87 protein-coding genes and 2 tRNA genes (1 of these 89 running past the window's edge) are annotated in these 97167 nt (G+C 65.8%); 57 read left to right on the forward strand and 32 right to left on the reverse strand.

Annotated elements, in window-relative coordinates; translation table 11 throughout:
* Together ACGTNG_RS05930 and hda are read left to right on the forward strand one after the other, a co-directional pair.
* Positions 1–992: the 3' portion of an AI-2E family transporter gene (locus ACGTNG_RS05930; RefSeq protein WP_394576076.1), read on the forward strand. Its footprint begins 88 nt before the window's first position; the window shows 992 of its 1080 coding nt (coding positions 89–1080); the start codon falls outside the window, past its left edge; the stop codon is at positions 990–992.
* A complete protein-coding gene (gene hda / locus ACGTNG_RS05935) occupies positions 989–1690 on the forward strand; it encodes a DnaA regulatory inactivator Hda (protein WP_394576078.1) in 702 nt (233 codons plus the stop codon). The genes ACGTNG_RS05930 and hda overlap by 4 nt, the downstream gene beginning before the upstream one ends.
* A gap of 51 nt (positions 1691–1741) precedes the next feature.
* On the opposite strand, the gene ehuB is transcribed toward hda, so the two are convergent.
* The 3 genes from ehuB to ACGTNG_RS05950 form a co-directional block, all read right to left on the reverse strand.
* Entirely contained in the window at positions 1742–2620 is an 879-nt protein-coding gene (gene ehuB, locus ACGTNG_RS05940; RefSeq protein ID WP_394576079.1) for an ectoine/hydroxyectoine ABC transporter substrate-binding protein EhuB, read from the reverse strand.
* A gap of 291 nt (positions 2621–2911) precedes the next feature.
* The gene (locus ACGTNG_RS05945; protein ID WP_394576081.1) at positions 2912–3466 is read right to left on the reverse strand and encodes a hypothetical protein; all 555 of its coding nucleotides are present in this window, start codon (positions 3464–3466) and stop codon (positions 2912–2914) included.
* 142 nt (positions 3467–3608) lie between these two features.
* Positions 3609–3977 carry a phasin family protein gene (locus ACGTNG_RS05950; RefSeq protein ID WP_394576082.1) on the reverse strand — a complete coding sequence of 123 codons (369 nt, stop codon included), beginning with the start codon at positions 3975–3977 and terminating at the stop codon, positions 3609–3611.
* Between the two features lie 307 nt (positions 3978–4284).
* Between ACGTNG_RS05950 and ACGTNG_RS05955 the strand changes: the two genes are divergently transcribed.
* Positions 4285–5664, forward strand: coding sequence for a class II fumarate hydratase (locus ACGTNG_RS05955; protein ID WP_394576083.1), 1380 nt, complete (start codon positions 4285–4287; stop codon positions 5662–5664).
* A gap of 3 nt (positions 5665–5667) precedes the next feature.
* Here the strand turns inward: ACGTNG_RS05955 and ACGTNG_RS05960 are convergent, their stop codons facing one another.
* The 5 genes from ACGTNG_RS05960 to phnD all read right to left on the reverse strand — a co-directional run bounded on the left by ACGTNG_RS05960 (position 5668) and on the right by phnD (position 10302).
* A complete protein-coding gene (locus tag ACGTNG_RS05960) occupies positions 5668–6732 on the reverse strand; it encodes an endonuclease/exonuclease/phosphatase family protein (protein ID WP_394576084.1) in 1065 nt (354 codons plus the stop codon).
* Positions 6733–6822: 90 nt separating this feature from the next.
* Positions 6823–7632, reverse strand: coding sequence for a phosphonate ABC transporter, permease protein PhnE (gene phnE / locus ACGTNG_RS05965; RefSeq protein WP_394576086.1), 810 nt, complete (start codon positions 7630–7632; stop codon positions 6823–6825).
* Positions 7626–8441 carry a phosphonate ABC transporter, permease protein PhnE gene (gene phnE, locus ACGTNG_RS05970; protein ID WP_394576087.1) on the reverse strand — a complete coding sequence of 272 codons (816 nt, stop codon included), beginning with the start codon at positions 8439–8441 and terminating at the stop codon, positions 7626–7628. Before phnE (ACGTNG_RS05970) ends, phnE (ACGTNG_RS05965) begins: the two co-directional genes overlap by 7 nt.
* The gene (phnC, locus tag ACGTNG_RS05975; RefSeq protein ID WP_394576088.1) at positions 8428–9222 is read right to left on the reverse strand and encodes a phosphonate ABC transporter ATP-binding protein; all 795 of its coding nucleotides are present in this window, start codon (positions 9220–9222) and stop codon (positions 8428–8430) included. Before phnC ends, phnE (ACGTNG_RS05970) begins: the two co-directional genes overlap by 14 nt.
* Before the next feature lie 78 nt (positions 9223–9300).
* Positions 9301–10302: a phosphate/phosphite/phosphonate ABC transporter substrate-binding protein gene (gene phnD, locus ACGTNG_RS05980; protein ID WP_394576089.1), complete on the reverse strand. Its 1002-nt coding sequence runs from the start codon at positions 10300–10302 to the stop codon at positions 9301–9303.
* Between the two features lie 122 nt (positions 10303–10424).
* On the opposite strand from phnD, the gene ACGTNG_RS05985 reads away from it, so the two are divergent.
* Complete coding sequence (locus ACGTNG_RS05985) at positions 10425–11012, forward strand: histidine phosphatase family protein (RefSeq protein WP_394576090.1); 588 nt, start codon at positions 10425–10427, stop codon at positions 11010–11012.
* 64 nt (positions 11013–11076) lie between these two features.
* Here ACGTNG_RS05985 and glpD read toward each other — a convergent pair whose 3' ends face one another.
* Entirely contained in the window at positions 11077–12618 is a 1542-nt protein-coding gene (gene glpD, locus ACGTNG_RS05990; RefSeq protein WP_394576091.1) for a glycerol-3-phosphate dehydrogenase, read from the reverse strand.
* Positions 12619–12810: 192 nt separating this feature from the next.
* Positions 12811–13569, reverse strand: a complete 759-nt coding sequence (locus tag ACGTNG_RS05995; RefSeq protein WP_394576092.1) for a DeoR/GlpR family transcriptional regulator — start codon at positions 13567–13569, stop codon at positions 12811–12813.
* A 245-nt stretch (positions 13570–13814) separates the two neighbouring features.
* On the opposite strand from ACGTNG_RS05995, the gene glpK reads away from it, so the two are divergent.
* The 3 genes from glpK to ACGTNG_RS06010 all read left to right on the forward strand — a co-directional run bounded on the left by glpK (position 13815) and on the right by ACGTNG_RS06010 (position 15607).
* Positions 13815–15299, forward strand: a complete 1485-nt coding sequence (glpK, locus tag ACGTNG_RS06000) for a glycerol kinase GlpK (protein WP_394576093.1) — start codon at positions 13815–13817, stop codon at positions 15297–15299.
* 131 nt (positions 15300–15430) lie between these two features.
* Positions 15431–15507: transfer RNA gene (locus ACGTNG_RS06005), tRNA-Val, on the forward strand.
* 23 nt (positions 15508–15530) lie between these two features.
* Positions 15531–15607 (forward strand) — tRNA-Val (locus ACGTNG_RS06010).
* 136 nt (positions 15608–15743) lie between these two features.
* Here ACGTNG_RS06010 and msrC read toward each other — a convergent pair.
* The 4 genes from msrC to ACGTNG_RS06030 all read right to left on the reverse strand — a co-directional run bounded on the left by msrC (position 15744) and on the right by ACGTNG_RS06030 (position 19002).
* Positions 15744–16217 carry a free L-methionine (R)-S-oxide reductase MsrC gene (gene msrC / locus ACGTNG_RS06015; RefSeq protein WP_394576094.1) on the reverse strand — a complete coding sequence of 158 codons (474 nt, stop codon included), beginning with the start codon at positions 16215–16217 and terminating at the stop codon, positions 15744–15746.
* Between the two features lie 204 nt (positions 16218–16421).
* Positions 16422–17216 carry a MetQ/NlpA family ABC transporter substrate-binding protein gene (locus ACGTNG_RS06020; RefSeq protein WP_394576095.1) on the reverse strand — a complete coding sequence of 265 codons (795 nt, stop codon included), beginning with the start codon at positions 17214–17216 and terminating at the stop codon, positions 16422–16424.
* Between the two features lie 93 nt (positions 17217–17309).
* Entirely contained in the window at positions 17310–17963 is a 654-nt protein-coding gene (locus ACGTNG_RS06025; protein WP_349757845.1) for a methionine ABC transporter permease, read from the reverse strand.
* Positions 17944–19002: a methionine ABC transporter ATP-binding protein gene (locus ACGTNG_RS06030; RefSeq protein ID WP_394576096.1), complete on the reverse strand. Its 1059-nt coding sequence runs from the start codon at positions 19000–19002 to the stop codon at positions 17944–17946. Before ACGTNG_RS06030 ends, ACGTNG_RS06025 begins: the two co-directional genes overlap by 20 nt.
* A 432-nt stretch (positions 19003–19434) precedes the next feature.
* Here ACGTNG_RS06030 and ACGTNG_RS06035 point away from each other — a divergent pair, with 432 nt between their 5' ends.
* From ACGTNG_RS06035 to ACGTNG_RS06100, 14 genes are all read left to right on the forward strand, one after another.
* The gene (locus ACGTNG_RS06035; protein ID WP_394576097.1) at positions 19435–20064 is read left to right on the forward strand and encodes a riboflavin synthase subunit alpha; all 630 of its coding nucleotides are present in this window, start codon (positions 19435–19437) and stop codon (positions 20062–20064) included.
* A gap of 240 nt (positions 20065–20304) precedes the next feature.
* A complete protein-coding gene (locus tag ACGTNG_RS06040; RefSeq protein ID WP_394576098.1) occupies positions 20305–21609 on the forward strand; it encodes an NCS2 family permease in 1305 nt (434 codons plus the stop codon).
* A gap of 38 nt (positions 21610–21647) precedes the next feature.
* The gene (locus ACGTNG_RS06045; protein WP_394576099.1) at positions 21648–22193 is read left to right on the forward strand and encodes an adenine phosphoribosyltransferase; all 546 of its coding nucleotides are present in this window, start codon (positions 21648–21650) and stop codon (positions 22191–22193) included.
* Between the two features lie 4 nt (positions 22194–22197).
* Entirely contained in the window at positions 22198–22677 is a 480-nt protein-coding gene (gene gpt, locus ACGTNG_RS06050; RefSeq protein WP_394576100.1) for a xanthine phosphoribosyltransferase, read from the forward strand.
* Between the two features lie 3 nt (positions 22678–22680).
* Complete coding sequence (ung, locus tag ACGTNG_RS06055) at positions 22681–23364, forward strand: uracil-DNA glycosylase (RefSeq protein ID WP_394576101.1); 684 nt, start codon at positions 22681–22683, stop codon at positions 23362–23364.
* 99 nt (positions 23365–23463) lie between these two features.
* Positions 23464–24093: a uracil phosphoribosyltransferase gene (gene upp, locus ACGTNG_RS06060; protein ID WP_108444492.1), complete on the forward strand. Its 630-nt coding sequence runs from the start codon at positions 23464–23466 to the stop codon at positions 24091–24093.
* A gap of 457 nt (positions 24094–24550) precedes the next feature.
* The gene (locus ACGTNG_RS06065) at positions 24551–25639 is read left to right on the forward strand and encodes an ABC transporter ATP-binding protein (protein ID WP_394576102.1); all 1089 of its coding nucleotides are present in this window, start codon (positions 24551–24553) and stop codon (positions 25637–25639) included.
* Between the two features lies 1 nt (position 25640).
* Complete coding sequence (locus ACGTNG_RS06070) at positions 25641–26741, forward strand: ABC transporter ATP-binding protein (protein WP_394576103.1); 1101 nt, start codon at positions 25641–25643, stop codon at positions 26739–26741.
* Positions 26734–27624: a carbohydrate ABC transporter permease gene (locus ACGTNG_RS06075; protein ID WP_394576104.1), complete on the forward strand. Its 891-nt coding sequence runs from the start codon at positions 26734–26736 to the stop codon at positions 27622–27624. Before ACGTNG_RS06070 ends, ACGTNG_RS06075 begins: the two co-directional genes overlap by 8 nt.
* Positions 27617–28510: a carbohydrate ABC transporter permease gene (locus ACGTNG_RS06080; RefSeq protein WP_394576105.1), complete on the forward strand. Its 894-nt coding sequence runs from the start codon at positions 27617–27619 to the stop codon at positions 28508–28510. Before ACGTNG_RS06075 ends, ACGTNG_RS06080 begins: the two co-directional genes overlap by 8 nt.
* Positions 28511–28522: 12 nt before the next feature.
* A complete protein-coding gene (locus ACGTNG_RS06085) occupies positions 28523–28795 on the forward strand; it encodes a DUF2160 domain-containing protein (protein ID WP_394576106.1) in 273 nt (90 codons plus the stop codon).
* Positions 28796–28894: 99 nt separating this feature from the next.
* Entirely contained in the window at positions 28895–30637 is a 1743-nt protein-coding gene (locus ACGTNG_RS06090) for an ABC transporter substrate-binding protein (protein WP_394576107.1), read from the forward strand.
* Positions 30638–30799: 162 nt separating this feature from the next.
* Positions 30800–32437 (forward strand): glycerol-3-phosphate dehydrogenase/oxidase, encoded by a 1638-nt coding sequence (locus tag ACGTNG_RS06095; protein ID WP_394576108.1) that lies wholly within the window; start codon positions 30800–30802, stop codon positions 32435–32437.
* A 170-nt stretch (positions 32438–32607) separates the two neighbouring features.
* Complete coding sequence (locus ACGTNG_RS06100; RefSeq protein ID WP_394576109.1) at positions 32608–33849, forward strand: uracil-xanthine permease family protein; 1242 nt, start codon at positions 32608–32610, stop codon at positions 33847–33849.
* A 6-nt stretch (positions 33850–33855) separates the two neighbouring features.
* Here the strand turns inward: ACGTNG_RS06100 and ACGTNG_RS06105 are convergent, their stop codons facing one another.
* Positions 33856–34452: a cupin domain-containing protein gene (locus tag ACGTNG_RS06105; protein WP_394576110.1), complete on the reverse strand. Its 597-nt coding sequence runs from the start codon at positions 34450–34452 to the stop codon at positions 33856–33858.
* 193 nt (positions 34453–34645) lie between these two features.
* Between ACGTNG_RS06105 and mobA the strand changes: the two genes are divergently transcribed.
* The 7 genes from mobA (at position 34646) to ACGTNG_RS06140 (ending at position 39997) form a co-directional block, all read left to right on the forward strand.
* A complete protein-coding gene (gene mobA, locus ACGTNG_RS06110; RefSeq protein WP_394576111.1) occupies positions 34646–35263 on the forward strand; it encodes a molybdenum cofactor guanylyltransferase MobA in 618 nt (205 codons plus the stop codon).
* Entirely contained in the window at positions 35260–35844 is a 585-nt protein-coding gene (mobB, locus tag ACGTNG_RS06115; RefSeq protein WP_394576112.1) for a molybdopterin-guanine dinucleotide biosynthesis protein B, read from the forward strand. Before mobA ends, mobB begins: the two co-directional genes overlap by 4 nt.
* A complete protein-coding gene (moeA, locus tag ACGTNG_RS06120; RefSeq protein WP_394576113.1) occupies positions 35841–37124 on the forward strand; it encodes a molybdopterin molybdotransferase MoeA in 1284 nt (427 codons plus the stop codon). The genes mobB and moeA overlap by 4 nt, the downstream gene beginning before the upstream one ends.
* A gap of 13 nt (positions 37125–37137) precedes the next feature.
* Positions 37138–37998 carry a cyclic pyranopterin monophosphate synthase MoaC gene (gene moaC / locus ACGTNG_RS06125; RefSeq protein WP_394576114.1) on the forward strand — a complete coding sequence of 287 codons (861 nt, stop codon included), beginning with the start codon at positions 37138–37140 and terminating at the stop codon, positions 37996–37998.
* A gap of 3 nt (positions 37999–38001) precedes the next feature.
* Positions 38002–38457: a molybdopterin synthase catalytic subunit MoaE gene (gene moaE / locus ACGTNG_RS06130; RefSeq protein WP_394576115.1), complete on the forward strand. Its 456-nt coding sequence runs from the start codon at positions 38002–38004 to the stop codon at positions 38455–38457.
* Complete coding sequence (gene moaA, locus ACGTNG_RS06135) at positions 38454–39446, forward strand: GTP 3',8-cyclase MoaA (protein WP_394576116.1); 993 nt, start codon at positions 38454–38456, stop codon at positions 39444–39446. Before moaE ends, moaA begins: the two co-directional genes overlap by 4 nt.
* A gap of 260 nt (positions 39447–39706) precedes the next feature.
* Positions 39707–39997 (forward strand): H-NS family histone-like protein, encoded by a 291-nt coding sequence (locus ACGTNG_RS06140; protein ID WP_394576117.1) that lies wholly within the window; start codon positions 39707–39709, stop codon positions 39995–39997.
* Between the two features lie 201 nt (positions 39998–40198).
* Here the strand turns inward: ACGTNG_RS06140 and ACGTNG_RS06145 are convergent, their stop codons facing one another.
* From ACGTNG_RS06145 to ACGTNG_RS06185, 9 genes are all read right to left on the reverse strand, one after another.
* On the reverse strand, positions 40199–41821 hold the full coding sequence (locus tag ACGTNG_RS06145; RefSeq protein ID WP_394576182.1) for a ribonuclease J: 1623 nt from the start codon (positions 41819–41821) through the stop codon (positions 40199–40201).
* 466 nt (positions 41822–42287) lie between these two features.
* Positions 42288–43049: an amino acid ABC transporter ATP-binding protein gene (locus ACGTNG_RS06150; RefSeq protein WP_394576118.1), complete on the reverse strand. Its 762-nt coding sequence runs from the start codon at positions 43047–43049 to the stop codon at positions 42288–42290.
* Positions 43046–43720 carry an amino acid ABC transporter permease gene (locus ACGTNG_RS06155; protein ID WP_349757823.1) on the reverse strand — a complete coding sequence of 225 codons (675 nt, stop codon included), beginning with the start codon at positions 43718–43720 and terminating at the stop codon, positions 43046–43048. The genes ACGTNG_RS06150 and ACGTNG_RS06155 overlap by 4 nt, the downstream gene beginning before the upstream one ends.
* A 17-nt stretch (positions 43721–43737) precedes the next feature.
* Positions 43738–44505, reverse strand: a complete 768-nt coding sequence (locus ACGTNG_RS06160; protein WP_394576119.1) for an amino acid ABC transporter substrate-binding protein — start codon at positions 44503–44505, stop codon at positions 43738–43740.
* A 128-nt stretch (positions 44506–44633) separates the two neighbouring features.
* Positions 44634–45392 carry a M15 family metallopeptidase gene (locus tag ACGTNG_RS06165; protein WP_394576120.1) on the reverse strand — a complete coding sequence of 253 codons (759 nt, stop codon included), beginning with the start codon at positions 45390–45392 and terminating at the stop codon, positions 44634–44636.
* A gap of 4 nt (positions 45393–45396) precedes the next feature.
* Positions 45397–46674 carry a TRAP transporter large permease gene (locus ACGTNG_RS06170; RefSeq protein ID WP_394576121.1) on the reverse strand — a complete coding sequence of 426 codons (1278 nt, stop codon included), beginning with the start codon at positions 46672–46674 and terminating at the stop codon, positions 45397–45399.
* The gene (locus tag ACGTNG_RS06175; protein ID WP_394576122.1) at positions 46671–47162 is read right to left on the reverse strand and encodes a TRAP transporter small permease; all 492 of its coding nucleotides are present in this window, start codon (positions 47160–47162) and stop codon (positions 46671–46673) included. The genes ACGTNG_RS06170 and ACGTNG_RS06175 overlap by 4 nt, the downstream gene beginning before the upstream one ends.
* Positions 47163–47242: 80 nt before the next feature.
* Positions 47243–48277 carry a TRAP transporter substrate-binding protein gene (locus ACGTNG_RS06180; protein ID WP_394576123.1) on the reverse strand — a complete coding sequence of 345 codons (1035 nt, stop codon included), beginning with the start codon at positions 48275–48277 and terminating at the stop codon, positions 47243–47245.
* Between the two features lie 109 nt (positions 48278–48386).
* Entirely contained in the window at positions 48387–49322 is a 936-nt protein-coding gene (locus tag ACGTNG_RS06185) for a LysR family transcriptional regulator (RefSeq protein ID WP_394576124.1), read from the reverse strand.
* A gap of 155 nt (positions 49323–49477) precedes the next feature.
* Between ACGTNG_RS06185 and purU the strand changes: the two genes are divergently transcribed.
* Both purU and ACGTNG_RS06195 read left to right on the forward strand, forming a co-directional pair.
* A complete protein-coding gene (gene purU, locus ACGTNG_RS06190) occupies positions 49478–50332 on the forward strand; it encodes a formyltetrahydrofolate deformylase (protein ID WP_394576125.1) in 855 nt (284 codons plus the stop codon).
* Positions 50333–50407: 75 nt separating this feature from the next.
* Positions 50408–51079: an energy-coupling factor ABC transporter permease gene (locus ACGTNG_RS06195; protein WP_394576126.1), complete on the forward strand. Its 672-nt coding sequence runs from the start codon at positions 50408–50410 to the stop codon at positions 51077–51079.
* A 41-nt stretch (positions 51080–51120) separates the two neighbouring features.
* Here ACGTNG_RS06195 and dinB read toward each other — a convergent pair whose 3' ends face one another.
* Both dinB and lexA read right to left on the reverse strand, forming a co-directional pair.
* Positions 51121–52167 carry a DNA polymerase IV gene (gene dinB / locus ACGTNG_RS06200; RefSeq protein ID WP_394576183.1) on the reverse strand — a complete coding sequence of 349 codons (1047 nt, stop codon included), beginning with the start codon at positions 52165–52167 and terminating at the stop codon, positions 51121–51123.
* A 56-nt stretch (positions 52168–52223) separates the two neighbouring features.
* The gene (gene lexA / locus ACGTNG_RS06205) at positions 52224–52880 is read right to left on the reverse strand and encodes a transcriptional repressor LexA (RefSeq protein WP_394576127.1); all 657 of its coding nucleotides are present in this window, start codon (positions 52878–52880) and stop codon (positions 52224–52226) included.
* 314 nt (positions 52881–53194) lie between these two features.
* Here lexA and ACGTNG_RS06210 point away from each other — a divergent pair, with 314 nt between their 5' ends.
* Positions 53195–53863, forward strand: a complete 669-nt coding sequence (locus ACGTNG_RS06210) for a TetR/AcrR family transcriptional regulator (protein WP_394576128.1) — start codon at positions 53195–53197, stop codon at positions 53861–53863.
* Entirely contained in the window at positions 53863–54381 is a 519-nt protein-coding gene (locus ACGTNG_RS06215) for a L,D-transpeptidase family protein (RefSeq protein WP_394576129.1), read from the forward strand. Before ACGTNG_RS06210 ends, ACGTNG_RS06215 begins: the two co-directional genes overlap by 1 nt.
* A 158-nt stretch (positions 54382–54539) precedes the next feature.
* On the opposite strand, the gene ACGTNG_RS06220 is transcribed toward ACGTNG_RS06215, so the two are convergent.
* Together ACGTNG_RS06220 and pilB are read right to left on the reverse strand one after the other, a co-directional pair.
* Positions 54540–55772, reverse strand: a complete 1233-nt coding sequence (locus tag ACGTNG_RS06220; RefSeq protein WP_394576130.1) for a type II secretion system F family protein — start codon at positions 55770–55772, stop codon at positions 54540–54542.
* A gap of 41 nt (positions 55773–55813) precedes the next feature.
* Positions 55814–57610: a type IV-A pilus assembly ATPase PilB gene (pilB, locus tag ACGTNG_RS06225; protein WP_394576131.1), complete on the reverse strand. Its 1797-nt coding sequence runs from the start codon at positions 57608–57610 to the stop codon at positions 55814–55816.
* A 405-nt stretch (positions 57611–58015) separates the two neighbouring features.
* Between pilB and ACGTNG_RS06230 the strand changes: the two genes are divergently transcribed.
* Positions 58016–58471 (forward strand): pilin, encoded by a 456-nt coding sequence (locus ACGTNG_RS06230; protein ID WP_394576132.1) that lies wholly within the window; start codon positions 58016–58018, stop codon positions 58469–58471.
* Between the two features lie 389 nt (positions 58472–58860).
* Here ACGTNG_RS06230 and ACGTNG_RS06235 read toward each other — a convergent pair whose 3' ends face one another.
* Complete coding sequence (locus tag ACGTNG_RS06235; protein WP_394576133.1) at positions 58861–59439, reverse strand: hypothetical protein; 579 nt, start codon at positions 59437–59439, stop codon at positions 58861–58863.
* 250 nt (positions 59440–59689) lie between these two features.
* Here ACGTNG_RS06235 and pilV point away from each other — a divergent pair, with 250 nt between their 5' ends.
* From pilV to ACGTNG_RS06275, 8 genes are all read left to right on the forward strand, one after another.
* Positions 59690–60145 carry a type IV pilus modification protein PilV gene (pilV, locus tag ACGTNG_RS06240; RefSeq protein WP_394576134.1) on the forward strand — a complete coding sequence of 152 codons (456 nt, stop codon included), beginning with the start codon at positions 59690–59692 and terminating at the stop codon, positions 60143–60145.
* 10 nt (positions 60146–60155) lie between these two features.
* On the forward strand, positions 60156–60695 hold the full coding sequence (locus ACGTNG_RS06245) for a PilW family protein (protein WP_394576135.1): 540 nt from the start codon (positions 60156–60158) through the stop codon (positions 60693–60695).
* Between the two features lie 6 nt (positions 60696–60701).
* A complete protein-coding gene (locus ACGTNG_RS06250; RefSeq protein WP_394576136.1) occupies positions 60702–61889 on the forward strand; it encodes a pilus assembly PilX family protein in 1188 nt (395 codons plus the stop codon).
* Between the two features lie 153 nt (positions 61890–62042).
* Positions 62043–62918 (forward strand): 3'(2'),5'-bisphosphate nucleotidase CysQ, encoded by an 876-nt coding sequence (cysQ, locus tag ACGTNG_RS06255; RefSeq protein ID WP_394576137.1) that lies wholly within the window; start codon positions 62043–62045, stop codon positions 62916–62918.
* A gap of 202 nt (positions 62919–63120) precedes the next feature.
* Positions 63121–63573 (forward strand): low molecular weight protein-tyrosine-phosphatase, encoded by a 453-nt coding sequence (locus ACGTNG_RS06260; RefSeq protein ID WP_394576138.1) that lies wholly within the window; start codon positions 63121–63123, stop codon positions 63571–63573.
* 636 nt (positions 63574–64209) lie between these two features.
* Positions 64210–65484: an O-antigen ligase family protein gene (locus ACGTNG_RS06265; protein ID WP_394576139.1), complete on the forward strand. Its 1275-nt coding sequence runs from the start codon at positions 64210–64212 to the stop codon at positions 65482–65484.
* 41 nt (positions 65485–65525) lie between these two features.
* Positions 65526–66662, forward strand: coding sequence for a glycosyltransferase (locus ACGTNG_RS06270; protein ID WP_394576140.1), 1137 nt, complete (start codon positions 65526–65528; stop codon positions 66660–66662).
* A complete protein-coding gene (locus ACGTNG_RS06275) occupies positions 66659–67489 on the forward strand; it encodes a polysaccharide pyruvyl transferase family protein (protein ID WP_394576141.1) in 831 nt (276 codons plus the stop codon). The genes ACGTNG_RS06270 and ACGTNG_RS06275 overlap by 4 nt, the downstream gene beginning before the upstream one ends.
* Before the next feature lie 3 nt (positions 67490–67492).
* Here the strand turns inward: ACGTNG_RS06275 and ACGTNG_RS06280 are convergent, their stop codons facing one another.
* The 3 genes from ACGTNG_RS06280 to ACGTNG_RS06290 are packed head-to-tail and all read right to left on the reverse strand — an operon-like array spanning position 67493 to position 70236.
* Positions 67493–68395 (reverse strand): glycosyltransferase family 2 protein, encoded by a 903-nt coding sequence (locus ACGTNG_RS06280; protein ID WP_394576142.1) that lies wholly within the window; start codon positions 68393–68395, stop codon positions 67493–67495.
* An 8-nt stretch (positions 68396–68403) separates the two neighbouring features.
* A complete protein-coding gene (locus ACGTNG_RS06285) occupies positions 68404–69141 on the reverse strand; it encodes a lipopolysaccharide kinase InaA family protein (RefSeq protein ID WP_394576143.1) in 738 nt (245 codons plus the stop codon).
* A 27-nt stretch (positions 69142–69168) separates the two neighbouring features.
* Entirely contained in the window at positions 69169–70236 is a 1068-nt protein-coding gene (locus ACGTNG_RS06290; protein ID WP_394576145.1) for a glycosyltransferase, read from the reverse strand.
* Between the two features lie 119 nt (positions 70237–70355).
* Between ACGTNG_RS06290 and ACGTNG_RS06295 the strand changes: the two genes are divergently transcribed.
* The 16 genes from ACGTNG_RS06295 to ACGTNG_RS06370 form a co-directional block, all read left to right on the forward strand.
* The gene (locus ACGTNG_RS06295) at positions 70356–71363 is read left to right on the forward strand and encodes an NAD-dependent epimerase (protein WP_394576146.1); all 1008 of its coding nucleotides are present in this window, start codon (positions 70356–70358) and stop codon (positions 71361–71363) included.
* Positions 71364–71502: 139 nt separating this feature from the next.
* The gene (locus ACGTNG_RS06300; RefSeq protein ID WP_394576147.1) at positions 71503–72837 is read left to right on the forward strand and encodes a UDP-glucose dehydrogenase family protein; all 1335 of its coding nucleotides are present in this window, start codon (positions 71503–71505) and stop codon (positions 72835–72837) included.
* Between the two features lie 864 nt (positions 72838–73701).
* A complete protein-coding gene (locus ACGTNG_RS06305) occupies positions 73702–74778 on the forward strand; it encodes a polysaccharide export protein (RefSeq protein WP_507161321.1) in 1077 nt (358 codons plus the stop codon).
* Between the two features lie 15 nt (positions 74779–74793).
* Positions 74794–77076 (forward strand): polysaccharide biosynthesis tyrosine autokinase, encoded by a 2283-nt coding sequence (locus tag ACGTNG_RS06310; protein ID WP_394576149.1) that lies wholly within the window; start codon positions 74794–74796, stop codon positions 77074–77076.
* A 6-nt stretch (positions 77077–77082) separates the two neighbouring features.
* Entirely contained in the window at positions 77083–78951 is a 1869-nt protein-coding gene (locus ACGTNG_RS06315; protein WP_394576150.1) for an ABC transporter ATP-binding protein, read from the forward strand.
* 77 nt (positions 78952–79028) lie between these two features.
* The gene (locus ACGTNG_RS06320; RefSeq protein WP_394576151.1) at positions 79029–80171 is read left to right on the forward strand and encodes an O-antigen ligase family protein; all 1143 of its coding nucleotides are present in this window, start codon (positions 79029–79031) and stop codon (positions 80169–80171) included.
* A gap of 82 nt (positions 80172–80253) precedes the next feature.
* Positions 80254–82284 (forward strand): polysaccharide biosynthesis protein, encoded by a 2031-nt coding sequence (locus tag ACGTNG_RS06325; RefSeq protein WP_394576152.1) that lies wholly within the window; start codon positions 80254–80256, stop codon positions 82282–82284.
* 231 nt (positions 82285–82515) lie between these two features.
* Positions 82516–83190: a hypothetical protein gene (locus ACGTNG_RS06330; protein WP_394576153.1), complete on the forward strand. Its 675-nt coding sequence runs from the start codon at positions 82516–82518 to the stop codon at positions 83188–83190.
* Between the two features lie 101 nt (positions 83191–83291).
* On the forward strand, positions 83292–84566 hold the full coding sequence (gene tviB / locus ACGTNG_RS06335; RefSeq protein ID WP_394576154.1) for a Vi polysaccharide biosynthesis UDP-N-acetylglucosamine C-6 dehydrogenase TviB: 1275 nt from the start codon (positions 83292–83294) through the stop codon (positions 84564–84566).
* 31 nt (positions 84567–84597) lie between these two features.
* Entirely contained in the window at positions 84598–85686 is a 1089-nt protein-coding gene (locus tag ACGTNG_RS06340) for an SDR family oxidoreductase (protein ID WP_394576155.1), read from the forward strand.
* Positions 85655–86872, forward strand: coding sequence for a glycosyltransferase family 4 protein (locus tag ACGTNG_RS06345; RefSeq protein WP_394576156.1), 1218 nt, complete (start codon positions 85655–85657; stop codon positions 86870–86872). Before ACGTNG_RS06340 ends, ACGTNG_RS06345 begins: the two co-directional genes overlap by 32 nt.
* Positions 86873–86927: 55 nt before the next feature.
* Positions 86928–87527, forward strand: a complete 600-nt coding sequence (locus tag ACGTNG_RS06350; RefSeq protein ID WP_394576157.1) for a sugar transferase — start codon at positions 86928–86930, stop codon at positions 87525–87527.
* Positions 87520–88188 (forward strand): acetyltransferase, encoded by a 669-nt coding sequence (locus ACGTNG_RS06355; protein ID WP_394576158.1) that lies wholly within the window; start codon positions 87520–87522, stop codon positions 88186–88188. The genes ACGTNG_RS06350 and ACGTNG_RS06355 overlap by 8 nt, the downstream gene beginning before the upstream one ends.
* A 38-nt stretch (positions 88189–88226) precedes the next feature.
* Positions 88227–89405, forward strand: a complete 1179-nt coding sequence (locus ACGTNG_RS06360; RefSeq protein ID WP_394576160.1) for a DegT/DnrJ/EryC1/StrS family aminotransferase — start codon at positions 88227–88229, stop codon at positions 89403–89405.
* 36 nt (positions 89406–89441) lie between these two features.
* A complete protein-coding gene (locus ACGTNG_RS06365; RefSeq protein ID WP_394576161.1) occupies positions 89442–91238 on the forward strand; it encodes a type I secretion system permease/ATPase in 1797 nt (598 codons plus the stop codon).
* Between the two features lie 282 nt (positions 91239–91520).
* A partial coding sequence (locus ACGTNG_RS06370; protein ID WP_394576163.1) for a malectin domain-containing carbohydrate-binding protein occupies positions 91521–97167 on the forward strand: 5647 nt, incomplete at its 3' end.

The raw sequence follows: 97167 nt of genomic DNA on the forward strand, positions 1-97167 counted from the left end.
TCGTCAGCATGATCCTGGCCTATCTGGGCGATCCGCTGACCGACCGTCTGGAAGACAGGGGGCTCTCCCGCCGGTTGGCGGTCTCGCTGGTGTTCCTGCTGTTGAGCCTGATCATCGTGCTCACGCTGCTGGTGGTGGTGCCGATCTTCGGGCGCCAACTCGGCCAGGTCATCGACTCCCTGCCCGCGGTGCTCAACTGGGTGCAGCAGAGCGTGGTGCCGCGTGTGCAGGCCTTGACCGGCCTGGACCTCTCCACCGACATCGACCAGATGCGCACGGCATTCGTCGACAACTGGAAGGAGACCGGCACCTTCGCCGCCAGCCTGCTGGCCCAGGTGTCACGCTCGGGCCTCGCGGTGGCGGCCTGGATCGCTAACCTGGCGCTCATCCCGGTAGTGACCTTCTACCTGCTGCTCGACTGGGACATCCTGGTCGGCAAGGTGCGGGCCTCCCTGCCGCGGCGCTGGGAGCCCGCGGCGGTGCGCCTGGCCGGCGAGTGCGACGAGGTGCTCTCCGCCTTCCTGCGCGGTCAGCTGATCGTCATGCTCTGCCTGGGGGTGATCTATGCGGTGGGGCTGACGCTGCTCGGCGTGCGCTTCGGCCTGCTCATCGGCCTGCTCGCCGGGCTGGCCAGCATCGTGCCCTATCTCGGCGTGATCGTCGGCATCTCCGTGGCCGGGGTGGTGGCCTTCTTCCAGTTCGGCGACTTCCTGATCCTGCTCGGCGTGGGCGCGGTGTTCGGCTTCGGCCAGCTGATCGAGAGCGTGGTGCTGCAGCCCAAGCTGCTCGGCGACAAGATCGGCCTGCACCCGGTGGCGGTGATCTTCGCCGTGCTGGCGGGCGGACAGCTGTTCGGCTTTACCGGCGTGCTGCTGGCCTTGCCGGTGGCCGCGATGCTGATGGTGGTGTTGCGTTATCTCCACGATCACTATAAAAACAGTACCTTGTATGATGCCGGTCGTTCACGAACCCACGACGAGGAGTCGCCATGAGTCGAGCACCCGCGCAGTTGCCACTGGGCGTGGGGCTTCGCGACGACGCCACCTTCGCCAACTTTCACCCCGGGCCCAATGCGACCCTGGTCGACCGGCTGGTGCACCAGCTCGACGATGACGGCGAGCCCTTCCTCTACGTGTGGGGTGCCGCGGGCACCGGCCGCAGCCACCTGCTGCAGGCCGCCTGCCATGCCGCCTCCGACCGCGACGGGCGGGCGCTCTACCTGCCCCTGGCGGAACTCGGTCACTTCCCGCCGCTGATGCTCGAGGAGATCGAACGGCTGGACCTGGTGGCCATCGACGACCTCGAGCGGGTCGTCGGGCGCAAGCGCTGGGAAGAGGCGCTGTTCCACGCCTTCAATCGCCTGCGCGACGCCGGCAAGCGGCTGGTGATCGCCGCCGAGGCGCCGCCGCGGCAGCTGCCGGTGAAGCTGCCGGACCTCGCCTCGCGCCTCACCTGGGGCATGACCTTCCACCTGCAGGGGCTCGACGACGCCGGCCGCCTGGCCGCGCTGCAGCTGCGGGCGAAGGGGCGCGGCATGCAGCTCCCCGACGAGGTGGCCCGCTATATCCTGCACCGCGGCCCGCGGCGCCTGGACGCGCTGTTCGAGACGCTAGCGGTGCTGGATCGCGCCTCGCTCTCCGCCCAGCGCAAGCTGACCATTCCCTTCGTCAAGCAGGCGCTGGGCTGGTAGGCGTCGCTGCGCCTCTCGGCAATCCGGCGTACGGCGAGATCAGCGCAGGCGCTAGCCGGCGCCGTTGCAGAGCTCCTCAGCGGTGAAGCGGAAGGAGTAGAGGACGTCCTTGCGCAGGAAGCCGTAGCGGGTGAGGGTCTGCTGCCAGTCACCGTCGCGCTTCTCCTCTCTCAGGGCCTCGTTCACCGCGTCACGCAGGTCATCGGCGTCCAGCGGGAAGGCGAAGCCGCCGAAATAGCGTACCTCGCGCCCATCGATCACCGGATCCTCGAAGTTGAACTCCGCCTCGACCTCGGGGCTCATCTGCTCCATGGCGGCGACCGTCATGCCGGTCGCCGCGTAGGCGTCGGCCTCGCCACGGACGACGACTTCCAGGCCATGCTGGGGACTCGCCACCTCGACGATGCGCACCGGGTCGATGCCCAGTGCCTCGAACATCGCCTCCTGCACTGTGCCCGGCTGGAAGGCGACGCGAATCTCCTCGGCGCGCTGAATGAAGTCCTCGTAGGAGCGGATGCGATGGGGGTTGGAGGACATCACCAGCAGTCCCTCGCCGTAGGAGGTGTTGGGGTTCGAGAAGAGCACTCGCTCGCAGCGCTCGGGCAGGATGGCCATCTCCGCCGCGGCCATGTCGAAACGCCCGCTCTCCAGTCCTGGGATGAGGTCCTGGAACTCCGCCTCGACCCACTCGATCTCGGGGATGCCGAGCTCATGGAGGATCCGTGTCGCGACCTCCGGCCCGACGCCCAGCGCCTTGCCCTGGTCGTTCAGGTAGCCGTAGGGACGCTCGTTGGCCACGGCGATGCGGATCAGTTCGCGCTGCTGGATTTCCTCGAGGGTCGCGGCCTGCAGGCTGGGAGCGGCCAGCAGCACGGCCAGCGTGCCGGCCATCAGGGCCGAGCCCTGGGGAAGGAGGGTGTCCGTCTTCATGGTGGTGAGCCTCGCGTGACAACGCCCGTCACGGTCGGCTCTGGGGGCATGCTGGAGTGGCGAGCAGGAAGCCCTAGCCGTCGATCAGAGCATTGCGTGGTATGTCGTGATCAATAGTCTCTCCGTGTGACGTCCTTGCGGCGTCGCGACCGCCATCATTTGATGGGGTTGCCTCAAGCGTAGAAGTCGCGGCGACGTGTTGCGCGTCGAAAACGCCCGATGAGAGGCATTTCGTGGCGTCGCCGCGGGCTGGTCGGCGAGGAGGGGCTCCAGCGGCGTTTGGCCGGGAGGTCAGCGACTCAGTTCGAGCCGTCGCGTCTGCCCGTTGCCCAGGCTCACCTGCTGGATGATCACCCGCGTCTCGCCGCTGACGGGATCCTCGGCGCTGCTCGAGACGTAGAACTCGCCGGCCGGCAGGCCGTTCAGTCGGAAGCGGCCGTCGGCGTCGGTCCGCGTGGTGTGGGTGTAGGCCCTCGCCCGAGGATCGGCGGGCGCCACGGCGCGGCCGGCCAGCGCCTGTTCCGCGGCCTCGGCGGAGTAGGTGGTCACCGGTGCCACCGCGACCGGGCGGCCGGCCATGGGGCGGCCGCCGATCGTCAGCCGGCCGCTGATCGCGGCGCTGCCGCGCTTCTCGAGGGCGGCGTACTCGTCGGCGGGGAAGGCCACCTGGCGGGCGACGCGCCCATCGCTTGAAGGGCGCTCGGCGCGTTCGGTCTCGCCGGGCGCCTCTGTCCCGCGCTCGATCACCTCGACACGCTCGCTCTGCCCGGCGGGGTAGCGCGGTTCGATGATCTGGCACCCGGCCAGTGAGAGCCCCAGCAGGGCGAGAAGGATCCCGCGTGTCATGTTCACTCTCCGACAGTGAGGAAGGGGGTGTCGTGGGAGGAAAGCATAACGCAAACGGGCCGCCGATCATCGATCGGCGGCCCGTTCTCGTTGACCAGGCGGGCTGGTCAATCAGGCGTCGGCAGGACCGACACCATCAGGCTTACTTGGCGGCCTTGGTGGCCGTGTCGGTCGCCTGCTTGACGTTCTCTTCGGTCAGCTTCTGGCTCTGCTGGACGAAGTCCTGCTGCAGGGAGACGACCTTCTCGGCGTCGCCCTTCAGGCGCTCGGTCAGGTCCTTGGCGACCTTCTGCTGGCCTTCCATGTAGGACTTCAGGCCCTCGGCATCCTTGACGTTCATCAGGCTGCGCAGCTGGGCCAGGCCGGTGTCGGTGTAGGCCTTGCCGGCGTCCAGCTGGGCGTTGACCAGCTTCTCGGTGTAATCCACGGACAGGGCAGCGTAGGCGCGGGCCGGGCCGAAGAACATGGATTCGAACTGTTCGGTGAACTGCTTGGTGTCGAAGTTTTGCATCGTGATTCCCTCCCAGGGATTTCGGATCAATTCGAAGGCCGTGGCGGGGTGCCGATGCCTTCTCTCTCTCTGTTGCATTGCACAATAGCAGAGACGTTTGTGCACTGCAACATGCGGAACATCGACTCGCTTGCCATGGCATCGACAAGGCCCCGAGTCGGGTGCCGCGCCCCGCATGTGCCCCTCATGCGAGGGACGCTCATGGGCGTGAGGACCTTGCACCCTGTCGATGTCGCCACCATGTTGAGAAGCAGGCAACGACACGGACCCGCGCAGGCCCGCGATCACGGCAAAGGAGGAGGAGCGCATGAGTGACCATCGCATCGAGCGGGACAGCATGGGAGAGCTGGAGGTGCCGAGGGAGGCCCTCTACGGGGCCCAGACCCAGCGGGCGGTCAACAACTTCCCCGTCTCGGGCCAACCCATGCCGACCGCCTTCATCCATGCCATCGCCCGCATCAAGCTGGCGGCGGCCCGGGTCAACCGCGAGCTGGGACAGCTGGACACCGCCCGCTCCCGGGAGATCGTCGCCGCCGCCGAGGCGATCCTCGAGGGGCATCTGGATGACCAGTTCCCGGTGGATGTCTTCCAGACCGGCTCGGGGACCTCGAGCAACATGAACGTCAATGAGGTGATCGCCCGGCGAGCCAGCCGCGACGGAGTGGAGGTCGGCGCCAACGACCACGTCAACATGGGGCAGTCGAGCAACGACGTGATACCGACCGCGATCCATCTCTCGGCGGCGCTGGCGGTGACCAATGAGCTGCGCCCGGCCCTCGAGCACCTGCGCGCGACCATCGACACCCGGGCCGCCGAGCTCGACGACGTGGTCAAGACCGGTCGTACGCACCTGATGGATGCCATGCCGCTGCGCATGAGCCAGGAACTCGGCGGCTGGTCGAGCCAGGTGGGCCAGGCCATCGAGCGCTTCGACGGCGCCCTGAACCGGCTCTGCCGCCTCGCCCAGGGGGGCACGGCGGTGGGCACCGGCATCAACGCCCATCCCGAGTTCGCCGAGCGCATGGCGCGCGATCTCAGTGAGCAGACGGGGCTTACGTTCTCGCCCAACGACAGCTTCTTCGCGAGCCTGGGCTCCCAGGACGCCGCGGTGGAGCTGTCGGGGCAGCTCAGGGGGCTGGCCTGCGTGATCATGAAGATCGCCAACGACCTGCGCTGGATGAACTCCGGCCCGCTGGCCGGACTCGGCGAGATCGAGCTCGAGGCCCTGCAGCCCGGCAGCTCGATCATGCCGGGCAAGGTCAACCCGGTGATTCCCGAGTCCGCCGCCCAGGCGGCCGCCCAGGTGATCGGGCTCGACACGGCGATCACGGTGGCCGGCCAGAGCGGCAACTTCCAGCTCAACGTCATGCTGCCGCTGGTGGCCCACAACCTGCTGACCTCGATCACCCTGATGACCCACACCAGCCGGCTGCTGGCCGACCGGGCCATCGCCACCTTCAAGGTGCGTCACGACCAGCTCGAGGGGCCGCTGGCGCGCAACCCCATCCTGGTGACGGCCCTCAATTCGGTGATTGGCTATGACGCGGCGGCGGCCATCGCCAAGCAGGCCTACCAGGCGGGGCGCCCGATCATCGAGGTGGCCGAGGAGCAGACCGAGCTGTCACGCGACGAGCTCGAGCGCCTGCTCGACCCCGCCGCGCTGACCCGGGGCGGGGTGCCGGAATAGCGGTCAGTTTGCCTGGTCGCGCGCCTTGCCCTCGGCGATGGTCTCCCGGGCGTCGCGGTGCTCCTCGCGGTCGGCCTCGGGGGTCTCGTGCTCGTCGGCGCGAGCGGGGCGATAGCAGAGGGTCGCCAGCATCGGGAAGTGGTCGGAGCCGATGTGGGGCAGGCGACGCATGGCCTTGAGGGTGAAATGCTCGCTCGTGAAGACATGATCCAGCGGCCAGCGCAGCAGCGGATAGTCGGCATGGAAGGTGCTGAACATGCCACGTCCCCGCCGGGGATCCAGCATGCCGCTGACCCGGCAGAAGAGTCGCGTGGTGCGCGACCAGGCCACGTCGTTGAGATCGCCGGCCACCAGGGTGGGCTCGGGGTGCTCATGAATCGCCTTGCCCACCAGCAAGAGCTCCGCGTCACGCCATAGCGACTCCTCGCTCTCGCCGGGCGCCGGCGGCCGAGGGTGCAGGGCGCGCAGGCGGATGACGTCCCCGCTCGGAAGCGTGACGCCGGTATGAATCGAGGGGATGTCGGGCTGGATCAGCCAGCGGACCTCGGGGTCGATCAGAGGCCGCCGGGAATAGAGGTGCATGCCGTAGAGGTTGTCCAGCGGCACTCGCACCGCATGGGGCCACTCCTCATCCAGGGCCTCGTCAAGCTGTGCCTGCCACCAGGCGTCGGACTCCAGGGTGATCACGAGGTCGGGCCGGTGCTCGTGGATCAGGCGGATGAGCGTCTCGGCGTGGCGATTGGGGGTGAGCACGTTGGCGATCATCAGCGTCAGGCAGCGCGGCTCCTGGCCGGGCTCGGTGCGCTTGACCTGCCGGGGCCAGAAGGGCGTCCAGGGCAGGATGCGGCTCGTCTGAAACCCGAGGGTGGCGAGACTCGCGGCGAGACTCCACCACGACCAGGGTGCGGCGGTCAGCGGGGCGAGGCCCGCGACCAGGGCCGCCAGGGTGGCGAACTGCAGTCGCGGGAACTCGCAGATGCGCACGACCCACCAGGTCAGCGGCAGGCGGGGCAGCAGGGTGGTCGCCAGCAGCGCGATGGCGACCCCCGTCAGCAGCATGGAGAGCACGGGCCGATCCCCCTGTGAATACCTGGTGCATGAACTTCGCGGCGTCGGCCGACGCCTGCCCTGCACCTTAGCGGGCATGCCCCCCTGCGGCTAGAGCACCTTGCGACGCAACAGTCCGGTCACCGCCTCGCCGACCAGCACCAGCGCGATGATGGCGATCAGGATGGTCGCCACGGTGGGCCAGGCGAAGGTATCGATGGAGCCCTGCAGGATCACCCCGATGCCGCCGGCCCCCACCAGCCCCAGCACGGTGGACTCGCGGATGTTGATGTCCCAGCGCAGGATCACGATGGCGAAGAACGCCGGCATCACCTGGGGCACCACCGCATAGGCGATCACCTTGGCCTTCGAGGCGCCGGTGGCCTCCATGGCCTCCACCGGGCGGCGATCGATCTCCTCGATGGCCTCGCCCATCAGCTTGCCGATGAAGCCCACCGAACGGAACATGATGGCGAGTATCCCCGCCAGTACCCCGGGGCCGAAGATCGCCACGAACAGCAGCGCCCAGATGATGGTGTTCACCGAGCGGCTGGAGACCAGGATGAAGCGCCCCAGCCACAGGCAGGCGCGGTTGGGCGTGGTGTTCTGGGCGGCGATGTAGGAGACCGGCAGGGCGATGAAGACCGTCAGCATCGTCGCCAGGGTGGCGATATGCACCGTCTCGATCATCGCATCGATGATCTCGCCGAGCCGGGTCGGGTCGGGGGGCCACATGCGCGCCCCGAGGCTCGAGATCTGGTTGGGCGCATCCCACACCCAGGGCCAGAAGATGTCGATGTCACGCACCGCCCAGACGACCACCATCAGGGTCAGCAGCATCACGCCATAGCGGATCAGCTGCTCTTTTGGGTTGTGCCGTCGCCAGACGCGATCGGCCAACAGGTCGGCATCATCTACCATATCTTCTTCCTCACCCAGCCGCTCACGCCCTCACTGGCCAGGATCACCGCGATGATCACCAGCAGGATGGCGAAGGCAAAATCATAGTCGTAGCGCCCGAAGGCGTTCATCAGCGTGCTGCCGATGCCGCCGGCCCCCACGATGCCCACCACCGCCGAGGCGCGCAGGTTGCTGTCGAGCTGATACATGGAGAGCCCCACCTGGCGGGGCAGGATCTGCGGAAAGACGGCGTAGTACAGCGTCGCCAGGTAGCCGGCCCCGGTGGAGCGCATGGCTTCTACCTGCCCCCAGTCGATCTCCTCGATCTCTTCGGCGAGCAGCTTGCCGACGAAGCCGATGGAGTAGAGGGTCAGGGTCAGGATCCCCGCCAGCGGACCGAAGCCGACGGCCGCCACGAACAGGATGGCGACGATCACCGGGTGGAAGCTGCGCGAGACGATGATCACCGCGCGGCCCAGCAGGTAGATCGGCAGCGGCGCGATATTGCGGGCCGCCATCACCGCGAAGGGGATCGACAGCAGCACGCCGAGCAGGGTCGCCAGGATGGCGATCTGCAGGCTCTCGGTGAAGCCGGTCAGCAGCAGGTCGAAGCGCGACAGGGTGGGGGGGAAGCCGCCGCCGAAGATGCGCGCCGCCCGGGGCAGCCCCTCGCTGATGCGCTCCCAGTTGAACGGCAGGGTGCCCAGCGCCCAGACCAGGTAGGCCGCCAGCACCACCAGCAGGCCGTAGCGCAACAGCGGGTTGGCGATGAAGGGCGGCTTTTTCCAGGTGCGTGGGGTGGCGCTTTCCGCGCGGTCAGGCCTGGCCATCGCGCACCTCCTCGGCCGGTGGCGCCGGCTCGTCCTCGGGCGCCTCGATACCGCCATAGATGGCCTCCAGGGCGTCCTTGTCGAAGTCCGAGGGGGCGCCATCGAAGATCATCGTACCGTGGCGCAGTCCGACGATGCGGTCGGTGTAGGTCCTGGCCTGCGCCACGTTGTGGATGTTGATCAGCACCGGCAGCGACAGCTCGCTCGCCAGGCTCTGCAGCAGCACCATGATCTGCTCGGAGGTGCGCGGATCGAGCGAGGCCGTGGGCTCGTCGGCGAGCAGCACCTCGGGCTCCTGCATCAGCGCCCGCACCACGCCGACACGCTGGCGCTCGCCGCCGGAGAGCTCGTCGGCACGTTTGTTGGCGTAGTGGGCGATGCCCACGCGCTCCATCAGCACGAAGGCCCGCTCGATGTCCGCGGCCGGGTAGCGGCGGGTGATGGCCTGGAACAGGTTGACGTAGCCGAGCCGTCCCGCCAGCACGTTCTCCATCACGGTCAGCCGGTCGATCAGGTTGAAGCCCTGGAAGACCATGCCGATCTTGCGCCGGGCGCGGCGCAGCTCGGCGTGGCGCAGCGTGACCAGTTCGATGCCGTTGAGCTTGATCGAGCCGGAGGTGGGCTCCACCAGGCGGTTGATACAACGCAGCATGGTGCTCTTGCCGGCGCCGGAGGCGCCCACGATGGAGACGACGCTGTTGCCTTCCACGGTCAGGTCGAGCCCCTTGAGTACCGGCTCGTCGCGGCCGTAGCGCTTGATCAGGTTGGATATCTCTAGCATGAGGCGTCCGTCGAGAAAGGGTCATCAAGACGACGGCGCCGGCCCTCCGGGAAGGCCGGCGCCGCTGACTCGCGAAGGTTACTGGAGGTTGTCGGGGGTGTACTCGACGCCGTTGGCATTCTGGATGGTGCGGATGACCTTCCAGTTGTCCTGGTAGTTGATGGGGATGAACTTCTCGACGCCCTCGAACTCCTCGCCGAGCTCGGTGCCCTCGAACTCGAAGCTGAAGAAGGCCTCCTCGATCTTCTCGACCAGGTCCGGATGCAGGTTGTGGGCGTAGTTGTAGGAGGTGGTCGGGAAGCTGTCGGACTCGTAGATGATCTTGACGTCTTCCGGGTCATAGAGGCCGCGGGCGGCCATGCGATCGACCACCTCCGAGGCGACCGGGGCGGCGTCGTAGTCCTGGGCCACCACGCCGAGCATGGACTGGTCGTGGCTGCCGGAGTAGACCACCTCGTAGTCCTCGCCGGGCACGATGCCCATCTCGGGGAACAGCGCCCGCGGGGCCTGGTTGCCGGAGTTGGAGGTCGGCGAGGTGTGGGCGACCCGCTTGCCCTTGAGGTCTTCCATCTCGTCGATGCCGGAATCGACGTGAGTGTAGAGCTGCAGGGTATAGCCGAAGCGTCCGTCGTCAGAGCCCATCAGCGCGAAGGGCACCGCGCCCGCCAGGTTGACGGCGAAGGGCGTCGGGCCGGTGGAGAAGCCGGCGATGTGCAGGCGACCGCTGCGCATGGCCTCGACCTGGGCCGAGTTGGACTGCACGGCGAAGAAGCGCACGTCGCGGTCGGTCACCTCCTCGAGGTGTTCGATGAACGGCTGCCAGATGTCGGAGTAGATGGCCGGATCCTCGACCGGGGTATAGGCGAAGATCAGGGTATCGGGGTTGGCCCATTCGGACTCGTCCGACGGCCGGTCGGCGACCATGTCGCCATTCTCGTCGCAGTAGATCTCGGCCAGGGCGCCGCGCTCGCACTCTTCCTGGGCCTGGGCCTGGCTGGCCAGCATGGCCAGCGGTAAAAGGGTGGAGAGGGCAAGGGGGACGAGCGGGAGTTTTCCGGATCGAGCGGAAGGGTGGATCATGGCGTGCCTCACGATTATTGTTCTAGAGCATACGTTGAGTTGCATGTTCGGATATCGACATGGCGAGCCGTCGATGATTGATTCCGAATAACCACCTTCAATCTAGGGTTTGTCACAAAACCATGTCAAACACTTTCCCCCCGGCTGAGGGCGCCTGGCGCAATCACTACCTGCTGATGCGCCACGGGCACAGCCTGGCCAACCAGGAGGGGCGCATCATCAGCTCGCCGCCGCTCGGCCTGACGGGGTTCGGCCTGTCGCCCCGCGGTCGCGCCCAGCTCGACACCCTGCTGGCCGACTGGCGCTGGGCGAGGCCCCGGCGCATCCTGCACTCGGACTTCCTGCGCACCGCCGAGACCGCCGAGCGCGTCGCCGCGCATTTCGACCTGCCGCTCACCGCCGAGCCGCGCCTGCGGGAGCGCCACTTCGGCGAACTCGAGGGGCAGAGCGATGCGCGCTATGCCGAGGTCTGGGCGCGTGATGCCCAGGATCCCACCCTTCGCCAGGGCGGCGTCGAGGCCGTGGCCGAGGTGGCGTCGCGCATGCGCGAGGTGATCGACGAGCTGGAGCGTGAGCATTGCGGCGAGACGATCCTGCTGGTCAGTCACGGCGACCCGCTGCAGATCCTGCTGACCGCCCTGGAGGGGCGCGCGCTGAACCTGCACCGGGAGCGTGAGCCCCTGGCACCGGCCAGCATCACGTCACTATAGCGTTCGCTCCCAGCCGCTCTCTTCTAGGCAAGCCCCGCGGTGAGCCTGGCCCTGCGTCGCCCGCTCAGGCGGTGCGGCGCGGGCTCGCCCCCGTCGACGCAGGGCGGGGCGTGCCCTGCGCCGCCGCGGCCTCGAGGTAGTCGACCAGCCGTTGCCGCTCGCTGTCGGTGAGGCGCAGGGCCAGCTTGGTGCGCCGCCACAGGATGTCCTCGGCGCTGCGCGCCCACTCCCGCTCGATCAGGTAGTCGACCTCGGCGGCGGTCAGGCCGGCCCCGAAGGCCTCGCCCAGCGCCGCCTGGGAGTCCCGGCCGTCGAGGAAGGCCCGGCACAGGGTGCCGTAGGTGCGGGCGAAGCGTCGGGCCTGGCGGGCATCCAGGTAGGGGTAGTCGGCGAGCAGTCGCGCCTCGGAGGCCGCGTGATCACCGATCTCGCCGCCCGGCAGCCGCGCCTCGGCGGTCCAGGGAGGTTGCATCTCGGGCAGATGCGGCGAGAGCGCCTCGAGGGCCGCCTCGGCGAGCTTGCGATAGGTGGTGATCTTGCCGCCGAAGACCGACAGCAGCGGCGCGCCGTGGGTGTCCAGGTCGAGCGTGTAGTCGCGGGTCATGGCGGAGGGATCTGCCGACTCGTCGTCGCACAGCGGCCTGACGCCCGAGAAGGTGCGGATCACCGCCTCGCGGGAGAGCTGGGTGCGAAAGTGCGCGTTGACCACCGAGAGCAGGTAATCGATCTCCTCCTCGGAGGCCTCGATCCGTGACGGATCCCCCTCGTAGCGCCGGTCGGTGGTGCCGATCAGGCTGAAGTCCTCCTCGTAGGGCAGCACGAAGACGATGCGTCGATCGGTGTTCTGGAGGATATATGCCCGCTCGTCGTGATTCAGGCGCGGCACGATCAGGTGGCTGCCCTGGATCAGGCGCACGGCGTAGCGGGAGTGGCGATGGGCCTGGCCGCGCACCACGCCCTCCACCCAGGGGCCGGCGGCGTTGACCAGGGTGCGACAGCGGCGCGTCAGGCGCTCGCCGCTCTCGGTCGCCTCCAGGGTGAGCTCCCAGAGACCATCGCGCTCCCGGGCATCGATGCAGCGGGTGCGCACCAGGATCTCGGCGCCGTGATCCCGGGCCTGCATGGCGTTGAGGGCCACCAGGCGGGCGTCGTCCACCCAGCAGTCCGAGTACTCGAAGCCGCGGCTGATCGCCGGGTCGAGCCCCTGGCGGTGATCCAGCCGGAGGCTCCTGGAGCCCGGCAGCCGCTTGCGCTTGCCCAGGTGGTCGTAGAGGAACAGCCCGGCGCGCAGCATCCAGGCCGGGCGCAGGTGGGGGCGGTGGGGCAGGATGAAGCGCAGTGGCCAGATGATGTGCGGGGCCTTGGCCATCAGTACCTCGCGCTCGCGTAGGGCCTCGCGCACCAGGCGGTACTCGTGATGCTCCAGGTAGCGCAGCCCGCCGTGGATCAGCTTGCTGCTGGCCGAGGAGGTGGCGCCGGCCAGGTCTCCCTGCTCGCAGAGCCCGACGGAGAGCCCCCGGCCGGCGGCATCGTTGGCGATGCCGGCGCCATTGATGCCGCCGCCGATCACGAAGAGGTCGAGGACCTCGCCTGGCCTGTCGCTCATGGGATCTCCCGTCCGGTATCGGACCTGTGGCGATGTTCGAATTCGAAAGTAGATGAAATCAATTCGAACATCAAGGCGCGATTTGTGATCGCACCGCAACATGAGGGAAAACGGGTGCCAAGGAAGGGGCTGGAAAGGAGGGCGCTGGCGGGGTGGCCGTCGTGAGGGCCGGGTGGCGCTTATTCGATGCCCTCAGGCCAGGTGCAGGGCGACGTCGTGCTGCTTCAGCAGTCGCAGGATCGCCTCGGGCGGCTCGCGATCGGTAAACAGGGCATCGAGCTGGGCCAGGTTGCCCTGGCGGACCACCGGGTTGCGCCGGAACTTGGAGTGGTCGGTGGCCAGGAAGACCTGCCGGGAGTTGCGCAGGATGGCCTGGGCCACGCGCACCTCCTGATAGTCGAACTCCAGCAGCGAGCCGTCCTCGTCGATGCCGCTGATGCCGATGATGCCGTAGTCGACCTTGAACTGGTTGATGAAGTCGATGGTGGCCTCGCCGATGATGCCGCCGTCCCGCGAACGGACCTGCCCGCCGGCGATGATCACGTTGAAGTCCTCCTTGTGCTGGAGGATCGCCGCCACGTTGAGGTTGTTGGTGATCACCTCGAGCCCCTGGTGGTCGAGCAGTGCCTCGGCGATCACCTCGTTGCTGGTGCCGATGTTGATGAACAGCGAGGAGTGATCGGGTACATGGCGGGCGAGCAGGGTCGCGATGCGCTGCTTGGCCTCCAGGTTGAGGGTCTTGCGGGTCGAGTAGGCGGTATTGACCGTGCTCGACTCCAGGCCGGCGCCGCCGTGCACGCGCCGAATGCGTCCCTCGGTGGCGAGGGTGTTGAGGTCGCGGCGAATGGTCTGCGGAGTGACCGTGAAGTGCTCGGTGAGCTGCTCGATGCTGGCATAGCCCTGGCGGCGGACCAGCTCGATGATGGCGTCCTGGCGTTGCTGCTGGTTCATGGTGTCTCCTTGGCTGGCCCGATTCTATGCCATTGTGATCATGGATGCAGGCACCCGATCAGCCACTTCGGTGCGCTTGGTGGGCGGTTCACGCCATCCTCGTGCCCAGCTGGGAGCGGTCTGAGCCGTCGCCTGGCGCCAATTGAGCGCGACCGCGGGCTGGAGTAGGCTTGATGATCATAAGCGAACATTAGCGTCGAAAAGCGAAATTGGCACGCCACCACAATCACAACAGGATGCTTGCTATGGCTTCTTACCTTCTGGCCATCGACCAGGGCACCACCAGCTCCCGGGCGATTCTGTTCGACCGCGAGGGGCGAAGCGTCGCCACGGCTCAGCGAGAGTTTCCCCAGCATTACCCCCACGATGGCTGGATCGAGCACGACCCGGAGGACATCTGGGACACCGTGCTCGCCACCTGTCGCGAGGTGATCGCCAGCAGCGGCATCGAGCTTGCCGAGGTCGCCGGCGTCGGGATCACCAACCAGCGCGAGACCACGGTGCTGTGGGATCGCGAGACCGGCGAGGCGCTCCACCACGCCATCGTCTGGCAGGATCGGCGTACCGACGAGGCGTGCCGGCGGCTGCGCGAGGCGGGTCACCTGGAGGATGTCCAGGCGCGCACCGGCCTGCTGATCGACCCCTACTTCTCGGCGACCAAGCTCGCCTGGCTGCTCAACGAGGTACCCGGCGCCCGCGAGCGGGCCGAGCGCGGCGAACTGGCCTTCGGCACCGTGGACAGCTTCCTGATCTGGCGGCTCACCGGGGGGCGGGTGCACGCCACCGACGCCACCAACGCCTCGCGCACCGCGCTCTTCAACATCCACGAGCAGCGCTGGGACGAGGCGCTGCTCGCGCTGTTCGACATTCCGGCGAGCTTGCTCCCCGAGGTCAAGGACTCCAGTGACGACTTCGGCCGCATCGATGCCCGGTGGCTGGGCGGCGAGCTGCCCATCGCCGGGGTGGCCGGCGATCAGCAGGCGGCCTTGGTGGGGCAGGCCTGCTTCGCCCCCGGCATGGGCAAGAGCACCTACGGCACCGGCTGCTTCATGATCGTCAACACCGGCGAGTCGGCCGAGACCTCCCGCAATCGCCTGCTGACCACCGTGGCCTATCGCCTCGACGGCAAGCCGACCTATGCGATGGAGGGCAGCATCTTCGTCGCCGGGGCCACGGTGCAGTGGCTGCGCGACGGCCTGCAGCTGTTTGCCGATGCCGCCGAGACCGAAGCGCTGGCCTGCCAGACGCGCACCGGTCACAGCGTCTACCTGGTGCCGGCCTTCACCGGCCTGGGTGCGCCGCACTGGGATCCCAAGGCGCGCGGGGCCATCCTCGGCCTGACCCGGGATACCGGGATCGCCGAGATCGTCGCCGCCGGCCTGCAGGCGGTCTGCTACCAGACCCGCGACCTGCAGGTGTGCATGGACGACGACATGGCGGCGTCGCCGGGGATCCTGCGTGTCGATGGTGGCATGGTGGCCAATAACTGGGTGATGCAGTTTCTGGCCGACATGCTCGGCGTGCAGGTGGATCGCCCCACGGTGCTGGAGACGACGGCTCTGGGGGCCGCCTACCTGGCGGGGCTGCGTCTCGGCTGGTATCGCGATCTCGACGAGATCGCCGAGATGTGGCGCTGCGAGCGTCGTTTCACCCCCCAGATGGATCCGGCCGAGCGCGAGCGCCTCTACGGGGGCTGGAAGGAGGCCGTCGAGCGCGTCCGCACCCAGTAGCCGACAGCGTCGGGGCAGGCCAACTTGCTGATTCGCCGGACAAGAAAACGCACGACGGGCTTGCATTCCGGTTTCGATGGCGTAGAATACGCATCCGTTGCCACGGCGAAGTCATGCCGACAACAGGGTGAAGGACCATAGCTCAGTTGGTTAGAGCGCCACGTTGACATCGTGGAGGTCGGCGGTTCAAATCCGCCTGGTCCTACCATCACGCACCCGGGCACAGCTTGCAGGACCATAGCTCAGTTGGTTAGAGCGCCACGTTGACATCGTGGAGGTCGGCGGTTCAAATCCGCCTGGTCCTACCAGATTCGAGAACGCCCCGCAGCCACTGGCTGCGGGGCGTTTTTCATGCTGCGCGGTTGTTTCGCGCGCGCTGCGTCTCGAGCGATGCACTGCATGACAGCGTGCCCGGCGGGGTCGATCGCCTCGCCGGGCCGGGGATCACGCCAGGTCGCTGTGCTCGACGAAGACGGCGACCAGCGCCTCGATGCCGTCGCGGTCGGCGTCGCTGAAGCGGCCCTCCATCGGGCTGTCGAGGTCCAGCACGCCCCACAGGCGATCCTCCACCACGATTGGCACCACCAGCTCGGCGCGGGAGTCCGCGTCGCAGGCGATGTGGTCGGCGACGGCGTGCACGTCGTCGACGCGCTGGGTCTCGCGGCTGCGTGCCGCGGCGCCGCATACGCCCTTGTCGAAGGGAATGGGATGGCAGGCCGGCTTGCCCTGGAAGGGGCCGAGGCAGAGCAGCTGCGGCTCGCGCTGCAGGTAGAAGCCGGCCCAGTTGAGCGCGGGGATCTCCTGCATGATGAAGGCGCAGGTCTGGGCGCTGTTGGTCAGCCAGTCGCGGGTGTCGAGCAGCGCGCCGAGCTGGCGGGCGAGCAGGGGATAGTTGGGTTGGGCGTGATCCGGTGTCATGTCGGCTCCTTGAACAGGAAAGGCCGGCGCACCGGCCGGCCTTGTCGCGATGTCAAACAGGCTTTCGCTCGAGGCTGATCCGTCAGCCAGCCTGCGAGGAGGCGCTGTGACCCCCTCCCTGGGCGCTACCGGCGCCATCCCTGGCGCAGGACCTCCTCTTCGGCTAGCAGTCGGCGCCTCTCGCGGTTAGGCAGTTTTGCTGCCTCACTTCCAGCCGGGTACCGCCTGCGGCCCGAACAGCTCGCTCGCCTTGGCCTCGACCTCGTCGGTCTGGTAGGCCTCGACCAGCTGCTGGATGGCCTCGCGATCCTCGTCGCCGCCGCGCACCGCGATCAGGTTGACGTAGGGAGACTCGGCGCCCTCCTTGATCAGGGCGTCATCCAGGCTCAGGCCGGCCGGCTGGGCGAAGGTGTTGTTGATGAAGGCCATGTCCACGTCGGGCAGCACGCGGGGCAGCTGGGCGGCCTCGATCTCGCGGAAGTCGAAGTCGTGGGGGTTCTCGGCGATGTCCAGCGGCGTGGCTTCCAGGAAGGTCGGGTCCTGGAGCGTGAGCAGCCCTTCGTTGTGCATCAGGATCAGGGCGCGACCCTCGTTGGAGGGGTCGTTGGGCAGGGCGATGGTGGCGCCCTCCGGCAGCTCCTCGATGCTGTCGTACTTCGCGGAGTAGGCGCCGATCGGGTAGACGAAGGTGTAGCCGGCGATGGCGAAGTCGTAGCCGCGATCCTCGACCATGGAGCGCATGTAGGGCTCGTGCTGATAGGCGTTGGCGTCGAGGCTGCCGTCGGCCAGGGCGGCATTGGGCGTCACGTAGTCGGTGAACTCGATGATCTCGACCTCGAGGCCATGCTCGCGCTCGGCGATCTCGGCGGCGACCTTCATGACGTCGGTCTCGGGACCGGCCACGGTGCCGACCTTGATGGCGTGCTCATCGGCCAGGGCGGCGCCGGCGGAGAGGGTCAGGGCGGAGGCGGTCAGGGTGCCGATCAGGGTCTTGCGCATGTCGCGGTGCTCCTTGTGAAAGACGAGTCGAACCCGATACTAACGGAATAAGCAGAAAAATTATAATGCATTCTGGTTATTTAAGAGGGCGCATCACTTATGGTCGCTCTTGCGCACCAGATAATCGCCCAGGCTCTGGAAGCCCTGCACCATCACCACCAGGATCACCACGGTGATTAGCATGATGGTCGGGTTGAAGCGGTTGTAGCCGTAGCGGATGCCCAGGTCGCCGAGCCCGCCACCGCCCACGGCGCCGGCCATGGCCGAGTAGCTGACCAGGGTGACGGCGGTCACCGTCAGGGCGGTGAAGATGCCGCCGCGCGCCTCGGGCACCAGCACCTTGGTGATGATCTGCCAGGGCGTGGCGCCCATGGACTGGGCGGCCTCGACGAGCCCCGGCGGGATCTCGTTGAGGGCGCCCTCGACCAGGCGTGCGACGAAGGGAATCGCGGCGATGGTCAGCGGCACGGCGGCGGCGTTGGTGCCGATCGACGAGCCCACCAGCATCCGCGTGAGGGGGATGATGGCGACCATCAAGATGATGAAGGGGATGGAGCGACCGATGTTGGTGATCGCGCCCAGCACCCGATTCAGCACCGGCTCGGCCAGTATCTGCCGCGGCCGGGTGACGTAGAGCAGCACCCCCAGGGGGATGCCGACCAGCGCCGAGATCACGCCGGAGACCGCCACCATGTAGAGGGTGTCGAGGGTGGCCTCGAGAATGAGTTCAATCATCGCGCTGGACATGGCCGAGCACCTCCACCTGCAGGTCGTGGGATTCGAGATAGTCCAGGGCCTCGCGGGTCTTCTCCGCCGGCCCCATCAGTTCGGCGATCATCAGGCCCAGGGTGCGCTCCTGGATCGACTCCACCTTGGCCTGGAGGATGCTGACGTCGACGCCGCACTCGCGGGCGAGCCGCGAGATCAGCGGGGTCGAGACGGCATCGCCGGAGAAGGCCAGGCGCACCACGGGGTGGCTGGTGGGGCCGGGCGTCTCCTCGAGGCGCTCGATGAGCGCCTGGGGCGGCTCGAGTTCCAGGAAGTCGTTGAGGAAGTCGCGGCCCAACTGGGTGCCGGGTGCGGTGAAGAAGTCGCCGACCTCGGCCTCCTCGACCAGCTCGCCGTCGGAGATCAGGCTGACCCGGTGGCAGATCGACTTGACCACCTCCATCTCGTGGGTGATCAGCAGGATGGTCAGGCCGAGCTTGCGATTGATGTCGCGCAGCAGCTCCAGGATCGAGCCGGTGGTGTGCGGGTCCAGCGCCGAAGTGGCCTCGTCACAGAGCAGCACCTTGGGGCGGCTGGCCAGCGCCCGGGCGATGGCCACGCGCTGCTTCTGGCCGCCGGAGAGCTGGGCCGGATACTGGCGCGCCTTGTCGGAGAGGCCGACGAGGTCGAGCAGCGGCATGACCCGCTCCCGGATCTCGGCGCGCTTCATGCCCATCAGCTCCAGCGGCAGGGCCACGTTGGCGAAGACGGTGCGCGAGGTCAGCAGGTTGAAGTGCTGGAAGATCATGCCGATGCGGTGGCGAGCCTGGTTGAGCGCCGCCCCGGAGAGGGCGGTCAGCTCCTGGCCGTCCACGGTCACGGTGCCCGTGGTGGGGCGCTCGAGCAGGTTGACGCAGCGGATCAGCGTGGACTTGCCGGCGCCGGAGAGGCCGATCACGCCGTGGATCTCGCCCTTGGGCACGTGCAGGTTGGCGTGCTTGAGCGCCGTCACCGCGTTGGGGCCGCCGCTGCGTCCCTTGGGATAGTAGGTCTTGGAAACGTCGTGTAGTCGAATCATCGCAGCCGCCGGTGGGGCGCCGGCCGGGCGGGCGTGGCAGCATCGGGCATAAAAAAAGGCCACCCTGACGGGTGGCCATCAACGCTGGACACACCCTTTTAGCTGCACTTCACGCCGCGGGTTGCCTCGAGAGGCGCTCCACGACGTCGGCGCCCGCAATCCGGGTACAAATCGGCGCCTTCAAAATGTAGCGGGTTATTCTATTTTTCAAACGCCCGATCGTCAAGCTGGCCAGGGCATGTGGCCGGCGAGATGGCGCTGCCGTGGTGATATTTTCTGTGACGCCTGTTTGCGTTGGTGATCCTTGCGCATCGAGGCGCGCCGCTTGGCCGTCGAGCCCTGGGCGGCGCGGCGAATGGACGTGCCTGGCCGGGTTTCCTAGACTGGCCGTTTTGGCGGCCCGCCAGGGGTCGACGCGCACGAGGAGCATCCATGTTCACAGGCATCGTTCAGGGCACCGCCGAGGTGGTCGCCATTCAGGAGGCCGAGGCCTTCCGTACCCACGTGCTGGCACTTCCGGCGCCGCTCAACGAGGGGCTTTCGCTCGGCGCCTCGGTGGCCCACAACGGCGTCTGCCTCACGGTAACCGCCATCGAGGGCGAGCGGATCAGCTTCGACCTGATGCGCGAGACCCTGCGCGTGACCAACCTCGGTGCGCTGAAGGAGGGCGATCGCGTCAATATCGAGCGCGCGGCCCGCTTCGGTGACGAGATCGGCGGCCATGCCATGTCCGGCCACGTCATGGGCATGGCCGAGCTGGTGGAGCTCGACGAGGCGCCCAACAACCGTCGGCTGTGGTTCGAGGTGCCCGCGGCACTGGGGCGCTACCTGTTCGACAAGGGCTATATCGGCGTCGACGGCATCAGCCTGACCATCGGCGAGACGCGCCGCGCGAGCGCCGATCACGGCCCGCGCTTCTGCGTCGACCTGATTCCCGAGACGCTCGCCAGGACCATCCTCGTCGATCGGGCGCCCGGCGATCTCGTCAACATCGAGATCGACCCCCAGACCCAGGCCATCGTCGAGACCGTGGAGCGGGTGCTCGAGGCGCGCGGCGCCTGACGCCGAGGGGCCGATCGGGCGGGGCGCGTCGCTGCGTTGGCAGGTCGGCTGGCGAATGCCCCGGCGATGGCTTAATGATGGGGAAGCGTGCCGCCCGGACGCCTCGCAACGTGCAGAGGCTTTGGGTACCATAGGCCGCTTTTCTCGCCACCCCCCGGTATTTCGGGGCCATGAAACGGGCCGTGCCCCGTTTCCGGCCAGCCGGACGCCCAGACGTCATCGCGCGCAGGAAGGACACCCATGTTGAAACGCCTCATCGACAACCATTTCAAGCTCGCCGAGCACCATACGAACGTGAAGACCGAGGTCATCGCCGGGATCACCACCTTCCTGACCATGGCCTACATCATCTTCGTCAACCCGAGCATCCTCTCCCAGACCGGGATGGATTACGGGGCGGTGTTCGTCGCCACCTGCGTGGCCGCGGCGGTGGGCTGTCTGATCATGGGGCTGTGGGCCAACTATCCCATCGCCCAGGCGCCGGGCATGGGCCTCAACGCCTTCTTCACCTACGGCGTGGTGCTGGGCATGGGCTACACCTGGGAGGCGGCGCTCGGGGCGGTCTTCTTCTCCGGCTTCATCTTCTTCCTGCTCAGCATCTTCCGGATCCGCGAGTGGATCATCAACTCGATCCCGCTCTCCCTGCGCTTAGGGATAGCCGCGGGCATCGGCCTCTTCCTGGCGATGATCGCGCTCAAGAACGCCGGCATCGTGGTGGCCAACGAGGCGACCTACGTCTCGCTGGGCGATCTCACCGAGCCGTCGGCCCTCTACGCGCTGCTGGGCTTCTTCGCGATCACCGCCATGGCCTACCTGCGGGTCACCGGGGCGGTGATGATCGGCATCCTCGGGGTCACCGCGCTGGCCATGGTGCTGGGGCACAACGAGTTCGGCGGGTTGATGTCCATGCCGCCCTCCATCGCGCCGACCTTCATGGCCCTGGATCTGGCCGGGGCGATGGACGTGGCGATGCTGAGCGTGATCTTCGCCTTCCTGTTCGTCGACCTCTTCGACACCTCCGGCACCCTGGTGGGCGTGGCGCACAAGGGCGGCCTGCTGGACGAGAACGGCAAGCTGCCGCGCATCGGTCGTGCCATGATGGCCGACAGCGGTGCCTCCATGGCGGGCGCGGTGCTCGGCACCTCCACCACCACCAGCTACGTCGAGTCCACGGCGGGCATCGTCTCCGGCGGGCGCACCGGCCTCACCGCCGTGGTGGTGGCGGCGCTGTTTTTGATCAGCCTGTTCTTCGCGCCGCTGGCCGGCTCCATCCCGTCCTACGCCACCGCCGGCGCGCTGCTCTACGTGGCGGTGCTGATGGCCGGTAGCCTGTCCCACGCCGACTGGGACGACCCGACCGAGGCCGCCCCGGTACTGATCGCGGCCCTGGCGATGCCGCTGACGTTCTCCATCGCCGAGGGCATCGCGCTGGGCTTCATCAGCTTCGCCGCCATCAAGGCGCTCTCCGGGCGGTTCAAGGACCTGAACCCGGCGGTGATCGTGCTGGCGTTGCTGTTCGCCGCCAAGTTCCTGTTTCTCAGCTGATCCTGGCTGACCGCATTCACTGACCGAGGCTGCATCCGATGAGCATCTACGGCGACTACATCAAGTCCGTGATCCGCACCGTCCCCGACTGGCCGCAGCCGGGGGTCAACTTCCGCGACATCACCCCGCTGCTGCAGAACAGCGCGGCCTTTCGCAAGCTGGTCGACAGCTTCGTGCATCGCTACCAGGAGATGGACATCGACGCCATCGCCGCCATCGATGCGCGCGGCTTCATCGTCGGTGCACCGCTGGCCTACGAGCTCGGTTGCAGCTTCGTGCCGGTGCGCAAGAAGGGCAAGCTGCCGTTTCGTACCATCAGCGAGACCTACACCCTGGAATACGGCGAGGCCGAGGTGGAGCTGCACTCCGACGCCTTCCGCGCGGGGGACCGCATCCTGGTGGTCGACGACCTGATCGCCACCGGCGGCACCATGCTGGCCGCCGCCAAGCTGATCACCCGCAGCGGCGGCCAGGTGGTGGAGACCGCCACCATCGTCGACCTGCCGGATCTGGGCGGCGCGCAGCGTATCCGCGAGGCGGGTTACAGCGTGTTCGCAGTCTGCTCCTTCACCGAGGACGAATGACACCATGAGCGGCTCTCGCTATCACCAGCGCCTGATCATCTCCTGGGACCAGCTGCATCGCGACGTGCGCGAGCTCTGCCAGCGGCTGGTCGAACGCGACATCAAGGGCATCGTCGCGATCACCCGAGGCGGGCTGATCCCCGCCGCGCTGATCGCCCGCGAGCTCGACGTGCGCCTCATCGACACCGTCTGCATCAAGAGCTACGAGCGCATGGAGCAGGGCGGCCTGGAGGTGATGAAGGGCGTCGACCACGACGGCGAGGGGTGGCTGCTGGTCGACGACCTGGTCGACACGGGTCGTACCGCCCGGGCGGTGCGCGAGATGCTGCCCAGGGCGCACTTCGTGACCGTCTACGCCAAGCCCGAGGGCAAGCCGCTGGTGGATCAGTACCTCACCGAGGTGGCCCAGGACTGCTGGATCCAGTTTCCCTGGGACATGGGCGTGGCCTATGTCGAGCCGCTGGTCGACCAGGGGAAGCGCTGAACCATGACCTGCCCCCTTCCCGACAGCTGGCAGCGGTGGCTGGGCGAGGAGTTCGATGCGCCCTACATGCAGTCGCTGCGCGATTTCCTGGCCGCCGAGAAGGCGGCCAGGAAGGTGATCTACCCGCATTCGGCCGACTGGTTTCGTGCCTTCGAGCTGACGCCGCTGGATGAGGTCAAGGTGGTGATCCTCGGACAGGATCCCTATCACGGCCCGGATCAGGCGCACGGCCTCTGCTTCTCGGTGCGCCCCGGGGTGCGGGTGCCGCCGTCGCTCACCAATGTCTACAAGGAGCTGGCGGCGGACCTCGGCACCCGGCCGGTGGCCCACGGTAACCTCGAGGCCTGGGCGCGCCAGGGCGTGCTGCTGCTCAACACCTCGCTGACGGTGGAGCAGGGCAGTGCCGGCTCCCATCGCGGCAAGGGGTGGGAGACCTTCACCGATCGCGCCATCGAGACGGTCAGCGAGCACGCCGCGCCGTCGGTGTTCCTGCTGTGGGGCGGCCATGCCCGCCAGAAGAAGGCGCTGATCGACACCCGGCGCCACCTGGTGCTGGAATCCCCGCACCCCTCGCCGCTCTCGGCGCATCGCGGCTTCTTCGGCAACCACCACTTCTCGCGCGCCAACGCCTTCCTCGTCGAGCAGGGGCGCGAGCCCATCGACTGGCAGTTGCCCGACCAGCCTTAACCTAGACGTCGGATGCGTTTAGAATGGCGCGCAATTTGCCGCCGTCGTCCATCCGACGATGGTCGCCGTCATCCCGCCGCCGTCGAAGAGGTCATCCCCATGAGCGTCCACGCCATCCAGCATCCCCTGGTCCAGCACAAGCTTGGCCTGATGCGCGAAGCCGGCATCAGCACCAAGAGCTTCCGCGAACTGGCCGGCGAGCTGGCCAAGCTGCTCACCTACGAGGCGACCAGCGACCTCGAGCTCGAGACCCAGAACATCGACGGCTGGAGCGGCGAGCCGATTCCGGTCCAGCTGCTCAAGGGGAAGAAGGTCACCATCGTGCCGATCCTGCGCGCGGGCCTGGGCATGCTCGACGGCGTCACCGACCTGATCCCCAGCGCACGGGTCAGCGTGGTCGGGCTCTACCGCGACGAGGAGACCCTCGAGCCGGTGCCGTACTTCGCCAAGTTCGCCAATGACCTGGACGAGCGCATGGCGATCGTCATCGACCCGATGCTGGCCACCGGCGGCACCATGGTGGCGACCCTGGACATGCTGCGCGAGCGCGGCTGCAAGCACATGAAGGTGATCGTGCTGGTGGCGGCGCCGGAGGGCATCAAGCGCGTCCAGGAGAGCTATCCGGACATCGAGCTCTACACCGCCTCGGTCGACGATCACCTCGACGAGAACGGCTACATCGTTCCGGGCCTGGGCGACGCCGGCGACAAGATCTTCGGCACCCGCTGAGCCCTCCGCGCCCCTTCGCACCCGCAGGGCCTCCGCGCGGGTGCGAAGGGGCAGCTTCGTGATATCCGCCCCTTGCCTTCCCGGGTGGAGCCTCCCCCCTCCTTTGCGCCATTCCGCCGCTCTCTCGTAGCCCGCTCGTCTCTCCACGTGCCCATCTCGTCTTTCTGTGCCCCGTCTTCCCCTAGCGCCAGGGTTCGTATCATGTCGCGGCATGTTCGTTTTCGAGCATGATTGCCCGCGATCGCCCCGGACCCGCTTTTCACGTCTTTGATTAGACAAAAGTTGAATGTCGGATAAAGGCCTGGCCTTTCATTAGGTTGCGCCTGGTTGCGCGGGGCGTCGGCGGTGGGCGTTGATATTTTCGCTTGGCGACATTTGTGTTTGAAAGTGAATCTCGACTACGTTGTCTGGACGAGTCCTCGTGCTCGCCACATAACAACGACACCTCGAGATCCGTATGTCCCTGATCCTAGATAACATCGATCATGTGGTCGGTGGTTCCACACACATCGCGGGCGTGAACCTGGAGCTAGGGCCCGGCTCGTTCAATGTCCTGCTGGGGCGGACCCTGTCGGGCAAGACCACCCTGATGCGGCTGATGGCCGGGCTGGACGTGCCTACCCGAGGCCGCATCCTGATGAACGGCGAGGATGTCACCGGTCGCTCGGTGCGCAAGCGCAACGTCTCCATGGTCTATCAGCAGTTCATCAACTATCCGGCCCTCTCGGTCTTCGACAACATCGCCTCGCCCCTGAAGCTCGCCCGAGTGTCGCGGGCCGAGATCGATCGGCGGGTGAGGGAGGTGGCCGAGATGCTGCACATCGAACACCTCCTCGATCGCCTGCCGCTGGAGCTCTCCGGCGGCCAGCAGCAGCGCACCGCCATGGGGCGGGCGCTGGTCAAGGATGCCGATGTGGTGCTCTTCGACGAGCCGCTGGTCAACCTGGACTACAAGCTCCGCGAGGAATTTCGCGACGAGCTGCGCAGCGTGTTCAGCGAGCGCAACTGCATCGCCGTCTACGCGACCACCGAGCCCGCCGAGGCGCTGGCCCTCGGCGGCAACACCGCCGTGCTCCACGAGGGTCGCCTGCTGCAGTACGGCCGCACCGAGGACGTCTACCATCGTCCGCGCGACATCCTCGCCGCCGAGATGTTCTCCGAACCGCCGATCAACATCGTGCACGGCATCATCTCCGGGAGCGAGGTGACCTTCGACGAGCGCACGCACTTTCCCCTCAACGACGACCTGCGCTCGCTGCCCCCCGGGGAGTACCGCTTCGGCGTGCGCGCCTCGCACATCTCGCTCGCGCCCCGGGCCGCGGACGACATCGAGGTGGCGATGGTCGTCGACCTGGCCGAGATCAGCGGCTCCGAGACCTTCCTGCACGTGCACAACGACCGCGTCCACATGACGGTCCACCTGGCGGGCGTCCACGAGTTCGACGTCGATGCCCCCGTGACCCTCTACTTCCCGACCCACAAGGTCTATGCCTTCGACCGGCAGGGTGCCGTGGTGCATATCCCGACCCATCTGGGAGGCGTGTGAGATGGCCGAGATCACCCTGAAGTCGCTGGCCCATACCTACCTGCCGAACCCGACCGCGCCCGAGGACTATGCCATCCGCGAGATGGATCACGTCTGGCACCAGGGCGGGGCCTATGCGCTGCTCGGGCCTTCCGGCTGCGGCAAGTCGACCCTGCTCAACATCATCTCGGGCCTGCTGGAACCCTCCAGCGGCGAGGTGCTCTTCGACGGGGAGGTGGTCAATGCCCTGCCGCCCGAGGCGCGCAACATCGCCCAGGTGTTCCAGTTCCCGGTCGTCTACGACACCATGACCGTCTATGACAACCTGGCCTTCCCGCTGCGCAACGTGAAGACCCCCGAGGCCCGGGTCCACGAGCGGGTGATGGAGGTCGCCGAGGTGCTGGAGCTGACGCCGCAGCTCACGCGCAAGGCCAAGAACTTGAGCGCCGACGAGAAGCAGAAGGTCTCCATGGGCCGGGGGCTGGTGCGGGAAGACGTCTCGGCGATCCTCTTCGACGAGCCGCTGACCGTCATCGACCCGCAGCTCAAGTGGAAGCTGCGCCGCAAGCTCAAGGAGATCCACCAGCGCTTCGAGATCACCATGGTCTACGTGACCCACGACCAGCTCGAGGCCTCCACCTTCGCCGACAAGATCGCCGTGATGTACGAGGGGCAGGTGGTGCAGTTCGGCACCCCTCGCGAGCTCTTCGAGACCCCCAACCACACCTTCGTCGGCTACTTCATCGGCAGCCCCGGGATGAACTTCCTGACGGTCACGACGCATCAGGGCCGGGTGATGGCCGGCGAGACCCGGCTCGAGGTGGGCCAGGGCGTTCACGACGCCGTGGCTGGAGCGCGCTCGGCCAACGTCAAGCTCGGCATCCGGCCGGAGTTCATCGAGGTGCACTCGGAGCCCGTCGCCGGTTCGATGGAGGCCCGGGTACAGCACGCCCAGGATCTCGGTACCTACTCGATCGTCACCCTGACCCTGGGCGGCACGCCCCTCAAGGCGCGCATCGAGGAGGGCCAGCCGCCCCCCAGCGGTCGCGCCTGGCTGCGCTTCCCCGACGAGCGTCTCGGTCTGTACGTCGACGAGTTTCGCGTGGAGTTCGCCCATGAATAAGGTCTACAACAACCGGGCCTGGTGGCTCATCCTGCCGATGCTCGCGCTGGTCGCCTTTTCCGCGGTCATTCCGCTGATGACCGTGGTGAACTACTCGGTGCAGGACGTCTTCGATGCCAACACGCGCTTCTTCACCGGCACCGAGTGGTTCAAGGAGATGCTCAACGACCCGGCCCTGCAGGCGGCCGTGCTGCGCCAGTTCGCCTTCTCGCTGACGGTGCTGGCCATCGAGGTGCCGCTGGGTATCGGCATCGCCCTGATCATGCCCAAGCGGGGCTGGCAGGCCTCGGCGGTGCTGATACTCGTGACCATGCCGCTGCTGATTCCATGGAACGTGGTGGGCAGCATCTGGCAGATATTCACCCGCGGCGACATCGGCCTGATGGGCTGGAGCCTGCGCGAGCTGGGCTACGGCTACAACATCACGGCGAGCCCGGTGGATGCCTGGGCGACCATCGTGCTGATGGACGTCTGGCACTGGACGCCGCTGATCGCGCTGCTCTGCTACAGCGGCCTGCGCGCGATTCCGGATGCCTACTACCAGGCCGCGCGCATCGATCGCGCCTCGCGGTGGGCGGTGTTCCGCTTCATCCAGCTGCCCAAGCTCACCAATGTGCTGGTGATCGGCGTGCTGCTGCGCTTCATGCACTCCTTCATGATCTACGCCGAGCCCTTCGTGCTTACCGGCGGGGGGCCCGGCAGCTCCACGACCTTCCTCAGCCAGTCGCTGACCACCATGGCGATCGGCCAGCAGGACCTGGGGCCCTCGGCCGCCTTCTCGCTGATCTACTTCCTGATCATCCTGCTGGTCACCTGGGTCTTCTACACGGCGATCATGAACATGCAGAAAGACACCCCGCGCAAGGAGGCTCCGGATGAGTGATTCCCTGCCCACGACCCCCGGTGCCGTGCGCAAGCGTGCCGCCGCCGCCGACCAGCGGCGTCGTCGGCAGGCGCGCCCGGCCTCCCGTCAGTGGCGCCGTCGCGGCCTGATGGCGGCCTACATCGTCTTCGTGCTGCTGCCGATCTACTGGCTGCTCAACATGTCCTTCCAGTCCAATACCGAGATCCTCGGCGGGCTGACACTGTGGCCCGAGGACTTCACCCTGGAGCACTACGCCAAGATCTTCACCGAGCCCAGCTGGTACATGGGCTACGTGAATTCGATCACCTACGTGCTGATGAACATGCTGATCAGCATCGCGGTGGCGCTGCCGGCGGCCTACGCCTTCAGCCGCTACCAGTTCATCGGCGACAAGCACCTGTTCTTCTGGCTGCTGACCAACCTGATGGCGCCGCCCGCGGTCTTCCTGCTGCCCTATTTCCAGCTCTATTACACGGTGGGGCTCTTCGATACCCACATCGCCGTGGCGCTGGCGCACTGCCTGTTCAACATCCCGCTGGCGGTGTGGATCCTCGAGGGCTTCATGAGCGGCGTGCCCAAGGAGATCGACGAGACCGCCTTCATCGACGGCTACAGCTTCCCCCGCTTCTTCGTGAAGATCTTCATTCCGATGATCAGCTCGGGGATCGGCGTGACGCTGTTCTTCCTGTTCATGTTCTCCTGGGTCGAGCTGCTGCTCGCCAGCACCCTGACCTCCACCGGCGCCCAGCCCATCGCCTCGGTGATGACCCAGACCAAGGGCGCCTCGGGCATCGACTGGGGCACGCTGGCCGCCGCCGGCACCCTGACCATCCTGCCCGGCATCGTGGTGGTCTATTTCGTGCGCAACCATATCGCCAAGGGCTTCGCCCTGGGCCGGACCTGAGGAGGCCACGACATGGAATGGATGGTCTGGACCACCCCCACCACCGTCTTCTTCTCGGCCATCGCCGCCATGCTGGTTGGCATGACCGCCTGGGAGGTGGTCTCGCCGACGGTCGAGCGCAAGGGCTTTTTGCCGATCGCCACCACCCGCGGCGATCGACTCTTCATCGGGCTGCTCTGTGCCGCCTACATCCATCTGCTGGTCGTGGGCTTCACCCCGCTCAGCATCTGGCTGGCCCTCGCCGCATCGGGTCTCTGGCTACTGATCCTGATGCGCTGGGGCTGACGGCAACACCCCGCAACCCCCGTTCTGCAGGCAATGTCCTGCAACCACGCCATGGAACGCACGCTTCATGGACGAAGCACCCTAACCAACGAGGTCAACATGACAGCAATAACAATACGACGCTCACTGGTGGCGGCCAGCATCATGCTGGCCAGTGCCTCCCTGCATGCCGACAACCACGATGCCCGGGCGATCGCCGAGCGGCTCATCGATGAGCATTTCCAGGATTCGACGCTCTCCCGCGAACAGCAGATCGAGGAGCTGCTGTGGTTCGCCAAGGCCGCCGAGCCCTTCCGCGGCATGGAGATCAATACCGTGGCGGAGGGCCTGACCACGCACATCTACGAGCGTGACGTGCTGGCCGAGGCCTTCAGCGAGCTCACCGGCATCGAGGTGACGCACAACATCATCGGCGAGGGGGACGTGGTCAACAACATGCAGACCCAGATGCAGTCGGGTCGCAACATCTACGACGCCTACGTCAACGACTCCGACGCCATCGGCACTCATATTCGCTACGGCACCACCGTAAACCTCTCCCAGGCCATGGAGAACGAGTGGGCCGACTATACGTTGCCGACGCTGGATCTCGATGACTTCATTGGCCTGCAGTACGGCACCGGCCCCGATGGCAACCTCTACCAGCTGCCCGACCAGCAGTTCGCCAACCTCTACTGGTTCCGCTACGACTGGTTCCAGCGCGAGGACCTCAAGGCGCAGTTCCAGGAGCGCTACGGCTATGAGCTCGGCGTGCCGACCAACTGGACCGCCTACGAGGACATCGCCGAGTTCTTCACCGAGCACGTCGGCGAGATCGACGGCACCAAGGTCTATGGCCACATGGACTACGGGCGCCGCGACCCGTCGCTGGGCTGGCGCTTCCACGACTCCTGGCTCTCCATGGCCGGCATGGGCAGCCCCGGCGTGCCCTTCGGCAATCCGGTCGACGACTGGGGCATCCGCGTCAACGAGCAGAGCGAGCCGGTGGGCGCGAGCGTCAGCCGCGGCGGCGCCACCAACTCCCCGGCCTCGATCTTCGCCGTGACCAAGATGGTCGACTGGCTCGAGCAGTACGCGCCCCCCGAGGCCAGCGGCATGACCTTCGGCGAGGCGGGCCCGGTGCCGGCTCAGGGCCAGATCGCCCAGCAGATGTTCTGGTACACCGCCTTCACCGCCGACATGACCGACCCGGGCCTGCCGGTGACCGAGGAGGACGGCACGCCCAAGTGGCGCATGGCGCCGTCGCCCGCCGGGCCCTATTGGGAGGAGGGCATGAAGGTCGGCTACCAGGACGTGGGCTCCTGGACCTTCTTCGACTCCACGCCGGAGGATCGCCGCACCGCGGCCTGGCTGTTCGCCCAGTTCACCACCGCCAAGACGGTGTCGCTCGAGAAGCTGATGGCGGGCCTCACGCCGATCCGCGAGTCAGATATCTTCTCCGAGCAGATGAGCGAGATGGCACCCACCCTCGGCGGCCTGGTGGAGTTCTATCGCAGCCCCAACGAGTCGAACTGGACGCCGTCCTCGACCAACGTGCCGGACTATCCGCGCATGGCGCCGCTGTGGTGGCAGAACCTGGCGCCGGCGGTCAGTGGCGACATCTCGCCCAAGGAGGGGCTGGACAATCTCGCCGCGGACCTCGACAGCATTATGGCGCGCCTGGCGCGGGCCAAAGTCTTCACCACCTATGCACCCAACCTGAATGAGGAGCGCGATCCCGAGTACTGGCTCTCCCAGCCCGGCTCGCCCAAGGCCAAGCTCGACAACGAGATGCCCCAAGGCACCACCGTGCCCTACGACCAGATGATGGAGGAGTGGATGGCCGCCGGCTCGCGCGAATGATCGGCGGGCGGGTCGCCTGACCCGCCCCACCTGGCGCCGGGGGAATCCGGCGCCGAATCAGCACGTGTGACCGGTTGCCTGAACGGGACCCAGGGCCCCGCTCGGTGCATGCCGAGCGGGGCCTTTCGCGTCGATACGCGGTGCTTCGAAAAAGGGCCAGACATGCAACTCAGACAGAACAACCTTCGCAAGCTGCCCGAACGGGTCTTCGATGCGCTGATCGTCGGCGGCGGCATCAACGGCGCCGCGGCCGCCGCCGCGCTCAGCGGCAAGGGCGCCCGGGTGGCGCTGATCGACCGCGGCGACTTCGCCGGCAGCACCAGCATGCACTCGTCCAACCTGGTGTGGGGCGGCATCAAGTACATGGAGAGCGGCGACTTCGCGCTGGTGCGCAAGCTCTGCAAGAGCCGCAATCACCTGATCGAGAGCTACCCCTCCACGGTGCAGGAGATTCGCTTCCTGACCACCATCAACAAGGGCTTTCGCCACCATCCCCTCTACCCCTGGGCCGGCACCTGGCTCTACTGGCTGATGGGCAGCGCCTTCACCCGACGCCCGCACTTCCTGCGGCCCGCCAGCATCAAGGCCCGGGAGCCGATCATCGACACCGAACGGGCACAGGGTGGCTTCGAGTACTCCGATGCCTATCTGCACGACAACGATGCCCGCTTCGTCTTCAACTTCGTGCGCGCAGCGCTGGACTTCGGCACCGTGGCGGCCAACTACGTCGAGTCGATGGGCGCACGACGCGAGGGCGAGCTGTGGGTCACCCGAATGCGCGATCGCATGGACGGTCGCACCTTCGAGGTCCGCTCCAAGGTGCTGATCAATGCCGCCGGCCCCTGGGTCGATCAGCACAACAGCCTCTCGGGGCAGCAGACCGACCATCGCCACGTCTTCTCCAAGGGCATCCACCTGATCGTGCCGCGGCTGACCGATAGCCAGCGGGTGCTGGCCTTCTTCGCCGACGACGGCCGGCTGTTCTTCGTGATCCCGATGGGGCCGCGCACCTGCATCGGCACCACCGACACCCGGGTCGAGAAGCCCGAAGTCGGGGCCACCGAGGAGGACATCCGCTTCGTGCTCGACAACATCAATACCCGCCTCGCCCTGGAGAGGCCGCTCACCAAGGCCGACATCATCGCCACCCGCTGCGGGGTGCGGCCGCTGGCGGTGAAGCCGAGCGGCGGCGACGATCGAGACTTCCTGCATCTGTCGCGCAAGCACGCCATCGATATCGACCCCGAGATGCGCCACCTCAGCATCTTCGGCGGCAAGCTCACCGACTGCCTGAACGTCGGCGAGGAGGTCGTCGAGGAGGTGGCGCGCCTCGGCGTCGCGATCCCCCACCCGGAGGTTCGCTGGTACGGCGAGCCGGATGCCTCGGTGCGCGAGGCCTTCCTGCACCAGGCGCGGCTGATGGACCTGGACGCCATGACCGCCGAGGACGCCTCGGAGCCGCTGAGCACGCGCCTGTGGCGGCGCTACGGCGCCCAGGCGCTGGAGATGCTCGAGGACATCCGCCAGGACCCGCGGCAGGGCGAGGTGCTGATCGAGCACACCGAGTACCTGCGCTGCGAGCTCAAGCAGGCCAGGCGACGCGAGATGGTGACGAAGCTCGAGGACTTCCTGCGGCGCCGCTCGAAGATTTCGCTGGTCGTTCCCGAGCAGACGATCCGGCGCTCCCCGGGGCTTCGCGAGGCCTGCGACATCCTCTTCGACGACCAGGCCGAGGCGCGACTGGCGGAGTACCTGGCGACCGCCTCGCCGGAGTCCGCGGGGCTCGAGCGTGAGGAATAGGGCTAGGGATATAGATAGGGAAGGAGCGTCGCGCTGAAGATCGTCGTTGGGCAGGGTAGGGCGGGACGCAGGTGAGCCGCCGCTCGGCCGGGGTACCAAGCCGCCAAGAGGCTGGTAGAATGCCGCGCAGCTCGACAGCCCCTCCCCGCATCCCCATGGAGTCCACGACCATGAACGACCAGACGGCGGCCTCGTCCCTGCCGACCGAAAGCCCCCTTCGCACCCTGCTGACCGGGGCGCAGATGCTCTTCGTCGCCTTCGGCGCCCTGGTGCTGGTGCCGCTGCTCACCGGCCTCGATCCCAACGTGGCGCTGTTCACTGCGGGCATCGGCACCCTGATCTTCCACGGCGTCACCCGGGTCAGCGTGCCGGTCTTTCTGGCCTCGTCGTTCGCCTTCATCGCGCCCATCCAGGGCTCGGTGGCCAACTACGGCATTCCCGCCACCCTCGGCGGGCTGATGGTCGCGGGCCTGGTCTACGTGGTGATCTCCCAGTTCGTGCGCCTAAAGGGCACCGCCTGGCTGCATCGTCTGCTGCCGCCGGTGGTGGTGGGGCCGGTGATCATGGTGATCGGCCTGGCGCTGGCGCCGGTGGCGGTGGACATGGCCACCGGCGAGACCAGCGAGAGCATCGGCTACGGCACCGCCATCTTCCTCTCCATGGCGAGCCTCTTTGTCACCCTGGTGCTGGCGGTGTTCGGGCGCGGCCTGATCCGCCTGATCCCGATCATGGGCGGCATCCTCACCGGCTATGCGCTGTCGGTGCTGATGGGGGTGGTGGACTTCACGCCGGTCAGGGACGCGGCCTGGCTGGCGCTGCCGTCCTTCACGGCGCCGAGCTTTCACTGGGCGGCGATCCTGTTCATGATCCCGGTGGCCATCGCCCCGGCGGTGGAGCACATCGGCGACATGGTTGCCATCGGCTCGGTGACCCGCAGGAACTACCTGGAGAAGCCCGGCCTGCATCGCACCCTGCTGGGCGATGGCCTGGCCACCACCGCCGCGGCGATCTTCGGCGGGCCGCCCAATACCACCTACTCCGAGGTCACCGGTGCGGTGACCCTGACCCGCGCCTTCAACCCCTGGATCATGGTGACCACCGCCTGCATCGCCATCGTGCTGGCCTTCGTCGCCAAGCTCGGTGCAGTGCTGCAGACCATTCCGGGGCCGGTGATGGGCGGCATCATGACGCTGCTGTTCGGCTCCATCGCCGTGGTGGGCATGAACACCCTGGTGCGCGCCGGCAAGCCACTCACCGCGCCGCGCAACCTGGTGGTGGTCTCCCTGGTGCTGGTCTTCGGCATCGGCGGCATGCAGTTCGGCAACGGTCAGTTCACCCTGCAGGGCGTCAGCCTCGCCGCCCTGGTCGGCATCGTGCTGAACTGGGTGCTGCCCCGCGCCGAGGAGGAGTGATCCTGCTCAGGCGTGATGGCGCTCCTGGCCCGCGTCGGAGAAGGTGGGCGGGGTGCTGGCGCTGACGATCACGCACTCCTCGTCCCCGACGTTGCGAAAGCGGTGGGGCAGGCGGGAATCGAAGTAGTAGGCGTCGCCGACGCCCAGCACGCCTACCTCGCCATCCACGGTGATCTCGATGCGCCCCGAGATCACCACCCCGCCTTCCTCGCCGTCGTGCTCGAGCATCTCCTCGCCGCTGTCGGCGCCCGGCGGATAGCGCTCGTGGATGATCGACATCTGGCGGTCCGGGCGGCGGGCGGCCACCAGCCCCCAGGAGAGGGTGCCGTCGCCGATCTCGGTCAGCTCGCCGGCCCGGTAGAAGGGCTTGGGCTGGCTCGGCTCGTCGCCGGCGAAGAAGGCGCTGATGGAGACGGGCAGGGCGTCCAGTATCTTCTTCAGCGAGCTCACCGAGGGGCTGACGTGATTCTGCTCCACCAGCGACACCGTACTGTTGGTGACGCCGGCCCGCTTGGCCAGCTCGCGCTGTGACAGGCCGCGGGTCAGCCGCAGCTGCTTGAGGCGTGCGCCTACGTCGAATGTCGCTTCCGTGTCTTGGTCCATGTCTCGGTCCTCGGGACGTTTGTTGTCGTGTTCGTGGAATATTTTCAACATATCATACCGGCTCCTCGGCACCCGGATAAGAGGCCCCTTGACCCGCATCAGGGACGCGGGCCTGCGTGCTCGCTCGGCATGGCACCCGTCAGCGGGCTAAGGCATCATGGGGACTGACACGATCGAATCGTCAGGAGAGCCCATGATCACCCGAGAAGCGCTCACCGGCATGATCCTGGCCGGCGGCCAGGGCCGCCGCATGGGCGGACGCGACAAGGGCCTCGAGCCCTTCGCCGGCCGTCCGCTGGTGGCCCATGTGCGCGAGCGACTGGCGGGGCACGTCGCCGAGGTGCTGATCAACGCCAACCGCAACGTCGAGCGCTACCGGCCGCTGGCCGATCGCGTGGTGACCGACGCCGAGGGTGGCTATCAGGGTCCCCTGATGGGCATCTACAGCGGCCTGCGGGCCGCGACCACGCCCTGGCTCGTCGTCACGCCCTGTGACACCCCGGCGCTGCCCGAGGATCTGGTCGAGCGCCTGGTGGCGGGCATCGGTGAGCACGACATCGCCGTGGCCTTCGATGGCGAGCGCCTGCATCCGGTGGTGGCGCTGATCCGCACCTCGCTGGCCGATGACCTCGCCGCGGCCCTGGCCGATGGCGAGCGCAAGATCGACCGCTGGTACGCGCGCCACGCCTGGTGTCGGGTGGATGTCCGCGACTGCCCCGATGCCTTCGCCAACCTCAATACCGATGACGAGAAACAGCGCCTGGAGCGCGCCCTCGGCGAGGCGGCGCCGGCGACGAGAGTGAGCCCATGAGCGAGCGCGTGCCGGACCGCCTGCCCTTCGACGACGATCTCCCGGTGCTCGGCATCGCCGCCTGGAGCGGTACCGGCAAGACCACCCTGCTCGAACGGCTGCTGCCGAGCCTGGGCGAGCGCGGTCTGCGGGTGGCGGTGATCAAGCATGCCCACCACGCCTTCGACGTCGACCAGCCCGGCAAGGACAGCCATCGCCTGCGCCAGGCCGGCGCCTCGCCCATGCTGGTCGCCTCCCGGGCGCGGGTGGCGCTGATGATGGAGACCCCGGGGCGCGAGGAGGCCGACCTGGCCGAGCTGATCGAGATGGTGCGCCCCCAACGTCCCGATCTGGTGCTGGTGGAGGGCTTCAAGGCCTGGCCGCTGCCCAAACTGGAGCTCCATCGGCCCGAGGTGGGCAAGCCGCTGCGGGTCGCCGAGGATCCCTGGGTGCGGGCCGTGGCGAGCGATGCGACGCTCGCGCTCCCCGAAGGCGTCGACGCGCTGGACCTCAACGATCTCGAGGCGCTCGCCGACTGGATCGCCGCCTGGCCCGCGCGCTGGCCGGCCCGCCAGTGCCCGCGAGAGGAGGCCGTGTCATGACGCTCTCCTGTTTCGATCTCGGCGAGCGGATGCTGACGGTGGCGGAGGCCGGCGAGCGCCTGGCGACCCTGGTCGAGGCGCCGCTGCCCGCCGAGCGGGTCGCCCTCGCCGCGCTCCACGGGCGCGTGCTGGCCGAGGACGCGGTCTCGCCGATCGACGTGCCCCAGAACACCAACGCGGCCATGGACGGCATCGCCCTGGCCTGGCCCGACGCGGCCGCTAGGCCCGGCGAGTGGCGCCTGGTCGGCGAGGTGCTCGCCGGCACATATCGCGGCCAGGCGCTGCAGGCCGGGGAGTGCGTGCGCATCACCACCGGCGCCCCGCTGCCGCCGGGCGCCGACACCGTGGTCATGCGCGAGCAGCTCGCCGAGCCGCTCGATGATCAGCCCTTCAACGAAGAGCAGGGCGAGGCCGTGGTGATCGACCGTCCCGAGCGCGTCCGCCGGGGCCAGCACGTGCGTCGTGCCGGGGAGGATATCCCCCGCGGCCATCGGGCGCTGCCTGCCGGCACGCGGCTCGGCGCCGCGGAGCTGGGGCTGCTGGCCTCCCTGGGGCTGGCCGAGGCCCTCGTCCATCGTCGGCCGCGGGTGGCGGTCTTCTCCACCGGTGACGAGGTCATCGCCCCCGGGCAGCCGTTGCCGCCCGCCGGCATCTATGATGCCAACCGCCACACCCTGGCGGGCCTGCTGGTCGAGCAGGGCGCCGAGCCGATGGATCTCGGCATCCTGCCGGACGATCGCGAGGCCATGGAGGCCGCGCTGCGCGAGGCCGCCGAAATGGCCGATATGGTGATCACCAGCGGCGGCGTCTCGGTGGGCCAGGCCGACTTCACCCGAGCGGCGCTGGAAACGGTCGGCCGCCTGGCGTTCTGGCGCATCGCCATCCGCCCCGGGCGCCCCCTGGCCTGCGGCCTGCTGGGAGCACGTGGCGTGCCCTTCCTGGGGCTGCCGGGCAATCCCGTCGCGGTGATGGTCACCTTCCTGCAGTTCGTGGCCCCGCTGCTGGCCCGGCTGCAGGGACGAGGCGCCGTCGGCCCCCGGCGGCTCACCGCCATCGCCGACGAGGCCCTGAAGAGCCGACTCGGCCGGACCGATTTCCTGCGCGGGATCTTCCACGCCGCCGACGATGGCCGCCTGCACGTGACGAGCACCGGCGCCCAGGGGTCCGGTATCCTCTCCTCGATGGTGGCGGCCAACTGCCTGATCGAGCTCGCCGACGACCGGGAGGGCGCGGCCCCCGGCGAGGCGGTGAGCATCCAACCCCTTCACCGATTGCCTTGAGGCGCTACTCCCCATGTCCCTGACCCACCCGTCCCTGACCCATCTCAACGCCCGCGGCGAGGCGCACATGGTCGATGTGGCCGACAAGCCGGAGAGTCGCCGGGAAGCCTCGGCCTCCGGGCTCATTCGCATGCGGCCCGCGACCCTGGCGCTGCTCGCCGAGGGCGGGCTTCCCAAGGGCGACGTGCTGGCCACGGCGCGCATCGCCGGCATTCAGGCCGCCAAGCGCACCCACGAGCTGATTCCTCTCTGCCACGCCCTGGCGCTCTCCAAGGTGGCCATCGATTTCGGCCTCGACGAGCACAACGCCTGCGTGCACGTCACCGCGACCTGCCGCCTCAATGGCCGCACCGGTGTGGAGATGGAGGCCCTGACCGCGGTTTCCGTGGCCTGCCTGACCCTCTACGACATGTGCAAGGCCGTGGACAAGGACATGGAGATCGGCGCCATCCACCTGGAGACCAAGACCGGCGGCAAGTCCGGCGACTACCGGCGCGAGGCGCCAGCGGTGCCGGCGGCGCCGGCCACCTCCGTCCTCGAGGCCGCCACGGCGCCCATCGTCACCGGCGAGGGGGCCGCCGGGGAGGTCTCGGTGGGCACGCGCTGCGACATCGCCGCCCCCTGCATCCGGGTCAAGTGCCTGGCCGAGCTGCGCGAGCGCCTCGGCGTCGGCGACGTCTCGGTGCCCTTCAACGACCTGCCAAGCGCCGACGTGGCCGGGCTCAAGGCCGCGCTCAAGGCGCAGGATCCGAGCTTCGAGGGGCTCGATCAGGGGCGCGTGCTGTGCGCCGTCAACCAGGTGATGGCCGGCGATGCCACGCCGTTGACCGACAACGATGAGGTCGCCTTCTTTCCCCCGGTTACCGGAGGCTGAGTGATGATACGCGTGCAGCGAGAGACCTTCGACGTCGGCGCCGAGCAGCGCGCGATCCTCGACGGTCGCAGCGATGTCGGGGCGGTGGTGAGCTTCACGGGGCTGGTGCGCGACTTCAACGAGCGCCCCGAGGTGCAGGCGTTGACCCTGGAGCACTATCCGGGGATGACCGAGGCCGCCCTCGAGGAGATCGTGCAGGAAGCCGAGGGTCGCTGGCCGCTTCAAGGGGTGAGCGTGATTCATCGGATTGGACGCCTGGCCCCCGCGGACCCTATCGTGTTGGTAGTGGTCGCCAGTGCCCATCGACGAGCCGCCTTCGAGGCCTGCGACTTCATCATGGACTATCTCAAGACCCGCGCTCCCTTCTGGAAGAAGGAGCACACGGCCAGCGGGGACTATTGGGTGTCGGAACGCGACGGCGATCATCATGACGCCCGTCGCTGGGAGTGTTCTTCATGACCGATGAGCTGATCGACGATTTCGGCAGGCGGGTGAGCTACGTGCGCATCTCGGTCACCGATCGCTGTGACTTTCGCTGCGTCTACTGCATGAGCGAGGAGATGACCTTTCTTCCGCGGGCCCAGGTGCTGACCCTCGAGGAGCTGGCGACGGTGGCGCGCGCCTTCACCGAAATGGGCGTGGAGAAGATCCGCCTGACCGGGGGAGAGCCCCTGGTGCGTCGCGACATCGATCGCCTGGTCGACGATATCGGCGCACTGCCCGGTCTCAAGGATTTCGCCATGACGACTAATGGCGCGAGCCTGCCGAAGTTTGCCGGCCGCCTGCGCGACGGGGGGCTCAAGCGGCTCAATATCAGCCTCGATTCCCTCGACCCCGAGCGCTTTCGTCGCCTGACCCGAACCGGCGACCTGAACAAGGTCATCGCGGGCATTCGGGCCGCCCGCGAGGCCGGCTTCGAGCGCATCAAGCTCAACGCGGTGATCCTCAAGGGACGCAACGACGACGAGGTGATCGATCTGGTCGACTTCGCTCGCGCCGAGGGACTCGACATCAGCTTCATCGAGGAGATGCCGCTGGGCGATGTCTCCGACCACTCCCGGGCCGAAACCTTCTGCTCGAGCGACGAGGTGCAGGCGCTTATCCAGACGCGCCATGAGCTGATTCCCACTACCGAGTCGACCCCCGGGCCGTCGCGCTACTTCAAGATGCCCGATAGCGACTCGCGCGTCGGCTTCATCTCGCCCCACAGCCACAACTTCTGCGACACCTGCAACCGGGTGCGTGTCACCGTGGAGGGGCGCCTGCTGCTGTGCCTCGGCAACGAGCACTCCGTGGACCTGCGTGCCGTCCTGCGTCGTCATCCCGGGGATATCGAGGCCGTGAAGTCGGCCATCGTGCGCGCCATGCCGCTGAAGCCGGAGCGTCATCACTTCACCACCGATGGCGATGTCCAGGTGGTGCGCTTCATGAACATGACCGGGGGCTGATCCGCCGTTCAGTAAAATCAGGCGATGCCGGCAGGGCTTTTTCGGGCGACACCTCGGTGTCGCCCGCTCTGTTTTCGTCCCGCTAATCGCCGCACCGCGTCACGTATCCCGCTCGTTTGCCGTGGCGTATCGGTGATCTTTTTGCTCCCTCAGCGCCTCGATTTTTGCGCCATGCTTCTTGCCAATGTGGCATCAGTGCATATACTTTTGACGTGTTACATTCCTTTGCGACATTCCAACATTCGGCATGGAGACCGCCAATGTCCAGCGAAACCCTGGAGCGCATCGCCCGCAACAAGAACGTGGCTCGTGCCGCGGCACGCCAGCTCAGCATGGAGCAGCTGCACAAGCTGGCCGAGGTCATCGGTGAGGTCATCGAGCAGAAGAAGGACGAGGAAATTCAGCGCCAGGAAGAGGAAGCCGAGAAGGCCAGGAAGCTCGCCGAGATCCGCGAGCAGATCAACGAAGCCGGCCTTTCCCTGGATGATCTGGTGACCGAACAGCCCACGCGCAAGCGCGGTCGTCCGCCGAAGAACGCCAACAAGTCATGAACCGCTTTCTGCCGCGCCTCTTTCTCGAGGCGCGGTGAGGATTTTTCGAGCGCCACTCACCGGCCGCTCCTCACTTCGTCGCCAACCGTTTCCCGTGCTCATGTCGACAGCGTCGGTTCGACGCTTCGACATGCCAGGCGATGCACTGCCTCCGCTTTATTCGCGTTGCCAGCCTCTTCTGCCCACCACAAGCCGCCGGTCTTACCCTCTCGGCAACTCCGCTTCCACGGCGAGGATCTGCAGGTGCACCTCGGGAACCCGGTGCAGGTGATCGGCCAGCCAGCCGAGCATCCTGGGCTGCAGCGCCAGGCGCAATTCCGCCAGGGAATCCACTTCGATCTCGTCGAGGCAGTCATCCAGCCAGTCGGCGAAATCGGTCTCGTCCATGGGGCTCGCCTGGCTGGCATCGAGCATCAGTCGGCCGATCCGCGTCCAGCCGGTGTCGGTGGCGGCCACCGAGAGGGCGAGATAGAGGCTGCCGTGGCGCGCGCGCTGCCCGCCATCGCCGCCGCCGAGGCCCGGCAGGGCGGCGACCGCATCCTGGCTGACGATGTGCGGCTGCTGGGGGTGGCGCGCCGTGAGGGAGAGGCCGTTGGCATCCAGGCGAATCAGGTCACCATTGGTCGGGATCACCGGGGCCTGGATGCCCAGCGACGTCGCCAGCGACTGGTGGGCCTGCTGGTGACGGGCCTCGCCGTGAACCGGCAGCAGGTGGCGCGGCTTCACCCAGCCGTAGAAGGTGCGCAGCTCCTCCTCGGCCGGGTGACCCGAGGCGTGCAGTTCGGGATGATTGTCCTCGTCGAAGAGGCTCACGCCGAAGTGCCGTAGCCCGGCCTTGAGGCGCTGGATCAGCCGCTCGTTGCCGGGAATCGCCTTGGCCGAGAAGATCACCGTGTCACCGCTCATCAGCTCGAAGTGGGAGTGGCGACCCTGGGAGAGGCGTGACAGCGCCGCCCGGGGCTCGCCCTGGCTCCCGGTGGCGATCACCAGTACCTCTTCGGGCGGCAGGTAGCCGAGATCGGCGACCGGGACCAGGGGCGGCAGGTCGTCCATGTAGCCCAGCTGGCGGGCCACGCCGACCATGCGCTCCATGGAGCGCCCCATCAGGCTGACCCGGCGTCCGCAGCGCCGCGCGGCGCGGCCGATGGCCAGCACCCGGGCCAGGTTGCTGGCGAAGCAGCTGACCACCACGCGGCCCTCGCACTGGGCGATGGTGCGGGTCAGGGCCTCGGCGACCTCGCCCTCGCTGCGCGAATGGCCCGGCAGCGGGGCGTTGGTGGAGTCGCCCACCACCAGGTCCACCGGGGCGATGGCGCGGAAGGTGGCGGCCGAGATCGGCGGGCCGATCAGCGGCTCGGGATCCAGCTTCCAGTCGCCGGTATGCAGCACCCGATGCTCGCCCGCGGCGATCAGCAGCGCGCAGCTCTCGGGAATCGAGTGGGTCAGCGGCAGGAAGCGCAGGGTGAAGGGGCCGGTCTCCAGCGCCTCGCCGGGCTCTATCACCCGGATGGCGTCGGTGGCGAGCCCGCGCTCGACGAACTTGGCGCGCAGCAGGCCCGCCGCCAGCGGCGTGGCGTGGATCGGGCAGCCCCACCTGGGCCAGAGCCAGGCGGCGGCGCCGATATGATCCTCGTGACCGTGGGTGATGATCAGCGCCCGGGGGCGGATCGACAGCCGCTCGAGGGTGGAGAGGTCGGGGACCTGGAGCGGATTGTCCGGCAGGTCCTGGCGGATCATCATGCCGCAATCCACGGCGATCCAGTCGTCCTCACCGCCACTGTCGCCGTTTTTCCGCTCGCCGAAGCCATAGAGGCTGAGGTTCATGCCGATCTCACCACAGCCCCCCAGTGGCAGGAAATGCAGCGGCGGGCGGCGGCGAGGGCGGATCTGGACGCGGGGCTGTGGCATCGAGGAAGCGTGGGCCTGAAAACATGTACGAACACTATACGGGATGGCCGCCGCGCCTCACAACGCGACCATCCGGAGTGGCAGGGCTATCGCAGATAGTTTGACTGCTCGGTAGCTCGAGGCTGACCTGGTAATAAGCCTGCGAGCGGGGCCGGCCTTCCGGAGGCGCTGTGAACCCCTCCCTGGGCGCTACCGACGCCCTGCGTCGCTCTCGCATCCTGCTCCGCTTGCAGGACCGGTGCCGGCCATCCATGGCCAGCCCGTTCGGAGGAATCCTCCTCACCCCTGGCGTAGGACCTCCTCTTCGGCTTGTCCCCAGCGCCCTTGATTCAGTAACTGCGACAGCCCTGTCCGACAAGGGCCGTCAGGTTCCGGACAACGCCTACTCGGGGACGTCCAGGGCGACCTGGGTGGCCAGTACCTGGCGCAGGAAGTCCCGCGTGCGGGGGTCCTTCGGCGCGTGGAAGAGCTGATCGGGCGGCCCCTGCTCGACGATGCGCCCGCCCTCCATGAAGATCACCCGATCCGCCACATCCCGGGCGAAGCTCATCTCGTGGGTCACCACCAGCATGGTCTGGCGCTCGGCGGCGAGTTGCTTCATCAGGCCCAGCACCTCCTCGACCCACTCCGGGTCGAGCGAGGAGGTCGGCTCGTCGAAGAGGATCACCTCGGCCTGGGCCGCCATGGCGCGGCCGATGCCGACGCGTTGCTGCTGGCCGCCGGAGAGCGAGGCGGGGTAGGCGTCGGCCTTGTCGGCCAGGCCGATGCGCTCGAGGATCTCCCGGGCCCGCGCATGGGCGCGCTCCTTGGGCCAGCGGTTGACGACGATCAGCCCCTCGGCGATGTTCTCAAGCGCCGTCTTGTTGGCGAACAGCGCATAGTTCTGGAAGACGAAGGCGGTGCGCCGCCTCGCCGTCAGGATGTCGGCGCGGGTCGCCCGCGTGACATCTATCTCCAGGTCGCCGATGGTCAGCCGGCCGGCATCCGGGCGCTCGAGGAAGTTCAGGCAGCGCAGCAGCGTCGACTTGCCGGTCCCCGAGGGGCCGATGATGACGACGATCTCGCCCTGTTCGATGGCCAGATCGATGCCGTCGAGCACCGCCTGGCCGCCGAAACGCTTGATGAGTCCCTCTACCTTGATCATCGGCGATATGCCTCGTTCAGCCGGGTTTCCAGGCGCCGCTGGACCCAGGCCAGCAGCTCGACGATCACCCAGTAGAAGATCGCCACGGTGATGAAGGCCTCGAAGTAGAGGAAGCTGCCGGCGGCCTCCTTCTGGGTCGCGCCCATCAGCTCGGTGACCCCGAGGGTGAAGGCCAGCGAGGTCGCCTTGATCATGTCGATGAAGTAGTTCATCAGCGTGGGTACCGCGACCCGGGTGGCCTGGGGCAGCACGATGCGGCGCATCAGCTGGCCGTTGGTCATGCCGATGGAGAGCGCCGCCTCGGTCTGGCTGCGATCGACCCCGACGATGGCGGCGCGGATGGACTCCGCCATGTAGGCCGAGAAGTGCAGGGTCAGGCCCATGATGGTCGCGGTCACGCCGTTGATCTGGGTCAGGAACGCCAGCAGCTGGGGCAGGCCGTAGTAGAACAGGAACAGCTGCACCAGCAGCGGCGTGCCGCGGAAGAAGGAGATGAACAGCAGGGTGGCGGCGTTGAGGCCCGGGATGCGCAGCACGCGAATCACCGCCAGGCCGCAGGCCAGGATCAGGGCCAGTGCCATGCCCACGGCGGCCATCTGCAGCGTCAGCGGCAGGTAGCGCAGCAGGACGGGCACCAGCCCCAGCATGTAGTCGAGATCGAGCACGGACATGGCGGCGGCTCAGCCCCTCACGGGGTGGTGATGTCGGTGCCGAACCACTGCTCCGAGATCGCGCGCAGCTCGCCGGACTCGCGCAGGGTGGCGAGCGCGGCATCGACCCGGTCGCGCAGTTCGCGATCCGTCTCGGTGTCGCGGAACGGCAGGGCGTTGCGAATCTCGGAGAAGGGCTGGCCGGCGAGTGCCAGGGGCAGCGGCTTCTCCTTGATGACCTGGCTGGCGCTGACGCGATCCATGACGAAGGCATCGACTCGACCCAGGGCGGTGTCCTGCTCGATGTTGCTCTCGTAGGTGCGGATCTCGATCTCGTCGGCGTAGGGCAGCTCGTTCAGCAGCTGCTCATAGTTGGAGCCCAGGTTGACGGCGACCGTCTTGCCCTTCAGGTCCTCGACGCCTTCGATCGTCTCGTTGCCGGCCTTCACCACCACCTGAGCGCCATCGTAGACGTAGGGCTCGGTGAAGGCGTACTTGGCCTGCCGCTCCTCGGTGATGGTGATCTGGTTGGCGATGGTGTCGATGCGACCCGACTCGAGCATGCCGAACAGCCCCGAGAAGTTCGCCGTGACGAACTCGACCTCCACGCCCATCTCCTCGGCCACGGCCGTGAGCACGTCCACTTCGAAGCCCTGAAGCTTGTCCTGCTCGACGAAGGTGAACGGGAAGTAGCCGCCGGACATGCCGACCTTGATGGTGTGCTCGTCGGCCTGGGCCAGGCCGGCGGTGCCGATCAGGCCGGCGGTGAGGATCGCCAGGGTAGGGCGGGAAACGCGCTTGAGCATGTGAGGGCTCCTGGACAATTCGCTTGATGAGAGGGTCCGTCACGGGAGTGTGACGTGGATGGGCGCTCACACTAAAGAATAAGAAAGCGTTTTTCCAATAGCCTGTGGTTATGAATACTCAACGCGGCTTACCACTGGCGCTGCCAGCGACTCTCGATGGTCTCGAGCTCCGTGGGCCCGTAGAGCGCCTGCGGCTGGCCGCTGTAGTGGGCCCACAGCTGGTCGCCGGCATCGAAGTGCCACCACTCGCTCGGCAGGTTGGTGAAGCCCTGCTCGAGCATGGCGCCCACCAGGCGGCGGCGGTTGTCCCGCGCCTGGCGCTGGCGGGCATCGGGTCGATCGAGTTCCTCCAGCGCGACGGTGTGCGAGGCCGGCACGGCCTCGTCGAACAGCGTCCCCATGTCGAGCGCCAGGCCGTCGGCATCGCACAGCGTCACGTCCACGGCGCCGCCGGTGAGGTGCGGGCTCGGTGCGCTGCTCTCGCGACTGGGCACGGAGACGAACTCCCGGGTGCGCGCCAGCAGGGCCTCGTCGTCGAGGCTGGGATGATGGGAGCGGATCGCCTCCTGCAGGGTGTCGAACAGGTACTGCTGCACCCGCCAGGGGCGCCAGCCGTCGAGCACTACCAGCCCGAGTCCCGCGGGCAGCGAACGGGCCACGGCGAGCAGTCGGCGGTAGACCCCCTCGCGGACGTAGCATTCGTTGATCGCGCCGGGCACGTCCTGCTTGGCGTAGATCGGGAATGTCTTGATGCGCGAGGGCGCCAGGCTCAGGGGCACCAGCGGCTCGTCGCTTCCCGTGATGGGAATCCGACTGACCACGGCCCAGTCGGGCTCGGCCTGAGCGGTGATGGGAGAAGAGAGCGAGCGGTTCAAGGCGGTCTCCATGGGCTCAACCCAGTTGGGTGGGGAGCCAGAGGGTCAAAGAGGGGAACAGGATCAGCAGCAGCAGCACCAGGATCGCTGTCACCACGAACGGCCAGATGGTGCGAAACAGCGACACGATCTCCAGGCGGCTCACCGCGGCGGCGACGAAGACGCAGGCGCCCATGGGCGGGGTGATCAGCGCGATGGTGATGTTCAGGGTGATGATGATGCCGAGATGCACCGGGTCGATGCCCGCCATGATCGCTACCGGCGAGAAGATCGGCGTCAGCAGCATCAGGGCCGAGACCTCCTCCATGAACATCCCGGTGACGAAGGTGATCAGGCTCAGCAGCAGCAGGATCACTACCGGCTGCTCGATATAGGGGGCCAGCAGGGCCACGAACTCGTTGGGCACCTGGGCATAGGAGAGCAGCCAGCTAATGGTGGCCGAGGCGGCCATGATCAGGAAGATGGCCGAGGTCAGCCGGGTGGTGTCGACGATGGCCTTCCAGAACTCGGGGAGCCGCAGGTTGCCCTGGGCCAGGCCGCACAGCGCGACATAGAGGGCCGTCAGGGCGCCGGACTCCGTGGGCGTCACGAAGCCCATGACGATCCCCGAGACGATGATGAACGGCGCCACCAGGGCGGGCAGCGCGCCCAGGGCCGTGACGGCCAGCTCGCGTCGCGTGGGCAGTCCGCCCCGTTTCTCGAGCCCCTTGTGCCAGGCGTACCAAGCGTTCATGGCCATGAAGGCGACGCCCAACAGCAGCCCGGGAATCACGCCCGCGAGGAACAGGTCGCCGACCGAGGTGTTGGTCAGCGAGGCGTAGAGGATCATGAAGATGCTCGGCGGGATGATCGGCCCGATCAGCGAGCTGCCGGCCGTCAGCCCGGCGGCGAAGGCGGTGGAGTAGCCCTCCTTGCGCATCGGCGGCACCAGCAGCGAGCCCAGGGCCGAGGTATCGGCGACCGCCGAGCCGTTCACGCCGGCGAAGAAGACGCTGGAGACCACATTGACGTGGCCCATGCCGCCGCGCAGGTGGCCGACCAGAAGCTTGGCGAAGGCCATGAGCCGGTCCGTGAGTCGCGTCACGTTCATCAGGTTGCCGGCCAGGATGAACAGCGGGATGGCCATCAGCGAGAAGGCGTTGATGCCGCCGAAGAACTGCTGGGGCATCATGCGCGCGATCATGGCGGGATCGACGAACAGGAAGCCCACCACCGCCGTGACGAGCAGGGAGATGAAGAGCGGGAATCCCAGCAGGACATGGGCGAGAAACACCGCCAGCATGGTCAGGGTCATGTCGGTTCTTCCGTGAGCGTTTTCAGAGGCGCCGGGCCATGGCACAGGGCCTGCCAGGCCAGCAGGGCGAAGCCGATCGGCAGGGAGAGCATGGGCCAGGTCCGGCTGATGCCCAGCCCCTGACTGGTGAACATCGAGACCGACTGGGCGTAGCGGTAGCTGACGATGGCGGCGGCGACGGTCAGGCACAGCGTCAGGAGCCACTGGTAGAGATTGAGGAGCCGACACAGCCGGGGCGGCAGCAGGCTCTCGATCAGGGCGACACGCATGTGGCCGCCCTCTACCCACACCGCCCCGGCGGCGAGCAGCACGCTGCCGATGATCAGGAAGCGGGCCAGTTCGTCCGTCCAGATCGGGGCGCCGCCGGCCAGATAGCGCATGAAGACGCCGAAGAGGATGACCGCCAGGTCGAGCAGCAGCAGGCTGCTGGCCATCGTCAGCGACACGGACCGGGTGGTGGCCGGCACGCGAGGATTGATGAACGCCATAGGGGAGAGGTTCCGAAAGCTGTCATGGGGCAGGGGGTGGCCCCTGCCCGAACGGCGGAAAGTCGCGAGGTCGGTGTCGCTTACTCGGCCAGGTGAGTCATGCCGGCGTCGTCGAGCGCCATGTCGATATAGGCGCGATCGATGCCCTGCTCGCCGAGCCATTCCAGGTAGGCGGGCTGCCCCTGCTCGCGGAAGGCCGCCAGCTCCTGCTCGGAGGGACGGATCACTTCCATGCCTTCTTCTTCGAGGAAGGCGATGCGCTCGTCGACGCGGCTGGCGTTGCGCTCGCGTGCCATCTGGTTGGCCTCGTCGACCGCTTCCAGGAAGGCCTCGCGCATCGATTCATCCCAGCCGTCGATCATGGCGCCGTTGCCGACCAGGAACTGGTCCGAGTACTGGATGTTGGCCAGGGTCAGGTAGTCCTGCACCTCGTAGAGGCTGCCGAGGATGATGTACATCGGCGGGTTCATCTGGCCGTCGGCGACGCCGGTCTTGAGCGCCATGTAGACCTCGGTCCAGGGGATCGGCGTGCCGGAGGCACCGAAGGCCTCGTAGAGCGCGACCTGGCTCGGGTCCATGGCGCGAAAGCGCAGCCCCTCGAAGTCGTCGGGCGAGGAGATGGGTTTTTCGTCATTGGTGAAGGCCAGGAACCCGCCTTCCTCGACCACGGCCAGCAGCTCGACGCCGGCGCGCTCACGCAGGTCGCCCTCGACGGCCTGCCAGTAGTCGCCCTCGTCGAAGAAGGTGCGTGCCGACTCGAAGTCCTCGAAGAGGAACGGGATGGCGCTGACGAAGATTTCCGGGACCAGCGGCGACATGCCGGCGAAGGAGGCGATGTTCAGGCTGGGGCTGTTCATCGTCTGCTCCATGCGCTCCTGCTCCTCGCCCAGCATGCTGTTGGGGTAGAGCTTGAGCTCGAGCTCGCCGTCGGTCTTCTCCTCGACCAGCTCCTTGAGGTGGGTGGCGAAGACGTGAACGGCGTTCTTGTCGGCGTCGGGAGCGCCGTTGTAGCTCAGGTTGACGGTCGTGGCGGCCTGGGCCTGGCCGGCCAGGGTGCCGGCGGCCAGCACGGCAGCGGTCAGGGCAGAGAGGGCTAGCGATCGAGTGTGCTTCATGCTCGGACTCCGAGGTTGTTGTTGGGGATATACCGGCCCGGCGGCCGACCTCCTGGCAGGTTAGGCGTTGATGTGTTGACTAATCAAACCGGTGAGTGTTGTTTTTACATCAACACCTGGCGTCCAGCAGGCGAGGGGCGTCGGCGTTGAAGAAACGCATCCCCCGGCAGAGGTGATCCAGGCAGGCGTTGGCGGCTACGGTGAGTTCGCGCCCCGTGAGGCTCACGATCTGCGCGCGGGCATCGCTGAGCACGCTGTAGGCCATGGGGAGCACCGTGATGTCACCCTGGCGAATCTCCTCGGCCACGGTCAGCTCGGGCATGAAGGTGATCCCGGTGCCCCAGCGCACGAAATTCTTGAGCACGGCCACTGAGTTGGTGTGCAGGCGGGCGTGAAGGAAGACGCGTTCCCGGTGGGCCACGGCGTTGACCATCTGGCGCATGCCGAAGGGGTTGTCCATCAGGCCGATCGGCCACCTGACCAGATCCTGCAGGCGCATCGGATGGGGGCAGCGGGCGAGCTCATGATCGGCAGGCACGATCAGGTCCAGCGGCTGGCGTGTCTCGACGTGGCAGGTCAGCTGCGGGTCGACCGGAGGCGCATAGAGCAGCGCCAGCTCCACCTCGCGGCCCTTGACCAGCGCCATGGCCTCGTTGACCCCGGCCATCACCACCTCGAGCTCTATCCCTGGGTAGGCGTTCATGAACGACTGCAGGGGCGCCGAGATCAGATCGGCGATGAAGCCTTCGCCCACCGCGATACGCACCTGACCGCTGACCAGCCCCTGCAGGGCCGACAGGCGCGAGATCACGGCGTCCTCCGCTGCTTGCTGGCTGTGGTGGTGATCCACGAGCAGACGGCCCGCCTCGGTGACCTTGATGCCGCCGGCGTGGCGTTCCAGCAGCCGGGTGTCGAGGTGCTCCTCGAGGTGGCGTATCTGACGGCTGATGGCCGAGACATCGACATGGAGATGGGTGGCGGCCTTGCGCAGCGAGCCGCGACGAATCACCTCGCTCAGGTAGGATAGGGCGCGCGTATTGAGCATCGCTGGCGGTGCCTCGACTGATTCATGGGAGCCTTCCGACTCGACCGCTCTTACCTTACCGCCATGGTCGGCTCATCGACAGCCCGGGCGTGCCCGAAGCCCCTGTTTTGGCTACACTGTTGCTCCCAGCCACAGCCGCAACGCGGGATCATTCGATGTCACACTATTACCGCCTGGTGGTCTCCTGTCCGGACCGTCTGGGCATCGTCGCCAGGGTCTCCAACTTCATCGCCGGGCACGGTGGCTCGATCACCGAGGCCAGCCAGCACTCCGACCTGGAGGGCGGGCGCTTCTTCATGCGCTACGAGATCCTGGCCGACTCGGTGGGCATGCCGCCGGAGGCGCTGCGCGAGGCGTTCTCGCCGATCGCCGAGGAGTTCGACATGACCTGGGCGCTCACCGACACCCGCCAGCGTCGGCGGGTGGTGCTGATGGTGTCGCGGGAGACCCACTGCCTGGTGGACCTGCTCTACCGCTGGACGGCGGGCGAACTCGACTGCGACATCGCCGGCGTGATCTCCAACCACGAGGACATGCGTGGCCTGGTCGAGTGGCACGGCATTCCCTATCACCACGTGCCGGTCAAGGCCGACGACAAGCAGGCCGCCTTCGACGAGGTGCAGCGGCTGGTCGACGAGGCGCGCGCCGACTGCGTGGTGCTGGCCCGCTACATGCAGATCATGCCGCCGGCGCTCTGCGAGCGCTTCCAGGGCCGCATGATCAACATCCATCACAGCTTTCTGCCCTCGTTCGCCGGCGCCCGGCCCTACCACCAGGCGCATCAGCGCGGCGTGAAGCTGATCGGCGCCACCTGTCACTACGTCACCGAGGAGCTCGATGCCGGTCCGATCATCGAGCAGGACATTCATCGGGTCAGCCACTGTCATACGCCCACCGACCTGGTGCGCTTCGGCCGCGACGTGGAGAAGGCGGTGCTGGCCCGGGGCCTGCGCTGGCACCTGGAGGATCGCGTGCTCATCCACGGCAACAAGACCGTGGTCTTCGCGTGACGGCCGGGCCGACGATCGCGAAGTGAAGCAGAAGGTAAAGCGCGTGGTGAATGGCGCGGATAAATGGGAGTCGAGATGACGATTGCCGAACCGGTGCTCGCCCCCTGGCTATTGTGGTTATGTGGGGCCATTGCCCTGGCCGTCGTCAGCCTGGCGCTCGGCCGGCGGCCCTGGGCGGCGCTGATCGAAGATAGCGCCCTGCAGCACCGCTGGCTGGCCGCGACCGTGATGGTGATGCTGCTCTGGCAGCTGCGCGCCCAGGCCGTGGACTGGCTGACCCTGCACCTGATGTTCACCGCGCTGCTGACCCTGATCTTCAAGGCGCCGCTGGCGCTTCTGTCGATCACCGCCATCAACGTCGCCATGGTGCTGCTCGGGCGCATCGAGTGGCCGCTGCTCGGCGTCAACGTGCTGATCACCGGGGTGGTGCCGGCGCTGGTAATGGGTATCGTCTGGCGGCTGGTCGACCGTCGCCTGCCCGATAACCTGATGGTCTTCCTGTTCGTCTGCGCCTTCTTCGGCTCTGCGCTCGCCACCCTGGCCGCCGGTCTCACTGCCGTGGGTCTGATGGCCGTGGGGGCCTCAGATGCCGAGGCACTGCGCCAGGCGCTGGAGTACGCGCGCTTTTTGCCGCTGCTGATGCCCTCCGAGGCCTTCATCACCGGCATGCTGATGAGCATCCTGCTGGTCTACCACCCGGGCTGGGTCGCCACCTTCAACGACCATCGCTATATCGATACGAAGTAGGCGGGCGGGTATTCCCCCCGGTTGCAGTTCCAGTCTGGCGCCTACAGCGGTAGCGAGAGCTGCTGACGCGCATCTTCCGGCAGCAGGCGCACGCCGACGCCGAGCAGGCGCACCGGGCGGCTGGCGCGGGCCCAGGCCTGCTCCAGCAGCCGGGTGTAGCTCTCCGGCGCTGGTGATAGCCCGCGGCTCTCCAGGGTGGTCAGGCTGAAGTCGTTGAAGCGTACCTTGACGAAGAGCCCGGCCAGGGGAGGATTGCCGTGGCGCTCGAGGCGACCCTTGAGTTTTTCGCAAAGCGGCGCCAGGGCGGCGCGGGCGCTGGCCAGGTCGGGCAGGTCGCGATCGAAGGTGGTCTCCACGCTCACCGACTTGCGTTCGCGCTCGACGCGCACCGGGCGCTCGTCGATGCCCCGGGCGAGTTCGAAGAGCCGGCGGCCGAACTTGCCGAACTCCTCGATCAGCCGCTCGATGGGCAGCTCGCGCAGGTGCGCACAGGTGGTGATGCCCATGGCGTCGAGCTTGGCCCCGGTGGCCGGGCCCACACCGTGGAGCTTCTTGACCGGCAGCTCGCGCACGAAGGCGTCGACCCGCTCCGGCGGAATCACCGTCAGCCCGTCGGGCTTCTCCCAGTCGCTGGCGATCTTGGCCAGGAACTTGGAGGAGGCGGCGCCGACCGAGACGGTGATGCCGGTGCGTCGGTAGCACTCCGCCTTGATCCAGCGGGCCATCCAGGTGGCGCTGCCGCGAAAGCCCTCGACTCCGGTGACGTCGAGGAAGGCCTCGTCCAGCGACAGCGGCTCGACCAGCGGGGTGAGCTCGCGGAAGACCGCCTGGATCTGCGCCGAGACCTCGCGATACTTCTCGAAGTGGCCGGAGAGCAGGGTGAGGTGGGGGCAGAGACGTAGCGCCCGGGCGGTGGGCATCGCCGAGTGGATGCCGTATTCCCGGGCGGGGTAGTTGCAGGTGGCGATCACCCCGCGGCGCTCCCGAGAGCCGCCGATGGCCAGCGGGATGTCGCGCAGGCTCGGGTCGTCGCGCATCTCCACCGCCGCGAAGAAGCAGTCGCAATCGACGTGGAGGATCTTGCGCAGCTCGCTCATGGCCTCGACAGGGCGCGGGCCGGACTCGCGCCGCCTCACACCTGGGGTTAGCCCAGTGCCTGGCCGTTGCCGCCGCGAATCACGCCCACCCCGACGCCTTCGATCTCGAGCGGGTCGTGGCGCAGGTCCACCTCGATGGGGGCGAAGTCGGGGTTCTCGGCCTCCAGGGTGACCACGTGCCCCTGGCGATGGAAGCGCTTGACGGTGACCTCGTCCTCGAGGCGCGCCACCACGATCTGGCCGTCGCGGATGCGCTCGGTGCGGTGCACGGCCAGCAGGTCGCCCTCGAGGATGCCGACGTCCTTCATGGAGAGGCCGCGCACCCGCAGCAAGTAGTCGGCGCGGGGGGTGAAGTATTCCGGCGGCAGCGGGCAGTAGCGATCGATGTGCTCGGCGGCCAGTATCGGGCTACCGGCGGCGACCTCACCGATGATCGGCAGGCCCTGTGCGGGCTCTTCCGGGGGCTGCTCGCCGAGTGCCTCGGGCTCCTGGGCCGGCAGGCGGATGCCGCGTGACGTGCCGCGGATCACGCGGATCGCCCCCTTGCGCTCCAGGGCGCGCAGATGCTCCTCGGCGGCGTTGGCCGACTTGAAGCCGAGCGCCCGGGAGATCTCCGCGCGGGTCGGCGGGTAACCCAGCTCGTTCATGGTCTTGACGATGAAATCGAGCACGTTCTGTTGCCGAGCGGTAAGGGAGCGGCTCATGAGGCCTCCGGGATCTGTAACCGTGGGGGACGATGCCATCGTCACGCGTCTGGTCAAGTATACAGCATGTCTTTCCATCCAGTAAAAGTGATCAAGCAGCCAAGCGGCCAAAAAGCCATTGACGTCTAACAGTCGGCACCACCCTGATACTCGGCGCTCGGCGCTCGGCGCTCGGCGCTCGGCGCTCGGCGCTCGGCGCTCGGCGCTCGTTAGCGTTTCAAACGCCTCGACCTTGGCGGCATTGAGCCATCCCCTTGGCTGTCATACACTCGCGCTATATTCAAACAATTGTTTCCAATGAGGTGGAGCCGCCCATGGCCCAACAGCCCGACACCGTCACGCGCATCCTCGACACCGCCGAGGTGCTGTTCGCCGAGCGTGGCTTCGCCGAGACCTCACTGCGCAACATCACCAGCAAGGCCAAGGTCAATCTCGCCGCCGTGAACTACCACTTCGGCTCGAAGAAGTCGCTGATCCAGGCGGTGTTCGCCCGCTATCTCGACCCCTTCACCGAACGCTTCCACACCGCCCTCGACGAGCTCGAGGCGCGCCATGCGGGCGGCGTCATTCCGCTGGAGGAGCTTCTCGAGACCATGGCGCGCTGCGTGCTGGAGGTGCCGGCGGAGCGCAACAGCCTGAAGGTGTTCATGCGCCTGCTGGGGCTCGCCTACAGCCAGGCCCAGGGGCACTTGAGGCGTTATATCCAGGAGGAGTACGGCAGCGCCTTTACCCGCTTCACCGAGCTGGTGCGCCTGGCCACGCCGGAGCTGCCCGACGCCGAGCGCTTCTGGCGGCTGCACTTCATGCTCGGCACGGTGATCTTCACGCTCTCGGGGCTCGACGCCCTGCGCGACATCGCCGAGCAGGACTTCGGCGAGCACGTCGGCGTGCTCGACCTGGTGCGTCGCCTGCGTCCGGTGGTGGTGGCGGCGATGAACGCGCCGCTGCCCGAGTCTTTCCCGACTCAGCGGGAGGCCGGCTGATGCGTACGCCGGTGCTCGCCGAGCTGCCGCCGGAAGACGGCCTTTGGGTGGAGATCGATACCTCGGCCCAGCGCCTGGTCGTATGGCGAGGCCGTGAGGTGCAGTGGACGTGCGAGGTCTCCACCGGGGCCAACGGCACCGGAGAAGAGCAGGGCAGCGGCGCGACGCCGCTCGGCTGGCATACCATCCGCGCGGCCATCGGGGCGGGCCAGCCGCTGGGCACTGTATACCGTGGGCGTCGTCCTACCGGCGAGATCTACACCGAGGCGCTGGCCGCCGAGCACCCTGGACGCGACTGGATCCTCACCCGCATCCTCTGGCTCGGCGGGCTTGAGCCGGGCCGCAATCGCGGCGGAAACGTCGATTCCCAGCGGCGCTACATCTACCTGCACGGGACCCCGCCGAGCGAGCCGATGGGCGTGGCCCGCTCCCACGGCTGCATTCGTCTGCGCGATGATGACCTGCTGGCGCTCTTCGAGATTGCCGTGCCGGGCACGCCGGTGTGGCTGCACGACTGAGCAATAAGCGCCAAGCAGCCAAGAAAAACCTCCAGCAGGCTACCCTGCTGGAGGTTTTTCTTTGTTTCCGTCGTGGTGTGCGAACACCATCCTGCTCGGCGCTCGGCGCTCGGCGCTCGGCGCTCGGCGCTCGGCGCTCGGCGCTCGGCGCTCGGCGCTTAAATCACGCTGCCCAGTTCGAAGATCGGCAGGTACATCGAGATCACCAGGCCGCCGACCAGCACGCCGAGGATCACGATGATGAAGGGCTCGAGCAGCGAGGTCAGGGTGTCGACCTTGTTGTCGACCTCCTCCTCGTAGTAGTCCGCTACGCGATTGAGCATGGCGTCAAGCGAGCCGGCCTCCTCGCCGATGCCCACCATCTGCACCGCCAGCACCGGGAACTGCTCAGTCATGCGCATGGCGAAGTGCAGCTGCTGGCCGGTGGCCACGTCCTCGCGGATCTGGGCGATGGCCCGCTCGTAGACCATATTGCCCGCCGCGCCCTCCGCGGTCTCCAGGGCCTCGACCAGCGGCACGCCGGCGCCGAAGGTGGTGGCGAGCGTCCGCGAGTAGCGGGCCACGGCGGACTTGTCGAGGATGTCGCCGATCACCGGGATGCGCAGCGACAGCCGGTGCATGCGATAGCGAAAGGCCTCGGACTTCCGCATGGCGCCGCGCAGCAGAAAGACGGAGGCGGCGATACCAAGCAGGCCCCACCACCAGTACTGCTGGGCGAACTCCGACATGGCGATGGTCATGCGCGTCATGGCGGGCAGTTCGGCGCCGAAGCCGTTGAACAGGCTCTCGAACTGCGGCACCACCTTGATCAGCAGCAGGGCCGTCACCGCGAAGGCCACCACGAGCACCGCCGCGGGGTACCAGAGGGCCTTCTTGACACGCCCCTTGAGCGACTCGATCTTCTCCTTGTAGGTCGCTACCCGCTCGAGCATGTGATCCAGCGAGCCCGACTGCTCGCCGGCTTCCACCAGGTTGGCGAACAGCCGGTCGAAGTGCTCGGGGTGGCGCTTGAGCGCCTCGGAGAAGCTCGCCCCGGCCGCCACGTCGTTCATCAGCTCCTGCACCATCGCGCTCATCGCCGGCTTCTTGAGGCTCTCCGCCACCACCTGGAAGGCCTGCAGCACCGGCACGCCGGCGCGGATCATGGTGGCCATCTGGCGAGCGAAGAGCATGATGTCGCGCGGCTTGATCTTGCCCATGCCGCCGCCGAAGCCGCTCTTGCGACGGATCTGCTTGACGATGATGTGCTGACCCGCGAGCACGCTTTCTACCTCGGCCCGCTTGGGCGCGATGATCTCGCCGGCGACCTTGCGGCCGTTGGGCCCCTTGCCCGTCCACCGCCAGCGATAGAGCTTGATCTTCTGGTGCTTGCGCGTGGGTCGCGTTGCCATGTTCATCGTGTGGTCCGTCCCTGCGTCGCGTTATCGTTATGTCAGTCTTTCGTCACCCGGTTTACCTCGGCCAGGCTGGTCAGCCCCTGCATCACCTTGAGGATCCCGCTGCGGCGCAGGTCCGGGTAGCCCTCCTGGCGGGCCTGGGCATCGAAGTCCCGGGAGTTGCCCTGGGTCATGATCAGCTGGCTCATGGCATCACTGATCGGCACCACCTCGTAGATGCCCACCCGGCCCTTGAAGCCCTGGGTGCAGTGCTGGCAGCCCACCGGTTCATAGATGGTGGCGCTGGCCACCTCCTCCTCGGTGAAGCCCTGGGCGAGCAGTGCCTCCCGGGGAATCTCCGCCGGCTGCTTGCAGCGCTGGCAGAGGCGTCGCGCCAGGCGCTGGGCGATGATCAGGCTCACGGAACTGGCGATATTGAAGGGCGCCACGCCCATGTTGGCCAGGCGGGTCAGCGTCTCCGCCGCCGAGTTGGTGTGCACGGTGGAGAGCACCAGGTGGCCGGTCTGCGAGGCTTTGACGGCGATCTCGGCGGTCTCGAGGTCGCGGATCTCGCCGACCATCACCACGTCCGGGTCCTGGCGCAGGAAGGCGCGCAGGGCGCTGGCGAAGGTCAGGCCCACCTTGGGCAGCACGTTGACCTGGTTGACCCCCGGCACCTTGATCTCCACCGGGTCCTCGGCGGTGCAGATGTTGCGCTCCACCCGGTTGAGGAGGTTGATGCCGGTGTAGAGCGAGACCGTCTTGCCGCTGCCGGTGGGCCCGGTGACCAGTATCATGCCCTGGGGCGCGTCGAGCACGCCCTCGTAGAGGGCGCGCTGTTCGGGGGTGAAGCCCAGCTGCTCGATGCCGAGCTGCGCCGAGCTCGGGTCGAGGATCCGCAGTACCACCTTCTCGCCGTAGACCGTGGGCAGGGAGTTGACGCGAAAGTCGATGGAGCGCGTGGCGGAGAGCTTGAGCTTGATGGCGCCGTCCTGGGGCAGGCGCCGCTCCGAGATATCGAGCCGGGACATCACCTTGAGGCGCGCCGAGATGCGCGAGCGCATGGCGAAGGGCGGATGCGCCACGTCGTGGAGGATGCCGTCGATGCGAAAGCGCACCCGGTAGCTGGTCTCGTAGGGCTCGAAGTGGATGTCCGAGGCGCCGCGGTGGATGGCATCGAGCAGGATCTTGTTGACGAACTTGACGATGGGGGCGTCGTCGCCGGCGGCGGCCACCGCCGCCTGCTCGTCGGAGGCGTCGACCACCCCCTCGTCATAGGCGAGCTCCCCCACGGCGTCGTCGACGCTTTCGAGCTCGTCGAGCATGCTCTTCTCGCTGCTGGCGAGGTAGCTCTCCAGCACCGGGCGCAGCTGGTCCACCGGCGCGAGCACGCCCTCGAGCGTCAGGCCGGTGGCGAACTGCAGCTCGTCGAGCAGCGCCAGCGTGGAGGGGTAGGGCACCGCGACGGTGAGGCGATGGCCGTGGCGCACCAGCGGCAACACCCCGAGCCGACGCAGGATCTTGTCCGGATAGTCCCGGGCCGGCGGCAGGCTCTGCAGGCGCAGGGCATCGAGATCGATGATCGGCAGGCCGTACTCCCAGGCGGCGGTCAACGTGGCCTGGCGTGCCGGCAGCATGCCCGTCTCGATCAGGTGCTCGAGCAGCGAACGCTCCGCCTCGCGGGCCTCGCCCTCGGCGTGTGCGGCCGCCGCCTCGCCCAGCAGACCGTCGGCGACCAGGCGCCGCGACAGCCCCCGCAGCCCGCCGCGCCGGGTGGCGCCCTGCAGTGGCGAGGGGCCGGCGTCCGGCGGGCTCGGGGGGCGTTCGGGGGACGGGGGGCGGTAGTCGTTCATGGCGCCTCTTGTGTCACGCGGGTCTTTCGGTGTCGCGACAAGGCCCGGCAGGAATACGTTAGCTGAGCTGATTCTAGCCCCTCGGGTCGGCCTGCGCCCAGCGCCATGTCATGCTCTTTCAACCTTTGACGCTCATACCCGTTTCAGGGATTTGCCTGTGGTGCGTCTAATTCCGTAGCTGCCGGCCGCAATACTCCTTGCAGGGTGGTGAATCGTAAATTAATGTAACGCTTAGCGGGCGGCGTGCCGCTCGATGAACCCGGTGGTCGGGCTGGGCCGAGAGGTCTCAACCGTTCCACCTACTGTGCAACCCGTACGGGCGCGAGACAACGGTTGAGGCCGGAGACGCCACGACGGATCGGAGCAAGGGGCAGGGCGATGCACGAGATGATGAGAAAGACTCAGATGAACAAGACGCAGGGCGGCTTTACGCTGATCGAGCTGCTGATCGTGGTGGCTATTGTTGGGATTTTGGCAGCGATTGCGATTCCTCAGTATCAGAATTACACAATTCGAGCGCAGGCAACCGAGGGTTTTAGTCTCGCTAGTGGCCTCAAACCACAAGTTGCCGAGGTCTTTGCTGAAACGGGTGATTTAACTGATGCAGATAGTGAATCAAATGGCATTCCTGCTTCAGGTACAGTAACCGGCGAGTATGTGACAGGTGTTGCTGTTGCTGACGGTGCTATCACTGCCACATATGGCAATAATGCAAATGCTAATCTAGCTGGTTCAACCATTACCCTTACACCTACTGATAATACAGGTTCACTGTCATGGCAGTGCACCTTTTCAGATGTTGCTGATAATCCACAGTATGTTCCCCAAGCATGCCGCAATGCTGCGGCTGCCGGCGACTAATCGGGGACACACCCCCATCCCCTACCTAGCCTGAATTATCCAACGGCCGGCAGCGATGTCGGCCGTTGGCGTTTGGATCCATGTATTTTTATCTTCGTTATCTTCCGGAAGCGGCTTGGGCTTGCTTCCGGGCTTGCCTCTCAAGGGGCTAATCCAGGGCTAATCGGGGACAGCCCCCCATTATCCACCTAGCTTGAATCATCCAGCGGCCGTCGGCGATGCCGGCCGCTGGCGTTTTATTCACTTCACTCCCTAGTCGTTATCGTCTGCTGGCGGCCTGGGCTTTCGCTCGGGTGTGCCGCGAACGGTGTGCCTGCCCATCGTTTGGCGACCCGCTGTGGAGCGCGAGGTGCTTCTCGCTCGCCTCGCAAGCGCTTGTTGGTTTTCCGTCAGAAGATCGACTCTTCCTTTGGCTTTACCCGTTTGATATCGGACACCTCTTGGCCTTTCGCCTGCCGGGCGCGGTTACGCGCGATGGCGTCTCGGATGTCCTTCTCGGGATCTTCCAGGGCGCAGGCGGGGCGAAAGCTGGCGCGGCCGCCGAGCCAGTGGGAATCGTCGGCGCGCTCGCGCAGGTGTCCAGTATCCTCGCTGCTCTGCCAGGCGGGCAGGGCGCCTGGCCCGTTGGGCTCGGCGATCAGCCGGCCCTCCCAGGCCCAACAGCGCTGGGGCACGCGGGAGACGACCCAGCGGCGCCCCCGCCACTCGGCGCGGTAGTGATCATCCAGGCTGAGCGCTTCCCAGGGCACCAGGGCCGCGAACAGCGCGCTGTTGAGCACGATGCCGGTATCGCCGATGCGCACGCCGCCGCGGTACTCCCCCTGGGCCAGCTGACGCTCGGCCTCCCTGTGCGAGAGTCGCGTGTCCAGCTGACCGCTCTCGCAGAGATGCAGCGTGTTTTCTTGCTCGTCGATCTGCTTGATCACCCAGCAACGTACGGGTTCCCTGCGCCACCAGCGCTTGATCATGATCTGTTCTCCCTGTGTCGATATGGCGCCCTGTTACACGGTGTCACGCTCTTTGTCTGCTGATAATCGCTTGATTCTTCGAGTCTTCGATCCTGCGTCGACGCCATGCTCGCCCTGGAGGGCGATCGGAGCGCTTGGCGGTCGATGGTACGGCTGGTTCGAGCCGATGGGGGCATGCTAGAGTGTTTCGGATTGTAAATCATAAATCGCTGTATTTGAATGTTCGTGGTTTATTCATGGGAGTGGACCTGTGACGCGCTTGGGTGGGTTTTCGCTGGTCGAAGTGCTGGTGGCGCTGCTGGTGCTGTCGCTGGGCGTGCTGGGCATGGCCGGCCTGCAGCTCAAGTCGCTGCAAGGGGCTCAGGTCGCCAAGCAGCGCAGCCAGGCCACGCTGGCGGCCGAGGATTTTGGCGAGCGCCTGTGGTTCTGGGTGGGTCAGCAGAGCGGGTTGGCGTGCCCCGACGACGCGGCGATCGATGAGCGCTATCGCGCCTGGCTGGACGACTGGACGCGTGAGCTGCCCGACCTGGCGAATCGGTCCGGCTGGTCCTGGGCCGACAAGGCGGCCTGCAATATTTCCCTAGAGGTGCGCTGGCAGGACGAGCGCTTCGTCACCGTTCGCCGGAATGCCGAGGGCGAGCAGGAGCGTATTCAGGAGGAGGTCGCCTCGTTGGACTACGTGATCGGGATGCCGAGCGGTGGATAGGGCTGGCGTCTTGTTCCGTCGTCAGCGCGGCGCGACCCTTGTGGAGCTGATGGTCGCCATGACGCTCGGGCTGCTCGTCGTGGCCGGCGCCACCCAGATATTCGTCGACATGCGCCAGACCTTTTCGCAGGCGTCCGCCATCTCGGCTCGCCAGGCGGAAGCGGGTTTCGTTGCCCAGCAGCTGCTGCGCGACGTGCGCACCGCCGAGGCCATCGAGATCGATGGTGGGGCGCTGACGCTGACGCTGAACGGCGATCAAGGCGCCGCTTACTGCGGCGCTCCCCAGACTTCGCTGGAACTGACCTACCGTCTGGCCGAGGCAGGAGGGGGAGGCGCACTCGAGGTGCGGCCCGACTGCAGTGCCGACGCCAGCGTGGTGATGAACGGCCTCGAAGCCTTCACCCCGACCTGGACCGAGAGTGGCGAGCGCCATGGCGTATCGCTTGCGCTGACCCTCGCCGAGACCGCCCAGCTGCCCCAGCGGACGCTCTCCTTCAGTATCACCAGCCGCCAGCTGGCCTTGCGCCAGGCCGTGAACGCAGAGGAATGACCGTCGATGACCATGATGATGCCTAACGCCGGGCGCCAGGACGGCATGGCCCTGATGATCGTGCTGACCCTGATGGCCATGGGCTCCATGATCGGCGTATCCATGTTTCAGTCTGCCCTGCTGGATGAGCGCATCGCCGGCAATCAGCGCCTCGGCACCCTGGCGAGGATGGCGGCGGAGAACGCGGCGCTGGACTGGCTCGATGCCTCGCCGCCAAATACTATCCCAGCCGATGACGTCACCTGGGAATACGACGGCGAGATCTCCTCGCTGCCCGCCAGCTACCGGCTGGGCTATGCCAAAGAGGTCCACTTGAAGGAGCGCTACTCGTTGGAGGCGCTGGGCAAGGGAACCTACATGGTCGCCGTGGGATACGCCGGGGCGGGGGAGAACCCGATTTCCCGCACCGTGCTGGTGCGCGTGGAGGCACCGCTCGGCTTGCCGCCGCTGGAGGCGGTGTTTACCTGCTTCGGCGGGGACTGCACGGCCAGCACCGGTAACCATATCGACGGAGAAGATCATCCGCTGCCCGAGGTGTTCCAATGCAAGGGCAACGGCGGCCGCAAAGGGTGCAAGACCACCGCGCCTGCCGGCGCCCCATCCATCGACGAGATGCGGCTCTACAACGATGAGTGGTTGAGCAGCGAGAGCGACAAGGCCGACCAGGATGAGGCGCAGGTGCTCGGCGAGTACGCCGACAAGCGGGAGCCCTGGGAGTTGCTGCTGGCTTCGCTGCCGCGGCCTGACAGCGGCAATACCTATGACTCGAATACCAAGAAACAGGAGATGGGCATGGCGTCCCGTGATGAACGTGGCGTCATCTATGTCGACGGCAACGTGAAATTCAATGGTGGCACCGCGACCAGCGGTATTCTGGTCGTGCGTGATGGCGCGGTGCTGTCGGTCAACGGCACGGCCCATCATGAGGGGATCATCCTCGTCGAGGAGGGCGGCCGCGTGGACCTGGCCAATGGCACCTATGATCTCTATGGCGGCATGGTGATGCTCAAGCCGAAGGCGCCGAGCCTGGGCGACGAGAAGCCGGCAGAGTCGGATGCGGGGCGTTCATCCGATCTGGTGCTGGGTGGTAATATTCGTTTTGCCTACAGCAGTGAGGCCTGGGAGTCGCTCGAGTCGATCCAAGGCGGCGACACTCTGGGGGGCGGCGTCATTAACTGGCGGGAGGTGCCGTAGTCTCTGTGAACGCTCTCTGGCTGGCGAGTCGACCTCGTCATGTCGAGCATGCGGTGAGCCGTTCACCCCTTCGACATCAACGGCGCCCTTGTCGGTGAGGGTGGCGCCTTCCTTCTGTAACTGCTTTTCGCGTGCGCTGGCCGGAGGTCGGTGATGGAGCTGGATCAGAGGCTGGATCGCGAGACCATCGATCGGTTGATCGCCGGGGTAGAGGCCGCGGGCCATGAGGTGATGGCGATCTACCGCCGGGGCTTTGCCGTCGAGAAAAAGGCGGACGAGAGCCCGCTCACCGAGGCCGATCTTGCCGCCCACCATGCCCTTCTGGCGCTAGTCGAGGGTGAGACTCCGGGCGTTCCGGTGCTTTCCGAGGAGTCCGGCGAGATTCCTCTCGACACACGCCGAGGCTGGTCGCGTTACTGGCTGGTCGACCCCCTTGACGGCACCCGCGAGTTTATCGCGGGTAACGGCGAGTTCACCTTGAACCTGGCTCTGGTCGAGCACGGCGTGTCGGTGTTCGGCATCGTGCATGCTCCTGCGCTACCCGACGGCGCGGTGACCTGGTGGGGGCAGGTCGGGCAGGGCGCCTTTCGTCGTGAGCGAGGATCGACTGGCGATGGCCGTCGCGAATGCCCGATCCGAGTGCGCTCCTTGCCTGATCCTGACCGTTCGCCCTGGCAGGTAGTGGGCAGTCGCCGCGACGGTGCCTTGGCCTTGGCGACCTTCTGCCGGGCGCTGCCGGCCCACGGCATGCTGGCGATCGGCAGTTCGCTGAAGTTCTGCCGGATCGCCGAGGGTAAGGCCGATCTCTATCCTCGCCTGGCACCGACCTGTGAGTGGGACACCGCCGCGGCCCAGGCCATTGTCACCGCCGCCGGCGGCCAGGTGCTGGAGGCCGAGACGCTCGAGCCGCTGCGCTACAATCGGCGGGAGAGTCTGCTCAATCCCGACTTCATCGCCTGCGGGCAGCGCGACCCGCGTTGGGAGCTGGCGCTGATCGAGGCCCTGGGTAGCGACCCCGAGCGCCGATAGTGAGTGGGTGGGCTGCGGTGAGCTCTCTCTTGTGCCTAACGGCCTACACGGGGCATGAGAGCGTCGGCAGGGAGGCCAATCGGGCGCGACGGTGATGGGAAGTCGTCGGTTCGGTACCTCGACGTGGGCGGCAGCCACGAGTGATGCACCATTCACACGTCGTGAACACAACGGCGCTCTCCCGCCATGAAGGAAACCGAGCATGTTTCAGCACCTTCTCGTCGTCTGTACCGGCAATATCTGCCGTAGCCCGGTCGCTGCGGCGATACTCGCGCGGGATCTGCCGCACCTCAGGGTGGAATCCGCCGGTCTTGGCGCTCTGATCGGTCACGGTGTCGAGCCGACCGCTCGGGCTCTGGCCGAAGCCGACGGTCTGGAGGTCGCCGGACATCGCGCCCGCCAACTCACCGCCGAGATGCTGCGACAGGCGGATATCGTGCTGGTGATGAGCGAGGGGCAGCGTCAGGCCGTTGCCGACCTCGTTCCCGAGGCCCTGGGCAAGACCCTGCTGCTGGGGCGCTGGCTGGACTCGGGACGAGGTCCAGAGATTCCTGATCCCTATCGGCAAGCCCCTGCCGTGTTCGACGAGGTGCACCGGCTGCTGAGGGAAGCGTGTGAGGCCTGGGCGACTCGCCTGACCCCGCAGGGTGTGTAGGCACGGTCTGCGTTCTTGCATTGCCGCCGCCGGGTTTGCACGAAGCGTGGCGCTCCTGCGGTTCCTGGTTGCCGACCTCCTGCCGCTGGCCTCATTGCCCAGGTGGATGTTTCCGCGCGTCTCTGCTCGCCAAACCCCGATATGTCATCCAGGTGGACGTTTCGGAGGAATGGAGCCGGGGTGGGGAGTCACGTACAATGCCGGCTCAAAAATTCGGCTACGTGTTGCAGGCGATACACGAGGCACAGTAGTTCGCTGGAGCGTTAGTGTGCCAGACACTGGTGCAAGGCTCGTTGCCCGGCGCACCGTTTGTGGCGTCTGTTGCGTGAGTCCAGGTTCACCGGCTGTCCCTGGTTCGCTCGACAGCGTGGTAGCTGGAAGCCGAGATCGCCCACCCTGGATGTAAATGCCATGAAAACGGGCGATTCGCACCGCCGAATGGTGTGAGCCTGCAGCGATTGGATCTATCGAGCCACCGGCAGTGCTCGATCCAATGCATCGAAAGGCGTCACGGGATAATGATGATGAAACATGAGACGTGCATGCATGAATGAGTCGGCTCGGCGAAGCCTGTGGGAGGCAGCGGACTGCTGGAGTTGTCCTCGAGCCATGCGGTGGCTGGGGGTGGCGGCGCTCTTGGCTTATGCCGCCTTACGCATGGCGTGGGGAGAGATAGGGGAAACCGCCGGTACTCTCATGGCGGTGTTGGGGTTGGCGGCGGTGCTGATCTACGGTCGCGGCATCCGTCGCTCCGCTTCACTCTGGTTGCTGCTCGCGGCGCTGCTCGTCCAGACCCTTTCCTGGGGGCTCGGCTATCTGCATCATCCCCAGTGGGTGGCCAGCAACCCGGAGCTGGATCGCCTGGCCAAGCTGTTTATCTTCATCTCCGTCGCCTGGTGGCTCGGGGGAAGCACGCGAAACACGCTCCTGCTGTGGGGGCTGGCACTGTCGGGTTATCTGGTGGCGTCCTTTACCCTGGGCGATGGCGTCCAGGAGTGGCTGCGTGGGCTTGGCGGTCAGCGCGTCGGCTTCGGGGTACGCAACCTTCAGCACGGCGCCATGCTGTTCGGCGTGGCACTGATCGGGGTGGTCGTTTTCGCACGGCGCTTTGTGATGCCGAGCGGCAGCGTGGTGGGTTGGCGAGCGCTGATCTGGCTGGCGGTGTTCGGGTTGTGCGTGACGGGCGTCTTCATCGGGCAAACGCGTGCCGTCTGGCTGGGCACCCTGCTGTCCTTCCTGATGACGGCGGGCATCGTCGGCGCGTGGCGCTGCAGACAGGGCGCCGCTCGTCGGCTGGTCAGGCCGCTGGTGATCGCCTTGGCTGTCGCGGTGGCCTTGTCGGCGGTGGTGGGAGTGACCTTCAAGGATCTCATCCTCGAGCGCGTCACCAACGAGTCCGAGGTTATCGGCCAGGTCGTGCGGGGAGATTTCGAGGCGGTACCCTATACCAGTATCGGCATCCGTATTCATACCTGGGTGGCGGCCAGTGAGTGGGTTGCGCAGCGCCCCCTAGTTGGCTGGGGCGGCGAGGGGCGCGGGCTAGTGATCGACCACACCCCTTGGCTGCCTGACTTCGTCAAGCAAGAGTTTGGACACCTGCATAACTTCCTCATCGAGGTATGGGTGGCGTATGGCCTTCTGGGCGTGCTGCTGATCGCAGCCTTGGCCGTCTGGGTTGGCATGGGAACATGGCGCGCCTGGCGTGGGGGGACGATGCCCAGCGATGTTGCCCTGTTCGGCGCCGCCTTCTTCGTCTACTGGGTGGTCGTCAATCAATTCGAGTCCTACAACTCCTTCGGCACCGGTGTCTATGTGCACAATCTCGTCGTCGGAGGGCTCGTCACCCATATCTGGCGCTGGCAGTCGCTGACCGGCAGGCCGGTCGTTTCTTTCCCGGGCAGGCCAAACTGATGCGTACCCTGGTAGTCGTACGTTCGCTCAAGATGGGGGGCATGGAACGTGTCGCCGTGAACCTGGCCGATGCCTTCGCCGAGGCCGGTCACGAGAGTCATCTCCTCAGCCTGCGCCAGGTTGATAGGCCGCTGACTCCGGAGCATCCGAAGGTGCAGCAGCATCGTCTGGCCCTGCGCTGGTGGAGCCGGCTGACTGGAGTGGGGCTGGTGCTGGAACTACTTGCGCGGCTGCTTCTGAATCCCTTTATCAAGCGCTCCCTGTTTCTAGGCACCGGCATCATGGGGGGGATGGTCTTTTGGCTCTGGCTCAAGGCCTTCGAGCGTCGCCATGGCCGGGTGGACCGTATCGTCTTTCGTGGGATCGGCACCTTCGAGTTGGTGTGGACCTTCCGGGACGACCGGGCACGCTACGTGCTGGAGAACATCCTGCATGTGCATGGCACCAATTGGCGACGCAGGCTTTTCGCACGCTGTCTCTATCAGGGGCGACACCTGGTTACGGTCTCGGGTGGGGTGGCCGAGAGCGTGCGTAAGGCCATGCGAGTCTGGCACTTCGAGCTGGCTTCACTGAACGTCATTCCCAACCCCTGTCCTATCGCCAGCATCCGTCGACAGATGGTCGAGTCCGTGCCCGATCTTCCTGAAAGGCCCTACATCGTCAACGTGGCGCGTCTGGTGCCTGCCAAGGACCAGGAGCTGCTGCTGCGGGCTTATGCGGCGTCCGGGGTGGATTACCCTCTGGTGTTGGTCGGCGAGGGTCAGGAACGAGAGCGGCTCGAGGCCCTGTCACAAGAGCTTGGCATTGCTGAGAAGGTGATCTTCGCCGGTCAACGCACCAATCCCTATCCCTGGATGCACCATGCTCGCCTCTTCGTGCTCAGCTCGCGTTTCGAGGGCATGGGCATCGTGCTGTTCGAGGCGCTGGCCTGCGGCACACCGGTACTCAGCGTGGACTGCCCTGGTGGCATTCGTGAGATCCTCAAGGGGGAGCTGGCGAGCTGTGTGGTGCCACACGACAATAAGAGCCTGGCCGAAGGCATCCGCACGGCCGTGCATGGCAAGAAGCCGCCCATCAAGGAGAGTTGGCTGGATGACTTCCAGCCCGAGACGGTGGCGCAGTCTTTCCTAACAGAACAAAAAATTAGTTCTACAATATCTACAAGGACGTTTTTATGATGTTAAGAACATATTATTGGCATCACCGGATCGTGTCGAAAAGAAAGCGTAATGTCAGAAGGTTGATATTTCGAGATGATCATAAATATTTCGTCACTGGAAATGCTGGTGATATTCTTGTAAGGGATATTGTCAAGTATAAGTACGGGTTAACGCCTCTCAATGTTGATGGTGAGGGTAACAGGCTGCTGCTGATTGGCTCCATTTCCCATAGAGTACAGGATGGGGATGTGCTCTGTGGTATAGGTTCTCAGGGTAAAGCAGGTGACCTTCCCAAGCGTGACAATGTGACAATATTAGGAGTTCGTGGGCCCATATCTTACGATGAGCTTCTTTGTAAGGGGTATGACATGTCGAGAGTACGCTTCCTTCTCGATCCTGGACTGCTCGTCAGGTTCATGTATCTCGATAATTCCATTCAACCTGAGCCAGGTAACGTTGCCTTCATTCCTCATTACAAGGAGCGTGCCCGCTATAAAAGCTGTACGAAACATGTTCGTTTGATTGATATCGATGATCATCCTTCAAGCGTTTGCCGGAAAATTTTGCAGGCTGAGCATGTGTTCAGCTCTTCTCTGCATGGCATTGTTTTTGCTCATGCTTTGGGAAGGCCCGCTACTCTTGTCGCTCCTCAAGAAGAGTCATTGATAAAATATAAAGACTATTATGCTTCGGTAGGTTTAGACTTCCCTTCCTCGTTGCGCGATTTTAACGATCGTGACATGAGTCGTCTACGTGATAGCCCTCATGATATTTCCTTTCAAGAAGACGACTTCTTTTTTCCTAGCATTGAATTTCTCACGCAAAAAGGTGTGGTAGAAAAATAATGTTCATTTTGTGAATGATAGGAAATAGCGTTTCAGTAATCGAGCGTTAGGTTTAACTTTTCCACTGGCTATAGCTGAGCGCGTTAGCTCGCGGAACTCTTTTCCCTGCCTCGTGCGGTAAAGCGACTGAAGAACCGATTTGGTATCAGATTCAATGAGTGTTTTTAGTTGATTCTGAGAGAGGCCATTGCACAGCAATGAGTTTTCTTGGATAGCCTGGATGAATCGCTCACCCTGTTGAATTATTCGCTTGTGATCATGGCGGGCGCGCTGAGTATCCATGTCACGCACCATACAACACGCTCCGCTGGCATAGTGGGCGCCATGGAGTGCCAACGCTCGAAGGAAAAATTCTACGTCTTCCTTTTTTCGAAGCGTTTCGTTGAATCCCTTGAGTTCGAGAAAAGCTTTTCGCTTCATCAGAAAGCTGTTGGTGTGCAGCCAACCCATGTTGTCGATATATTCAGCGAGTGACAGGCTGTCTGCATGTGGCTTAGCAGGAAGTAGAGACAGGTTCGTTGTTTCGTCGATCTTGTCACCGAAAATGATGCCTTCGAAGTCGGGATACTCCATTGCCAGCTGTACTCTGCTGGCTACAGCTGTGTCCACGAGAAGATCGTCGGAGTCCAAGAAACCTATGTAATCGGCATTACTGAGTGCGACGCCGCGATTTCTGGCCGCTGATTGTCCCTGGTTGCTTTCTAGCTGATGGATCGTGACTTTGAGGTGTGTTTCGTACTGCTCTTTGAGGCGGGCGAAGCTGTCGTCTGTGGAGGCATCATCTACGACAATGCACTGAGTGTTCGGCCACGTCTGGGCAAGCACCGACTCGATAGCCTCCCGAATATGGGGCCAGCGATTGAAGCAGGGAATGATGATGGCCACGCTGGGCTGCGAGTCTTGCATGGTTGAGTTTACCTGCCAATTAACGTTGAGTCGTGTTGGTGGTCATGGTGCCACAGCACCTTGAGTCGTCGCTCGACTCGGTTTCGATAAGCTTCGCCCCTGAGCTTGTTCACCGTCAACGAACGTTGTAGCGCCGGCCATTGGTCGGCGCTTTTCGTTGGCAACCGGCGCACGTGAGCATCGATCCAGAGAATCTCGTCGTGCTCGTCGATCAGCAGGTTGTTGTAGTGCAGGTCGCGGTGCACGTACCCGGCGCGGGCGAGCCGGGCGACCTCCTGACAGAACCGCTCCAGGAAGGCGAGACGGCCGGGTTCGTCCCGCTCATCGAAGACCTCGCCGCCGGGCCGGGCGTGCTGCACGTGCTCCATCAACAACAGCGAGCCGTTGCGGTTGCCGGGATTGAGCGATACTCCCCAGCCGTGGCAGTGGGGCGTGGCGAGGCCAGCACGACGCAGGACCTGCAGGCTGAGATACTCCTTGCGGGCGTCAGACTGACCCAGCCAGCGCTTCTCCAGGTAATCCCTCAGCAGCCACTTGAACGGGGTATGGCGCCGGGCGAACTTGTCCGGCACCACCTTGGCGAGGATCCGCCGGTCCTGCGAGACGTAGAAGCGACTGCTGCCCACGGCCTCGAAGGCCTGGGTGGTCGTGGTGCTGGAGAGTGCGAGTCGATTCGGCAGGCCGTTCGGGTGAACGACCAGGTAACGACGGCGCCTGTCATTGAAGGGGATATCCAGCAGTTTCACGTCATGTCCCGATGATGCCTTTGTAGATCACAGCGCCTCGAACTGGGGCAGCACGCTTTCCTTGAGGAACTGCCGATAGTGTCGCTCCTCGATCTCGACCGGGGCCTGGTCCATGCGCGTGATCGCATCGGCCAGGCCCTGTTCGTTGTCGGGGGCGACCAGGAAATCGGCCAGCTCCTGGGTAAGGATCTCCCTTGGGCCGCTGGGGCAGTCCACGCTGATCACCGGAGTGTGCAGCAGCAGGGCCTCGATGAGCACGCGGGGCAGCCCCTCGGCATCGGAGGCGAGGATCATCGCCTTGGCCCGGGCGATCCAGGGATAGGGATTGTGATGATAACCGGCGAGCGTCACGCGATCGCGCAGGCCGAGCTCGATGATCTGCTCGCGGATCGCGGCTTCGTGCTCCGGCTTGCCCTTGCCCATGATCACCAGTGGTGTGGCGACGCCGCTCTCGGCATAGGCGCGCAGCAGGCGGTCGTGTCGCTTGCGAGGCTCCAGGGCCGCTACGCAGAGGAAAAACTCGCCCTCGGGCAGCGCGGCGGGCTCTGTCGCCATCGCCACGAAGGGCTCGCGCTCGTAGGGGTTGTAGATCGGGATGATCCGCTCGGCCTCGAGGCCCACCACGTTTTCCAGGTTCTCCTTCACGCCTTGCGAGACGGCGATGACCTGCCGGCCGCCGTAGAAACGGCGTACCTTTGCGAAGGCGCGCTCGCGCTGTCGGGGATCGCTGAACTTGGCCGACACGTCGGACTTCACCCAGAAGTAGAGGTTGGGATGCGTCAGGTGGCGGGTGATCTTGTCGCAGGAGCAGGAGATCACCACGTCGGGGCGCCAGGCCTTAAGGGCGCGGGCGATGCGCGAGGCCTGCCACTTTTCGGTGAGCATCGTGGTGGTGGCCTTGGTGAAGGCGGTGACCACCCCGAGGTTCTCGATCTCGAGGCCTTCCGGCAGACGGTGCTCGATGCGCTCACGCAGAGTGAAGACGATGACGTCGTGGCCGCGCTGGCGCAGCTGATCCGCCGTGTAGAGCAGCGATTTCTGGGCGCCACCGCCGTAGAGGTCCTCGATGACGAAGGCGAAGCGTTGATGGGCCATGGGGATCTCGCGGCTAAAAAAATCTGCGCAAGGCTATCACAATGTTTCTGACAAGTGGCGGGGACGCGGCCATCAGGGGATTGCGTTACAATTCTCCCAGCGCAACGCAAGGAATCACCATGAAGCTCTTAATTACCGGCATGGCCGGTTTCATCGGCCATGCCGTGGCCAAGCGGCTGGCCGGAAAGGGTCACGAGATCGTCGGTATCGACAACCTTAACGACTACTACGATGTGTCGCTCAAGCAGGCCCGCCTCGATGATCTGGCCGGCTGCGAGGACGTGCGGTTTGTCCGGCTCGACTTGGCCGACCGGGAGAGCATGGCCGCGCTGTTTACCGAGCACCGCTTCGATCGGGTGATTCACCTGGCGGCACAAGCCGGCGTGCGCTACTCCCTGGAGAACCCCCATGTCTATGCCGACAGCAACCTGGTCGGGCATCTGAACGTGCTCGAGGGATGTCGACACGCCGGCGTGGAGCATCTGGTCTATGCCTCTTCGAGCTCGGTCTATGGTATGAACGAGCACGTGCCTTTCGCCACCGCGGATGCCGTGGACCATCCCATCAGCCTTTATGCAGCCACCAAGAAGGCCAACGAGCTGATGGCTCACACCTATTCCCACCTCTACGGGCTGCCGACCACCGGTCTGCGCTTCTTTACCGTCTACGGGCCCTGGAGTCGGCCCGACATGGCGATGTTCAAGTTCACCCGCGCCGTGCTGGCGGGCGAGCCGATCCCGGTCTACAACCACGGCGATATGGAACGCGATTTCACCTACATCGACGATATCGTCGAAGGGGTCGTGCGGGTGCTTGACCGCGCCCCCCAGCCCGATCCGCACTGGCGGGCCAGTGACTCCGGCCCGGATGCATCCAGCGCGCCCTATGCGCTCTACAATATCGGCCATGGCAGCCCGGTGCCGCTGATGGACTTTATCCGGGCGGTGGAGGCCGCCACCGGTCGCGAGGCGATCTGTGACTTCCAGCCCATGCAGCCGGGCGACGTGCCGCGCACCTGGGCCGATACCGAAGCGCTCTATAAGGCGACGGGGTATCGCCCCGAGGTCAGCGTGGAAGAGGGCGTGAGGCAGTTCGTGGCGTGGTACCGCGGGTTCTACGGGGTGTAGACCGCTGGCCGCAATCGGCCTTCATCGCGATCCAAGCATCGCTCCCAAAGGCCGGCCTTGCTCGCACGACACCTTTTATATGGCGACGACAGCTTCTACCGGTTAGAGCAGACCACCGGGGCAGATCAGGAGACAGGGAATGAAGATCACCATTTTTGGAACGGGGTACGTGGGTCTGGTGACCGGTACCTGCCTGGCCGACGTGGGCCACGATGTGCTGTGCATGGACGTCGACGCCGACAAGATCGCCCGACTCGAGGGCGGCGAGATCCCCATCTACGAGCCCGGGCTCGAGCCCATGGTGCAGGCCAATGTCGCGGCGGGGCGGCTGCGCTTCACCACCGATCCGGCCCAGGCGGTGGCCTTCGGGACCCTGCAGTTCATCGCCGTGGGCACGCCCCCCGATGAAGACGGCAGCGCCGACCTCAAGTACGTGCTGGCGGTGGCGGAGACCATCGGCCGCCACATGAACGAGTACAAGGTGATCGTCGACAAGTCGACGGTGCCGGTCGGCACCGCCGATCGCGTGCGTGAGACGGTGGCGAAGACCCTCGAGGCCCGGGGCGAGCAGCTCGACTTCGATGTCTGCTCCAACCCTGAGTTCCTCAAGGAGGGGGCGGCCATCGAGGACTTCACCTACGGTGCCCGGATCGTCGTCGGCACCGAGTCTGATCGGGTCAAGGGGCTGATGCGCGAGTGCTACGCCCCCTACATCCGCCAGCAGGAAAAGCTGATGTTCATGGACGTGCGGGCCGCCGAGCTGACCAAGTACGCCGCCAACGCCATGCTGGCGACCAAGATCAGCTTCATGAACGAGATCGCCAACCTGGCCGAGCGGCTGGGCGCCGACGTGGAGCAGGTGCGCCGCGGGATCGGTTCCGATCCGCGCATCGGCTACCAGTTCATCTATCCGGGCTGCGGCTATGGCGGTTCCTGCTTCCCCAAGGACGTGCAGGCCCTGGCGCGCACCGCGGCCGATGTGGACTATCGGGCGGAGCTGCTCACCGCCGTCGAGTCGGTCAATCAGCGCCAGAAGCAGACGCTGTTTGCCAAGCTCCGCCACGCCTTCGATGGCGACCTGGCCGGCAAGACCATTGCGCTGTGGGGCCTTTCTTTCAAGCCCAACACCGATGACATGCGTGACGCCCCGAGCCGCACCCTGATGGAATCGCTGTGGGACGCCGGTGCCAGGGTGCAGGCCTACGACCCGGAGGCCATGCGAGAGTGCCGCCGGCTCTACGGCGAGCGCGACGACCTGGTGCTGGTGGGCGATCGCATCCAGGCGGTGAAGGGCGCCGATGCCCTGGTGATCTGCACCGAGTGGAAAGAGTTCCGCACCCTGGACTTCACCTGGCTGAAACAGCAGCTGGCCATGCCGGTGGTCGTCGATGGGCGCAATCTCTTCGAGCCGGAGGCGGTGAAGGCGGCCGGGCTGCTCTATTTCGCCGTGGGACGGGGTGATTCGCTGCGCTAGGTGCCAACATTGTAAACCTGGCGCTTTCGCGCACTCTCCAGGCCTCGACGGCGGCGAGAACCTCTCCAGTGCCGCCGTCGAAGCCTGACAATGTCGTGACTCTTCTCTGTACCTTTTCTGTGATATGCCAAGTCTGCGACATGCCTGACCTGGCTGGCGCGCATCCCGTGTGGCGTCATGGGAGTCTCATCCCTTCACGGCCTTCCCACCAGCGAGCTCGCTAGGTATGTCACCAAGGCTAGCTCCCTGCCATGCCTCACCCGCCGTTGCCTTCTCTCCTTCCTTTTATCTCCATACCTCAATCTCCCCAGTTCTATCTCCAAACTCCCAGGTCGAAGCCCCTCCCCAAGCGCCTCGTCTAAGCCTCGCTCGCCACAGCACTTTCCCTCGAGCCCCGCCTCCAGCGTATGAGGACGATCTGGTGCGTGATCAGTCTCCCGAATGAGGCGTGAAGCTGGTTCATTCACGCCCGCCTTGCTGATCCTTTCCCCATCCTTCCGGACATTCGCGTAGGCCACTTATCACCCGTGGCGAGGCAGGAAAATCCCAATGTGGCGAATCCGCAACTTTGTAAGCTTACGTTATCTGTTCGGCCGGAATTGTTATTGGACTGTATCTCTATGCGCGGCCAGTCGCGTATCGGGGGCCGGGCAGCCAACAGAAAGGAGGCAGCGATCGAGTAGCTGCCCCTCCAACGTCCCCAGGTTTCGGAGCGATGCCAGACGACATCCTCGGGGCGGTAGCGTGGCCTGACATAACAACAGCGGGGATGACGCCATGATCATGCATGCGGTACACGCACAAGACGAGGCTCCCAGGGCAGGGCACCGCGTTCCCTGGCAAGTCGGGGGCGGCCTGCTTGCGATGCTGGCGGTGCTGATGCTGTCGGGTTGCGCCATGGCGCCGGGTGGGCATATCGACAAGGACGATCTCGAGTCGTCGCTCGATGCGCGTGTCGATGTTCGCCCGATTACCCCGGCGCTGATCGCTAGGCTGCCGGCCGAGGAGCCGCTCTCGCGACCGACGCCGAGTGAGCTGCGTCAGGCCATCGAGCACTACGACTATCGCGTTGGCCCGGGAGACATCCTCAGCGTGATCGTCTACGACCATCCCGAGTTGACCATTCCCGCCGGCGGCGAGCGGGCGGCCTCGGAGACCGGTAATCGCGTGCGCCCGGACGGCACGCTGTTCTATCCCTACGTCGGCCGGGTGCGGGTGGAAGGCATGACCCTGGAAGAGGTCCGCAGCCTGATCACGCGTCGCCTCTCGCGGGTGATCACCGATCCCCAGGTCGAAGTGGGCATGGCGGCCTTCCTCTCCCAGAAGGCCTACGTGAGTGGGGAGGTGGCCAATCCGGGCACGCTGCCCATCACCATCCAGCCGATGACCGTGCTGGACGCGATCAGCGAGGCGGGCGGCGCCACCGCGGCGGCCGATTGGCACAACCTGACCCTCGTTCGCAACGGTCGTGAGGAGCAGCTCTCGCTCTACGCGATGCTGCGTAACGGTGACCTGACCCAGAACCGCCTGCTGCGCGACGGCGACCTGCTGCACGTGCCCAGCGCCGAGAACCAGAACGCGGTGGTGCTCGGGCAGGTCCGCAAGCCTGGCGCCATCCCGCTGGGCAACGAGCGCGTCACGCTCACCGATGCGCTGGCTCGTGCCGGCGGGGTCAACGAGAGCCGGGCCGAACCCTCCGGCATCTTCGTGGTGCGGGGCAATCCCCCGGAGAGCGCCAAGATGGCGACCGTCTATCAGCTGGATATCCGTGACGCCACCCGCCTGATGCTCGGCACCCGCTTTCCCCTCCAGCCACAGGATGTGGTCTACGTGACCTCAGCCCCCCTGGCGCGCTGGAACAACGTGATCAGCCTGCTGCTGCCCTCGGTGACGCTGCCGGGTGACGTGGCGCAGAGCGCCGATGACATCGGCAACCTCTGAGGAGTGGCCACTACCATGACGGTCTTTTCGAGCCATCCCGGGGCCGGCCAGGCGCCCCGGTCGGAGTCCTCCGACATCAGCCTTGGCAAGCTGGTCTCGTCGCTACTCGACCACAAGTGGTGGATCCTCCTGTCGGCGTTCGTCTTCCTGTTCGGTGGGTACTTCTATGCCGCCTCGCAGCCCAACGTCTACCAGGCAGATGCGCTGATCCAGATCGAGAACCGCGGAACGGCCCTGGGCGTGCTCACCCCGCTGGGGGTCGAGACGCCGATGGGCAATCCGACCACGGCGGAGATGGAGATTCTGCAGTCGCGCCTGGTCATGGGCGATACGGTGGAGCGTCTCGATCTGGCCATCGAGGTGACGCCGCGGCGTTTCCCGATCCTTGGTGATTTCCTCGTCAACCACGGCTTGTCTCACGCCTGGTTCGACCGGCTGACGCCGGACCAGCTGCTCGAGTACCTGCCCGACACGCTCGTGGGCTGGGTCGGCGAGGCCCGGGGTGGGTTCGGCAGCCAGTTTGTCTGGGCCGGCGAGACGCTGGAGCTGGGCCGTTTCGTGGTGCCCGAGGCACGGCTCGGCGAGGCGCATCGTCTGAAGGTGACGGGATCCGACAGCTTCGAGCTGTGGCATGACGGGAGTCGACTGCTGGCCGGCAGGGTAGGGGAGACACTGCAGGACGAGTCCGGCTATCGGCTCTTCGTGGCGCGCCTGGAAGCGCACCCTGGCGCCGAGTTCGGCATCCGGCGTATCTCCCGGCTCCAGGCCATCGATCGGCTGCAGCGGCGCTTCGAGATCATTCCGCGAGGCGAGATGTCCGGGGTCTTCCAGCTGACCCTGAACGGGTCGGACCGCGATCAGGTGGACCGGATTCTCGACACCATCACCGGGGTCTTCCTGACCCAGAACGTGCAGCGCCAGTCGGAGGAAGCGTCCCAGCAGATCGCCTTCCTCGACGCGCAGATCCCGCAGATCAACGCCTCGCTGATCGAGGCGGAGAACAGCCTCAACAACTATCGGGCCGAGCGCGACTCGGTGGACCTGGATTTCGAAACCCGCAACCTGCTGGACAGCCTGGTGGCGGTGGAGAACCAGCTCTCGACCCTGGCGCTGACCGAGGCCGACCTGGCCGAGCGCTTTCGCCCCAGCCACCCTAACTACCAGGCGCTGCTGCGCCAGCGGGCCCAGCTGACCGCGCAGCGGGACGAACTCGAGGCCAAGGTGAACCTGCTGCCCGAGACGCAGCAGGAGGTGCTGCGGCTGACCCGCGACACCGAGGTGAATCGGCAGATCTATGTGCAGCTGCTCAACCAGCGCCAGGAGATGCGCCTGCTCAAGGCCGGGACCGTGGGCAACGTGCGCATTCTCGACCCGGCGGTGCTGCAGCCCGGCACCATCGCACCCAAGGCGGGGCTGGTCAGTCTGTCCAGCGCGCTGCTCGGGGCCCTGCTGGCGATCATGGTGGTGGTGTTGCGGCTGGTGCTGAGTCGAGCGGTCGAGAGTCCCGACCAGCTCGAGGAGCTTGGCATGCCGGTCTATGCCGTGGTGCCGGCTTCCGTCGAGCAGAATCGGCTGGCGCGCCGCATTCGCTCGAAGCATGCGCGCCAGGGGCAGAACATCTTCCGGGGCCTGCTGGCCGAGAGCGAGCCCGGCGAGATCGCCGTGGAGTCGCTGCGCGCCCTGCGTACCAGCCTGCATTTCGCCATGCTCGAGGCCAACGACAAGCGCCTGATGATCGCCGGAGCGAGCCCCGAGGTGGGCAAGAGTTTCGTCTCGGCGAACCTCGCCGCGGTATGCGCCCAGGCCGGCCAGCGGGTCCTGCTGATCGACGCCGACATGCGCCGTGGCCATCTCCATCACGTCTTCCAGGCCAGCAGCGAGGGCGGGCTCTCCGACCTGATCGGCCAGCGACTCGCCTTCGACGACGCGATCCGCAACAGCGACATCCCGGGCCTGGACTACGTCTCACGCGGGCACGTACCGCCCAATCCCTCGGAACTGCTGATGCAGCGTCGCTTCCACGAGTTTCTGGAGGCCATGAATGAGCGCTATGACCTGGTGATCCTGGACACGCCGCCAGTCCTCGCGGTCACTGATGCCGCGGTGGTTGGCAAGATGTGCGGGACCAGCCTGATGGTGGTGCGCTTCGGGCGGAATTCGCTCAAGGAAGTGCGGGCCGCCAAGCGTCGCCTCGAGCAGAGTGGGGTGAGGCTGAAGGGCACCATCCTGAACGGCATCGAGCACACGGCCACCGGCCGCTACGGCTATCAGGGAAGTTATTTCTATGCCTATCGGTGACCCGTCATGCTGACCCAACTGCGTGAACTCTACTCGCTGCTGACGCCTGGGCAGCGCCGGCGCCTGCTACGCCTGCAGGGGCTGATCATCATCATGGCGCTGGCCGAGATCGCCAGCGTGATGGCCATCGGCCCCTTCATGGCGGTGGTCGGCGACATCGGCCGGCTGCAGGGCGAGGGCTGGATCGCTTGGGCCTATGCCGCCAGCGGGCTCTCATCGCCCGAGGCCTTTCTCAGCGTGCTCGGTGCCATGGTGCTGCTGGTGCTGGTGCTCGCGGCCAGCATCTCGATCTACACCACCTGGCGGCTGTCCCTCTACAGCCACCAGGTGGGGGCGGAGCTCTCCAGTCGGCTGTTTCGTCACTACCTTTATCAGCCATGGCTGTTTCACGCCGGGGAGAACTCCAGCGTCCTGGTCAACAAGGTTTCTCAGGAGGTACAGCGGACGACGCAGCGCATCATCAATCCTCTGATGCAGCTCAATGCCCGGCTGGTGTTGATCATCCTGATGACCCTGGCGATCTTCCTCTACAACCCTGTCGTGGCGATTGGTGGGGCGCTGATCTTCAGCGTGGCCTACCTGCTGCTCTACAAGACCGTGCGGCGCTTCCTGATTCGCTGCGGGCGTCGGGTCTCGCGGGCCCAGGCCGAGCGCTTCAAGCTGATGACGGAAGGGTTCGGGGGTATCAAGGACCTGCTGCTGCTCCATCGCCAGTCGAGCTTCACCACGCGCTTCGACAGGGCCAGCCGCAGCGTCGCCCGTGGGCAGGGCGTCACCCAGGGGCTCAGCGAATCGCCCCGCTATGCCATCGAGCTGGTGGCTTTCTCGTCGGTGATATTGCTGGTGCTCTACCTGCTCAGCCACTACCAGGGCAACCTGGGAGCCATCCTGCCGGCCCTCTCCATCTATGCGCTGGCCGGCCTCAAGATGTTGCCCGCGTTCCAGCGCATCTACGCTGCGGTGTCGCATATCCGCGGCAACCTGGCGGCTTTCGAGGCGATCCGCGACGACCTGTTCGAGAGTCAGGCCCCGGCTTCGCAAGGGCACGAACGGTCTTCGCAAGAAAGGGCACAGCAATCACAGACACGGAAAGCGCAAGAACAGAATGAAGCACCAGGGTCTCCCGGCGCCATGCCCCCCCTGGTGCCCAGGCACTCGGTGATCATGCAAGACGTGGTGTTTCATTACCCGGGCAAGCAGGAGGCCGCGCTTGACGGGCTGAGCCTGACCATCCCGGCCCGGCGCATCGTCGGCCTGGTGGGGGCCTCTGGCAGCGGCAAGAGTACCGCGGTGGATATCCTGCTGGGCCTGGTCGAGCCCCAGCAGGGCGAGGTATGCATCGATGGCACGCTCCTGAGTGCATCCAACCGCCGGGCCTGGCAGGCCGCCATCGGCTTCGTGCCTCAGCAGATCTTTCTCTCTGATGCCAGCATCCTCGAGAACGTTGCCTTCGGCATCGAACGCGAGCAGATCGATGAAGCACGGGTGACCGAAGCACTGAGGATGGCGCAGCTCGACGACCTGGTGGCGAAGCTGCCTGAGGGCGTCCACACGCGGATCGGCGAGCGGGGCGTACAGTTTTCGGGTGGACAGCGCCAGCGCATTGGTATCGCCCGGGCGCTCTATCAGCAGGCGTCCCTGCTGATTCTCGACGAGGCCACCAGCGCCCTGGACGGCATCACCGAACGACGCGTGATGAACGATATTCACCGCTTCGCCGGCCGCATGACCATCGTACTGATCGCTCATCGCCTCACCACGGTCAAGGAGTGCGACGTCATCTACCTGCTGGAGGCCGGGCGAGTGGTGGACAGCGGCACCTACGATGACCTGGTTCATCGCAACGTCACCTTCCAGATGATGGCCAAGGCCTAGTGCTTTCGGCCAGCGCCTGTTTTTGCGCCAGCGCCCAAGTGTTTGCCAAAGCGTCGTAATCACCGAGGCAGAGCATCATGAACCTGATCGCTGCACTATTGATGGCCTTGGGGCTTTCGCTATCGAGTCTCTACCTATTTCCTAGCGGCCAGCCTCAGCCGGCCGACTTCATCCTGCTGGCATTCGCCGCGGTCATGGTCGCCATGGCACTGCGGGACGATGAGCTCGTGCTCTCGCCCTTCGCCCTGGCCTGGGGCCTGATGCTGGTGTGGATCCTGCTGGTGTGTTTGACCTGGACCCTGGTCACGCAGTCGACGGCGTTCTTCATCCACGTGGCCTTCTTCCTCTTCAATTTCCTGATCGGCATGGCGCTGCTGCGACTCCTCGGCGTCTACGGCGACAAGGTCCACGGGCTGATTCGCACGGCACTTTCCCTCGCGCTGTTGATCTCGGCCAGCCAGGTGATGGTGCAACTGGCGCTGGGCAGCGGTCGCACGACTGGCAGCTTCAACAATCCCAACCAGCTGGCCTTCTTCTCGCTGTGCGGCATCGTGATTCTGATGCTACTCGATGACTTCCACCCCCGCATGCGACTCACGACGCTGGTCGGCCTCGGCGCGGCGCTGGTGGGCATCTTTGCCGCCTCATCGCTGGCGGCCCTGGGCGGGCTCACCCTGGTGGCATTGGCCTGGGCACTGGCCAACGTCGTGAGCTTCAAGCAGCTGCTGCGGCTGTCGGTGGTGGTCGCCGGGCTCTGCGCCCTGCTGCTGGTGATCGATTTACAGTCGGGAGGGCAGGTGCAGCATAACTTGACGGCACGCCTGGATATGGCCCCCACCAAGGTGGATCGCATGGTCGAGGAGCGTCAGTTTGACCGCCTGCTCAACTTTCCCCACTACGCGATTCTCGGGGCGGGGGAAGCGGAGCGTCAGCGTTTCGCCCCCCACGACAGTCACGAGATCCATTCCTCATTCATCAACATGCTGTTCGCCTATGGCCTGCCCGGCCTGGGGCTCTTCCTGGTGCTTCTCGCCGCGGCGGTGTGGCGGGCCCCGCTGTATGTCTGGGTCGGCCTGGCCGGCCCCTTGCTGTACTCGGTCACCCATAACGGCCTGCGCACCACGCTCTTCTGGGTGATGTTGACGCTCTGCTGGCACCTCTACCACCGCCTGCCCGACCGATGGGACGAGGCGGCGTTGTCTTCCCGCCAGCTGAGATGAGCGATCTGGAGGGCGCGGATACACGATGTGCGCCCGTGCCGATGATGAGGTGATACGCAAGGAGATTCGGGTGGCGATATCCATGAAGACGCTGTCCACACAGGCCCTGTCCTTGAAGGCGCTGTCCCTGAAGACCTTGGTGCGACTCCCGAGATGTCTCAAGCGCCGGTTCCTGTTCGTCTTGGATGGAGTGACGGTGGCGGCCAGCCTGCAGCTGTCGACCATGCTGCACGTCGAGTCGCTGCAGCCGCTGGGGGATGCCCGGCTGTGGCTGACCTGCGCCCTGGTGGCGGTGACCAGCCTGCTGGTCTTTCAGCGCATGGGCCTCTACCGCCTGGTGATCCGTTACATGAACCATGCCACGGTGCGGGTCCTGCTCGAGGCAGTCACCGTTTCCCTGCTGGTGCTGATGGCGATCGGCTGGCTGATGCCGGCGCCGCTGAGTGGACCGGTGATCGTGGTCTACGGGCTGGTCCTGCTGCTGGGCATGGGGGGCGGGCGTTTCCTGCTGCGGGAGCTCTACCTGCTCAGTCATCGCCAGTGGCGCCGGCCGGTGGTGATCTACGGGGCCGGCGCCGCCGGCAGCGAGCTGGTGACGGCCCTGCGACATGGCAGTGACTACCAGCCGGTCGCCTTCGTCGACGACTGGCGCGGCCTCGAGGGAACGGAGGTCGAGGGGCTGCGCGTCCACCGGCCGGCGGCCCTGGAGGCGCTGGTGGAGGAGCATCGGGCGGCCATGGTGCTGCTGGCCATTCCCAGCGCGCCCCGCTGCCGACGTCGCGACATCCTGCACCGCCTGTCCGCCCTGCCGGTGCCGGTCAAGACCATCCCCGGCATGGCCGATGTGATTGACGGCCGAGCCCGTATCTCGGAGGTGCGGGACGTGGCCCTGGAGGATTTGCTCGGTCGCGAGCCCGTTCCGCCCTTCGCCGACCTGCTGGATGCCGACATTCGTGGCAAATCGGTGATGGTGACCGGGGCAGGGGGCTCGATCGGAAGCGAGCTGTGTCGCCAGATCATCGCTCAGCATCCCGCGCGGCTATTGCTCGTCGACAACAGCGAGTTCGCCCTGCACGCCATCGAGCAGGAGCTGCTGCAGGAACCGGCGGTGGGCAAGTCGGGGAGCGAGCTCAAGCCGTTGCTGGTCTCGGTGCAGTGCCTGACGGCCCTGGAAACGATCTTCGCCACCTTCGAGGTCAATACCGTTTATCACACCGCGGCCTACAAGCATGTCCCCATGGTCGAGTACAACCTGATCGAGGGCATTCGCAACAACGTCTTCGGCACGCTCAACCTCGCACGGGTGGCCATGCGCCACGGGGTGGAGAGCTTCGTGATGGTCTCCACCGACAAGGCCGTGCGGCCCACCAATGCCATGGGCGCCTCCAAGCGTCTTACCGAGCTGATCTGCCAGGCCTTCGCCCATCTCGGCGGTCCCACGCGCTTCTGCATGGTGCGCTTCGGTAACGTGCTCGGCTCGAGCGGCTCGGTGGTGCCGGTGTTCCGTCGCCAAATCGAGCAGGGCGGGCCGGTCAGGGTCACGCATCCCGAGATCACCCGCTTCTTCATGACCATTCCCGAGGCCGCACTGCTGGTCATCCAGGCGGGGTCCATGGCGAGGGGCGGGGAGGTCTTCGTGCTCGACATGGGAGAGCCGGTGCGCATCCGGGACCTGGCGGTGAACATGATCCGGCTCTCGGGGTTCGAGGTGAAAGACCCCGAGCACCCAGATGGTGACATCGAGATCGTGCACACCGGGCTTCGGCCCGGCGAGAAGCTCTTTGAGGAGCTGCTGATCGGCGATGACGTGGAGGAGACGCGCCATCATCGGATCATGCGGTGTCGCGAGCGCTTCTGGGAGTGGCCGCGGCTAAAGGCCCTGCTCGAGGAGCTCGAGCGGGCCCTGGACGCCACCGACTATCTGGCCATCCGCCGGCTGCTGGAGACCGCTCCGCTGGACTACCGGCCCGCCGATGCCGTCGCCGACCTGGTCTGGGAAGAGAGGCAGCTGTGCCTGCAAGTGCGACATGACGGCGTCGAGTCGCTGGACGATGATCAGGCCGCCGTGCCGTTAGGGGCATTGCTCGAGCCAATGCCAAGGTCGGTCAAATAAAGGTTGGTGATAAGGTTAATGAACATGGATTTGTTGGCGATAAAGAGATTTGTGTTCCAGTGGGTGCAGAGGACGGGTTACACAATCATTCCGACGAGGAAGTGTCGCCCCGTCGATTTGCGAAACTTTTCGGGGGATTTACTAGATATATACTACCGTTACCCATTTCGCTCGCTGCTCATTAGTGCGCCAGTTTCTTTTGGAGTCAGCTATCTTGACCATCCGAGAGGTATGGTTGACTCGCTGTCGTCGGTAATTCGAGAAGCATATTACACACCTGGCCATGAAAAGACGTTGCTGAGAGAGGGGCTCAGGAAATTTTATGTCGCTTGGCAGCCAAACAATGCTGCGGAGTTTTTTAAATTAGACCCAAGCAAGGCCCGGACCCTTAGTGAAGTGCCTGCTGGGATGTCGTTTTGGCCGTGGGACTATCGTGATCCCATTCAATTAAGAAATGAGCGCGAGAACCGTAAGTCAAAGGATGGTCCTAGTTGCTGGGGATCAGAAAAGGTCATTGATTTTGATTGGAAGTTTTGTGGGCCAATTACTGAGAAAGGATTGGAGATAGAGGTGGAGAGAATGGCCAGGCTGGTTTCGTCTATTCGACGACGGGGTTATTGTCGACATGATAATGGGGATGGCGATATACGAGCCGCCGTATTGATACATCCCGATGGCCGCTGGCGATGGTTTGCCTACTCGGGACAGCATCGTCAAGCTATTGCCCGCGTCTTGGCGGGAGACCGGATCCCTATAAGAGTCATTAGTTTCGTTCGTCGTGATGAGGCGGCTCACTGGCCGGGCGTTACTTCTGGTGTCTTCGATATGAATTCTGCACTAAAAGTTTTTGACGATTTCTTCAGTCATTCAAATGATTATGGTGTTGATATAAAAAAAGATCATTAAGTCGTCAGTAAATGATGGGTTGGGGGCCGGAAGAGATGTGTTAAGTGCTCCGGCTATACATATACATATGATGGCTGACTTAGCATAATGGATAATCAAAGATGAATATCGAAAACATCAGGTTGGGTGTGATCGGCCTTGGTTACGTGGGCCTGCCCCTAGCGGTCGAGTTCGGCAAGCGCTTCGCCACGGTCGGTTTCGATATCGACCAGCAGCGGATCAGCGAGCTTCGCGACCATCTCGACCATACCCGGGAGGTCGAGGAGAGCGACCTGGCCGCCGCCACGGGGCTGACCTTCGCCAGCGACGAGTCCGCCCTGCGCGAGTGCAACGTCTATATCGTTACTGTGCCCACGCCCATCGATGCCAGCCATCGCCCCGACCTGGGCCCCCTGCAGCGTGCCAGCCAACTGATCGGGCGGGTGATCGGCAAGGGTGACGTGGCCATCTTCGAATCCACTGTCTACCCCGGGGCGACGGAGGAGGAGTGCGTCCCGATCATCGAGACGGAGTCCGGTCTGCGTTTCAACCACGATTTCTTCGCCGGCTACAGCCCGGAGCGGATCAATCCGGGCGACAAGCTGCACCGGGTCACCAGCATTCGCAAGGTGGTCTCCGGCTCCACGCCCGAGACTGCCGACTTCGTGGAGTCCCTCTATGGCAGCGTCATTCAGGCCGGCACCTACCGCGCAAGCTCCATCCTGGTTGCCGAGGCCGCCAAGGTGATCGAGAACACCCAGCGAGATGTGAACATCGCGCTGATCAACGAGCTGGCGATGATCTTCAACCGTCTCGGGATCGATACCGAGGAGGTGCTGGAGGCTGCCGGCACCAAGTGGAACTTCCTGCCCTTCCGGCCCGGCCTGGTCGGCGGACACTGCATCGGGGTCGACCCCTACTACCTGACCTACCGGGCGCAGCAGCTGGGTTATCACCCCGAGGTGATCCTCTCCGGTCGACGGATCAACGACGGCATGGGCGGCTACGTCTCGGGTCAGCTGGTCAAGCAGATGCTCAAGCGCGAGATGAAGACCGACTGCGCGCGCGTGCTGGTGCTCGGGCTGACCTTCAAGGAGAACTGCCCGGATATCCGCAATACCCGCGTCGTGGACATCGTCCACGAACTGGAGGATTACCACCTCAAGGTGGACGTGCACGACCCCCATGCCGACCCCGCGCAGGCGCTTAACGACTATGGCATCCAGATGGTGGCCATGCCCATGTCCGGCGGCTACGACGCGATCATCGTCGCCGTGGCCCACCAGGCGTTTCGCGAACTCGGGATCGAGGCCATTCGTGCCTGGGGCAGGCCGGGTCATCTGCTTTTCGACCTGAAGTACGTCTTCGCACGCGAGTCCGTTGACCTGCGCCTGTAACCATCGCTCCTCCACCGGGATGACCACTGCCATGAATCGTTATCGGACCGTATTGGATGAGCTCAAGCGCAGGCCGCGCACCTGGCTGGTGACGGGATGTGCAGGCTTCATCGGCAGCAACCTGCTGGAGACCCTGCTCGGGCTCGATCAGCGGGTGGTGGGCCTCGATAACTTCTCGACCGGTTTTCGTCGCCACCTGGACGAGGTACAGGGACGAGTCAGCGCCGCGCAATGGGCGCGATTCACCTTCATCGAGGGGGATATCCAGGACGCCTCGGCGTGCCGCGATGCCCTGCGCCCCGACGGCCGACCGGTCATGCACGTGTTGCACCAGGCGGCCCTGGGGTCCGTGCCGCGCTCCATCGCCGACCCGCTGGCCACCAATGCCACCAACGTGAGCGGCTTCCTCAATCTGCTGGTAGCCGTGCGGGACGCCGGCGTGGAGAGCTTCGTCTATGCGGCCTCCAGCTCGACCTATGGCGATCATCCGGCGCTTCCCAAGATCGAGGAGCGCATCGGTCGCCCTCTGTCGCCCTATGCGGTAACCAAGGTGGTCAACGAGCTCTATGCCGAGGTCTTCCAGGCGACCTACGGGGTCTCGGCAATCGGGCTGCGCTACTTCAACGTCTTCGGCAGGCGGCAGAATCCCGACGGGGCCTACGCGGCGGTGATTCCCAAGTGGGCCGGGGCGATGCTGACCGACGAGGTCGTGCACATCAATGGTGACGGCGAGTCGAGCCGCGACTTCTGCTACATCGAGAATGCCGTGCAGGCGAACCTGCTGGCGGCCATGGCGCCGGCGGCGTCCCAAGGGGGCGTCTTCAATGTGGCGGTCGGGGCTCGCACCACGCTCAACCAGCTCTTCGCGAACATTCGTGACGCCCTGGCCGAGCAGGGCGTCATCTACTCGAGGCCGCCGGTGTATCGCGACTTTCGCGCCGGCGACGTTCGCCACTCTCTGGCCGATATCGGCAAGGCGCGCGCTCAGCTTGGTTTCGAGCCGACCCACACGCTTCGCGAGGGCATACGCCAGGCGATGCCCTGGTACCTGACCTTCTTCCACTCACGCGGTACGACGCTCACTCAACATGCCGAAACGGGACACGGTCATGGCACATGATCCCCTCGAAGCGGGCGACCGGATCCTCGTGGTGGCGGGCTACGCTCCTTCGTTGATCAACTTTCGTGGACCGCTGCTGCGCGCGTTGAACGAGGCCGGGCTGGAGGTGCATGCCGCGGCGCCTGGCCTCTCGTCCTCGACGATGCGCCAGATTCTCGAGGCCTGGGGCGTGAGCGTCCACGAGGCGCCCCTGCACCGCACCGGGATCAATCCGCTGGCCGATCTGCTGGCACTCGCCGGACTGCAGCGGCTGATGAGAGAGGTTAAACCCGATGCGGTGCTGGGCTATACGATCAAGCCGGTGATTTACGGCACGCTGGCGGCGTGGCTGTCCGGCGTGCCGCGGCGCTTCGCGCTGATCACCGGCCTGGGTTACGCCTTCACCGGCGAGGCGTCCGGGAAACGCGCCCTGATTCAGCGCCTGGTGAGAGGCCTGTACGGCTCCGCGCTGGGGCGCACCCAGCGGGTGTTCTTCCAGAACCCCGACGATCACGCGCTATTTCAGGCGCTGGGCATCATCGAAGACTCGACGCCCGTCACCGTGGTGGACGGCTCAGGGGTCGAGCTGTCGCATTTTTCCCAGGTGCCGCTCCCGCAGGGGACACCGCGTTTCCTGCTGATTGCCCGTCTGCTGGGTGACAAGGGGATACGGGAGTACGTCGCGGCCGCGAGGCGGGTGCGACGACGCCATCCCGAGGTTGTATTTCGCCTGGTCGGGGCTCTGGACGAGCATCCCGATGGCATCGGGTCGGGTGAGCTGGCGGAGTGGGTCGCCGCCGGCGACATCGATTACCTGGGGCATCGCGACGACGTGCGACCCGCCATCGCGGACAGCAGCGTCTACGTGTTGCCCAGCTACCGAGAGGGCACCCCGCGTACCGTGCTGGAGGCCATGGCGATGGGCCGGGCGATCATCACCACCGATGCGCCGGGATGCCGGCAAACCGTGATCGACGGTGACAACGGCTATCTTGTGCCGATCCAGGCGGTCGAGGCCCTGGCCGAGGCGATGCAGCGCTTCATCGATGAACCACAACGCATCGCCGAGATGGGACGGCGCTCCCGGGAGATCGCCGAATCGCGCTTCGACGTCCACAAGGTCAACGCCACGATGCTCGAGGCCATGGGCGTTAGGGCATCGACACCGTCGCTCCCGCCCACGCTTGCGACGGCAGGGCGATCCTAGTCCGCCGAACATTGCGTGGAGTGGAGTGTTTGGAAGCTTGTCATGGGGGCCAGTCATGCCGAAACGCCTGCTCGATATCGTCGTCGCGCTCGCCGCACTGATGCTGCTCTCGCCAGTGTTGCTGGTGGTGGCGCTGTTGGTTCGCTGGCGGCTGGGCACCCCGGTGCTGTTTTGCCAGCGGCGTCCTGGTCTCGGCGGTGCCCCTTTCACGCTGATGAAGTTTCGTACCATGCGCGATGCCATCGACCACCAGGGCAATGCCTTGCTCGACGAAGAGCGGCTCACTCCGTTCGGCCTGTGGCTGCGCTCCACCAGCCTGGATGAGCTGCCGGAGCTCTGGAATGTCGTGAAGGGAGAGATGAGCCTCGTCGGCCCGCGGCCGCTGCTGATGGAGTACCTGCCGTTGTACACCCCGCGACAGGCAAGACGCCATCGCGTCAGGCCGGGCATTACCGGCTGGGCGCAGGTCAACGGCCGAAACGCCATCGGCTGGGAGGAGAAGTTCGAGCACGACCTCTGGTACGTGGAGCACTGCAGCCTGTGGCTGGATCTGAAGATCCTCTGCCTGACGCTGGTAAAGAGCGTCAGACGCGAGGGGATAGCGGCTGCCGGCGAGTCGACCATGCCGCGTTTCCGGGGGAGCCAGCGTGAGTAGCAAGGGACGCCTGGCGATCCTCGGCGCGAGCGGTCATGGCAAGGTGGTGGCGGACATTGCCCTGCAGTGCGGCTGGCGCGAGATTGGCTTCTATGACGATGCCTATCCCGAACGGTCGTCCGTGGCGCTCTGGCCAGTGATAGGCAGCTTCCAGACGCTGCTTGGCGATCTCGATCGCTTCGAGGCGACGGTCGTGGCGATCGGGGATAACCGCACGCGCGATGCCAGGCTCGAGGCCCTGTTTCGGCAGGGAGCGTCCCTGGCCACCCTGGTCCATCCGCGGGCGGTGGTCAGCCCTTTCGCCAGGCTCTCGCCGGGCTGTGTGGTGGTGGGTGGGGCGGTGATCAACGCCTTCGCGACGCTGGCGCGAGGCTGCATCGTCAATACCGCGTCGACCGTGGATCACGACTGCCGGTTGGCGAATGCCGTGCATGTGGCTCCGGGGGGGCACCTGGCCGGCGAAGTGTCGGTGGGGGCGTTCAGCTGGCTCGGCGTCGGTGCCGTGGTCCGCCAGGGCCTGTGCCTCGGCGAGGACGTCATGGTGGGAGCCGGGGCCGTCGTGGTGAGCGATGTGGCAGATGGCCAGACGGTGGTGGGCGTCCCCGCCCGGCCGCTATCCAGAGGGCGACACGATGGATCCCTCACTTCAACGCCGGAATGATCATCAGCCAGTACGATCCTCAATGGAGGAGTGACGACATGGAATCGCCTTCCTGTTCTCCCTGGCCGGCCTTCACCAAGGAGGAGGCCCTGGCCGTGCAGCGAGTGCTGCTCTCCAACCGGGTCAACTACTGGACCGGCAACGAGGGGCGCGAGTTCGAGCGCGAGTTCGCACGCTTCGCCGGCACCGAGTATGCGATCGCCGTGAGCAACGGCACGACCGCTCTCGAGCTGGCCCTGAGAGGGCTGGGCATCGGCGTGGGAGACGAGGTGATCGTCAGTCCGCGATCGTTCCTGGCCTCGGCCTCCTGCATCGTCGCCGTCGGGGCGATCCCGGTGTTCGCCGACGTGGATGGCGATTCCCAGACCCTCGATCCCCGCGATGTAGAGCGGTGCCTCACGCCGCGCACCCGCGCGATCATCGCGGTGCACCTGGCCGGCTGGCCGTGCGACATGGATGCCTTGATGGCGATCGCCGATCGGCATGGCCTAAGCGTCATCGAGGATTGCGCCCAGGCCCACGGCGCGTGCTACCGGGGCAGGAGCATCGGTGGCCTCGGCCACGTCGGCGCCTGGTCATTCTGCCAGGACAAGATCATGTCGACCGGAGGTGAGGGAGGCATGGTCACCACCAACGACGGGGCGCTGTGGAAGATAATGTGGGCCTACAAGGACCATGGCAAGAGCTGGGAAGCGGTCTATGAGCGCGAGCATCCGCCCGGGTTTCGCTGGCTGCACGACGGCTTCGGCACCAACTGGCGGTTGACCGAGATGCAGGCCGCGATCGGACGCCTCCAGTTGACCCGCATGCCGGAATGGAGCGTGGCGCGCCGTGCCAATGCGGCACGGATCTGGCACGCCGCAGGCGATGCCCCGGCCCTGCGCGTGCCCCTCCCGCCGGACCATGTCGAGCATGCCGGCTACAAGTGCTATGTCTTCATCGAGCCCGAGCGACTCGCCAACGGTTGGCACCGCGATCGGATCATGGCCGAGATCAACGCCGGAGGCGTGCCTTGCTTTGCCGGCTCCTGCTCCGAGGTCTATCGCGAGCGGGCCTTCGACGACACCGGATGGCGCCCCGCAGCGCCGCTTCCGGTGGCGCATGAGCTCGGCGAGACCTCGCTGATGTTCCTGTGTCATCCCACCCTCACCGCGGCGGAGGTCGATAGGACCTGTGCGGTGCTGACCCGCGTGATGAAGCGGGCGGCGCGTCGCTAGGCGCCCATCGGCAGGTTGTCACGTCAGGGAAAGCCCATGCATCCGTCAGACCAGCGTACCGATCTTCAGCGTGCCCTTCAGGCCTGCCGACAGTCCTTCGTCTCGGTGGGGCTCTTCAGCCTGTTCATCAACCTGCTGATGCTGGCTCCCCCGCTGTATATGCTGCAGGTCTACGATCGGGTGCTCTCCACCCAGAGCGTCGAGACACTGCTGATGCTGACCCTGGTGCTCGGCTTCTTCTTCCTGGTCATGGGCGGGCTCGAGCTGGTGCGCTCGAGGATCCTGGTCAGGGTGGGCAATCGCCTGGACATACGGATTCATGCGCGCCTCTACAGCGCCATGTTCCGCCGCAGCCTCTTCCAGCGCGAGCGTCAGAGTGCCCAGCCGCTGAACGACCTGACCTCCCTGCGTCAGTTCCTGACCGGCCAGGGCCTGTTTGCCTTCTTCGATGCCCCCTGGGTACCGGTCTATCTCGGCCTGCTGTTCCTGTTCCATCCGTGGCTTGGTTTGTTTGCCAGCTTCGCCGCCGTGGTGCTGCTGGCGCTGGCCGTCGCCAACGAGCTGAGCACCAAGGCCCTGCTGGCGTCGGCCAACGGTCAGCACATCAAGGCCCAGGATCTGGCGACCGCTAACCTGCGCAATGCCGAGGTGCTGCATGCCATGGGCATGCTGCCGGCGATCATGGGGCGCTGGGCCGACAAGCACCATCGCTACTTGTCGGGTCAGTCGTTGGCCAGCGACCGCGCCGGCTCGTTGACCAACGCCGCGAAAATACTACGGCTGTTCTTCCAGTCGATGATACTCGGTCTGGGGGCCTATCTGGTGCTGGCGGGCAGCCTGACGCCGGGGATGATGATTGCCGGCTCGATCATCATGGGTCGAGCGCTGGCCCCCGTCGACCAGATGATCGGTAGCTGGAAGGGCTTCGTGAATGCCCGAGGCGCCTACGCTCGCCTGAATGACCTGCTGATCCGCTTCCATGCGGCGCCTCTCGGCATGTCGCTGCCGCCACCTATGGGCAGGATGGTCATCGAGGGCGTCGCCGCGACGGCCCCCGGTGACGATCAACCGATCCTCCAGGGGATCGCTTTCCGTGTGGCCAAGGGCGAGCACGTCGGCATCATCGGACCGAGTGCCGCGGGCAAGTCGACCCTGGCCCGGGTGCTGCTCGGTGTCTGGCCGGTCCAGTCCGGCAGCGTGCGTCTCGACGGGGTCGAGATGAGCCAGTGGCAGCGGGAGGAGTTGGGCCCCTGGGTCGGCTATCTTCCCCAGGACATCGAGCTCTTCGACGGCACCATCGGCGAGAACATCGCGCGCTTTGGCCCGGTGGAGGCCGAGCGGGTGGTGTCCGCCGCCAGGAAAGCGGGCGTGCACGAGATGATCCTGAAGCTGAGCGATGGCTACGATACCTACCTCTCGTCTGCTGGCGGCACGCTCTCCGGCGGGCAGCGTCAGCGTATCGGCCTGGCGCGCGCCCTCTACGGCGATCCGGTCCTGGTGGTGCTCGACGAGCCCAATGCCAATCTCGACGACGCCGGCGATCGCGCCCTGGCTGCAGCGATTCGCCAGCTCAAGGCCGACGGCGTGACGCTGTTCGTCGTCAGCCACGGTGCGGGCGTACTTCGCTACATGGACAAGCTGCTGGTGCTCAAGGAGGGGCGGATGGACGTTTTCGGCACGCGCGACAAGGTACTGGCGCAGTATGCGAGGTTCCCCCAGCAGCGCCGCGGCAAGACGTCGTCCCAGACGCGCGTGGCGGCCATCCGTGGCGGCTCGCCGCCCGAGCCAACAGGAGAGGCACCTCCCGCCCAGGCACCAGGAAAGACGTCATGAGCGGTGCGCCTGACGACGCTCTCGCCTGACTGAGGTATGAAAGCCGCTCAGTCGGATGGCTGATGTGTTGGGGCTCATTTCGAGCGTGGGTTCTCCCACCGTCGCCAGGGGCCACGCATTCAGCATTTTCACCATGTCAGCGGGGAAAAAACCCACCGTGCCGTGACGGGTGCCTGTGTAACATTATGTTGTCAGATGTAGGTTTTCTGTCTTCAAGGACCGGCACGACGCGATGCCGGTGGTGTAGGGGGCTCGTCCCGTCAAGTGGTTCGAGGTGATGCCATGGTGACCGACAACTTTTCCAAGAGCGGCCTGGATCTCAACGGGGTCGTGAACCTGAGCCAGCCCACGGCCTTGGTGTGGGGTGCCGACGGCCGTCTCTACGTGACCGAGGTGTCGGGCAGCGTCAAGGTCTTGACGGTGGCCTTCGGGGACAAGGATCCCACCGATGGCGATCCCACGAGCGTTTTCTATGTGACTGCGGCAGAGACGGTGGACCTGGTCACCTCGATCCCCAACTTCAACGATGACGGCACGCCTTCGGCCGGAAGCGCCCGCCAGGTGACCGGTATCGATGTCGTGCCGCAGTACGATGCCGATGGTTTTCCGGTGATCATCGACGGCAAGCCGGCGGTGACCCTCTACGTCACCTCCAGCGATAGCCGTATCGGCGCCGGCGGCGACGGCAACGATTCCGGCCTAGACACGAATTCAGGTGTCATCACTCGTATCGACCAGACGGAGACTGGCTGGACGGCCGTCGATCTGGTTCGAGGCCTGGCGCGATCGGAGGAGAACCATGCGCTGAACGGACTGGAGATCATCCAGGAACTCGATGAGACCGGCCGCCTGGTCAGCGAGCGGATGATCGTCGCCAACGGAGGCAACACCAATACCGGTGCCCCCTCCAACAACTTTGCCGGCCAGCAGGAGACCGCCTACAGCGCGGCCATCCTTGAGGTGGATCTAGACCAGCTCAAGAGTATGCCGGTGTTCACCGATCCGCTTACCGGTCGCGCCTATGTTTATGACATTCCCACCCTGGACGACCCGACCCGAATCGGGACGTTTGACGACAGCGATCCCTTCGGCGGCAACGACGGCCTGAATGCGGGCAAGATCGACCCCGATGGACCCGTGCAGATCTATTCGGCCGGCTATCGCAACGCCTACGACGTCGAGGTCACCGAGGATGGTCGTGTCTGGACCTATGACAACGGCGCCAACAACAGCTGGGGCGGCCGGCCGATCGGCGAGGCGGGCGACGACGGCGGCACGCTGGATTACACGCAGCTGCTAGGCTACATCGCCACCAACCTCAACAACGGTGACGTGAATACCGGCGACACCATCAATCTGGAGGCGTGGAGTCCCAAGAATTACGACCAGTTCCATGAGGTGACGCGTTCCGACGACCTCGAGGGGCGGCTTCTGTCCGCGGGACAGGGTGATGCCGCCACCTACGAATGGACGGATCCCGATACGGCCGAGACCCTGACTCTGGTCTACGGGGGGCATCCTAACCCTACCCGGGCCAGTGGTGGCCAGTCGGGAATACTCTTCACGCCCAAGGACGGCGTCGAGGATGCCTACCTGCTGCTCTCCAGCGTCGACAAAGACGGACCGGGAACCAGCGACTTCGCCGCTGTGCATGATTGGTTGAGTCAGGTGGAGAGTCAGTACGGTTCGGTGGGTGCGGGCGAACTGACCGGTCGCCTGATCGGCGTGGTACCGGGTGAGCACTACTACATCACCGACGCAGGGAACGCCTATCTCGTCGTTGAGCATCCCGGAGACCCCGCCACCATCAACGGCGAGACGGTGCTTGGCGACAGCGGCATGCCAGCCGACTTCGATAGCGTGGTGGCCAGTATCAATCCCGTCGAGGGCGACTATCGCGAGGGGGGCTTCACGGACGGAGCGCTGGATTCCGGCAAGGGGTCGATCAACGGCCTGACGGAGTACACCTCGACGCTGCTCGACGATCCCGAGAACGGCATCAAGATGTCGGGCGCGATCCTGGCCGCCAGCCTCAACCAGGGCACCCTGATCGTGATGGGGCGCGATGCCGACGGCGTGATGCAGACCACCATCGGCAGCAGCGGGCAGACGCTGGCCGAGGAGCGCACCATCATTTCGGTGAGCGGCGCCCCGCTGGGGCTTGCGTCGATCGGTGATGATCTCACGGCCTTCGATGGTCAGACCGCCTTCCAGGGGTCCATCTGGACCACGGTGTTCAAGCAGAACGGGCCCTTCATCGAAATCCTCCAGCCCAATAACGGCACTGTTCCCCTGGCCGGGAGCGTGGTGAGCGATCCCACTGACCATGATCTCGACGGGGTCGATCATTTGCATGATCCTTTCGAGTTTTCCGACGACAATGGTTTCGATCTAGGCGTCGGGGAGCAGATCTTTCTCGACTTCCAGCCGACCGGAAGTCCCTATCCGGGCACGATCCTCGATACCGGCCTGATGGGCGCAGCCCTCGACGGCGTAACCCCCAACCGCGATGCCAAGACGGCCGAGGAGGGCTTCGGTAGTGATCAGCAGGAAGATGGGCTCTATGACCTCGGGGGGAACATCATCCCCGGGGGAAATGCGCCGATTTTCCAGATCAAGAAGGTGGCGGGGGGCACGGTGGTCGGCACGGCCAACTCGGCACGCGATGCCATGCACGTCGGCATCAGGCCGACGCCCGATGTTGAGCGCCTTATACTCACCACCAAGATCAAGAATTGGGTGCCCTCGGTCACCGAGGGGCCTCGTGCCGGACAGCTCACCGGCTTCATGCTGGGAGACGGCACCCAGTCGAACTTTCTGCGGCTGGTCTTCGGCGCCGTGGTCATCGACGGTGTCCTGACTGCGGGCTTTGAGGTCGGTTATGAGGTCGACGATGTCTACACGGTGCTGACACGCGTCGCGGCCCCCGAACTGGCACAGAGTGACGTGGCCACCGTCGATCTGCACCTGACGGTCGACATCGCCGACGGGTTTTCCGTCGCGGCCGGCTATCAGTTGAATGACGACCCGCAGCTCACCTCGCTCGACCTGGGCGGATTCCGCCTGCCGACGGGTGTGCTTCAAGACATCCTCACCGGTGCCCATTCGATCAGCGATGGCGACACGACCCTGCCCTCGGGAGCGGCGGTCGGCTTCCTGGCGGAGACCTCCGAGGCCGACGCCGCGAGCGAGGACGGTCTCGCCGCTATCGACTTCTATCACCTGAGCATCGAGGCGAGAGGCAACGATATCGCGGCGACCACCGGCGATGAGGTCGGTACCGAGGGGACGGAGGGCATCGACACCATCGTCTACACCGGCACCGACACCGTGCTGGCGCCCCTGGCCGATTCCGTGGAGAACTTCGACGGCAGTGGCTCCACGGCTGACTTCCAGGTGATAGGTCATGCCGGTGACAATGTGTTGATCGCGGGAGCCGGCAATAACACCTTTACCGGCGGTGGCGGTGCGGACAGCATCCGTGGCAGCGTCGATAGCCTCGATGGCAGCGTGATCACGGACTTCTTCCCCGACGACGAGCTGCTTATCCTCGGCAGCTACCTGGACGAGAACCACGTCGGCTACGCCCTGGATGGCACCGATTTGCTTCTCACCTTCACCGATCCCGATACCGGCACCGCGGCTTCCGTCAGGTTGACCGGAGAGCAGTTTGTGGGCTTCGATCCGCTGGATGGCCCCGCGGCCTTCGTCATCGAGACCACGCCGACGGGTACGCGTGTGACCTACAAGCCGGAGACGGTCCTCTACCGGGTCAATGCCGGAGGCAACACGGTGGCGGCCCTGGACGGGGAGCTCAACTGGCAGGGAGACATCGACCCAGGCTTCGCCTACCTGGTCGGCGATGCAAGCGACGTCTATGGAGGTTCGGCAACGGACCAGCAGCAGGAGATCGACCTCAGCTACCTGAACGCCGGCATCGTTCCCTGGGAGCTGTTCACGGAGGAGCGTTATGACGGCAGCAGCGCCGACCCGCAGCTCGAGTACGCCTTCCCCGTCACCGCCGGCAATACCTACGAGATCACCGTCTATTACACCGAGAACTGGGGCGGCATCTTCGGCTACAGCGGCGAGCGGCGCTTCGATATCGAGGTCGAGGGCTTCGTGCCGGAGGCATTCTCGGGCCTCAATCCCGTGGAGGAGGCCAGCGCCCTGCTCGGTTCGGCGGCGACCCAGGACGATATCCTGGGATTCGGCCTTTCACGGACCTATGTCCTCGAGGCGACGGATGACACCCTGAACCTCGCCTTCCTGCACGGCGATCAGAATCCCAAGGTCAACGGCATCGAGATCAAGCAGCTGGGCGTGACGCTCTCGTCGCCCGACACGCAACCGCCGGTGGTCGATTCGATCAGCGTCGAGGCTCCCACCGATGCCGACAGTCCGCTCATCGTGACGGTCGTGGTCAGCGATGATCGAGGCGTGGACCTCGCGTCGATCGGGGGTGATGAACTCGCGTTTACGGGAATAGAGCCCGCTTCGGTCGGCCTGGCCGAGGGCGATGCCATTGCCGTGAGCGCCGATGGCAAGACGGTGACGATCCTATATCAGGCCTTGCCGCCGTCCGATACCAATGCCTGGCCCGGCGGGGACTATAGCGTGGCGGTGCTGGCCGGAGGCTATCTGGACGAGGCGGGCAATGCTGCCGAGGCCTTCGCAAGCGATTTCCAGATCCGCCTCGGCGAAGACGACACAGCGTTTTTCGTCCTGGATTTCGAGACCGTCGGCGAGCCGCTGGATGAGGGGGGCTTCGATGGCATGCTCGGAGGCATCACCGATGCCACGGTGCTCACCGCCGTCGAGGGTGGCGACCTGGTGGTGCAGACCTCCGATGGCGACATCTCCAGGGAGGCCAGTGCCAACGACTTCATCAAGTATGCCGACCTGAGCGCGGCCGAGATCAACGAGGTGCGGATCAGCTCGCGGTTTGACAATCCCTTCCCGCAGGCCCTGGCGGCCCAGGGGCTGTCGACCAGCACCATCCCCAACTATGCCCAACAGGGCATCGTGTTCGGCCTCGGCACCCAGGAGAAGAACGAGCTGGTCAAGCTGGTGTTCGGGGGCAACAAGGGCAACGCCATTCAGATCTGGTCGCGCCCGGATAGCGGAGTCGGGATCGACACGGTCTATTCCCTCGATGACCTGTTCAGCGTTGCCAGCCTGGGACTGGAGGACGTCGCAGAGCTCGAGATGACGCTGATCATTGACAAGGCGGCGGGCACGGTGACGCCGGAACTAACGCTCTTCGATGCGACCGGGGCCGTCATTGGCGGACTGCGCTCTGTCACGACCGAGGGCTTCGTCACGGCGCAGGTGGAGACGCTGCCCGCCGCGGTGCTGGACAACCTGCTGGATGAAACGGCACCGACGGCGATCGGGGTCACTTCCAACGATTTCGGGAAGCTGGGCGCCTATGAAGCACGCTGGCAGTATCTCGAGGCCTCCTCGCCGGATATCACCACGGGACCCACGCTGGTCGCCATCGCCGATGCGCCGACGGTGACCGAGAGCGGTGATACCGGCACCACCACGCTGGCCTTCGCGGTGACCACCGCCGCCACGGTGACCGGCACGCTGACACTGAGCTACCAGGTCGACGGCGGCGCGACGCAGACCCAGGCGGTGAGCGTGACCGACGGCGTCGGCACGCTGAGCCTCGAAGTGGCCAACGACGACGTCGACGACGGCCCCGACAGCATCACGGTGGTGATCACCGAGGTGGCCGAGGCGGGCTACGCCATCGATCCGGCCGCCGACACCGCCGCCGGCACGGTCGCGGAGGACGACACGGCCACGCTGGTCGCCATCGCCGATGCGCCGACGGTGACCGAGAGCGGTGATACCGGCACCACCACGCTGGCCTTCGCGGTGACCACCGCCGCCACGGTGACCGGCACGCTGACGCTGAGCT

This window comes from Halomonas sp. B23F22_3, assembly GCF_043496965.1.
Lineage (GTDB): Bacteria > Pseudomonadota > Gammaproteobacteria > Pseudomonadales > Halomonadaceae > Halomonas.

What these genes read in the sequence shown, in the direction of transcription:
- ACGTNG_RS06260 (WP_394576138.1), top strand. Translation starts at nt 63,121, where the DNA reads ATGTTTCAGCACCTTCTCGTCGTCTGTACCGGCAATATCTGCCGTAGC.
- tviB (WP_394576154.1), top strand. Translation starts at nt 83,292, where the DNA reads ATGAATATCGAAAACATCAGGTTGGGTGTGATCGGCCTTGGTTACGTG.
- phnC (WP_394576088.1), bottom strand. Translation starts at nt 9,222, where the DNA reads ATGCTAGAGATATCCAACCTGATCAAGCGCTACGGCCGCGACGAGCCG.
- ACGTNG_RS06295 (WP_394576146.1), top strand. Translation starts at nt 70,356, where the DNA reads ATGAAGCTCTTAATTACCGGCATGGCCGGTTTCATCGGCCATGCCGTG.
- ACGTNG_RS06290 (WP_394576145.1), bottom strand. Translation starts at nt 70,236, where the DNA reads ATGGCCCATCAACGCTTCGCCTTCGTCATCGAGGACCTCTACGGCGGT.
- ACGTNG_RS06020 (WP_394576095.1), bottom strand. Translation starts at nt 17,216, where the DNA reads ATGCGCAAGACCCTGATCGGCACCCTGACCGCCTCCGCCCTGACCCTC.
- ACGTNG_RS06330 (WP_394576153.1), top strand. Translation starts at nt 82,516, where the DNA reads ATGGTTGACTCGCTGTCGTCGGTAATTCGAGAAGCATATTACACACCT.
- ACGTNG_RS06075 (WP_394576104.1), top strand. Translation starts at nt 26,734, where the DNA reads ATGAATAAGGTCTACAACAACCGGGCCTGGTGGCTCATCCTGCCGATG.
- ACGTNG_RS06310 (WP_394576149.1), top strand. Translation starts at nt 74,794, where the DNA reads ATGACGGTCTTTTCGAGCCATCCCGGGGCCGGCCAGGCGCCCCGGTCG.
- ACGTNG_RS06105 (WP_394576110.1), bottom strand. Translation starts at nt 34,452, where the DNA reads ATGGACCAAGACACGGAAGCGACATTCGACGTAGGCGCACGCCTCAAG.
- purU (WP_394576125.1), top strand. Translation starts at nt 49,478, where the DNA reads ATGTCACACTATTACCGCCTGGTGGTCTCCTGTCCGGACCGTCTGGGC.
- ehuB (WP_394576079.1), bottom strand. Translation starts at nt 2,620, where the DNA reads ATGAAGACGGACACCCTCCTTCCCCAGGGCTCGGCCCTGATGGCCGGC.
- ACGTNG_RS06165 (WP_394576120.1), bottom strand. Translation starts at nt 45,392, where the DNA reads ATGGAGACCGCCTTGAACCGCTCGCTCTCTTCTCCCATCACCGCTCAG.
- ACGTNG_RS06280 (WP_394576142.1), bottom strand. Translation starts at nt 68,395, where the DNA reads ATGCAAGACTCGCAGCCCAGCGTGGCCATCATCATTCCCTGCTTCAAT.
- ACGTNG_RS06090 (WP_394576107.1), top strand. Translation starts at nt 28,895, where the DNA reads ATGACAGCAATAACAATACGACGCTCACTGGTGGCGGCCAGCATCATG.
- ACGTNG_RS06235 (WP_394576133.1), bottom strand. Translation starts at nt 59,439, where the DNA reads ATGATCAAGCGCTGGTGGCGCAGGGAACCCGTACGTTGCTGGGTGATC.
- ACGTNG_RS06230 (WP_394576132.1), top strand. Translation starts at nt 58,016, where the DNA reads ATGAACAAGACGCAGGGCGGCTTTACGCTGATCGAGCTGCTGATCGTG.
- moeA (WP_394576113.1), top strand. Translation starts at nt 35,841, where the DNA reads ATGACGCTCTCCTGTTTCGATCTCGGCGAGCGGATGCTGACGGTGGCG.
- ACGTNG_RS06320 (WP_394576151.1), top strand. Translation starts at nt 79,029, where the DNA reads ATGAACCTGATCGCTGCACTATTGATGGCCTTGGGGCTTTCGCTATCG.
- ACGTNG_RS06325 (WP_394576152.1), top strand. Translation starts at nt 80,254, where the DNA reads ATGAAGACGCTGTCCACACAGGCCCTGTCCTTGAAGGCGCTGTCCCTG.
- ACGTNG_RS06080 (WP_394576105.1), top strand. Translation starts at nt 27,617, where the DNA reads ATGAGTGATTCCCTGCCCACGACCCCCGGTGCCGTGCGCAAGCGTGCC.
- ACGTNG_RS06035 (WP_394576097.1), top strand. Translation starts at nt 19,435, where the DNA reads ATGTTCACAGGCATCGTTCAGGGCACCGCCGAGGTGGTCGCCATTCAG.
- phnE (WP_394576087.1), bottom strand. Translation starts at nt 8,441, where the DNA reads ATGGCCAGGCCTGACCGCGCGGAAAGCGCCACCCCACGCACCTGGAAA.
- ACGTNG_RS06045 (WP_394576099.1), top strand. Translation starts at nt 21,648, where the DNA reads ATGAGCATCTACGGCGACTACATCAAGTCCGTGATCCGCACCGTCCCC.
- pilB (WP_394576131.1), bottom strand. Translation starts at nt 57,610, where the DNA reads ATGAACGACTACCGCCCCCCGTCCCCCGAACGCCCCCCGAGCCCGCCG.
- ACGTNG_RS06085 (WP_394576106.1), top strand. Translation starts at nt 28,523, where the DNA reads ATGGAATGGATGGTCTGGACCACCCCCACCACCGTCTTCTTCTCGGCC.
- ACGTNG_RS06315 (WP_394576150.1), top strand. Translation starts at nt 77,083, where the DNA reads ATGCTGACCCAACTGCGTGAACTCTACTCGCTGCTGACGCCTGGGCAG.
- ACGTNG_RS06345 (WP_394576156.1), top strand. Translation starts at nt 85,655, where the DNA reads ATGCCGAAACGGGACACGGTCATGGCACATGATCCCCTCGAAGCGGGC.
- lexA (WP_394576127.1), bottom strand. Translation starts at nt 52,880, where the DNA reads ATGAGCCGCTCCCTTACCGCTCGGCAACAGAACGTGCTCGATTTCATC.
- ACGTNG_RS06175 (WP_394576122.1), bottom strand. Translation starts at nt 47,162, where the DNA reads ATGGCGTTCATCAATCCTCGCGTGCCGGCCACCACCCGGTCCGTGTCG.
- mobB (WP_394576112.1), top strand. Translation starts at nt 35,260, where the DNA reads ATGAGCGAGCGCGTGCCGGACCGCCTGCCCTTCGACGACGATCTCCCG.
- ACGTNG_RS06150 (WP_394576118.1), bottom strand. Translation starts at nt 43,049, where the DNA reads ATGATCAAGGTAGAGGGACTCATCAAGCGTTTCGGCGGCCAGGCGGTG.
- ACGTNG_RS05985 (WP_394576090.1), top strand. Translation starts at nt 10,425, where the DNA reads ATGTCAAACACTTTCCCCCCGGCTGAGGGCGCCTGGCGCAATCACTAC.
- moaA (WP_394576116.1), top strand. Translation starts at nt 38,454, where the DNA reads ATGACCGATGAGCTGATCGACGATTTCGGCAGGCGGGTGAGCTACGTG.
- ACGTNG_RS05955 (WP_394576083.1), top strand. Translation starts at nt 4,285, where the DNA reads ATGAGTGACCATCGCATCGAGCGGGACAGCATGGGAGAGCTGGAGGTG.
- ACGTNG_RS06145 (WP_394576182.1), bottom strand. Translation starts at nt 41,821, where the DNA reads ATGAACCTCAGCCTCTATGGCTTCGGCGAGCGGAAAAACGGCGACAGT.
- ACGTNG_RS06340 (WP_394576155.1), top strand. Translation starts at nt 84,598, where the DNA reads ATGAATCGTTATCGGACCGTATTGGATGAGCTCAAGCGCAGGCCGCGC.
- ACGTNG_RS06360 (WP_394576160.1), top strand. Translation starts at nt 88,227, where the DNA reads ATGGAATCGCCTTCCTGTTCTCCCTGGCCGGCCTTCACCAAGGAGGAG.
- ACGTNG_RS06155 (WP_349757823.1), bottom strand. Translation starts at nt 43,720, where the DNA reads ATGTCCGTGCTCGATCTCGACTACATGCTGGGGCTGGTGCCCGTCCTG.
- ACGTNG_RS05945 (WP_394576081.1), bottom strand. Translation starts at nt 3,466, where the DNA reads ATGACACGCGGGATCCTTCTCGCCCTGCTGGGGCTCTCACTGGCCGGG.
- ACGTNG_RS06195 (WP_394576126.1), top strand. Translation starts at nt 50,408, where the DNA reads ATGACGATTGCCGAACCGGTGCTCGCCCCCTGGCTATTGTGGTTATGT.
- ACGTNG_RS06275 (WP_394576141.1), top strand. Translation starts at nt 66,659, where the DNA reads ATGATGTTAAGAACATATTATTGGCATCACCGGATCGTGTCGAAAAGA.
- ACGTNG_RS06270 (WP_394576140.1), top strand. Translation starts at nt 65,526, where the DNA reads ATGGAACGTGTCGCCGTGAACCTGGCCGATGCCTTCGCCGAGGCCGGT.
- ACGTNG_RS06180 (WP_394576123.1), bottom strand. Translation starts at nt 48,277, where the DNA reads ATGAAGCACACTCGATCGCTAGCCCTCTCTGCCCTGACCGCTGCCGTG.
- gpt (WP_394576100.1), top strand. Translation starts at nt 22,198, where the DNA reads ATGAGCGGCTCTCGCTATCACCAGCGCCTGATCATCTCCTGGGACCAG.
- ACGTNG_RS06030 (WP_394576096.1), bottom strand. Translation starts at nt 19,002, where the DNA reads ATGATTCGACTACACGACGTTTCCAAGACCTACTATCCCAAGGGACGC.
- ACGTNG_RS06140 (WP_394576117.1), top strand. Translation starts at nt 39,707, where the DNA reads ATGTCCAGCGAAACCCTGGAGCGCATCGCCCGCAACAAGAACGTGGCT.
- ACGTNG_RS05995 (WP_394576092.1), bottom strand. Translation starts at nt 13,569, where the DNA reads ATGAACCAGCAGCAACGCCAGGACGCCATCATCGAGCTGGTCCGCCGC.
- ACGTNG_RS06170 (WP_394576121.1), bottom strand. Translation starts at nt 46,674, where the DNA reads ATGACCCTGACCATGCTGGCGGTGTTTCTCGCCCATGTCCTGCTGGGA.
- moaC (WP_394576114.1), top strand. Translation starts at nt 37,138, where the DNA reads ATGTCCCTGACCCACCCGTCCCTGACCCATCTCAACGCCCGCGGCGAG.
- ACGTNG_RS06040 (WP_394576098.1), top strand. Translation starts at nt 20,305, where the DNA reads ATGTTGAAACGCCTCATCGACAACCATTTCAAGCTCGCCGAGCACCAT.
- ACGTNG_RS06350 (WP_394576157.1), top strand. Translation starts at nt 86,928, where the DNA reads ATGCCGAAACGCCTGCTCGATATCGTCGTCGCGCTCGCCGCACTGATG.
- glpK (WP_394576093.1), top strand. Translation starts at nt 13,815, where the DNA reads ATGGCTTCTTACCTTCTGGCCATCGACCAGGGCACCACCAGCTCCCGG.
- ung (WP_394576101.1), top strand. Translation starts at nt 22,681, where the DNA reads ATGACCTGCCCCCTTCCCGACAGCTGGCAGCGGTGGCTGGGCGAGGAG.
- ACGTNG_RS06065 (WP_394576102.1), top strand. Translation starts at nt 24,551, where the DNA reads ATGTCCCTGATCCTAGATAACATCGATCATGTGGTCGGTGGTTCCACA.
- ACGTNG_RS06305 (WP_507161321.1), top strand. Translation starts at nt 73,702, where the DNA reads ATGCTGGCGGTGCTGATGCTGTCGGGTTGCGCCATGGCGCCGGGTGGG.
- hda (WP_394576078.1), top strand. Translation starts at nt 989, where the DNA reads ATGAGTCGAGCACCCGCGCAGTTGCCACTGGGCGTGGGGCTTCGCGAC.
- ACGTNG_RS06300 (WP_394576147.1), top strand. Translation starts at nt 71,503, where the DNA reads ATGAAGATCACCATTTTTGGAACGGGGTACGTGGGTCTGGTGACCGGT.
- ACGTNG_RS06025 (WP_349757845.1), bottom strand. Translation starts at nt 17,963, where the DNA reads ATGTCCAGCGCGATGATTGAACTCATTCTCGAGGCCACCCTCGACACC.
- ACGTNG_RS05950 (WP_394576082.1), bottom strand. Translation starts at nt 3,977, where the DNA reads ATGCAAAACTTCGACACCAAGCAGTTCACCGAACAGTTCGAATCCATG.
- ACGTNG_RS06070 (WP_394576103.1), top strand. Translation starts at nt 25,641, where the DNA reads ATGGCCGAGATCACCCTGAAGTCGCTGGCCCATACCTACCTGCCGAAC.
- moaE (WP_394576115.1), top strand. Translation starts at nt 38,002, where the DNA reads ATGATACGCGTGCAGCGAGAGACCTTCGACGTCGGCGCCGAGCAGCGC.
- ACGTNG_RS06250 (WP_394576136.1), top strand. Translation starts at nt 60,702, where the DNA reads ATGACCATGATGATGCCTAACGCCGGGCGCCAGGACGGCATGGCCCTG.
- ACGTNG_RS06215 (WP_394576129.1), top strand. Translation starts at nt 53,863, where the DNA reads ATGCGTACGCCGGTGCTCGCCGAGCTGCCGCCGGAAGACGGCCTTTGG.
- glpD (WP_394576091.1), bottom strand. Translation starts at nt 12,618, where the DNA reads ATGAGCGACAGGCCAGGCGAGGTCCTCGACCTCTTCGTGATCGGCGGC.
- ACGTNG_RS06100 (WP_394576109.1), top strand. Translation starts at nt 32,608, where the DNA reads ATGAACGACCAGACGGCGGCCTCGTCCCTGCCGACCGAAAGCCCCCTT.
- ACGTNG_RS06365 (WP_394576161.1), top strand. Translation starts at nt 89,442, where the DNA reads ATGCATCCGTCAGACCAGCGTACCGATCTTCAGCGTGCCCTTCAGGCC.
- ACGTNG_RS06220 (WP_394576130.1), bottom strand. Translation starts at nt 55,772, where the DNA reads ATGGCAACGCGACCCACGCGCAAGCACCAGAAGATCAAGCTCTATCGC.
- ACGTNG_RS06095 (WP_394576108.1), top strand. Translation starts at nt 30,800, where the DNA reads ATGCAACTCAGACAGAACAACCTTCGCAAGCTGCCCGAACGGGTCTTC.
- phnD (WP_394576089.1), bottom strand. Translation starts at nt 10,302, where the DNA reads ATGATCCACCCTTCCGCTCGATCCGGAAAACTCCCGCTCGTCCCCCTT.
- msrC (WP_394576094.1), bottom strand. Translation starts at nt 16,217, where the DNA reads ATGACACCGGATCACGCCCAACCCAACTATCCCCTGCTCGCCCGCCAG.
- ACGTNG_RS06185 (WP_394576124.1), bottom strand. Translation starts at nt 49,322, where the DNA reads ATGCTCAATACGCGCGCCCTATCCTACCTGAGCGAGGTGATTCGTCGC.
- phnE (WP_394576086.1), bottom strand. Translation starts at nt 7,632, where the DNA reads ATGGTAGATGATGCCGACCTGTTGGCCGATCGCGTCTGGCGACGGCAC.
- ACGTNG_RS06210 (WP_394576128.1), top strand. Translation starts at nt 53,195, where the DNA reads ATGGCCCAACAGCCCGACACCGTCACGCGCATCCTCGACACCGCCGAG.
- ACGTNG_RS06160 (WP_394576119.1), bottom strand. Translation starts at nt 44,505, where the DNA reads ATGCTCAAGCGCGTTTCCCGCCCTACCCTGGCGATCCTCACCGCCGGC.
- cysQ (WP_394576137.1), top strand. Translation starts at nt 62,043, where the DNA reads ATGGAGCTGGATCAGAGGCTGGATCGCGAGACCATCGATCGGTTGATC.
- upp (WP_108444492.1), top strand. Translation starts at nt 23,464, where the DNA reads ATGAGCGTCCACGCCATCCAGCATCCCCTGGTCCAGCACAAGCTTGGC.
- mobA (WP_394576111.1), top strand. Translation starts at nt 34,646, where the DNA reads ATGATCACCCGAGAAGCGCTCACCGGCATGATCCTGGCCGGCGGCCAG.